Annotated in this window: 119 protein-coding genes and 1 tRNA gene (1 of these 120 running past the window's edge); 67 read left to right on the top strand and 53 right to left on the bottom strand. The window is 72.7% G+C overall.

Annotated features, from left to right (window positions below; genetic code table 11):
- Positions 1–53 precede the first annotated feature (53 nt).
- On the bottom strand, positions 54–245 hold the full coding sequence (locus JQC91_RS13655; RefSeq protein WP_203287484.1) for a hypothetical protein: 192 nt from the start codon (positions 243–245) through the stop codon (positions 54–56).
- A 96-nt stretch (positions 246–341) separates the two neighbouring features.
- Between JQC91_RS13655 and trpA the strand changes: the two genes are divergently transcribed.
- Positions 342–1,133 carry a tryptophan synthase subunit alpha gene (gene trpA, locus JQC91_RS13650; protein ID WP_343069977.1) on the top strand — a complete coding sequence of 264 codons (792 nt, stop codon included), beginning with the start codon at positions 342–344 and terminating at the stop codon, positions 1,131–1,133.
- A gap of 86 nt (positions 1,134–1,219) precedes the next feature.
- On the opposite strand, the gene yidD is transcribed toward trpA, so the two are convergent.
- The 3 genes from yidD to rpmH are packed head-to-tail and all read right to left on the bottom strand — an operon-like array spanning position 1,220 to position 1,987.
- A complete protein-coding gene (gene yidD / locus JQC91_RS13645) occupies positions 1,220–1,438 on the bottom strand; it encodes a membrane protein insertion efficiency factor YidD (protein WP_203287482.1) in 219 nt (72 codons plus the stop codon).
- A gap of 31 nt (positions 1,439–1,469) precedes the next feature.
- Entirely contained in the window at positions 1,470–1,856 is a 387-nt protein-coding gene (gene rnpA / locus JQC91_RS13640) for a ribonuclease P protein component (RefSeq protein WP_203287612.1), read from the bottom strand.
- Positions 1,853–1,987, bottom strand: a complete 135-nt coding sequence (gene rpmH, locus JQC91_RS13635; RefSeq protein ID WP_026757035.1) for a 50S ribosomal protein L34 — start codon at positions 1,985–1,987, stop codon at positions 1,853–1,855. Before rpmH ends, rnpA begins: the two co-directional genes overlap by 4 nt.
- Before the next feature lie 292 nt (positions 1,988–2,279).
- On the opposite strand from rpmH, the gene JQC91_RS13630 reads away from it, so the two are divergent.
- The 3 genes from JQC91_RS13630 (at position 2,280) to JQC91_RS13620 (ending at position 5,958) form a co-directional block, all read left to right on the top strand.
- Positions 2,280–3,005, top strand: coding sequence for a VTT domain-containing protein (locus JQC91_RS13630; RefSeq protein WP_203287480.1), 726 nt, complete (start codon positions 2,280–2,282; stop codon positions 3,003–3,005).
- Positions 3,006–3,074: 69 nt separating this feature from the next.
- Positions 3,075–4,487 (top strand): FAD-dependent oxidoreductase, encoded by a 1,413-nt coding sequence (locus JQC91_RS13625; protein ID WP_203287611.1) that lies wholly within the window; start codon positions 3,075–3,077, stop codon positions 4,485–4,487.
- Between the two features lie 85 nt (positions 4,488–4,572).
- On the top strand, positions 4,573–5,958 hold the full coding sequence (locus JQC91_RS13620; RefSeq protein WP_203287478.1) for a HAMP domain-containing sensor histidine kinase: 1,386 nt from the start codon (positions 4,573–4,575) through the stop codon (positions 5,956–5,958).
- Positions 5,959–6,014: 56 nt separating this feature from the next.
- On the opposite strand, the gene JQC91_RS13615 is transcribed toward JQC91_RS13620, so the two are convergent.
- The 3 genes from JQC91_RS13615 to JQC91_RS13605 all read right to left on the bottom strand — a co-directional run bounded on the left by JQC91_RS13615 (position 6,015) and on the right by JQC91_RS13605 (position 8,025).
- Positions 6,015–6,803 carry a DUF2145 domain-containing protein gene (locus JQC91_RS13615; protein ID WP_203287476.1) on the bottom strand — a complete coding sequence of 263 codons (789 nt, stop codon included), beginning with the start codon at positions 6,801–6,803 and terminating at the stop codon, positions 6,015–6,017.
- Positions 6,804–6,813: 10 nt separating this feature from the next.
- A complete protein-coding gene (locus JQC91_RS13610) occupies positions 6,814–7,152 on the bottom strand; it encodes a hypothetical protein (RefSeq protein ID WP_203287474.1) in 339 nt (112 codons plus the stop codon).
- Positions 7,153–7,314: 162 nt separating this feature from the next.
- Positions 7,315–8,025, bottom strand: a complete 711-nt coding sequence (locus JQC91_RS13605; protein ID WP_203287472.1) for a hypothetical protein — start codon at positions 8,023–8,025, stop codon at positions 7,315–7,317.
- Positions 8,026–8,151: 126 nt separating this feature from the next.
- On the opposite strand from JQC91_RS13605, the gene JQC91_RS13600 reads away from it, so the two are divergent.
- The 3 genes from JQC91_RS13600 to JQC91_RS13590 all read left to right on the top strand — a co-directional run bounded on the left by JQC91_RS13600 (position 8,152) and on the right by JQC91_RS13590 (position 9,355).
- Positions 8,152–8,724 carry a TetR family transcriptional regulator gene (locus JQC91_RS13600; RefSeq protein ID WP_203287470.1) on the top strand — a complete coding sequence of 191 codons (573 nt, stop codon included), beginning with the start codon at positions 8,152–8,154 and terminating at the stop codon, positions 8,722–8,724.
- Between the two features lie 191 nt (positions 8,725–8,915).
- A tRNA-Arg gene (locus tag JQC91_RS13595) sits at positions 8,916–8,992 on the top strand.
- Positions 8,993–9,070: 78 nt separating this feature from the next.
- Positions 9,071–9,355, top strand: coding sequence for a hypothetical protein (locus JQC91_RS13590; RefSeq protein WP_203287467.1), 285 nt, complete (start codon positions 9,071–9,073; stop codon positions 9,353–9,355).
- Between the two features lie 9 nt (positions 9,356–9,364).
- Here the strand turns inward: JQC91_RS13590 and JQC91_RS13585 are convergent, their stop codons facing one another.
- Entirely contained in the window at positions 9,365–10,405 is a 1,041-nt protein-coding gene (locus JQC91_RS13585) for a ribose-phosphate pyrophosphokinase (RefSeq protein ID WP_203287466.1), read from the bottom strand.
- A 109-nt stretch (positions 10,406–10,514) separates the two neighbouring features.
- On the opposite strand from JQC91_RS13585, the gene JQC91_RS13580 reads away from it, so the two are divergent.
- The 3 genes from JQC91_RS13580 to JQC91_RS13570 all read left to right on the top strand — a co-directional run bounded on the left by JQC91_RS13580 (position 10,515) and on the right by JQC91_RS13570 (position 12,177).
- Complete coding sequence (locus JQC91_RS13580; RefSeq protein WP_203287610.1) at positions 10,515–11,111, top strand: 2-hydroxychromene-2-carboxylate isomerase; 597 nt, start codon at positions 10,515–10,517, stop codon at positions 11,109–11,111.
- A 14-nt stretch (positions 11,112–11,125) separates the two neighbouring features.
- A complete protein-coding gene (locus tag JQC91_RS13575) occupies positions 11,126–11,839 on the top strand; it encodes an alpha/beta hydrolase (RefSeq protein WP_203287464.1) in 714 nt (237 codons plus the stop codon).
- Positions 11,840–11,922: 83 nt separating this feature from the next.
- Complete coding sequence (locus JQC91_RS13570) at positions 11,923–12,177, top strand: glycine zipper 2TM domain-containing protein (protein WP_203287462.1); 255 nt, start codon at positions 11,923–11,925, stop codon at positions 12,175–12,177.
- 34 nt (positions 12,178–12,211) lie between these two features.
- Here the strand turns inward: JQC91_RS13570 and JQC91_RS13565 are convergent, their stop codons facing one another.
- From JQC91_RS13565 to JQC91_RS13540, 6 genes are all read right to left on the bottom strand, one after another.
- Entirely contained in the window at positions 12,212–13,666 is a 1,455-nt protein-coding gene (locus JQC91_RS13565) for an ABC transporter substrate-binding protein (protein WP_203287460.1), read from the bottom strand.
- 132 nt (positions 13,667–13,798) lie between these two features.
- Positions 13,799–14,371, bottom strand: a complete 573-nt coding sequence (locus tag JQC91_RS13560; RefSeq protein WP_203287458.1) for an SCO family protein — start codon at positions 14,369–14,371, stop codon at positions 13,799–13,801.
- Positions 14,371–14,940, bottom strand: a complete 570-nt coding sequence (locus JQC91_RS13555) for a hypothetical protein (RefSeq protein WP_203287456.1) — start codon at positions 14,938–14,940, stop codon at positions 14,371–14,373. The genes JQC91_RS13560 and JQC91_RS13555 overlap by 1 nt, the downstream gene beginning before the upstream one ends.
- A gap of 5 nt (positions 14,941–14,945) precedes the next feature.
- Positions 14,946–15,386: a hypothetical protein gene (locus tag JQC91_RS13550; protein ID WP_203287454.1), complete on the bottom strand. Its 441-nt coding sequence runs from the start codon at positions 15,384–15,386 to the stop codon at positions 14,946–14,948.
- An 83-nt stretch (positions 15,387–15,469) separates the two neighbouring features.
- Complete coding sequence (nth, locus tag JQC91_RS13545; RefSeq protein WP_203287453.1) at positions 15,470–16,117, bottom strand: endonuclease III; 648 nt, start codon at positions 16,115–16,117, stop codon at positions 15,470–15,472.
- A 31-nt stretch (positions 16,118–16,148) separates the two neighbouring features.
- Entirely contained in the window at positions 16,149–17,405 is a 1,257-nt protein-coding gene (locus JQC91_RS13540; RefSeq protein ID WP_203287451.1) for an acetylornithine deacetylase/succinyl-diaminopimelate desuccinylase family protein, read from the bottom strand.
- 62 nt (positions 17,406–17,467) lie between these two features.
- Between JQC91_RS13540 and JQC91_RS13535 the strand changes: the two genes are divergently transcribed.
- Positions 17,468–17,758: a hypothetical protein gene (locus JQC91_RS13535; protein WP_203287449.1), complete on the top strand. Its 291-nt coding sequence runs from the start codon at positions 17,468–17,470 to the stop codon at positions 17,756–17,758.
- Positions 17,755–18,021, top strand: a complete 267-nt coding sequence (locus JQC91_RS13530) for a hypothetical protein (protein WP_203287447.1) — start codon at positions 17,755–17,757, stop codon at positions 18,019–18,021. Before JQC91_RS13535 ends, JQC91_RS13530 begins: the two co-directional genes overlap by 4 nt.
- A 4-nt stretch (positions 18,022–18,025) precedes the next feature.
- Here the strand turns inward: JQC91_RS13530 and mnhG are convergent, their stop codons facing one another.
- From mnhG to JQC91_RS13490, 8 genes are all read right to left on the bottom strand, one after another.
- Positions 18,026–18,388, bottom strand: a complete 363-nt coding sequence (gene mnhG / locus JQC91_RS13525) for a monovalent cation/H(+) antiporter subunit G (RefSeq protein WP_203287445.1) — start codon at positions 18,386–18,388, stop codon at positions 18,026–18,028.
- Complete coding sequence (locus JQC91_RS13520; protein WP_203287443.1) at positions 18,385–18,717, bottom strand: cation:proton antiporter; 333 nt, start codon at positions 18,715–18,717, stop codon at positions 18,385–18,387. The genes mnhG and JQC91_RS13520 overlap by 4 nt, the downstream gene beginning before the upstream one ends.
- Positions 18,714–19,187, bottom strand: a complete 474-nt coding sequence (locus JQC91_RS13515) for a Na+/H+ antiporter subunit E (RefSeq protein WP_203287442.1) — start codon at positions 19,185–19,187, stop codon at positions 18,714–18,716. The genes JQC91_RS13520 and JQC91_RS13515 overlap by 4 nt, the downstream gene beginning before the upstream one ends.
- Positions 19,184–20,710 carry a Na+/H+ antiporter subunit D gene (locus JQC91_RS13510; protein ID WP_343069976.1) on the bottom strand — a complete coding sequence of 509 codons (1,527 nt, stop codon included), beginning with the start codon at positions 20,708–20,710 and terminating at the stop codon, positions 19,184–19,186. The genes JQC91_RS13515 and JQC91_RS13510 overlap by 4 nt, the downstream gene beginning before the upstream one ends.
- The gene (locus JQC91_RS13505; RefSeq protein WP_203287440.1) at positions 20,707–21,069 is read right to left on the bottom strand and encodes a Na+/H+ antiporter subunit C; all 363 of its coding nucleotides are present in this window, start codon (positions 21,067–21,069) and stop codon (positions 20,707–20,709) included. Before JQC91_RS13505 ends, JQC91_RS13510 begins: the two co-directional genes overlap by 4 nt.
- Positions 21,069–21,503, bottom strand: coding sequence for a Na+/H+ antiporter subunit B (locus tag JQC91_RS13500; protein ID WP_203287438.1), 435 nt, complete (start codon positions 21,501–21,503; stop codon positions 21,069–21,071). Before JQC91_RS13500 ends, JQC91_RS13505 begins: the two co-directional genes overlap by 1 nt.
- Before the next feature lie 10 nt (positions 21,504–21,513).
- Positions 21,514–23,769 (bottom strand): hydrogen gas-evolving membrane-bound hydrogenase subunit E, encoded by a 2,256-nt coding sequence (gene mbhE, locus JQC91_RS13495; RefSeq protein WP_203287436.1) that lies wholly within the window; start codon positions 23,767–23,769, stop codon positions 21,514–21,516.
- Between the two features lie 75 nt (positions 23,770–23,844).
- Entirely contained in the window at positions 23,845–24,873 is a 1,029-nt protein-coding gene (locus JQC91_RS13490; RefSeq protein ID WP_203287434.1) for a hypothetical protein, read from the bottom strand.
- Between the two features lie 68 nt (positions 24,874–24,941).
- On the opposite strand from JQC91_RS13490, the gene deoC reads away from it, so the two are divergent.
- Positions 24,942–25,955 carry a deoxyribose-phosphate aldolase gene (deoC, locus tag JQC91_RS13485; protein ID WP_203287432.1) on the top strand — a complete coding sequence of 338 codons (1,014 nt, stop codon included), beginning with the start codon at positions 24,942–24,944 and terminating at the stop codon, positions 25,953–25,955.
- 58 nt (positions 25,956–26,013) lie between these two features.
- Entirely contained in the window at positions 26,014–28,329 is a 2,316-nt protein-coding gene (locus JQC91_RS13480) for an aldehyde dehydrogenase family protein (protein WP_203287410.1), read from the top strand.
- A 100-nt stretch (positions 28,330–28,429) separates the two neighbouring features.
- On the opposite strand, the gene JQC91_RS13475 is transcribed toward JQC91_RS13480, so the two are convergent.
- A complete protein-coding gene (locus tag JQC91_RS13475) occupies positions 28,430–28,942 on the bottom strand; it encodes a GNAT family N-acetyltransferase (RefSeq protein ID WP_203287408.1) in 513 nt (170 codons plus the stop codon).
- 46 nt (positions 28,943–28,988) lie between these two features.
- Between JQC91_RS13475 and JQC91_RS13470 the strand changes: the two genes are divergently transcribed.
- From JQC91_RS13470 to JQC91_RS13455, 4 genes are all read left to right on the top strand, one after another.
- Positions 28,989–29,804: a TIGR00282 family metallophosphoesterase gene (locus JQC91_RS13470; RefSeq protein ID WP_203287406.1), complete on the top strand. Its 816-nt coding sequence runs from the start codon at positions 28,989–28,991 to the stop codon at positions 29,802–29,804.
- A gap of 103 nt (positions 29,805–29,907) precedes the next feature.
- The gene (locus JQC91_RS13465) at positions 29,908–30,804 is read left to right on the top strand and encodes a DMT family transporter (RefSeq protein WP_203287404.1); all 897 of its coding nucleotides are present in this window, start codon (positions 29,908–29,910) and stop codon (positions 30,802–30,804) included.
- Between the two features lie 105 nt (positions 30,805–30,909).
- The gene (locus JQC91_RS13460) at positions 30,910–32,688 is read left to right on the top strand and encodes an SLC13 family permease (RefSeq protein ID WP_203287402.1); all 1,779 of its coding nucleotides are present in this window, start codon (positions 30,910–30,912) and stop codon (positions 32,686–32,688) included.
- A gap of 11 nt (positions 32,689–32,699) precedes the next feature.
- Positions 32,700–33,119 (top strand): hypothetical protein, encoded by a 420-nt coding sequence (locus JQC91_RS13455; RefSeq protein ID WP_203287400.1) that lies wholly within the window; start codon positions 32,700–32,702, stop codon positions 33,117–33,119.
- Between the two features lie 9 nt (positions 33,120–33,128).
- Here JQC91_RS13455 and JQC91_RS13450 read toward each other — a convergent pair whose 3' ends face one another.
- From JQC91_RS13450 to JQC91_RS13430, 5 genes are all read right to left on the bottom strand, one after another.
- Positions 33,129–34,910 carry an SLC13 family permease gene (locus JQC91_RS13450; protein WP_203287398.1) on the bottom strand — a complete coding sequence of 594 codons (1,782 nt, stop codon included), beginning with the start codon at positions 34,908–34,910 and terminating at the stop codon, positions 33,129–33,131.
- An 87-nt stretch (positions 34,911–34,997) separates the two neighbouring features.
- A complete protein-coding gene (locus JQC91_RS13445; RefSeq protein ID WP_203287396.1) occupies positions 34,998–35,366 on the bottom strand; it encodes a VOC family protein in 369 nt (122 codons plus the stop codon).
- Between the two features lie 21 nt (positions 35,367–35,387).
- Positions 35,388–35,981 (bottom strand): LysE family transporter, encoded by a 594-nt coding sequence (locus tag JQC91_RS13440; protein ID WP_203287394.1) that lies wholly within the window; start codon positions 35,979–35,981, stop codon positions 35,388–35,390.
- Positions 35,982–36,019: 38 nt separating this feature from the next.
- Positions 36,020–36,679, bottom strand: a complete 660-nt coding sequence (locus JQC91_RS13435) for a DUF998 domain-containing protein (RefSeq protein ID WP_203287392.1) — start codon at positions 36,677–36,679, stop codon at positions 36,020–36,022.
- A 69-nt stretch (positions 36,680–36,748) separates the two neighbouring features.
- Entirely contained in the window at positions 36,749–37,489 is a 741-nt protein-coding gene (locus tag JQC91_RS13430; RefSeq protein WP_203287390.1) for a YebC/PmpR family DNA-binding transcriptional regulator, read from the bottom strand.
- A 142-nt stretch (positions 37,490–37,631) separates the two neighbouring features.
- Here JQC91_RS13430 and JQC91_RS13425 point away from each other — a divergent pair, with 142 nt between their 5' ends.
- From JQC91_RS13425 to JQC91_RS13405, 5 genes are read left to right on the top strand one after another with little or no spacing between them, the layout of a single operon-like run.
- Positions 37,632–38,243, top strand: coding sequence for a hypothetical protein (locus tag JQC91_RS13425; protein ID WP_203287388.1), 612 nt, complete (start codon positions 37,632–37,634; stop codon positions 38,241–38,243).
- Positions 38,240–39,103, top strand: coding sequence for a CPBP family intramembrane glutamic endopeptidase (locus JQC91_RS13420; RefSeq protein ID WP_203287386.1), 864 nt, complete (start codon positions 38,240–38,242; stop codon positions 39,101–39,103). The genes JQC91_RS13425 and JQC91_RS13420 overlap by 4 nt, the downstream gene beginning before the upstream one ends.
- A complete protein-coding gene (locus JQC91_RS13415; RefSeq protein WP_203287385.1) occupies positions 39,100–39,399 on the top strand; it encodes a hypothetical protein in 300 nt (99 codons plus the stop codon). Before JQC91_RS13420 ends, JQC91_RS13415 begins: the two co-directional genes overlap by 4 nt.
- Before the next feature lie 51 nt (positions 39,400–39,450).
- The gene (locus JQC91_RS13410; RefSeq protein ID WP_238941491.1) at positions 39,451–40,365 is read left to right on the top strand and encodes a DMT family transporter; all 915 of its coding nucleotides are present in this window, start codon (positions 39,451–39,453) and stop codon (positions 40,363–40,365) included.
- Positions 40,366–40,422: 57 nt separating this feature from the next.
- The gene (locus JQC91_RS13405) at positions 40,423–41,088 is read left to right on the top strand and encodes a thermonuclease family protein (protein ID WP_203287383.1); all 666 of its coding nucleotides are present in this window, start codon (positions 40,423–40,425) and stop codon (positions 41,086–41,088) included.
- 54 nt (positions 41,089–41,142) lie between these two features.
- Here JQC91_RS13405 and JQC91_RS13400 read toward each other — a convergent pair whose 3' ends face one another.
- Together JQC91_RS13400 and JQC91_RS13395 are read right to left on the bottom strand one after the other, a co-directional pair.
- Positions 41,143–41,619, bottom strand: coding sequence for a carbon monoxide dehydrogenase subunit G (locus JQC91_RS13400; protein WP_203287381.1), 477 nt, complete (start codon positions 41,617–41,619; stop codon positions 41,143–41,145).
- Positions 41,620–41,670: 51 nt separating this feature from the next.
- Positions 41,671–42,906 (bottom strand): multidrug effflux MFS transporter, encoded by a 1,236-nt coding sequence (locus JQC91_RS13395; protein ID WP_203287379.1) that lies wholly within the window; start codon positions 42,904–42,906, stop codon positions 41,671–41,673.
- Between the two features lie 165 nt (positions 42,907–43,071).
- On the opposite strand from JQC91_RS13395, the gene JQC91_RS13390 reads away from it, so the two are divergent.
- The 10 genes from JQC91_RS13390 (at position 43,072) to JQC91_RS13345 (ending at position 50,969) form a co-directional block, all read left to right on the top strand.
- Complete coding sequence (locus tag JQC91_RS13390) at positions 43,072–44,604, top strand: acyl-CoA carboxylase subunit beta (RefSeq protein ID WP_203287377.1); 1,533 nt, start codon at positions 43,072–43,074, stop codon at positions 44,602–44,604.
- Between the two features lie 83 nt (positions 44,605–44,687).
- Positions 44,688–45,590 (top strand): hypothetical protein, encoded by a 903-nt coding sequence (locus JQC91_RS13385; protein ID WP_203287375.1) that lies wholly within the window; start codon positions 44,688–44,690, stop codon positions 45,588–45,590.
- A 43-nt stretch (positions 45,591–45,633) separates the two neighbouring features.
- Positions 45,634–45,807, top strand: coding sequence for a hypothetical protein (locus JQC91_RS13380; RefSeq protein WP_203287373.1), 174 nt, complete (start codon positions 45,634–45,636; stop codon positions 45,805–45,807).
- 67 nt (positions 45,808–45,874) lie between these two features.
- Entirely contained in the window at positions 45,875–46,261 is a 387-nt protein-coding gene (locus JQC91_RS13375) for a DUF6497 family protein (RefSeq protein WP_203287371.1), read from the top strand.
- A gap of 446 nt (positions 46,262–46,707) precedes the next feature.
- Entirely contained in the window at positions 46,708–46,848 is a 141-nt protein-coding gene (locus JQC91_RS13370; RefSeq protein ID WP_203287369.1) for a hypothetical protein, read from the top strand.
- A gap of 82 nt (positions 46,849–46,930) precedes the next feature.
- Positions 46,931–47,287, top strand: a complete 357-nt coding sequence (locus JQC91_RS13365; RefSeq protein WP_203287607.1) for a hypothetical protein — start codon at positions 46,931–46,933, stop codon at positions 47,285–47,287.
- A gap of 330 nt (positions 47,288–47,617) precedes the next feature.
- Entirely contained in the window at positions 47,618–47,806 is a 189-nt protein-coding gene (locus JQC91_RS13360; protein WP_203287367.1) for a lipoprotein, read from the top strand.
- Positions 47,807–47,947: 141 nt separating this feature from the next.
- Entirely contained in the window at positions 47,948–49,996 is a 2,049-nt protein-coding gene (locus JQC91_RS13355) for an acetyl/propionyl/methylcrotonyl-CoA carboxylase subunit alpha (RefSeq protein ID WP_203287365.1), read from the top strand.
- Positions 49,993–50,361 carry a hypothetical protein gene (locus JQC91_RS13350; protein ID WP_203287363.1) on the top strand — a complete coding sequence of 123 codons (369 nt, stop codon included), beginning with the start codon at positions 49,993–49,995 and terminating at the stop codon, positions 50,359–50,361. The genes JQC91_RS13355 and JQC91_RS13350 overlap by 4 nt, the downstream gene beginning before the upstream one ends.
- A complete protein-coding gene (locus JQC91_RS13345; RefSeq protein WP_203287361.1) occupies positions 50,358–50,969 on the top strand; it encodes a hypothetical protein in 612 nt (203 codons plus the stop codon). Before JQC91_RS13350 ends, JQC91_RS13345 begins: the two co-directional genes overlap by 4 nt.
- A gap of 57 nt (positions 50,970–51,026) precedes the next feature.
- Here the strand turns inward: JQC91_RS13345 and JQC91_RS13340 are convergent, their stop codons facing one another.
- A complete protein-coding gene (locus tag JQC91_RS13340) occupies positions 51,027–51,533 on the bottom strand; it encodes a DUF4174 domain-containing protein (protein WP_203287359.1) in 507 nt (168 codons plus the stop codon).
- 171 nt (positions 51,534–51,704) lie between these two features.
- Here JQC91_RS13340 and scpA point away from each other — a divergent pair, with 171 nt between their 5' ends.
- From scpA to arfB, 8 genes are all read left to right on the top strand, one after another.
- On the top strand, positions 51,705–53,849 hold the full coding sequence (scpA, locus tag JQC91_RS13335) for a methylmalonyl-CoA mutase (RefSeq protein ID WP_203287357.1): 2,145 nt from the start codon (positions 51,705–51,707) through the stop codon (positions 53,847–53,849).
- Positions 53,846–54,334 carry an MAPEG family protein gene (locus tag JQC91_RS13330; protein WP_343069975.1) on the top strand — a complete coding sequence of 163 codons (489 nt, stop codon included), beginning with the start codon at positions 53,846–53,848 and terminating at the stop codon, positions 54,332–54,334. Before scpA ends, JQC91_RS13330 begins: the two co-directional genes overlap by 4 nt.
- Before the next feature lie 55 nt (positions 54,335–54,389).
- Positions 54,390–55,472 carry an AI-2E family transporter gene (locus tag JQC91_RS13325; RefSeq protein WP_203287355.1) on the top strand — a complete coding sequence of 361 codons (1,083 nt, stop codon included), beginning with the start codon at positions 54,390–54,392 and terminating at the stop codon, positions 55,470–55,472.
- Positions 55,473–55,475: 3 nt separating this feature from the next.
- A complete protein-coding gene (locus tag JQC91_RS13320) occupies positions 55,476–56,171 on the top strand; it encodes a chromosomal replication initiator DnaA (RefSeq protein ID WP_203287353.1) in 696 nt (231 codons plus the stop codon).
- Between the two features lie 52 nt (positions 56,172–56,223).
- Complete coding sequence (locus JQC91_RS13315; protein WP_203287351.1) at positions 56,224–58,434, top strand: RNA degradosome polyphosphate kinase; 2,211 nt, start codon at positions 56,224–56,226, stop codon at positions 58,432–58,434.
- Positions 58,431–58,778, top strand: a complete 348-nt coding sequence (locus tag JQC91_RS13310) for a hypothetical protein (protein WP_203287349.1) — start codon at positions 58,431–58,433, stop codon at positions 58,776–58,778. The genes JQC91_RS13315 and JQC91_RS13310 overlap by 4 nt, the downstream gene beginning before the upstream one ends.
- Before the next feature lie 82 nt (positions 58,779–58,860).
- Positions 58,861–60,405, top strand: coding sequence for a Ppx/GppA family phosphatase (locus JQC91_RS13305; RefSeq protein WP_203287347.1), 1,545 nt, complete (start codon positions 58,861–58,863; stop codon positions 60,403–60,405).
- Entirely contained in the window at positions 60,405–60,818 is a 414-nt protein-coding gene (gene arfB / locus JQC91_RS13300) for an alternative ribosome rescue aminoacyl-tRNA hydrolase ArfB (protein ID WP_203287345.1), read from the top strand. The genes JQC91_RS13305 and arfB overlap by 1 nt, the downstream gene beginning before the upstream one ends.
- A gap of 46 nt (positions 60,819–60,864) precedes the next feature.
- Here arfB and JQC91_RS13295 read toward each other — a convergent pair whose 3' ends face one another.
- The 3 genes from JQC91_RS13295 to proS form a co-directional block, all read right to left on the bottom strand.
- Positions 60,865–61,539 (bottom strand): ABC transporter ATP-binding protein, encoded by a 675-nt coding sequence (locus tag JQC91_RS13295; RefSeq protein ID WP_203287343.1) that lies wholly within the window; start codon positions 61,537–61,539, stop codon positions 60,865–60,867.
- Positions 61,532–62,800, bottom strand: a complete 1,269-nt coding sequence (locus JQC91_RS13290; protein WP_203287341.1) for a lipoprotein-releasing ABC transporter permease subunit — start codon at positions 62,798–62,800, stop codon at positions 61,532–61,534. The genes JQC91_RS13295 and JQC91_RS13290 overlap by 8 nt, the downstream gene beginning before the upstream one ends.
- 272 nt (positions 62,801–63,072) lie before the next feature.
- A complete protein-coding gene (gene proS / locus JQC91_RS13285; RefSeq protein ID WP_203287339.1) occupies positions 63,073–64,416 on the bottom strand; it encodes a proline--tRNA ligase in 1,344 nt (447 codons plus the stop codon).
- 97 nt (positions 64,417–64,513) lie between these two features.
- Between proS and JQC91_RS13280 the strand changes: the two genes are divergently transcribed.
- Positions 64,514–65,524, top strand: coding sequence for a YihY/virulence factor BrkB family protein (locus JQC91_RS13280; RefSeq protein WP_203287337.1), 1,011 nt, complete (start codon positions 64,514–64,516; stop codon positions 65,522–65,524).
- Between the two features lie 64 nt (positions 65,525–65,588).
- Here JQC91_RS13280 and JQC91_RS13275 read toward each other — a convergent pair whose 3' ends face one another.
- Both JQC91_RS13275 and JQC91_RS18030 read right to left on the bottom strand, forming a co-directional pair.
- Entirely contained in the window at positions 65,589–66,533 is a 945-nt protein-coding gene (locus JQC91_RS13275) for an alpha/beta hydrolase (protein WP_343069974.1), read from the bottom strand.
- 2 nt (positions 66,534–66,535) lie between these two features.
- Positions 66,536–66,820: an SCP2 sterol-binding domain-containing protein gene (locus JQC91_RS18030; protein ID WP_238941490.1), complete on the bottom strand. Its 285-nt coding sequence runs from the start codon at positions 66,818–66,820 to the stop codon at positions 66,536–66,538.
- A gap of 39 nt (positions 66,821–66,859) precedes the next feature.
- Between JQC91_RS18030 and JQC91_RS13270 the strand changes: the two genes are divergently transcribed.
- From JQC91_RS13270 to JQC91_RS13250, 5 genes are all read left to right on the top strand, one after another.
- Positions 66,860–67,462, top strand: a complete 603-nt coding sequence (locus tag JQC91_RS13270; protein WP_238941489.1) for a hypothetical protein — start codon at positions 66,860–66,862, stop codon at positions 67,460–67,462.
- Positions 67,462–70,440, top strand: coding sequence for a helicase-related protein (locus JQC91_RS13265; RefSeq protein ID WP_203287334.1), 2,979 nt, complete (start codon positions 67,462–67,464; stop codon positions 70,438–70,440). The genes JQC91_RS13270 and JQC91_RS13265 overlap by 1 nt, the downstream gene beginning before the upstream one ends.
- Before the next feature lie 10 nt (positions 70,441–70,450).
- A complete protein-coding gene (locus JQC91_RS13260) occupies positions 70,451–70,852 on the top strand; it encodes an RNA-binding S4 domain-containing protein (RefSeq protein ID WP_203287332.1) in 402 nt (133 codons plus the stop codon).
- A gap of 45 nt (positions 70,853–70,897) precedes the next feature.
- Positions 70,898–71,233 carry a ferredoxin FdxA gene (fdxA, locus tag JQC91_RS13255; RefSeq protein WP_203287330.1) on the top strand — a complete coding sequence of 112 codons (336 nt, stop codon included), beginning with the start codon at positions 70,898–70,900 and terminating at the stop codon, positions 71,231–71,233.
- A 231-nt stretch (positions 71,234–71,464) separates the two neighbouring features.
- Positions 71,465–71,968 carry a CarD family transcriptional regulator gene (locus tag JQC91_RS13250; RefSeq protein WP_203287328.1) on the top strand — a complete coding sequence of 168 codons (504 nt, stop codon included), beginning with the start codon at positions 71,465–71,467 and terminating at the stop codon, positions 71,966–71,968.
- A gap of 60 nt (positions 71,969–72,028) precedes the next feature.
- On the opposite strand, the gene JQC91_RS13245 is transcribed toward JQC91_RS13250, so the two are convergent.
- Entirely contained in the window at positions 72,029–72,385 is a 357-nt protein-coding gene (locus JQC91_RS13245) for a metallopeptidase family protein (protein WP_203287601.1), read from the bottom strand.
- A gap of 29 nt (positions 72,386–72,414) precedes the next feature.
- Entirely contained in the window at positions 72,415–73,017 is a 603-nt protein-coding gene (locus JQC91_RS13240) for a VOC family protein (protein WP_203287327.1), read from the bottom strand.
- Here JQC91_RS13240 and JQC91_RS13235 point away from each other — a divergent pair.
- Together JQC91_RS13235 and rpe are read left to right on the top strand one after the other, a co-directional pair.
- On the top strand, positions 73,004–73,594 hold the full coding sequence (locus JQC91_RS13235) for a 5-formyltetrahydrofolate cyclo-ligase (RefSeq protein ID WP_343069972.1): 591 nt from the start codon (positions 73,004–73,006) through the stop codon (positions 73,592–73,594). The two genes, JQC91_RS13240 and JQC91_RS13235, sit on opposite strands and share 14 nt — an antisense overlap.
- Before the next feature lie 24 nt (positions 73,595–73,618).
- The gene (rpe, locus tag JQC91_RS13230) at positions 73,619–74,305 is read left to right on the top strand and encodes a ribulose-phosphate 3-epimerase (protein ID WP_203287324.1); all 687 of its coding nucleotides are present in this window, start codon (positions 73,619–73,621) and stop codon (positions 74,303–74,305) included.
- Positions 74,306–74,350: 45 nt separating this feature from the next.
- Here rpe and JQC91_RS13225 read toward each other — a convergent pair whose 3' ends face one another.
- Together JQC91_RS13225 and JQC91_RS13220 are read right to left on the bottom strand one after the other, a co-directional pair.
- A complete protein-coding gene (locus tag JQC91_RS13225; RefSeq protein WP_203287322.1) occupies positions 74,351–75,337 on the bottom strand; it encodes a Gfo/Idh/MocA family oxidoreductase in 987 nt (328 codons plus the stop codon).
- Positions 75,334–76,389 (bottom strand): isocitrate/isopropylmalate family dehydrogenase, encoded by a 1,056-nt coding sequence (locus tag JQC91_RS13220; protein ID WP_203287320.1) that lies wholly within the window; start codon positions 76,387–76,389, stop codon positions 75,334–75,336. The genes JQC91_RS13225 and JQC91_RS13220 overlap by 4 nt, the downstream gene beginning before the upstream one ends.
- 52 nt (positions 76,390–76,441) lie before the next feature.
- Here JQC91_RS13220 and JQC91_RS13215 point away from each other — a divergent pair, with 52 nt between their 5' ends.
- From JQC91_RS13215 to JQC91_RS13180, 8 genes are all read left to right on the top strand, one after another.
- The gene (locus JQC91_RS13215; RefSeq protein ID WP_203287318.1) at positions 76,442–76,732 is read left to right on the top strand and encodes a putative quinol monooxygenase; all 291 of its coding nucleotides are present in this window, start codon (positions 76,442–76,444) and stop codon (positions 76,730–76,732) included.
- A complete protein-coding gene (locus tag JQC91_RS13210) occupies positions 76,729–77,526 on the top strand; it encodes an N-acyl homoserine lactonase family protein (protein WP_203287316.1) in 798 nt (265 codons plus the stop codon). Before JQC91_RS13215 ends, JQC91_RS13210 begins: the two co-directional genes overlap by 4 nt.
- A 159-nt stretch (positions 77,527–77,685) precedes the next feature.
- Positions 77,686–78,744 carry a TRAP transporter substrate-binding protein gene (locus tag JQC91_RS13205; RefSeq protein ID WP_203287314.1) on the top strand — a complete coding sequence of 353 codons (1,059 nt, stop codon included), beginning with the start codon at positions 77,686–77,688 and terminating at the stop codon, positions 78,742–78,744.
- A 77-nt stretch (positions 78,745–78,821) separates the two neighbouring features.
- Positions 78,822–79,709 (top strand): TRAP transporter small permease subunit, encoded by an 888-nt coding sequence (locus tag JQC91_RS13200; protein ID WP_203287311.1) that lies wholly within the window; start codon positions 78,822–78,824, stop codon positions 79,707–79,709.
- Positions 79,706–81,157: a TRAP transporter large permease subunit gene (locus JQC91_RS13195; RefSeq protein WP_203287308.1), complete on the top strand. Its 1,452-nt coding sequence runs from the start codon at positions 79,706–79,708 to the stop codon at positions 81,155–81,157. Before JQC91_RS13200 ends, JQC91_RS13195 begins: the two co-directional genes overlap by 4 nt.
- Before the next feature lie 71 nt (positions 81,158–81,228).
- Positions 81,229–81,825, top strand: a complete 597-nt coding sequence (locus JQC91_RS13190) for an SCO family protein (RefSeq protein ID WP_203287306.1) — start codon at positions 81,229–81,231, stop codon at positions 81,823–81,825.
- A 499-nt stretch (positions 81,826–82,324) separates the two neighbouring features.
- Complete coding sequence (locus JQC91_RS13185) at positions 82,325–82,636, top strand: hypothetical protein (RefSeq protein WP_203287304.1); 312 nt, start codon at positions 82,325–82,327, stop codon at positions 82,634–82,636.
- A 75-nt stretch (positions 82,637–82,711) separates the two neighbouring features.
- Positions 82,712–83,044 carry a hypothetical protein gene (locus tag JQC91_RS13180; protein WP_203287302.1) on the top strand — a complete coding sequence of 111 codons (333 nt, stop codon included), beginning with the start codon at positions 82,712–82,714 and terminating at the stop codon, positions 83,042–83,044.
- Here JQC91_RS13180 and JQC91_RS13175 read toward each other — a convergent pair.
- The 4 genes from JQC91_RS13175 to JQC91_RS13160 form a co-directional block, all read right to left on the bottom strand.
- Positions 83,041–83,730, bottom strand: a complete 690-nt coding sequence (locus JQC91_RS13175) for a DUF502 domain-containing protein (RefSeq protein ID WP_203287300.1) — start codon at positions 83,728–83,730, stop codon at positions 83,041–83,043. The two genes, JQC91_RS13180 and JQC91_RS13175, sit on opposite strands and share 4 nt — an antisense overlap.
- A 53-nt stretch (positions 83,731–83,783) precedes the next feature.
- Positions 83,784–84,185 carry a VOC family protein gene (locus JQC91_RS13170; protein WP_203287298.1) on the bottom strand — a complete coding sequence of 134 codons (402 nt, stop codon included), beginning with the start codon at positions 84,183–84,185 and terminating at the stop codon, positions 83,784–83,786.
- Positions 84,182–85,051 carry a PfkB family carbohydrate kinase gene (locus tag JQC91_RS13165; protein WP_203287296.1) on the bottom strand — a complete coding sequence of 290 codons (870 nt, stop codon included), beginning with the start codon at positions 85,049–85,051 and terminating at the stop codon, positions 84,182–84,184. Before JQC91_RS13165 ends, JQC91_RS13170 begins: the two co-directional genes overlap by 4 nt.
- An 89-nt stretch (positions 85,052–85,140) precedes the next feature.
- Positions 85,141–85,839, bottom strand: coding sequence for a M48 family metallopeptidase (locus JQC91_RS13160; RefSeq protein ID WP_203287294.1), 699 nt, complete (start codon positions 85,837–85,839; stop codon positions 85,141–85,143).
- 67 nt (positions 85,840–85,906) lie between these two features.
- Between JQC91_RS13160 and JQC91_RS13155 the strand changes: the two genes are divergently transcribed.
- Positions 85,907–86,404 (top strand): YetF domain-containing protein, encoded by a 498-nt coding sequence (locus JQC91_RS13155; RefSeq protein ID WP_203287293.1) that lies wholly within the window; start codon positions 85,907–85,909, stop codon positions 86,402–86,404.
- On the opposite strand, the gene JQC91_RS18150 is transcribed toward JQC91_RS13155, so the two are convergent.
- Complete coding sequence (locus tag JQC91_RS18150) at positions 86,401–86,970, bottom strand: TetR/AcrR family transcriptional regulator (protein WP_203287291.1); 570 nt, start codon at positions 86,968–86,970, stop codon at positions 86,401–86,403. The two genes, JQC91_RS13155 and JQC91_RS18150, sit on opposite strands and share 4 nt — an antisense overlap.
- A gap of 85 nt (positions 86,971–87,055) precedes the next feature.
- Between JQC91_RS18150 and JQC91_RS13145 the strand changes: the two genes are divergently transcribed.
- A complete protein-coding gene (locus tag JQC91_RS13145) occupies positions 87,056–87,253 on the top strand; it encodes a tautomerase family protein (protein ID WP_203287289.1) in 198 nt (65 codons plus the stop codon).
- Complete coding sequence (locus JQC91_RS13140) at positions 87,253–87,777, top strand: SRPBCC family protein (RefSeq protein WP_203287287.1); 525 nt, start codon at positions 87,253–87,255, stop codon at positions 87,775–87,777. Before JQC91_RS13145 ends, JQC91_RS13140 begins: the two co-directional genes overlap by 1 nt.
- Positions 87,778–87,858: 81 nt before the next feature.
- On the opposite strand, the gene JQC91_RS13135 is transcribed toward JQC91_RS13140, so the two are convergent.
- The 3 genes from JQC91_RS13135 to greA form a co-directional block, all read right to left on the bottom strand.
- On the bottom strand, positions 87,859–88,830 hold the full coding sequence (locus JQC91_RS13135) for a glutathione S-transferase family protein (RefSeq protein WP_203287285.1): 972 nt from the start codon (positions 88,828–88,830) through the stop codon (positions 87,859–87,861).
- 92 nt (positions 88,831–88,922) lie between these two features.
- Positions 88,923–89,990, bottom strand: coding sequence for a hypothetical protein (locus JQC91_RS13130; RefSeq protein WP_203287283.1), 1,068 nt, complete (start codon positions 89,988–89,990; stop codon positions 88,923–88,925).
- A complete protein-coding gene (greA, locus tag JQC91_RS13125; protein ID WP_203287281.1) occupies positions 89,987–90,460 on the bottom strand; it encodes a transcription elongation factor GreA in 474 nt (157 codons plus the stop codon). The genes JQC91_RS13130 and greA overlap by 4 nt, the downstream gene beginning before the upstream one ends.
- Before the next feature lie 276 nt (positions 90,461–90,736).
- Between greA and JQC91_RS13120 the strand changes: the two genes are divergently transcribed.
- From JQC91_RS13120 to JQC91_RS13110, 3 genes are all read left to right on the top strand, one after another.
- Positions 90,737–92,353: an electron transfer flavoprotein-ubiquinone oxidoreductase gene (locus JQC91_RS13120; RefSeq protein WP_203287597.1), complete on the top strand. Its 1,617-nt coding sequence runs from the start codon at positions 90,737–90,739 to the stop codon at positions 92,351–92,353.
- 205 nt (positions 92,354–92,558) lie between these two features.
- A complete protein-coding gene (locus JQC91_RS13115; protein ID WP_203287279.1) occupies positions 92,559–94,262 on the top strand; it encodes a tetratricopeptide repeat protein in 1,704 nt (567 codons plus the stop codon).
- Positions 94,259–95,056, top strand: a complete 798-nt coding sequence (locus tag JQC91_RS13110) for a 4-(cytidine 5'-diphospho)-2-C-methyl-D-erythritol kinase (protein WP_203287277.1) — start codon at positions 94,259–94,261, stop codon at positions 95,054–95,056. Before JQC91_RS13115 ends, JQC91_RS13110 begins: the two co-directional genes overlap by 4 nt.
- A gap of 4 nt (positions 95,057–95,060) precedes the next feature.
- Here the strand turns inward: JQC91_RS13110 and JQC91_RS13105 are convergent, their stop codons facing one another.
- Entirely contained in the window at positions 95,061–96,050 is a 990-nt protein-coding gene (locus JQC91_RS13105) for a polyprenyl synthetase family protein (protein ID WP_203287275.1), read from the bottom strand.
- A gap of 57 nt (positions 96,051–96,107) precedes the next feature.
- Here JQC91_RS13105 and JQC91_RS13100 point away from each other — a divergent pair, with 57 nt between their 5' ends.
- The 3 genes from JQC91_RS13100 (at position 96,108) to JQC91_RS13090 (ending at position 97,318) form a co-directional block, all read left to right on the top strand.
- Positions 96,108–96,323, top strand: coding sequence for a DUF2007 domain-containing protein (locus JQC91_RS13100; RefSeq protein WP_203287273.1), 216 nt, complete (start codon positions 96,108–96,110; stop codon positions 96,321–96,323).
- Positions 96,320–97,036, top strand: a complete 717-nt coding sequence (locus tag JQC91_RS13095; RefSeq protein ID WP_203287271.1) for a methyltransferase — start codon at positions 96,320–96,322, stop codon at positions 97,034–97,036. The genes JQC91_RS13100 and JQC91_RS13095 overlap by 4 nt, the downstream gene beginning before the upstream one ends.
- 105 nt (positions 97,037–97,141) lie before the next feature.
- On the top strand, positions 97,142–97,318 hold the full coding sequence (locus JQC91_RS13090) for a DUF465 domain-containing protein (RefSeq protein WP_203287269.1): 177 nt from the start codon (positions 97,142–97,144) through the stop codon (positions 97,316–97,318).
- A gap of 20 nt (positions 97,319–97,338) precedes the next feature.
- Here the strand turns inward: JQC91_RS13090 and gcvA are convergent, their stop codons facing one another.
- A complete protein-coding gene (gcvA, locus tag JQC91_RS13085) occupies positions 97,339–98,301 on the bottom strand; it encodes a transcriptional regulator GcvA (protein WP_203287267.1) in 963 nt (320 codons plus the stop codon).
- Positions 98,302–98,402: 101 nt separating this feature from the next.
- Here gcvA and JQC91_RS13080 point away from each other — a divergent pair, with 101 nt between their 5' ends.
- Positions 98,403–98,549: a hypothetical protein gene (locus JQC91_RS13080; RefSeq protein ID WP_203287266.1), complete on the top strand. Its 147-nt coding sequence runs from the start codon at positions 98,403–98,405 to the stop codon at positions 98,547–98,549.
- Positions 98,550–98,588: 39 nt separating this feature from the next.
- Here JQC91_RS13080 and phbB read toward each other — a convergent pair whose 3' ends face one another.
- The 3 genes from phbB to JQC91_RS13065 form a co-directional block, all read right to left on the bottom strand.
- The gene (phbB, locus tag JQC91_RS13075) at positions 98,589–99,311 is read right to left on the bottom strand and encodes an acetoacetyl-CoA reductase (protein WP_203287264.1); all 723 of its coding nucleotides are present in this window, start codon (positions 99,309–99,311) and stop codon (positions 98,589–98,591) included.
- Between the two features lie 2 nt (positions 99,312–99,313).
- Positions 99,314–100,171 (bottom strand): patatin-like phospholipase family protein, encoded by an 858-nt coding sequence (locus JQC91_RS13070; RefSeq protein WP_203287261.1) that lies wholly within the window; start codon positions 100,169–100,171, stop codon positions 99,314–99,316.
- Between the two features lie 160 nt (positions 100,172–100,331).
- Positions 100,332–100,668 carry the final stretch of an acetyl-CoA C-acetyltransferase gene (locus tag JQC91_RS13065; RefSeq protein WP_203287259.1) on the bottom strand. The gene runs 839 nt beyond the window's last position, so 337 of the gene's 1,176 nt are visible here — the last part of the coding sequence; its start codon lies off the right edge, out of view; it ends in the stop codon at positions 100,332–100,334.

Here is a 100,668-nt window from a genome sequence, read left to right as displayed (position 1 = left end):
GGGGGCCAGCCCCCCGCACCCCCCGGAGTACTTTCGGAACATCGAGGGGGGGATCAGCGCGGCGCGCGGTCGCGGTTGCGCTCGAAGATGACGATCCACGCCAGCACGATGAACATCGGATGGGTCAGCCCGCCCGAGAACAGCAGCGCGGGCACCCAGATCACGAAGGTGACGATGCCCATGATCGGACGGCCCGCGAGGAAGATCGAGAGCGGCGGCAGGAGGAGTGCGAGGAGATAGTTCATGGGGTGCAAATGGGGGGAGGGGGGCGCCGGTTCCAGTCCAGCTTGACGTCCCCGCCGCCGCGTCCCATCCCCGGCCCGAACCGAGGGGAGGGCGCCGTGGGCCGCATCGCAGACACCTTCGCGCGCCTGCGCGCCGAGAACCGCAAGGCCTTCGTCGCCTACGTCATGGCGGGCGATCCCGACCACGACACGGCGGTCGAGATCGTGCGCGGCCTGCCCGGCGCGGGCGTGGACGTGATCGAACTGGGCCTGCCCTTCACCGACCCGATGGCCGACGGTCCGACGATCCAACTGGCCGGCCAGCGCGCGCTGGAGGCGGGCGCGACGCTCGACTCAACCCTCGCGACGGCCCGTGCCCTGCGCGAGACCGACACCACCACGCCCATCGTGATGATGGGCTACTACAACCCGATCTATTCGCGCGGGGTGGACCGCTTCCTCGCCCAAGCCGCCGAGGCCGGGATCGACGGGCTAATCGTCGTGGACCTGCCGCCCGAGGAGGACGCGGAGCTGTGCCTGCCCGCGCTGGCGGCGGGCATCGACTTCATCCGCCTGACCACGCCCACCACGGACGACGCGCGCGTCCCGGCGGTCATGCGCAACACCTCCGGCTTCGTCTACTACGTCTCGATCACCGGCATCACCGGGGCGGGGTCGGCCTCAGCCGACGCGGTAGCCCCCGAGGTCGCCCGCCTCAAGCGCGCCACCGACCTGCCCGTGATCGTGGGCTTCGGCATCAAGACGCCCGAGGCCGCCCGCGACATCGCCGCCGTGGCCGACGGCTGCGTCGTGGGCTCGGCCATCGTCGAGCGGATCGGGCGCGGGGATTCGGTGGAGGACGTGCTGGCCTACGTCGCCGCGCTGGCCGAGGGCGCGCATTCGGCGTGACCGTCCGGGATCGGGCCTGACGGCCTGACCCGCCGGGGGCGCCGCCCCCGGACCCCCGAGGTATTTCGGCCAAGATGAGGGGGGGCTTAGTCCACTGGATCGTAGCCGGACCCGCCCCATGGGTGACATCGCCCGATGCGTCGTGCCGCCTTCCAGCCGCCCTTCAGCGCCCCATGCTTCTCCAGCGCCTCCAAGGCGTAGGCCGAGCAGGTCGGCTGGTAGCGACAGTTGTGCCCCACCCAAGGCGAGCCGATCAGCCGGTAGGCCCGGACGGGCAGGGCGAGGAGGCGGGCCGCGAAGGTCACGTCCGTAGGGTGGGCATCGCCTTGCGCCCCATCAACGGTGCACCTTGGCGAGCGCGCGCCGCAGGTCGTCCAACAGGTCCGGGAAGGGCCGTCCCGCCGTGGCGTCCTTCCACCCGATCATGGCGTAGTCCCAGCCGGGCCGCCCCATCCCCGGCAGCACGAGCCGCGCGGCCTCGCGCAGCCGCCGCTTGGCGCGGTTGCGCGCCACCGCATTGCCGACCTTCTTGGAGCAGGTGAATCCCACGCCGATCGCCGGGTCGCCGTCGGCCCGGTCGCGGCCCTGCAGCAGGAACGACCCCGCCGCCGCCCGGCGCCCGCCGTTCAGCCGCAGGAACTGCGACCGCCGCCTAAGAACGCGGAGAGACGCCGCGGGGGCCTCGCCCCCCGGCGCCTCGCGGTCGTCGGTCGAAGGGATCAGGCCGAGAGCGACTTGCGGCCGCGCGCGCGGCGGGCGTTCAGGATCTTCCGCCCGGCCTTCGTGGCCATGCGCGCACGGAAGCCGTGGCGGTTCTTGCGGACGCGGTTCGAGGGCTGGAAGGTGCGCTTCATCGGTCGTCTCCGGATGCGGGCGGCGGGTCTCGCGCCCCGCGTGCGGTCTGTTGTCGAGATCGGGCGGATACGCAGCGCCCCCCCCGGTGTCAACCGGGGGGGGGACGCGCGGCGCGTGTTACAGCGGACCCGGACGCGGCGGCACGCGGGATGAAACAAACACCCGTTCCCCCGCGTCCCCCGTCACGTGGCCTCACCCCCACGTGAGGCCGGGTATCGCAGGAAGGGGCCGATGCGTCATTCCCACGACCAACGCGGCATCCCCGCCGCCCCCGAACCCGAGGAGGCCGACATGGCCGACGCCACCACCCCGACCCAGAAGCCCGCATGGCTGCGCTGGCTCCCCATCGCGGGGATCGCCGCCGCCGCCGTGCTGGGCTTCGTGTTCCTGCGCGACTACCTCACCTTCTCGGCCTTGGCCGAGAACCGCGAGGCGCTGATCGCCTACCGCGATTCCAACTACGTCCTCACGGTCGCCATCTTCATGGCCGTCTACGTCGCCGCCGTGGCCTTCTCGCTGCCGGGCGCCGCGATCCTGACCTTGGCGGGGGGCTTCCTCTTCGGCCTCTTCCCCGGCGTGATCTTCATCGTGGTCGCCGCCACCATCGGCGCCACGCTGCTGTTCCTCGCCGCCAAGACCGGCTTCGGCGACAGGCTGGCGGCCAAGATGGACGCCTCCGAGGGTGCCGTGAAGACGCTCAAGGACGGCATCCGCGAGGACGAGACCTCCTACCTCTTCGTCATGCGCCTCGTGCCCGCCGTGCCGTTCTTCGTGGCCAACATCATCCCCGCGCTCGTGGGCGTGTCCTTGGCCAAGTACGTGGTCACGACCTTCCTCGGCATCCTGCCCGGCTCGGCGGTCTACACGTGGGTCGGCGCGGGCTTGGGCGAGGTGTTCGCCCGCGGCGAGACGCCGGACCTCGGGATCATCTTCGAGCCGCACATCCTCGGTCCGATCGTCGGGCTGGCCCTGCTCGCGGTGCTCCCCGTCGTCGTCAAGAAGCTGCGGAGGGCCTGACCCATGGACGGCACCACCTTCCCCCCCGCCATCACCCCGGACGAGACCCTCGAACCGAAAGCGCCCGCCATGCAGGACATCAAGACAGACGTGCTGATCATCGGGGCAGGCTCCGGCGGCCTCTCCGTCGCCTACGGCGCCAGCCAGATGGGGGCGGACGTCACGCTCCTCGAAGGCCACAAGATGGGCGGCGACTGCCTCAACTTCGGCTGCGTCCCCTCCAAGGCCCTGATCGCGGCGGGCAAGCACGCCCACGCGATGACCACCGGCGCCCCGTTCGGCGTCGCGCCCGTGCAGCCCGAGGTCGACTACGCCGCCGCCAAGCGCCACGTGCATTCGGCCATTGGCACCATCGCCCCCGTCGACAGCCAGGAGCGGTTCGAGGGTCTCGGCGTCCGCGTCATCCGGGAGTTCGGCCGCTTCGTCGACGCGCGTACCGTCGAGGCCGGCCCCTACCGCATCCGCGCCCGCCGCACCGTCATCGCCACCGGGTCGTCGCCCTTCGTGCCGCCGATCGAGGGGCTGCGCGACGTCCCCTTCCACACCAACGAGACGATCTTCGACCTGATGGAGACGCCCGAGCACCTGATCGTGGTGGGCGGCGGGCCGATCGGGATGGAGATGGCGCAGGCGCACCGCCGCCTCGGCATCGAGGTCACGGTGCTGGAAGGGTCCAAGGCGCTGGGCAAGGACGACCCGGAACTCGCGGCGATCGCCTTGGAGCGGCTGCGCGAGGAAGGCGTCGACATCCGCGAGGACACCAAGGTCGAGCGCGTCTCGGGCACGGCGGGCGCCATCACCGTCCACACGTCGAAGGGCGACGTCACCGGCTCGCACCTCCTGATGGCGGTGGGTCGCAAGGCGAACGTCGACAAGCTGAACCTCGAGGCGGCGGGCATCGAGTACGACCGCGCCGTCACCGTCGGCGCCGACCTGCGGACGACGAACCGCCGCGTCTACGCCATCGGCGACGCCGCCGGCGGGTTCCAGTTCACCCACGTGGCGGGCTACCACGGCGCGACGATCATCCGCCCCATCCTGTTCGGCCTGCCCGCCCGCGCGCGCACCGACCACATCCCGTGGGCCACCTACACCGACCCCGAGATCGCGCAGGTCGGCCTGACCGAGGCGCAGGCCAAGGAGGCGCACGGAGATGCCGTAGAGGTGCTGCGCTTCCCCTACCACGAGAACGACCGCGCCATCGCGGAGGGCAAGACCACGGGCCTCATCAAGGTGATGGTGGTCAAGGGCCGCCCCGTCGGCGCCTCCATCGTCGGCGCGCAGGCGGGCGAGCTGATCGGCCTGTGGGCGCTGGTGCTCGCCAACAAGCTCAAGATCGGGGCGGTCGCGGCGATGGTGGCGCCCTATCCGACCTTGGGCGAGATCTCCAAGCGCGCGGCGGGGCAGTACTACGTGCCGCGGCTCTTCGAGAGCGACGCGGTGAAGCGCGTCGTGCGCGCGGTGCAGCGCTGGCTGCCCTGAGCCGGGCCGCGGCGGGACCGCGCGCGGTCCCGCTTGACCCCCTCCCCCTCGGGGGCCAAACCGCTTCGGACGCCACGGACCGCCCATGCTGACCAGCCTCTCCGGACGCTTCCTGATCCTCACGGTCGTCTTCGTCCTCCTGGCGGAGATGCTGATCTTCGTACCGTCCATCGCTCGCTTCCGCGCCGACTGGCTGTCCGAGCGGATGGAGCGCGCGCAGATCGCCTCGCTCACGCTGCTCTCGGCGCCCGAGATGATCGACATGGGGCTGGAGGAGGAGCTTCTGGCCAACGCGGGCGTGCTCAACGTCGTCCTGCGCCGCGACGAGCTGCGCCAGCTGATCCTGTCCTCCGACCTTCCCGGCCCCGTGGCGCGCACCGTCGACCTGCGCGACCCGCCAGCCACGACCCTCATCGCGGACGCGCTGCGCCGCTACGCTAGCCCCACGCCCGAGATCGTGCGCGTCATCGCGGAGCCCGCCATGGGCGGCGGGCTCCAGATCGAGGCGGCCATCGACACCAAGCCGCTCCGCGCCGCGATGATCGAGTACGGGATCAACATCCTCGCGCTCTCCGCCGTCATCTCGGCGATCACGGCGGCCTTCCTGTTCCTCGCGGTTCGGCGGCTCATGGTGATGCCCATCCGCGGCCTCGTGCGCCACATGAACGCCTTCGCCGCCGCGCCGGAGGACGCCCGCCGCGTGATCGAGCCGCGCTCGCGCATCACCGAGCTCCGCGAGGCGGAGACGACGCTGCGCGACCTCGAGACCCAGTTGCAGCAGAACCTCCGCCAGAAGGAGCGCCTCGCCCAGCTCGGCGGCGCGGTCGCCAAGATCGCCCACGACCTGCGCAACATCCTCACCACCGCAACTTTGCTAGGGGATCGTCTCGAGAGCATCGACGACCCGACCGTCCGCCGCGTCGGGCCCAAGATCGTCAAGTCGCTCGCCCGCGCCGTCTCGCTGACCGAGGGCACGCTCGCCTTCGGACGCGCCGAGGAGGCGCCCCCCCGCCTCCAGCAGGTCCCGCTGCGCGACCTGCTGGAGGAGGTGGCCGAGGCCGAGCGCCTCGCGGTGCCCGACGGGGCCGTCGCCATCGAGGTGGATGCCGATCCCGCGACCGTCATCCGCGCCGATCCCGACCAGATGCTGCGCGTCCTCGGCAACCTCGTCCGCAACGCCCGCCAAGCGATCCAGGCCACGGGGCAGGGCGGTCGCGTCGTCCTGCGCGGCGCGGACCGTCCCGACGCATGGCGCCTCGAGGTGTCCGACGACGGGCCCGGCCTGCCGCCGCAGGCGCGCGAAGGGCTGTTCGAGGCGTTCAAGGGATCGGTGCGCAAGGGCGGGACGGGGCTCGGGCTCGCCATCGCGGCCGAGCTGGTGCGCGGGCACGGTGGCACGCTCGACCTCGCGGGGTCGGACGAGGGCGGGACCACCTTCCGGGTCGATCTCCCCAAGGGCGAGGTCGGCTGAAACGGCAAGGGGCGTGCCCGCGGGCGCGCCCCTCCGCCACGAGGCCGCGCACGGGCTTAGGGCGTGATGCGGTAGGACGCGGCGAGCAGCCCGTTCCCGCGCATGAACCGCTCGATCGACCCGAACGTGGCCGTCGCCACGCGCCGCCCGTGGTCCTCCGTCGTCAGCGCGCGCGACGCGATCCCCGCGAGGCCCCGCTTCGCCGCGCCCAGCTGGATCGGCTGCGGCGCGAAATGCGCGGCGATGTTCGACTTGATCTGCGCCCGGTCGCCCGTGCCGTAGAGGGCGGCCATCAGCACGTCCAGCGTGTGCTCCGTGCAGTTCTGGAAGCGCGGGTCGGCCGGGTTCGCCAGCACCGCGTAGCGCGGGTTGTGGAGGCGGCGGTAGGTCGGCGAGGCGATGGTGCGCAGCAGCTTCGCCTGCACCCGCGCGTCCGGGATGACGACGCCCGCGTCCAGCCTGTGCGCGCCGGCGAAGAACTCCGCCGGGCTGTCCTGCACGAGGGTCGAGCGCGCCCGGTCCCCCTCGGTCTGGTAGAGGTTGTAGACCCGGTAGCCCGTCCCCGTGGTCCCGTCGGCCTTCCGGATCTCCGAGAACACCCAGTAGGCCACGTGGGTGTAGCGCACCCCTGGCGGCAGGGAGCCGGGGTCGCGCCCCATCCGCGAGACGATGGCCACGCGCGCGCCCCGCGCGGCGAGGTCGGCCTGCACCTTGTCGGCGAAGGCGGCGACTTGGCCCGCCGGCAGGATGGGCGCGCCCGCTTGGCTGCTGCCCGCCTGCGCGGCGGGGGCGAAGGGCGCGAGCGCGAGGAGCGCGGCGAGGAGGAAGGCGAGGAAGCGTCCCATGATCCCCTCCTCAGTCCAGCCGCGGCGCGGCGTCGGGCGCGGGCAGCGCGATCAGCGGTCGGTGGCTGAGCGCGTCGGATCCCGCGTCGATCGCGCTCTCGCCGACCGACTGCAGGCCCGCGCCCGTCACCGCGAGGACCGAGCCCCCGGCGATCAGCGGCACGGAGACGACCGCGGCGGCGCCGGAGGCGAGGGCGGCCGAGCCGTGCGAGGCGGCCTGCCCGCTGTGGTGGACCGACGCCCCGGCGTGCGTCGAGACGCCGCCCGCCTGCGCGGCGACGGTGGTGGCGGCGGTCCCGCCCAGCGCGAGGCCGGCGGCGAGGGCGAGGTTGGCGAAGATACGTCCCATGATCGGGCTCCATTCCATGAACGGCGTTCATTGCCGTGAGGCCGACATGCCCCGAGAACGATGTTCACGCAACACCGTTCACGAACAACGTTCATATTACGTAGCGTCCGGTGCCGCGGATCCTGCCGAATATCCATCCATTGCAGGATGATCCTCCTCGGGTCATGCGACGGCCGATGCCAGCGCCATGACGGCCCCGCCCCCCGCCACGCCCGCATAGGCCCACGACCGCGCCAATCCCGCCTTCGCCGCGATCCCGGCCAAGCCCCACGCCGCGGTGGCCGCGAAGGCCACCGCCCCGGTCGACGCCGCGACGCCGACCGCCACCCCGACCGCCCCGAAGAGCAACGCCCACGGCGCGTGGACCCCCTCCGCCCTCAACGTCGAGGACAGGTTGGCGAAGGCTGCGACCGCGACCCATCCGGCGAACAGCTGCAGCGGCACCGCCCCCAGCCAGAACGCCCAGTCCTCCGGCGCCCATCGCACCGTCATGGCCAGCGCTGCCAGCGCGAGGGCCAGTTCGACCGCGATGATCCCCGCGCTCCCCCGGTCCAGACCCCGCCGGGGCACCCAGGTCTCCCACGCCAAGTTCCCCGCAAAGAGGGCGGCCGCCAGCCAGCCCAGCGGCGCCGGCCCGGCCGCGCCTTGCGCCGCGTGCCACCCCGCGAACCCGATGCAGGCCGCGAAGAGCACCGGCCAAACCGCGAAGAACGGCCCGAACGGCACCACGGGGGTATCGACGGCGACCGATCGGGAGGTGATCGTGTGCCGGGCCCCCCGGAGGTCGGGCCAGTAGGCCGCCATGGCCTGCGCGGCGGCGAGGAGCAGGACGAGCGCGATGCGGACAAGGTCGGTGACGGGCAAGGCGGACATCCCGGCCTCCTCGGGTTATGTTGATCGAACGGACGAGAGAATAGATGCGTAGATCAAACGATCAAGAGAAAGATGGCTAGGCCTCGCGGCTCCGCCAATCCGGGAACGCCCGAACGCCGTGCCGCCATGCTCGACGCGATCTGGCAGGCGATGCGCGATGCGGGGGGCAAGCCGCTGTCGTGGCGCGAGATGGCGGCTGCGGCTGGGGCCGGGCCGGCGACGCTCGCGCATCACTTCGGCAAGCGCGACGACGTGGTCGCCGCCATCCTCGCCGCCAAGCGGTCGGAGGGGGCCGAGCCGCTCGCCATCCTCGCCGTCCCCTCCGACCCCGACCCCGAGGTCTCGCTCGTGGCCGCGCTCGACCACATGATCCTCGGGCTGGAACGCTTCGACGTGGGCGACCTCGTCGCCCTCGGCCTCCGCGAGGGGCTCTACCACCCGGGGCTCGGCCCCCGCGTGGTGGAGGACGCGCTGGAGCCGATCCTCGACGGCCTCGCCGCCCGCATCGACGCCCACGCCGCCGCCGGAGAGGTGGCTGACGGGACCGACGCCCGTGCCGTGGCCCAGATGCTCGCCGGTCCGATCCTGATGGCGCATCTCCACCAGTCGCCGCTGGGCGGGCGCGCCACGCGCCCGACCGACCTCGGGATCCTCGCCCGCCGTCTGGTCGCCGCGCTCCTGCCCTCGCTTCGGTCCTAGCCCGGACGCATGGCCCCCGGACCGGCCGTCCGATCCGTCCCCCGGTCGCGCCCGGCGCGTGCCGCGCTGCAGCATTCCGGCTCATGCACGGATGTACGTACGACGTCCGTGCAAGGGGCGCACGTCCGCCCTGGACGGTCGGAACGCCTCTTGCGCCGCCGCCGCGCCCCGTCTATCTGCGCCCTCGTAGTGCGCTGGTAGCTCAGTTGGATAGAGTACTTGACTACGAATCAAGGGGTCGGGGGTTCGAATCCTCCCCAGCGCGCCATTCCCCCTTTCGATCCGGTGAAGTGAACCGAACCGCGCCCGCGTGCGTAGGTTCGAAGACACCATCCGGGACCGATCCATGACAGACAGAACCGCCGCGCCGACCACCTTGCAGGGGCCGTCCGCATCCATGTTCTCGTCCTACGAGATCAGCGCGCTGCAGGAGCGGTCCGCGGCCCGCCGCGCGGAGATCGCCGCACGCGCCTCCGCCGCCGAGGCCGCCGCGCCGCCCCCGTCCAACGAGCCGCCGGACGCGACCGAGGTGCTCTGGCACCGGGGCGGCAAGTTCGCGGGGCTGTTCGTGCTCTGGGTCGCGTTCATCGCGCCCAACGTCTACGTCGCGAGCCGCCTCTTCGGCAGCTGAGCGGCGGGGCTACGCGTCGGCGCGCTCCCGCGCCATGCCGCCGGGGTAGCGGCTCTCGTAGAGGGGCTCGAGCGTCTCGTTGTCGAAGAGCGACGACACACTGGTGCCGTTCCAGATGTTGAGGATCGCCTGCCCGAAGACCGGCGCCGTGGGCACCACGCGGATGCGCTTGCAGCCCTGCACGGGCTTGGTTGGCGCGATGGTGTCGGTGATCACGAGGCTCTCGAGGTTGGAGTTGGTCACGCGCTCCACCGCGGGCCCCGACAGGACGCCGTGCGAGATGTAGGCGTGCACCTCCGTGGCCCCCGCCTCCAAGAGCACGTCCGCCGCCTTGCACAGCGTCCCGGCCGTGTCGCAGATGTCGTCGACGATCAGGCAGCGCTTGCCCTTCACGTCCCCGATCACGGTCATCCCCGCGACCTCGCCCGCCTTCTCGCGGCGCTTGTCGACGATCGACAGCGGCGCGCCGATCCGCAGCGCCAACTCCCGCGCGCGGGCCACGCCGCCCACGTCGGGCGAGACGACCATCACGTCGTCCATGCCGCCGCGGAAGTGGTGCATGATGTCGAGCGCGAAGATCGGCGCGGCGTAGAGGTTGTCGACGGGGATGTCGAAGAAGCCTTGGATCTGGGCGGCGTGCAGGTCCATCGTCAGCACCCGCTCGATCCCCGCGCCGACCATCATGTTGGCCACGAGCTTGGCCGAGATGGGCGTGCGCGCCTTGGTGCGGCGGTCCTGCCGGGCGTAGCCGAAATAGGGGATCACGGCGGTGATGCGCGCCGCCGACGAGCGGCGCAGCGCGTCGGCCATGATGACCAGCTCCATCAGGTGGTCGTTGGCCGGGTTCGACGTCGACTGCAGGATGTACATGTCCTCGCCGCGGACGTTCTCCCAAACCTCGACGAAGATCTCGCCGTCGGCGAACCGCTCGACCCGCGCGTCCACGAGGCCGACCTGCCGGCCTTGGTGCATGGAGATGCGCCGCGCGACCTGCTGGCCCAGCGGCGGGTTGGACGTCCCGGCGATGATCTTGGGTTCGGGGCTGGTCATGGCTGCGCTCTCCGCGATGGGGCCGACTCGCCCCCGTCCCTGTTGCGCGGGGCCTAGCAGCCGGGCAGGGAGGCGGCAAAGCCCGACTGCCCCCACGGAAGGAAACATGATGCCCCGGATCGACTACTACTTCGCGACGGTCTCGCCCTACACCTACCTCGCGGGGACCCGGCTGGAGGAGGTCGCGGCCAAGCACGGGGCCGAGATCGCCTACAAGCCGCTCGACGTGATCGCGCTGTTCGGGCGCACCGGGGGCACGCCGCCGGGACAGCGGCACGAGAACCACCAAGTGTGGCGCCTGCAGGAGATGCGGCGGCAGGCGAAGAAGCTAGGCATGCCGATCAACCTCAAGCCCGCGCACTGGCCGACGAACCCGGCCCCCTCCTCCTACGCGGTGATCGCCGCGATCCACGACGGGTCCGGCGACGTGGGCGCGCTGGTCCACGGGCTGTGCCGCGCCTGCTGGGCCGAGGAGTGCGACATCGCGCAGGACGACGTGATCCGCGACTGCCTGTCGGCGGCGGGGTTCGACCCGGCGCTCTCGGACAAGGGGATGCTCGCCGGGGCGGAGGAATACGCGCGCAACCTGGAGGAGGCGGTCGCCGCCGGGGCCTTCGGCGCGCCGTTCTACGTCGTCGGCGACGAGCGGTTCTGGGGGCAGGACCGCATCGCCGACCTCGACCTGCACCTCGCGGGCGACCTCTGAGCGGGGGAGGGGGCGTGGCCCGCGCCGACGGGCCGATCCTCGCGCTGCACTGCATGCTGGCTGCCGGCTCGGCGTGGCGCGGGGTCGGCGCACATCTCGACCGACCGCTCCTCCGGCCCGACCTGCCGGGCCATGGGCGGACGCCCTACGCGGGCGGCGACTGGATGTCCGAGGCGGTGGCCGTCGCGCGGGCGGCGGGGCGGCCGCCCTTCGACGTGGTCGGACATTCGATCGGCGGCTGCGTGGCCTTGGCGCTGATGGCCGAGGGGCTCGTGCGCCGCGCCGTGCTGATCGAGCCCGTGACGTTCGCCGCCGCGGGCCCCGCCGCCCGCGAGGCCCACGTGGCGGAGATGGCCCCCTACGAGGCGGCCCGCGCGGCGGGGGACGCGGAGGGGATGCTCGCGGCGTTCCACGGGCTCTGGGGGGACGTGCCCTTGGCCGCGTTGCCGCAGGCGGCGCGCGTCTACATGCGCGACCGCGTGCATCTCGTGGCCGAGACGGCGCCCGCCCTCGTGGACGACGTCGGCGGCGTGCTGGACCGCTTGCCGGACGTGCCCGTCACCTTCGTGGCGGGCGAACGGGCCGCGCCGGTGGTGCGCGCCATCCGCGACGGGCTGGCCGCACGGCTGCCGCGGCTGGAGGCGCGCGTGATCGCGGGGGCGGGGCACATGGCCCCGCTCACCCACCCGGAGGCCGTCGCGCGGGTCGTGGCGGAGGCGCTGGCCTAGGCGGCTCTCCGCCGACCGGGCGATGAGCGGGAACCCCCATATTCGTCAACAGGTTGGGCAGCCACCTGAAAGGGAGACCGCACATGAAACCTCTTGCATTGCTCGCGCTCGCCGCACTCGTCGCGGGCTGCCAAGCCAACCAAGGCGCCCTGACGGGCGCCGCCGTGGGCGCGACCGCGGGGGCCACCTTGGCCGACAGCGACGACCAGATCGAGGCCGCCATCGCGGCCGGGGCCATCGGGGCCGCCGTCGGCAACGCCGTCACGCGGCCCACCGGGGCGGAGACCTGCCGCTACCAGCGGCCCGACGGCTCGACCTACGTGGCCGCCTGCCCGTGAGGGCGACGGGGGCGGCCGCGCCGCCCCCGCACCGTCACTCCGACCAGGACGCCCCGGTCAGGTCGTTGGCCTGCGTCGGGGCGTTCTCCCACAGCCCCTCGATCCGCGCGTCCTGCACGCCGGTACGGGCCAGCTGGAACAGGTAGGCGTTGACGTGCTCGTCGGCGATCATGCGCTGGGCCTGCTGCAGCAGGGCGCGGCGCTGCTCCGGGTTCGCCTCGGCGTCGAGCTGCTCCATCAATGACTGGAAGGCCGGGCTGTCGTAGCGGAAGTAGTAGTCGGGCCGGGCGTAGATGTTGATGTCCATCGGCTCGGTATGGCTGACGATGGTCAGGTCGTAGTCGCCGCCCCGGAACACCTGCTCCAGCCACTGCGCCCATTCGACGTTCTGGATCTCCGTCTCGATGCCCGCGTCGCGCAGCTGGCTGGCGACGATCTCCCCGCCGCGCCGGGCGTAGGACGGCGGCGGGAGCATCAGCGACAGGGCTTCGCCGTCATAGCCGGACTCCGCCAGCGCGCTCGCCGCCGCCTCCGGGTCGAAGCCGTTCTGCTCCGTCAGGTCGAGGTAGTCGGGGTTGTGCGGCGCGAAGTGGGTGCCGATGGGCGTGCCGTAGCCGAACATCGCGCCGTCCACGACGGCCTGCCGGTCCACGGCGCGCGTGATCGCCTCGCGCAGCTTGGGATCGAGACGCTCGTTGTTCATGGCGAGGATGGTCTCGCCCTCGGTCGAGCCCACGACCACCTCGAAGCGGGGGTCCGCCTCGAACTGCGCCAGCGTCTCGGGCGAGGGGTAGCCCGGGAAGGCGTCGAGGTCGCCCGCCATCATGGCGGCGAAGGCGGCGTTGGGGTCGGAGATGAACTTGAAGGTGGCCGACTTCAGCGCGGGCGCCTCGCCCCAGTAGTCGGGGTTCTCGACCAGCTCCACGCGGTCGCCCTGCACCCACTGGCCGAACTTGAACGGCCCCGTGCCCACGGGGTTCGTGGCGTTGGTCTCCGCGCTCTCGGGCGCGACGATCACGGCGTCGCCCCACGCGAGGTTGAAGGGCAGGTTGCCGTTGGGCTGCGAGAGCGTGATGCGGACAGTGGTGCCGTCGACGGCCTCGACGCTCTCGATCCCCTCGAACAGCACCTTCTGCGCGTTCACGCTGTCCTCGGCCCGCGCGCGGTCGAGGCTGAACACCACGTCGTCGGCGGTGAAGGCGGTGCCGTCGTGGAAGGCCACCTCGTCGCGCAGGGTGAAGGTCCAAGTCAGGCCGTCCTCCGAGACCTCCCAGTCGGAGGCGAGGCCCGGCTGGATCGACCCGTCGGGGCCGAACCGCGTCAGGCCCTCGAACACGTTGGCGTAGACCACCTCGTCGATGGCCGCCGCCGCGCCCGCCGTCGGGTCAAGGTTGGGCGGCTCCAGCTGCATGCCGAGGGTGATGTCGGTCGCTTGGGCGAGCGCTGTGGTGGCCGTCAGCAGGAGCGCGGCCGTGGCGGTGCGGATCATGTGGGTCCCTCCCCGTGGGTGCGGGACGAGGCTAGCGGGGGGGCGTGGGGATCGGCAAGCCGGGACGTCGGGGCCGGGGGCGTCCGGTGGGCCTCGGCCACCGCTCCCCCCGTCCGTGCGCGGGGGCCCGCCTCACCCGGCGTAGCCCCGCACGATCTCGACCATCGCCTCCGGGGCGAGGATCGGCGGGAGCAGGGTCAGGAACGCGCCGTCCCCGTCCAGCACGAAGATGTGGCTGCCATGGGCGTAGACCGCCCCGCCCAGCGGCTCCTCGAACAGGAGCGTGCGCTCGACGTGGAAGAGGTCGCGCACATGGGCGAGGGACTCCTCGCTGCCCGTCAGCCCCGTCAGGCCCGGCGCGTAGGTCGCCAGCGCCGGCCCCATGCTCTCCACCGTGTCCCGCGCGGGATCGACCGTGACGACCAAGGGCGCCACCTCGATGCCCTCGGCGGCGAGGTCGGCGGCGAGGTCGGACATGGTGGGCAGGGCGACCGTGCAGATCGCCTCGCAGGTCGCGTAGCCGAAGAACAGCAGTTGCACCCGCCCCGCCGGGTCCGCTTGGGTGCGGGCCTGCCCGTGATGGTCCGTCAGCGCCCACTCCCCGCCGAAGGACGGGAACGGGGTGTCGGTCGCATCCGTCAGGAGCGTGGCCTGCTGCGCCCCCGCCGGGAGGGCGAGGGCTACGAGGAGGGCGGCGACGCGCATCAGAACCAGTCCTCGAGGAACGCCTCCTCCACGGGGCTGTCGGCGCCGAAGCCCAGCCAGCCCTCCTCCGCGATCTCGGCCTGCACCCGCGGGTCGCGCCGGAACCACGGACCGGACCCCTCGGCGCCGGGGTTCCGCTCGGCCCACGCGTCGGTCCACTTGTTGGCCCTGGTCCATTCCTCGTCGCCCTGCGCGCGGATGCGCTGGATCAGGTAGACGTTCCGCGCGCCGATCTCCTCGTCGGTGATGAGCAGGCCGTCCACCTCGACCGCCTGTCCGCAGAAGGGCAGCAGGTCGGTCACCGCCCCGTTGAACGCCGACTGCGCGTTCTTGAGCACGAGGACCATCACGTCGTCCTCCTCGCGCACGAGGGCCAGTTGCCGGTCGCCGCCACCGCAGTTGTCGGCGCAATCACCGGAGAGCGCGCAGAGCGGGTCGGTCACGGTGGCGGCGAACCGGGCCTTCGACTCGCCGAAGAGGCCCCACTCTCGGGCCTCGGAGCCTTCCGAGAAGTCTTGGGCGAGGGCGGGCGCGGCGGCGAGGGCGAGGGGGAGCAGATAGCGGATCATGGGCGTCACTCCGGGTCCGGGATGGCGAAGCCGGGGATGACCCCGAAATCCTCGTGGGTGGCGTTCACGATGTCCATGTCGGCCGTCACCTCCTCGACCACGATGTAGTTGAGGCCGTCGCGGACGTAGAGCATTCCGTCCGCCGTCACCGTGTGGGACGCGATGTTCAGGAGCGTGTCGCCGCCCGCCGTGTCGTCGTCGCCCTCGATCTTCAGGACCATGTAGACGGTGCCGTCCTCGGCCAAGAGGCCCACGGGGATGCCGCCCGCGCTGCACCAGAGCGCGCAGGTGTGGTGCGCGCTGCCGACCACCGCGTCGGGGCCGCCCATGACGCCGGAGAAGTAGCACCACGTGTCGATCACCTCGCCGGTCACTTGGACGCGCTCGCCCGTGGCGGCATGCGCGGGCGCGGCGAGGAGGGCGGCGGCGATGAGGGGCCTGAGCATGGGCGTCTCCGGGTTGGGTCGCCCGAGTGAAGCGCGGGGGAGGGGCCTGCGTCCAATCACAATCGACCTACGGTCCCGTGCCCTCACCCCGCGACCCGCTTGTCCTCCCACTCGCACAGGTCCGCCACGGGGCAGGCCCCGCACTTGGGCGCCCGCGCCCGGCAGACCTTCTTGCCGTGGTTCAGGATCAGCACGTGCCCGTCCATCCCGAACCCCTCCGGCAGCCGGGCCTCCAAGCTCTCGGCGGTCTTGGCCTCCGTCTTCCCCTCGGCCAGCCCCGTCCGGTTGCAGACCCGGTGGACGTGCGTGTCCACGGCGACCACCGCCTCGCCGAAGGTGAAGTGCAGCACGATGTCCGCGCATTTCCGCCCCACGCCGGGCAGCGACATCAGCCCTTCGCGGGTGCGCGGCACGCGGCCCCTGTGCTCCTCCAGGAGAGCCGTGCACATCCTCCGCAGGTTGCGCGTCTTCATGTTGTAGAGGCCGCAGGGCCGGATGGCCGCCGCGATCTCCTCGTCGTCCAAAGCGAGGATGCCCCGCGGCGTGGCCGCCAGCGCGAAGAGCGCGCGCGAGGCGGCGGCGGTGTTCCGGTCGAGCGACTGCGCCGACAGCATGCAGGACACCACCGAGCGGAAGGGCGAGCGCCCCTTCTTCACGGTGGGCGCCTTCACGCCGGGCTGGGCTTCGCGAAGGCGCTGCATGAAGGCGAGGCGGTCGGGGGCGGAGAGCATGGCGGGGAGGGTAGGGCGGGGGGCCGTCCCGTCATCCTCGCAGCAGGCGCCACCCCGCCAGCGCGATCACCTGCGCGGCCTGCGTCATGTCGCGGACGCCCACCCACTCGTCGGGCTGGTGCGCGAGCTCCAAGTGGCCCGGCCCGTAGGCGATGCAGTCCTTCAGCCGCCCGATCCGGTCGATGTGCTTCTGGTCGTAGGTGCCGGGTGAGAGCACGTGCTCCGCCTCGCGCCCCAGCACCTCGTCCACGGCGCCCCGCACGGCGGCCACCACCGGCGCGTCGTCCGGGGTGCGTGAGGGGTGCACCTCGAACAGGTCGCGGATCTCGTAGCGAAAGTCGGGGCGCTTGGCGCGCACCCGCTCCATGAGCTGCGCCACCTCCGCCTTCACCGCCGACAGCTCCTCCTCCGGCAGGAAGCGCCGGTCGATGGTCAGCACGCAGCGGTCCGGGACGCAGGCTGACGGCAACCCGTCGTAGCCCTCGGGCTGCACCGGCTCGCCGCCATGCACGGCGTTGAGGTTCAGCGTGGACGCCCGCGCGCCCTCGGGCACCACCGGCTCGGGCGTGCGGCGTCCCTCCAGCAGCGGGAATAGCGTGGCCTCCATCTCGTCCAGCACCGCCCCCATGTGCCGCACCGCGCAGTCCCCGAGGAAGGGCATGGAGCCGTGGGCGATCCGCCCCTTCGTCTCGATCTCCGCCCACCAGACGCCGCGATGGCCGAGGCAGATGCGCCCCGGGTCCAGCGGCTCGGGGATGATGACGTGATCCACCCGCTCGTAGCGCCCGAGCTGCGCGAGGTGGGCCACGCCGCCGTAGCCGCCCGATTCCTCGTCCGCCGTCAGCGAGAGTTCCACCGCGCCGTGAGTCATGTATCGCGCCAGCGTCTCGGCGGCGATCATGGCCGACGCGATGCCGCCTTTCATGTCGCAGGTGCCGCGGCCCCAGACCCTGCCGCCGTCGATCTCCCCGCCGAAGGGGTCGCGGGTCCAGCCGTCCCCCACCGCCACCACGTCGTGATGGCCGTTGAGGTGCAGCACCGGGCCGGGCCCCGCCTCGTGACGCACCAGCACGTTCCAGCGCGGGAAGTCCTCCGAATCCCCCGGCGCGCCGAGGGCGCGGATCATCTCCACGTCCCAGCCGAGGCGGCGGTAGCGCCCCCCGGCCCACTCGCAGATGTCGCGGTAGTGCAGGCCCGGCGGGTTGAGCGTCGGCATCCGCACCATCTCGGCGCAGAGGGCGGCGCATTCGTCCTCGCGGGCCTCGATCTCGGTCAGCAGGGAGTTCATGGGCCGACCCTCCCCGCCGGACGAGGTGGTGGCAAGGGTGTCGAGCGCCTATCTGCCCGCCCATGGACCTGTCGCTCGCCGGACCCGTGGCCGTCTTGGCCGCCATCGCATGGGCGGTGCCGTGGGGCCTGTCCCACGTCCTGCCGCCGACCGGGCGCGGCGTCCTCGCCACGCTTGCGCTCTCGATCCTCCTCGTCGGCCTCGCGGGGGCGTGGGTCTTCGCATGGCTCTACGGCGACGCGGCGGAGGTGGTGCGCGCCGCCGCGCCGTGGCACTTCGCGTCCCTGTCCGCCAAGGCGGCGATCATCTGGGGGCCGATCGTGGTCCTGACCGCGACGAGGAGAGGCGCATGAGCCTGCTGCTGCGACTGGCGATCCTGCTGCTGATCGCCTGCACAATCACCTATGTCTGCGTGTTCTACTGGCTGCGCGCGGGCGCGCGGGACCGCCTGATCGCGGAGTGGGAGCGCGGCGGCACCAACCTCGCGCGGGAGACGCATCTGGAGGTCGGGCTGCGCCGCTGGTCGCGCCGGACGCGGCGGTGGCTGCCTTGGGCGACCTACGGGGTGCCGATCGCGGCGACGGCGGCGCTGGTCTACTGGATCAACTACGCCTGACGGCTCAGTCCCCGCCGGGCGTCCCGTGGTGGCGGACCCCCAGCTTGGCGCGGGCGTCGGGGTCGATCACCGTCGGCTCCCACAGCTTCACGCCCGAGCGGAACGCCGCCCGGCCGATCATGTGCGCGGCCACCGGCGCGGTGAGCATCAGGAAGAGCACGATGGCCACCGCGCGCGCGATGGTCGACGCGTCCCCGAACCCCACCGCCACGGCCGCCATCACCAGCCCCGAGGCCAGCGTCCCGGCCTTGGTCGTCGCGTGCATCCGGATCAGCACGTCGGGCAGGCGCAGGATGCCCAAGCCCGCGATCAGCGCGAAGAACCCGCTCAGCAGCACGAGGGCGGAGAGCACCCATTCGAGGATCACGGCGCGTCCTCCTGGATCTCGGCCGCGCTCTTGAGGTCCGCCGCGTCCGCGCGGCGCACCCGGCGCTCGATGAAGCGGGCGAGGGCCACGGTGGCGAGGAAGCCGATCAGCGCCAGCACCACGGCCACGTCGAGGAACGCCGTCGAGCCGGTGTCGAGCGCGTAGAGCCCGCAGAACGTCACGATCAGCACCGTCATCGTGTCCAGCGCCACCACCCGGTCGGGCAGGGACGGCCCCTTGAGGAGCCGCAGGAAGGCGAGCACGACCGCCGCCATCACCAGCACGAAGCTGATCTGGATCGAGACCTCGAGGACCGGCCAGTCCCTCATGCCAGCGCCTCCCGCACCCACCGCTCCATCCCGTTCTCGATCTGGTCGCGGATCTCCTGCGGATCGTCCGCGAACATCGCGTGGACGTAGAGCGTGTTGCAATCCTCCGTCACGTCCAGCGACAGCGTACCGGGCGTGAGCGAGATCAGGTTCGTCACCAGCAGCACCTCTGCCTCGCCCTCGGCCTTGAGGGGGACCGAGACGATGCCGGGGCGCGAGCGCTGCGTGGGCGTCAGCACGTCCCACGCCACTTGGAAGGACGACACGATCAATTCGTAGTGGAACAGGACGATCAGCTTCAGCCAGCGCCAGACCCGCCCGTGATAGGTCGAGCCGGGGAAGAGCGACTGCACCACCCAGAGCGCGACGAAGCCGAGCGCGAAGCCCGTCGCCAGCCCGCCCACCGTGAACGTTCCCATGAGCGCGGCCCACGCAACCGCGAGCAGGATGTTGAGGAGGAAGAGGCTCATTCCGTCACCTCCGGCGCGGGCAGGGCGTCCGGCCCCAGCACCGCCGATACATAGGACGTCGGGTCCAGCAGTTCGACCGCCACCCGCTCGGCCAGCGTCAGGAACGGCTGCGGGACGAGGCCGATGATGACGGTCATCGTTGCCAGCGCCGCGATGGGGATCAGCATGGCGGCCCGCTGCGGCGCGTCGATGGTCCGCAGGGACGGGACCGCCCCCGTGGGATGCGGCTTCCAGAAGGCGCGGCCCCAGATCTTGGTCATCGAGTAGATCGTCATAAGGCCCACGGCGAGCGCGGCGAAGGCCACCCACCACAGTTCGACGTCCATCGACGCCTTCACCAGCACGTACTTCGCCCAGAAGCCCGACAGCGGCGGGAAGCCCGCGAGGCTGAAGGCCGGGATCAGGAACAGCAGGCCGAGCAGCGGCGTGCCCTTGTAGAGCCCGCCGATCCGGTCCAGCTCCGTCCCCCCCGCCACGCGGTCGGCCACGCCGGAGATGAGGAACAGGTTCGCCTTCACGATGATGTGGTGCACGAGGTAGAACGCCCCCCCCGCCAGCGCGAGCGGCGTCATCAGCGCGAGGCCCAGCACCATGTAGCCGATCTGGCTGACGATGTGGAACGACAGGATGCGGCGGAAGTCGGTCTGCGCCGCCGCGCCCAGCACCCCCGTCACCATCGTCGCCACGCCGACCCAGAGCAGGATGCCGTGGGTGAAGGGCACGTCCTGGTCGAAGACCAGCGTGAACATCCGCATCAGGGCATAGACCCCCACCTTGGTCAGCAGCCCGGCGAAGACGGCCGAGGTGGCAAAGGCGGGCGTGTGGTAGGAGGCGGGCAGCCAGAAGTAGAGCGGGAAGACCGCCGCCTTCACCCCGAAGCCCACCATGAACATCAGCGCGATCAGCGTGACGATCCCGTCCTCGTTGCCGTGCAGGGTGACGTGCAGGTCCGCAAGGTTCAGCGTGCCGGTCGTGCCGTAGAGCAGGCCGATCCCCGACAGGAACAGGATCGTGGAGACGAGGTTCAGCGTGACGTACTTGATCCCCGCGTCCAGCTGCACCCGCCGCCCGCCCATCACCAGCAGACCGAAGGACGAGATCAGCATCACCTCGAACCAGACGTAGAGGTTGAACAGGTCGCCCGTCAGGAACGCCCCCGTGACGCCCGCCAGCAGCACTTGGAACAGGGCGTGCCAGCCCAGCTGCTCCAGCGGACGGTCGATCTCGGCAGTCGCATAGAGCGCGACGGCCAGCCCGGTGATCGCCGTGATGACCACCATCACCGCCGAAAGGGTGTCGGCCACCAGCGTGATCCCGAAGGGCGCGGCCCAGCCGCCCATCTGCGCCGCCACCGTCCCGCCGGCCAGCACCTCGCGCAGCAGGACCGCGGCGGCGGCCAGCGACACGGCGCTGCCCGCGACGGACACCCACCGCCCCTCGCCGCCGTGGCGGAACAGGAACGCCAGCACGGCCGTCAGGAACGGCACGATCAGCGGCGCGGTGAGCAGCAGCGCAGCGGTCACTTCGGCTCCTCGCGCGGCTCGGCCAGCCGCATCTCGTCGGAGTCGAGCGTGCCGAGGTTCTGGTAGCCGCGGTAGACCAGCGTCAGCGCGAAGGCGAAGAGGCCGAAGCCGATCACGATGGCCGTCAGCACGAGGGCTTGGGGCAGGGCGTTCGCCACCAGCCCCGTAGGCGCGTCCGTGCGGTACTCGATCAGCGGCGGCGCCTGCGGGGTCAGGCCGCCGCTCGCGAAGATCACGAGGTTGGCCGCGTTCGACAGCAGCACCAACCCGAAGATGAAGCGCAGCACGTTGCGCGCCAGCATGAGGTAGACGGAGGCCGTCACCAGCACGCCGATCATCAGGGCGCTCAGCACCTCCATCAGACCTCCTCCTCCAAGGCGAAGACGAGGGTCAGGATCGAGCCCATCACCACGAGGTAGACCCCGATGTCGAAGACCAGCACCGTCGAGAGCGGCAGGCCCTTGTCGTACTCGTCCACCGGGTCGGCGCCCACGAAGAGCCACTGTCCGGTGAAGAGCGCGTCGCCGAAGAGGAAGGCCGAGACGCCCGCCAGCAGCGCGATCCCGAGGCCCGCGACGGCCAGCGTCTGCGGCTCGACCCGGAGCGCGGCTCGCGCCTTGGAGCAGCCATGCGCGATGGCGTAGAGGATGAACCCCGTCGAGCCGATCAGCCCGCCGATGAAGCCGCCGCCCGGCTCGTTGTGGCCGCGTAGCAGCATGAAGATCGAGAACACGAGCAGGAGCGCCACGAGAAGGCGGGTCGCCGCGCGGATGATGAGGGAGGTGCCCGTCACTGAATCGTCCTCATGGGTCGTTCCTGTAGCGGGTCCCGCGCAGCAGCGCGTAGGCGGCGATGGCGGCCACCGCGACGACCGCGATCTCGCCGAACGTGTCGAGCGCGCGGAAGTCCACGAGGATGACGTTGACGATGTTGCGCCCGTAGGCCTCGGGGTAGGACGCGATCTCGTAGTAGTCGGTGATCCGCCGGTCCACCGGCACCGCCAGCACGAGCAGCATCACCGCCGTCGTCCCGATCCCGAGCAGGGCGGCGAGCGCGAGGTCCCAGAGCCGGACGCTCCGCACCCGGTCGGGATCCAGCGGCGGCAGCTTCAGCATTGCGACCGCCACGAGCACGACGATCAGCGTCTCGACGAGCAGCTGCGTGATCGCCACGTCCGGCGCGCCGAAGATGATGAAGATCAGCGCCACCCCGATCCCCACCACGCCAAGCGCCGCGATGGCCGTCATGCGGCTGTCGGTGAAGGCCGTCACCAGCGCCCCCGCCGTCACGAAGATCAGCACCGCCCAGTGCTTCACCTGCAGGTCGCCCCAATCGACGGCCACGGTGGGCACGAGCCCCGTGCGCCAGAAGCCCGCGATGAGCGTCACGGCCAGCGCGGCGAAGGTGACGAAGATGTAGCGGCGCAGCACCCCGGTCTGGATCGCGTTCGTCAGCCCCTTCGACCCGGCCGCCACCGCGTCCATCAGCCTGTCCCAGCCGGGATCGAAATGGACCGGCGCGCGCGCGTCCGCGCGGGCCAGCCCGTCGCGCAGCCGCCCGTGGAAGAGGTAGAACAGGACGCCCGTGACCAGCGTGACGACCGACAGGATCAGCGCGGGCTCCACCTGCTTGAAGAGGTAGAGGTCCACCTCCAGCGGCGTGCCCGCCACCGCCGAGGAGGCCGCGAAGATCATCGGCTCCGCGAGGTCGGGCAGCACGCCCAGCGTCAGCGCCAGCAGCCCGAGGGCCAAGGGCGCGGCCAGCATCTGCCACGGCCCCTCGTGCGCGTCCGGGTGCGAGAGCCTGCCGACGAAGGGCCGCCACCCCGAGATCAGCGCCGCGCAGACCATCAGCGCCGAGGCCGCGAAGGCCGCCGCCAGCGGCCAGAGGAACGGGCCGCCATACCCGGCGCCGAACCCCGCCTTGTAGAGCCATTCCTTGCCCACGAAGCCCACCAGCGGCGGGATCCCCGCCATCGACAGGATCGCCAGCAGCGCGCAGAGGAACGTCACCGGCATCCTGCGCGCCAGCCCCCGCAGCACGCGCGCGTCCCGCGTGCCGGTCCCGTGGTCGACGATCCCGATCATTAGGAACAGCGCCGCCTTGTAGAGCGCGTGGACCAGCAGGAAGAGCATCGCGCCCTCCAGCGCGTACTCCGTCCCCAGCCCGAGGAAGAGCGTCAGCGTGCCCAGCGCCATCAGCGTCGTGTAGGCCAGCACCTGCTTGATGTCGGTCTGGCGCACGGCCAGCAACGAGGCGAACACCGCCGTGACCCCGCCCGCGATCATCAGGGTCCAGCCCCACACCTCGGTGCCGCCCAAGCTGGGCGTCATCCGGGCCATCAGGTAGACCCCGCCCTTCACCATCGTGGCCGAGTGCAGGTAGGCCGAGACCGGCGTCGGCGCGGCCATCGCGTTGGGCAGCCAGAAGTGGAACGGCACCTGCGCCGACTTGGTGAAGGCGCCGGCCAGCACGAGGATCAGGATGGGCAGGTAGAGCGCATGGCCCGTCAGGTCGCCCAGCTCGCTGATCCTGAGCGTCCCGGCGGCGGTCCCGATCAGCACGATCCCCGCGAGGAAGGCGAGGCCGCCGGTTCCCGTCACCACAAGCGCCTGCAGGGCGTTGCGCCGCGATTTCGGGTCGTCCGACGAGTAGCCGATCAGCAGGTAGGACGAGATCGTCGTGATCTCCCAGAACACGAACAGCGCGAGCAGGTCGTCGGCCAGCACCAGCCCCAGCATCCCGGCGGTGAAGGCGAGGAAGTAGAGGCAGAACCGCGCGTAGTGGTCGTCGCCGCCGAGGTAGGAGGACGCGTAGAGCGCCACCCCCGTCCCGATCCCGGTGATGAGCAGCGCGAAGAGCAGCGACAGCCCGTCGATCCTGAGCGCCAGCTCCACGTCCAGCGAGGGCACCCACGCGACGGACCAGTCGATCACGCCGCCCGCGCCCACCTCGGGCAGCATCCGGGCGAAGAGGACGAACAGCGCGGCGGGGATCAGGATGGAGACCCACCCTGCCGGTCCCCCGAGCGGGGGCCCATGCGACGTCTTCGCGGCCATCCGGTCCCGCCCCTTGCTGCGTGGCAGGACACATAGGGGGGCGGTGGGGGGCTGCAAGCGTTTCCGGGGGCGCCGTCAGCCGCCCCCGCCACCGGTCCCGCGCAAGGCGCTGGCCGCGCGGGGAAACCATTCCGCGAACGGCGCGACGACCGCGTCGGTCGTCGCCAAGGCGGCCCCGCGGGCCGCGAGGCGGTCCACCGCCCCGGGGGTCGCGCCGATCCCGTCGTCGGCCCGGGCCGCGTCGCCGTCCGCCCAGCCCAGCCGCGCGACGCGGGCGTGGATCGTCCCCATGCGCGCGGCCGCCAAGAGCACGGCCATCCGCACGAGCATCGGGCTCGTCGCAACTCCCCCGGCCCGCAGCGCCTCTACGCTCTCTGCGGCGTCGGGCGTCCAGTGCTCGTCCGCCAGCAGCCAAGCCACGTCCTCGACGCCGGCGCGGCGCCCCACGACGTCCCAGTCGAACCAGACCACCCGACCGTCCGGCCGCACCACGGCGTTTCCGGTCCGCGCGTCCCACCGGGTCGGATGCGCGGGCGCCGCGTCGATCGCGCGGGCCAAGGCGCCGAAGTCGCAGGCCGGCGGAGCGATCCTCAGGTCGTGCGAGAGGAAGGCGGGGCGCGACACGAAATCGTCGGTCCACCCGCTCCGCGTCCCCAGGCCCGGCAGCCGACCGGCGAGTTGGGGCAGGCGGGCGAGACGCTTGCGGCACGCCTCTAGCGCGGCCACCGCCGCGCCGCCCAAGGCGACGCGATCCGCGTCCGGGGCGGCGAGCGCGACCGAGAGGCGCGCGCCCTCGACCCGCTCCTGCAGGAGGAGCCCGTCGTGATGGCCCACCGCCTTGGGCACCGGCGCGCCCGCGCGGGACAGCGCGTGCAGCACGACCGCCTCGGTCGCCGTGCGCGCGGGCGTCGCGCGCCGGGTGGCGATCATGCGCCGCCCGTCCGACAGCACCACCTCCGCCGAGCCGCGCCCGGCGCCCCCAGGCAGTTCGATGGACGCGACGCCCAGCCCCGTGAGGCGGCGCACCCGCTCCGAGATCCATGCCGCCGTGCCGGGCGTGCACGCGCCCGGGGCGGTCGAGGGGGCGGCGGTCGAGGTCGGCATCGCGTCCTCCGTGGCGCCGGGCGGGACGACCGGGCCGTGGCGGCACGGTTGCACCCCGCCGGACGCCCATGCAACGAGTCGGGTCGAACCGAACCGTCTCGTCCGATCCTTGCCGATCGGCCCCGGAGGCCCCCCTGTCCGACCTCGCCCGAAACCCCGTCCGCCCCTACGACCCCTCCTTGGTCGAGGCGGTGCGCGTGAACACCCCCGCCACGCTGCGCCGCGCCGCCACGCTGCCCGCGCGCCGCTCGGTCAAGAAGGACTGGCAGGCCGCGTGGCTCTGCCGGGCGGTCTCGCTGATCGACCTGACGACGCTGTCCGGCGACGACACGGAGGCCCGCGTCCGCCGCCTCTGCGCCAAGGCGCTGCAGCCGGTTCGCCCCGACCTGCTGGAGGCGATCGGGATGGACGGCCTGACCGTCGGCGCGGTCTGCGTCTACCACGAGATGATCCCGGCGGCGGTGAACGCGCTCGGCAACCGCCTGCCCGTCGCCGCCGTCGCGACGGGCTTCCCGGCGGGCCTGTCGCCGTTCCACCTGCGCCTCCGCGAGATCGAGGAGAGCGTGGCGGCGGGCGCCAAGGAGATCGACATCGTCATCTCCCGCCGCCTCGCGCTGGCCGGCCGGTGGGAGGAGATGCACGACGAGATCCGCCAGATGCGCGAGGCCTGCGGCCCGGCCCACATGAAGGCCATCCTCGCCACGGGCGAGCTGGGCTCGCTCCGTACCGTGGCCAAGGCATCGACGGTGGCGATGATGGCGGGCGCGGACTTCATCAAGACCTCCACCGGCAAGGAGGGGGTCAACGCGACGCTGCCCGTCAGCCTTGTGATGATGCGCGCGATCCGCGACTGGGAGCGGGCGACGGGGTTCAAGGTCGGCTACAAGCCCGCCGGCGGCATCTCCAAGGCGAAGGACGCGGTGAGCTACCTCGCGCTCCTCAAGGAGGAGTTGGGCGACCGCTGGCTGCGCCCCGACCTGTTCCGCTTCGGGGCGTCCTCGCTCTTGGGCGACATCGAGCGGCAGTTGGAGCATCACGTGACGGGCCGCTACTCGGCGGCGCACCGGCACGCGCTGGCGTAAACGACCGGGGCGCTGCCCCGGACCCCGGAGTATTTCCGGAACATCGAAAGGGCAGGGCATGACCGTCCGGGAGAAGTTCGAGAGCATGGAATGGGGACCGGCGCCCGAAGGGCGGGACGAGGTCGATGCGTGGCTCGACGCCCGCGGGCGGCGGTTCGGGCATTGGATCGGCGGCGCGTGGACCAAGCCCGCGGGAGCCTTCGAGGTGTCCGCGCCCGCCACGGGCGAGGTGCTGGCCGAGGTGTCGCAGGGCACGGCGGAGGACGTCGCGGCGGCGGTGAAGGCGGCGCGCAAGGCACAAGGGCCGTGGGCCAAGGCCTCCGACCACGAGCGTGCCCGCGTCCTCTACGCCATCGCGCGGGGTCTGCAGAAGCACGCGCGGCTCTTCGCGGTGCTGGAGACGCTCGACACCGGCAAGCCGATTCGCGAGGCGCGCGACATCGACGTGTCGCTGGCCGCGCGCCACTTCTACCACCACGCGGGCCACGCCGCCCTGCGCGCCGAGATCGTGCCCGGCGCCGAGCCGTGGGGCGTCTGCGGCGCGGTGATCCCGTGGAACTTCCCCCTCCTGATGCTGGCGTGGAAGGTCGCGCCCGCCTTGGCGATGGGCAACGCCGTGGTGCTGAAGCCCGCCGAATGGACCCCGCTCACCGCGCTCATGTTCTGCGAGGTGGCGCAGCGCGCGGGCCTGCCGGACGGGGTGCTGAACGTCGTGACCGGGGACGGCGCGACGGGGGCGGCCCTCGTGGACGCCGAGGTCGACAAGATCGCCTTCACCGGCTCCACCGAGGTGGGGCGCCGCATCCGCGCGGCCACCGCCGGGCGGGGCCTCGGCCTGACGCTGGAGCTGGGCGGCAAGTCCCCCTACGTCGTGTTCGAGGACGCCGACATCGACGGGGCCGTCGAGGGGCTGGTCGACGCGATCTGGTTCAACGGCGGGCAGGTCTGCTGCGCCGGGACGCGGCTGCTGGTGCAGGAGGGGATCGCCGCAGACCTCACCGCGCGCCTCAAGGACCGCATGGCCCGCATCCGCGTGGGCGACCCGCTGGACAAGGCCGTCGACATGGGCGCGATGGTCCATCCCGACCACAAGGCGAACGTCGAGGCGATGCTGGCCCGCACGGGCGGCGAGGTGCATCGCGGCACCGCGCCCGACGGCTGCTTCCTGCCCCCGGTCCTCGTCACAGGCCTCGGGACCGAGGACGTGCTGATGCGCGAGGAGGTGTTCGGCCCGGTGCTGGCGATGACCACCTTCCGCACGCCGTCCGAGGCGGTGCAGCTGGCCAACGACACGGTCTACGGGCTTGCGGGCTCCGTCTGGAGCCAGGACATCGACCACGCGCTCGACACCGCGCCCAAGATCCGCGCGGGCATCGTGTGGGTGAACGGCACCAACATGATGGACGCCGCCGCCCCCTTCGGCGGCATGAAGGAGAGCGGGTTCGGGCGCGAGGGCGGGGTCGCCGGCCTCCACGCCTACCTGCGGCCCGCGCGGGGCGGGAAGCTCAAGCCGGTCAAGCGGTTCGAGGCCGCCGCCGACCCCTTGGGCGACGCGGTGGACCGCACCGCCAAGATGTACGTGGGCGGCAAGCAGGCGCGGCCCGACGGGGGCTACACCCGCGCGGTGGCGGGGCCCAAGGGCGTCGTGGGCGAGGTCGGCATCGCCAACCGCAAGGACGTCCGCAACGCCGTCGAGGCGGCGGTGGGGGCCAAGGGCTGGTCCGCCGCCACCGCCCATCTGCGGGCGCAGATCCTCTACTACCTCGCGGAGAACCTGTCGGTGCGGGGGGCGGAGTTCGCCAGCCGGATCAAGGCCCTGACGGGCCGCGACGGGGAGCGGGAGGTCGACGCTGCCGTGGCGGACCTGTTCCGCTGGGCGGGCTGGGCCGACAAGAACGACGGGCGCACGGTGCAGGTGCCGATGCGCGGGCTGGCAGTCAGCCAGAACGTCCCCGTGGGCGTGATCGGGGCGCTCGCGCCCGAGGACGCACCGCTGGCCGGGCTGTGCCGGATCGTGGGCGCGGCGCTGAGCATGGGCAATCGGCTGGTCCTCGTGGCGTCCGAGACGGCACCGCTGGTGGCGACGGATTTCTACCAAGTCCTCGAGACCAGCGACGTCCCGGCGGGCGTGGTCAACGTCCTGACGGGCGACCACGCCGACCTCGCGCCGCATCTGGCGGGGCACTACGGGGTGGACGCGGTGTGGTCCTTCTCGGAGGCGGACCTGTCGGCGGTCGTGGAGCGCGAGGCCGCGCGCGACCTCAAGCGGACATGGGTGAACGATCGCACCGCGACCGACTGGGCGGGGCCGTCCGGCCCGTGGCTGCGGGCGGCGACGGAGGTCCAGACGATCTGGGTGCCGTTCGGCACCTGAGTCGCCGACGGCGGGCGCGCCCGCGCCAAACGAGGTTCCCTCGCGCGAACGGAGGGGGCACTCCCGTGCACACGCGGGCCTCCGGGCGCGCGTCGCGCGGTCACCAGAGCGCGGGGTCGTCCAGCGCGGGCACGGGGCGGACCGGTCCGGCCAAGGCGGCCCCCGGCACGAGGGGCAGGCCCTGCCAGCCGAAGGGCATCCCGAGCGGGTGCGGCGCGGGCGGGGCATGGGCCGCGTCGAAGCCGAAGCGCCCGTAGTAGGCCGGGTCGCCGTAGACCGCGAGCAGGTCCGCCCCCGCGCCGCGCAGCCGTGCGATGCCCGCCTCGATCAGCCGTGTGCCGAGGCCCGACCGCTGCCGGTCCGGCGCGACGGCGACCGGCGAGAGGATCCAAGTGGCGGCGCCCGCGCCCTGCAGGCGCGACCACGCCGTCACCGCGACCGCCGCGCCCTCCGCCCAGCCCGACAGGACGAGCAGGTCTTTCGGCGGCGTGGCGGCCAGTTCGCGGAGCAGCCGGGCGACGCGCGCCGCCTCGGGCACCCCCTCGGGGGCGAAGGCGCGCTCCACGACCCCCGCGAGGGCGTCGATCCGCTGGGGTCCCGCGACGATCTCCATGCCCGCCGAATGGACGCCGGGCGCGCGCGGGTCTAGGGGGCCGGGCATGCGACTGATGTTCCTCGGCGACGTGATGGGGCGCGCGGGCCGCCGGGCGGTGGCCGAGCGCCTGCCCGCGCTGCGCGCCGAGTGGGGCCTCGACGCGGTGGTGGTCAACGGCGAGAACGCCTCGTCGGGCCGCGGGCTGAACGCGGCGCAGGCCAAGGAGATGCTGGCGGCGGGCGCGGACGTCGTCACCTTGGGCGACCACGCCTTCGACCAGAAGGACATGATGGGCTTCATCGAGCAGGAGCCGCGCGTCCTACGTCCCGAGAACTTCGCCAAGGCCGCACCGGGCAAGGGCTGGCGCGTCTACGAGATCGGCGGACGGCGCCTGCTGGTGGTGCAGGTGCTGGGGCAGGTCTTCATGTCGCGGACCTACGACGAGCCGTTCTCGATCCTCGAGCGCATCCTGCGCGCCCACCGCCTCGGCACCGCCGTGGATGCCGTCCTCGTGGACGTGCATTGCGAGGCGACGTCCGAGAAGATGGCGGTCGGCCACTGGTGCGACGGGCGCGCGAGCGTCGTGGTGGGCACCCACACCCACGTCCCCACCGGCGACGCGCAGGTGCTGCCGAAGGGAACGGCCTACCTGACGGACGCGGGCATGTGCGGGGACTACGATTCGGTGATCGGCATGGACAAGACCGAGCCGATCCGCCGCTTCGTCACCGGCATGACCAAGGAGCGCTTCGCGCCCGCGCTGGGCGAGGCGACGCTCTGCGGGCTGGTGGTGGACGTCCGCCGCGACGGGCTGGCCGAGGCCTGCTGGCCGGTGCGCGTGGGCGGGCGGCTGGCGCAGGCGGGGCCGCCGGCGCGGTAGGGCGCGGACCTTCGGGGCGTGAGCCGCGTAGCGTCCCGGCTTGGGGGGCGGAGCGCGGGCGGGCGGCGTTGCGTCGGTCGCGTCCGCGCCGCACACGGCGCCCATGACGCGCCCGTTCCATCTCCATGGCCTGCTGCTGCTCTTCGGCGCGGGCTGGGGCTTGATGCAGCCCGCGACCAAGGTCGCGCGGGCGGCCGGGTTCGAGCCGTGGGGCATGATGGCGTGGCAGGGCGTCGTCACCCTCGCGATCTGCTGGGCGCTCGTCGCCCGGCGCGGGGGGCCGGCCTTCCCCGCGACCCGCGCGGAATGGGCGTTCTGCGCCCGGCTCGCCGTGCTGGGCACGCTGATCCCCCACGTCGCCTCCTACACCGCGGTGGGCCACCTGCAGGCGGGGCTGATGGCGATCCTCATCTCCACGATCCCGCTCTTCGCGCTGCCCATGGGCCTCGTGGCGCGGACCGAGACGGCGGACCCGCGCCGCGTCGCGGGCCTTGCGCTCGGCCTCGGCGGCGTCGCCCTCATCGCCGCCTCCCGCGACGGGGTGGGGGGCGGCGACCTCGCGTGGATCGCCACCGCGCTCATCGCGCCGATATGCTACGCGCTGAACTCGACGTGGATCGCCAAGGCCGGCATGGCCGGGCTCGACCCGCTGCGCGCCTTCCTCGGGGCGGCGGTCGTCTTCGCGCCCGTCTCCATCGCCGCCGCGTTCGCCAGCGGGCAGGCCAAGGCCCTCTTCGCGCCCGGCGAGGCGCTCGCCTCCGCCGCCGTGCTCGCCATCGCGGGCGGCCACACCCTGATCTACGCGGGGTTCCTATGGCTCCTCGGCCGGGCCGGGAGCGTGTTCGCCTCCCAGACCGCCTTCCTCGTCACCGGGTTCGGCGTGGCGTGGTCCATGCTCCTCCTCGGCGAGCGGTACCCGTGGGCCGTGGGCGTGGCCCTCGCCCTCATGCTCGCGGGCCTCGCCCTCGTCCGTCCGGCCCGCCGCGCGACGGACGGCTAGGCCGACGGGGCCCCGGGGCCGCTGCCCGGCCCGCCGAAGCGCTCACGGCGCGCATCGGCGAACAGGCCACTGGCCCCCACCGCCCCGGCGGGGCACACCGTCCGGATGACGTGGATCGACATCCCAGACCCCCTCCGCCCGTGGATCGCGCTGGCCGTCGTCGTCGCCATGTTCCTGCTGTTCCTGCGGGAGAGCTACCCCACCGAGGTCGTCGCCCTCGGCGGCGCCTCGGCGCTCCTGCTGCTCGGCCTCCTCCCCTACGAGGCGGCGCTCGACACGCTGTCCAACCCCGCCCCTTGGACGATCGGCGCGATGTTCGTCCTGATGGGCGCGCTCGTGCGGACCGGGGCGCTCGACTGGTTCACCCGCGCCGCCGAGGGGCAGGCCCGCTCGCGCCCGAAGCTGGCCGTCGCCATGCTGATGGCCTTCGTCGTGGTGGCCTCGGGCTTCGTGGCCAACACGCCCGTCGTGGTCGTCATGATCCCCGTGATGGTGCAGCTCGCGGCGACGCTGGGCACCGTGCCGTCCAAGCTGCTGATCCCGCTCTCCTACGCCTCGATCCTCGGCGGCATGCTGACCCTGATCGGGACGTCGACCAACCTGCTCGTGGACGGCGTGGCGCGCGCGGAGGGCCTCGCGCCCTTCACCATCTTCGAGGTCACGCCGCTGGCCGTGCCGCTGGCCGCGTGGGGCCTGTTCTACCTCGCCGTCGTCGCGCCGCGCGTCCTGCCCGAGCGCACCTCGCTGGCGGGCCTGCTCGGCGGCGGGCGCAAGACGCGGTACCTCGCGGAGGCGGTCATCCCGCCGGAGTCGAACCTCGTCGGGCGCCGCGCCACCGAGGTGCAGCTCTTCAAGCGGCCGGGCGTCCGCCTCGTGGACGTGGTGCGGGGCGACGCCTCGCTGCGCCGCGACCTCGCCGCCGTCGAGCTGCGGGTGGGCGACCGGGTGATCCTGCGCTCGGAGGTGGCCGAGCTCCTCTCGCTGCAGCGCAACCCCGAGCTCAAGCGCATCGACCAAGTGGGCGCGGTGGAGACCACCACCGTCGAGGTGCTCGTCACGCCCGGCGCGCGCATGGTGGGCCGCCGCATGGGCGCGATGCGCCTGCGGCGCCGCTTCGGGGTCTATCCGCTCGCCGTCCACCGCCGCGACAGGAACATCTCGGGCAAGCTCGACGACGTGGTCGTCCGCGTGGGCGACACTCTGCTGCTTGAGGGGGCCGAGGCCGACATCCACCGGCTGGCGGAGGACATGGACCTGACCGAGGTCTCCGCCCCCGCCGAGCGCGCCTTCCGGCGGGGCCGCGCGTGGATCCCGGCGCTGGCCGTCGCCGCCATCGTGCTGCTCGCGGCCATCGGGGCCGCGCCCATCCTCGCGCTCGCCATCCTCGCGGTGGCGGTCGTGCTGCTGACCCGCTGCGTCGACGCCGACGAGGCGTTCGGCGCCGTCGAGGGGCGCCTCCTGATCCTGATCTTCGCGATGCTCGCGGTGGGGCAGGGTCTGCAGGCCTCGGGCGCGGTCGCCATGATCGTCGACGTCGCGGCCCCCGGCCTCGCGGTGCTGCACCCGATCCTGCTGGTGTGGGCGATCTTCCTGCTCACGAGCGTGCTGACCGAGCTCGTGTCCAACAACGCGGTGGCCGTCGTGGTGACGCCGCTCGCCATCGGCGTGGCCGAGGCGCTGGGCGTCGATCCGCGGCCCTTGGTGGTGGCCGTGATGGTCGCGGCCTCTGCCAGCTTCTCGACGCCCATCGGGTACCAGACGAACACACTCGTCTACGGACCCGGCGGCTACCGCTTCACCGACTTCCTCAAGGCTGGTATCCCCCTCAACCTGAGCATCGGGGCCTTGGCGGCGGTGCTGATTCCGACGATCTGGCCGCTCTAGGAGACGACCCCATGCGACCCCTGTTCCTCTCCCTCGCGGGCCTCGCGGCCGCGGCCTGCGCGCCCGTGGGCACGCCTTCGGGCGGCACCTTCCCCGCCGAGCCGTCGGGCCCGCCCCGCGTCGCCTTCGTCGCCGCGGGCGCGAACCAAGTGACGATCACCATGACCGACCGGGCCCGCTGCGTCGGGGTCCGCCCCGAGGGCACCAACAGCGGGTGGTCCGGCACCACCGCCGAGTGCCCCTACCAACTGCCCTACTCGGTCGAGTTCCGCACCACGACGCCCCCCGGCCGGTTCGGCATCGAGGAGGGGTTCGGCATCGGCCAAGGCCCCCGCGCCGAGGTCTACGTCACCGACACGGACGGGGTGCGGAAGCTCTTCCTCGCCTCGCTCGGCTCCAACGTCTCGCTGGAGGTGGCCGCCGCACGGTGACGGGGCGGGTCAGAGCGGCCAGAACACGAGGATCGACGGCAGGCCCACCGCGATCACGATGATCTCCAAGGGCAGGCCCATCCGCCAGTAGGCGCCGAAGGAATAGCCGCCGGGACCGAGGATCAGCGTGTTGTTCTTGTGCCCGATGGGCGTGAGGAACGCGCAGGAGGCCGCGACCGCCACCGCCATCAGGAACGGGTCGGGCGAGACGTCGAGCGTGCGCGCGACCTCGATCCCGACGGGGGCCGCGACGATGGCCGTGGCCGTGTTGTTGAGCACGTCCGACAGCGTCATCGTCACGACCATCAGCACCAGCAGCGCGACCCACGCGGGCTGGCCGGCCGTCGCGCTCGTCAGGAGGTCGGCGACCAGCACCGTGCCGCCGGTCGTCTCCAGCGCGGCGCCCAGCGGGATCATCGAGCCGAGCAGCACCACCACTGGCCATTCCACGTGGTCGTAGAGCTCCTGCAGGCTGACGATCCGCGTGACCGCGTAGAGCAGCACCACCGCCCCGAGCGCTACGGTCAGGTCGATCATGCCGAAGGACGCGGCGGCCACGGCGCCGCCGAACAGGAGGGCGGCGGGCCAGATCTTCTTGTTCTCCGTCACCGCCAGCCCCCGGTCGGCCAGCGGCAGGGCGCCCAGCCACGACACCACCTCCTCCGCCGTCTCGGCGGGGGCCAGCAGCAGGAGGATGTCGCCCGTCCGCACCTTGGTCCGCCGCAGCCGGTCCTGGATGCGCTGGCCCCGGCGCGAGATGCCCATCAGCACCGTGCGCTGCCGCCACGCCAGCCCGATCGCCTGCGCCGAGCGCCCGTTGATGCGCGACTGCTCGGTCACGACCACCTCGAGGAGCTGCAGGCCCTGCTCGGCGGCCTCCAGCAGCGACATGCGCTTGCGGTCCGAGAACTCGAGGTCCTCGCCCGCGCGGAACTCGTCGAGCGCCTCCGGGGCGGCCTCGAGGACGATCTGGTCGCCCGCCTTGAGCTTCACGAACCGCCCCGACCCGAACTGGCGCCGCCCCTCGCGGATGAGGCCGAGCACGCGCACCCCCGCCTCGTCGGCGGGGTCGTAGAGTTGCTGCAGCGGCTCGCCGACGCGGGGGTGGTCGGCGGGGATGGTGAGCTCGGCCACATAGGAGGCCGTCTCCGACACGCCGTCGTGCTGCGCGACCTCGTCCCGCGCCCCGGGGATCAGCCGCCACCCGATCGTCGCCACGAACAGCAGCCCGACGCCGGCGGTCACGAGGCCCACGGGCGCGAAGTCGAACATCCGGAAACCCTCGCCCAGCTGGTCCTGACGGATGCCCGCGATGATGATGTTGGGCGGCGTCCCGATGAGGGTGATCATCCCGCCGAGGATCGTCGCGAAGGAGAGCGGCATCAGCGTCGCGCGCGGCGGCCGCCCGGCCTTGGAGGCGGTGGCGATGTCCACCGGCATCAGCAGCGCCAGCGCCGCGACGTTGTTCATGAAGGCCGACAGGACCGCGCCGATGCCGCCCATGATGGCGATGTGGCTCGAGGCCCGGCGCTTGGCGTCCACCAGCTTGCGGGTGATCAACAGCACCGCCCCCGACCGCACGAGCCCCGCGCTGACGATCAGCACGAGGGCCACGATCACCGTCGCGGGGTGCCCGAAGCCGGAGAAGGCGTCCTCCTTGGGCACCACGCCGAGGATCACCCCCAGCAGCAGCGCCGCGAAGGCCACGACGTCGTAGCGGAACCGTCCCCACAGAAGCATCGCGAAGACGCCGCCGAACAGGGCGAAGAGGATGGCTTGGTCGGTGGTCATGGTGGGGTCCGGACGGTGTGGGGGAGAGATACTCCCGGCGGCGCGCGGGTCAAACGCGGGGTCCAACGTGCCGCGCGGGCATCCGGTTCACCCGTTCGCCTGCCCGAACATCCAGAGCGTCGGCCCGTGGCTCACGTGGAACTCCCGCTGGCCGTAGTCCCGGTCGAACGGCGCGCGCCACGTCCCCTCGGGCAGGGCCTCGACGAAGGACCGCAGGTCCGCCCACGCCCCGTCGACGTCGTCCACGTCGACATACACCATCTGCCGCCGCGCCGGGTCGTCGAGATCCGCGTCGGCCTCGAGGAGACGCACCCCGTGGCCGTCGCGGCGCAGGAACGCGTAGCCGGGGTCGGCTTGGCGGAACGTGCAGGCGAAGCCCAGCCCCTCGAGGAACGCGACCCCCGCGTCGAGGTCGGCGCACAGGACGAAGGGCGTGATGCGGGTGACGGTGGCCATGCCCCGCCCCCTAGCACGCCCTCAGCCGAGGAGCAGCATCGCCGCGAGGAGCGCCATGACGGCGGCGATCCCCGCGTCCAGCACCCGCCACGCACCGGGGCGCGCGAAGACGGGGCGCAGCAGGGCCGCGCCGAAGCCCAAGGCGAGGAAGAACGCGAACGAGCCCGTCACCGCGCCCGCGCCGAAGGCGAAGGGGCTCTCGGCGGTGGCGGAGATGCCGCCGAGGAGCACCACCGTGTCCAGATAGACGTGCGGGTTCAGCCACGTCAGCGCGAGGCAGGTCGCCAGCGCCGCCTGCCACGACCCCGCCGCCGCGCCGGGATCCAAGGCGGCGCCGCCCCGCCACGCGCGGCGGGCCGCCAGCGCCGCGTAGCCGAGGAGGAACGCCGCGCCGCCCACGCGGAACACCGGCTCGATCCACGGCGCCGCCTCCACCACGGCGCCGAAGCCCGCGACGCCCGCCGCGATGAGCAGCGCGTCCGAGACCGCGCAGGTCAGGCTGACCAGCAGCACGTGCTCGCCGCGCAGGCCTTGGCGCAGGACGAAGGCGTTCTGCGCGCCGATGGCGAGGATCAGGGACAGGCCGAGGCCGAGGCCGGAGAGGTAGGACGTCATGCCCCCCCCATGCCCCGCCGGGGCCGGGGGCGGAAGGGTCAGGCGGTCCCGTGGCCGCGCCGCACGCGGATCAGGAAGGCCGTCGCCAAGAGGCCGAGGAAGGCGAAGAGGATCAGGCCGAGGAACCGCTCGTAGGCGCCGTCCCACGCATCGGGCACGACGAAGAAGAGCGGCGCCAGCGGCACCCACGCGACGGTCGTGGCGCGCAGGGCCGTGCGCAGCCACGGCTCGACCCGACCGGCGCCCGCGCTCATGGCCCACGGCGCCACCGCCATGGCGGCGTAGAGCCCGCCCACGAGCCAAAGGTGGAACGTCACCCCCTCGGAATCGCCGTCGCCATACTCGTCGCGCGCGCCGATCCAGAAGATCAGGAGCGCCAGCGCCATCAGGAGCCAGACGCCCATGCTCCACCCCTTGCCGCCGAGATGGACGTGCCCCGCCGCCACGGCCAGCGCGACCGTCCCGAAGGCGAGCAGGTACATCCCCGTGTCGAGCAGCAACTCGTGGCGCCCGGCGGCGAGGTCGCTGATCGTGTCGGACATCCAGTCGTGGTTCGGCACCACGACGTCGGCGATCAGCATGGTGACGGAGAGCGCGACCATCCCGGCGATCCCCGCATAGGCGAGCCACCGGGTCATCCCGTCCCGCTCGTCGGTCCACGCGCGCCCGTCGTTCCAGTCGTTCTCGGTGATCGCCATGGTCGCCTCCTGCCGGTCCGGTCGGGAGGGAATCGACGGGGCGGGGGGGATTGTTCCCGCAATGGGGCGCTAGAGCTGCGCCATCACCTCGTCGGAGGCCTCGAAGTTGGCCGTGACGGTCTGGACGTCGTCGTCGTCCTCCAGCGCCTCGATCAGCTTCATCAGGGACTGCATGTCCTCCAGCCCCAGCTCGGTCGTGGTCTGGGGGCGCCAGACGAGCTTGGTCGACTCGGCCTCGCCCAGCTGCTCCTCCAGCGCGGTGGAGACGGCGTTGAGATCGGTGTCGGCGCACCAGACGACATGGGCCTCCTCGTCGGACTCGACGTCCTCGGCCCCGGCCTCGATGGCGGCCATCATCACGTCGTCCTCGGAACCCACGGCGGCCGGATAGACGACCTGCCCCTTGCGGTCGAACATGAAGCCCACGCTTCCCGTCTCGCCGAGGTTGCCGCCGTTCTTGGTGAAGGTGGACCGGACGTTGGACGCGGTGCGGTTGCGGTTGTCGGTCATCGTCTCGACGATGATCGCCACGCCGTTGGGGCCGTAGCCCTCGTAGCGGATCTCGTCGTAGTTCTCGGCGTCGCCGCCGGTCGCCTTGGAGATGGCCCGCTCGATGTTGTCCTTCGGCATCGAGTTGGACTTGGCCTCCTTCACGGCGAGGCGCAGGCGCGGGTTCTTGTCGGGATCGGGGTCGCCCATCTTGGCGGCGACCGTGATCTCCTTGGACAGCCGCGAGAAGATCTTGGCGCGCAGCTTGTCCTGGCGGCCCTTGCGGTGCTGGATGTTCGCCCATTTGCTATGGCCGGCCATGGTGGTCCCCCCTCGATCTGCGGCGTCCGCCCTCGGTCGCGCGATATAGGGCGGGGCGCCCGGCGCCCGCAAGCCGCCCTTGATCGCCGCGCGTGCCTGCCGCTAGCCTCGGGCAGGAGGCATCCCCGGCGGAAGGACGATCATGGGCTGGATCGCGGGCCTCCTGCTGGGGGCCGTCCTCGGCGCGGTCGGCGCCGCCGCCTTCGTCGCCGACCGGGTGCGCGCGCTCTCGGCGGTGGAGTTCACCCTGCACGCGCCGCCCGTCCCGGCCTCGGTCGTCCACGCCGTCCGCATCGCGGAGGGGGCCTTCTACGCCGACCTCACCGCGCCCCGCCGCATGGCGGAGGCCGCGCAGGACGTCGCCGCCTTCCTGCACCCGCCGCTGGTCTACCGCCTGAACCTGTCGGTCGGACCCTACCGGCTGAAGGGAGCGACCTTGGCCGAGACGATCCCGTGGGCGCTGAACGAAGGCTACCTGCATCTGGGCGGCGCGCCGCCGGAGGACTTCCACTGGCTCTACGTCTACCTCGCCGAGCAGCCGGGCCTCGCGGACTGGGGCGCGGCGGCGCGGCTGGAATGGCTGCGGCGCGACCATCCGGGCCTGCGCGGGATGGGCTGGGACGAGATCGCCGCAGACCCCGCGCTCGTGGCGAAGGTCTATTCCGGCTACATGGGCGCGGGCGGGGCGTGGGAGGCGTGGCGCGCGGACCTGACCCCCGGCGCGGTTGCGCGGGCGCGGATGGGCCTGTCGTGAGGGGGCTCGCCGCGCGCCATCCCGCGGGCGTCGCGCTGGGCGCCACGGCGGCCTACTTCGCCATCCTCGCCGCGCCCTCCCTGCTGCACTCGACGGCATTCGGGCGGGATCCGGAGATGAACCCGCAGAGCGCGCCCGTGAGCCAAGTGCCGCTGGAGGTCGCGCTCGCGGTCTCGGTCGTGGGCCTCGTGCTGCTGCTGGGCTGGGGGCGCTCGGCGCGGGTCACGTCGGGGCCCGCGTGGGGCGGGCTGTGGTACGCGGTGCCGCCCGCGCTCGTCACGCTGGGGCTCTTGGCCGTGGGCGTCTCCGTGGTGACGGAGGGGGGCGGCGACCTCGGCGCGGTGCTGGCCAGCGGGCTGATCCAGCAGGTGCTGATCCTCGTGGTCCTCGTCGGCATCTTCGAGGAGGTGCTGTTCCGGGGCGTGGTCCTGCACGGGCTGGAGCGGCGGATCGGTCCCGTGGCCGCGCTTCTCGCCTCCTCGGCGCTGTTCGGGGCGATGCACTACGTCAACTGGGTGAACGGGCAGTCGCTGTGCGCGACCCACGCGCAGGTGGTCCATGCGGGCCTGTCGGGCCTGCTCTACGGGGCGCTCGCGCTCCGGACCCGGTCGGTCTGGCCGGGCGCGGCGCTGCACGCGCTGTGGGACTTCGTGGTCACGGCGAACGGGGCCTTCCTCGGCAGCGCCTTCGGGGACGCCCCGCCGGGCGCGGACGAGCCGGAGTCGCTCCCGATGCTGGCCCTGCACTACTTCGAGCCGATCCTCGGGCTGGTCGTGCTCGCGGGCTGGTGGCGGTGGCACCGCCGCCAGCCGCCCCCCTCGTGGCCCGCATCCCACCCACCGGAAGGACGACCCACATGACGAAGCTGATGCTCTCCGTCGCGCTCGCGCTCTGCGCCGCAGGCGCGGCCCACGCCTTCGACCGGCAGACGACCGAGGCGCTGCGCCTGTGCCACGACCGCCTCTGGGAGGCGGATACCGGCTTCGACGGGCTGCCCAACGCGGCGATCACGGTGTTCCCGATGATGATGGACGAGGATCGCACCACGGTGGCGTGGAACGTGACGTGGGACGACCCGGACGTGCGCGCGGCGGGCGCCTGCACCGTCGAGGGCGGCGCGGTCACCGCGTTCGAGGACTACACCGCCGGGGGCTGACGGCGCCGCGCGGCCTTGCGCCCGGCGGCAGCGCCGGGCACGGGCCGGGGGATGGCCGAGCCCGCACCGCCCCCCGCCGCCCCCTCCGCCATCGCGTCCGAGGGCCGCCCCCTCGCGGGGATCGCGTGGATGGTGGCGACGGGGCTGTGCTTCATCGCCGTGACGGGGATCGTGAAGTATTCGGCCCAGGACCTCCCCGCCGCCGAGGCGGCGTTCCTGCGCTACGTGCTGGGGCTCGTGTTCCTGCTGCCGGTGCTTGGCGCGATCCGCGCGGACTGGCCGACGGGCCGCGAGATGGGGCGCTTCGCGGCGCGGGGGCTGGCGCATGCGCTGGCGGTGATCCTGTGGTTCCACGCGATGACGCGCCTGCCCGTCGCCGAGGTGACGGCGATGAACTACCTCGCGCCGGTCTACGTGACCTTGGGCGCGGCGGTGTTCCTGCGCGAGCGGCTGGCGTGGCGGCGGCTGGCCGCCGTGGCGGTGGCCTTCGCGGGGATGCTGGTGATCCTGCGGCCGGGCTTCCGCGTGGTGGAGACGGGGCATCTGGCGATGCTGGGGGCGGGGCTGCTGTTCGGGGCGTCCTACCTCTTCGCCAAGTCGCTCTCGGCGCGCCACTCGGCGGGGGTCGTGGTGGCGCAGCTGTCGATCTGGGTGACGCTGGGGCTGGCGCCCTTCGCCTTGGCCGCGTGGCGGACGCCCACGGTGGCGGAAGTGGCTTGGATGGGCCTCGTCGCCTGCTTCGCCACGCTGGGCCACTGGACGATGACGCGCGCCTTCGCCGCCGCGCCCGTGGCGGTGACGCAGCCGGTGGCGTTCCTGCAATTGGTCTGGGCCGTGCTGCTGGGCTGGGCGCTGTTCGCCGAGGCGCCGGACGGCTGGGTCATTGCGGGCGGGCTGGTGATCGTGGGCGCGGTCTCGGCCTTGGCATGGCGCGAGGCGGTGCTGCGGCGGACGCGCGCCGCGTAGATCCGCAACGGCGGATCGACGGTTGCCCCGCGGCGGGCGCTCCCCGTAACGGGGGGCATGTTAACGCTTCGTTCACTCTTCGTCCTGCTCTGCCTCGCCGTGCCCGCGGGGGCGGGGACCGCCACCGGGACCGTCCGCGTGGTGGACGCGGACACGATCGACGTCGGCTGGCGGGAGAACATGCGCCTCGTGGGGATCGACGCGCCCGAGGGGGCGCAGACCTGCGTGCTGGCGGGCCGCGAGCGCGCCTGCGGGGCCGAGGCGACCGACTGGGCGCGCCGGGCGTGGGAGGGGCGCGTGGCGACCTGCCGCTGGGACGAGACGGACCGCTACGGACGCCCGCTCGCCGTCTGCGCCATCGCGGGCGGCGACATCGCGGCGGGGATCGTGGCGGCGGGCTGGGCGCTCACCTACCGCGACGACCTGCGCTACGACGCCGAGGAGAAGGCCGCGCTCTTCGCCGGGCGGGGGCTGCACGCCTACGAGATGGACGAGCCGCACGAATGGCGCGCCGCGCAGCGCGCCGCGCGGGCCGAGGACTTCGCGCCGGACGCGGGCACCTGCCCGATCAAGGGCAACATCAGCGACCGGGGGCGGCTGTATCACCTGCCGGGGATGCGCTCCTACGCGGCGACGCGGATCAGCGACGGAAAGGGCGAGCGGTGGTTCTGCTCGGAGGGCGAGGCGCGCGCGGCGGGGTGGCGGCGGGCCGGGGGCGGGTAGGCGGGTCGTTCCGAACGATCCGTCCGGGCGTTTCCTTCCGAAGGAAACGAACGCTCAGGTCACCGGGTCCTGCCCGCCCGTCTCCGCCAGATCGCCCTCGACCCGAGCCTCGAACCGCTCGAAGAACTGGTCCGCCATCTTGGCCGCGAAGCTGTCCACCAGCCGCGAGCCCAACTGCGCGATCTTGCCGCCGACCTTGGCGTCCACCGCGTAGGACAGCTCCGTCCCCTCGGGCACCTCGCGCAACGCGACGTCCGCGCCGCCCTTGGCGAAGCCCGCCACGCCGCCCTTGCCCTCGCCCGCGATGCGGTAGCTTTCGGGCGGGTTGGCGTCCGAGACGGTGACGGCCCCTTTGAAGGTCGCCTTCACCGGCCCGACCTTCTGCTTCACCGTCGCCTCGAACCCGTCCTCCGCCGAGCCGGTCAGCTCCTCGCAGCCGGGGATGCAGGCGCGCAGCACCTCCGGGTCGTTGAGCGCGGCCCAGACGGCCTCGCGCGGGGCCGCGATCGTGCGGGTGCCGGTCATCTCCATGGGCGGATCCTCCTCGGGGCGGACTCGGGGCGGAGGGTGGCAGATCGCGGCTCAGGCCGCCAGCCGCCGGTTGCGCCGGAGGGTGAGGGTGATCGCCGCGACCGAGACGAGGCCCGACGTCACCATCAGCGCCACGAGGGGCAGGGGCGTCGCGGCCCCCTCGAGGATCGGCCCCGCCCGCGTCGACAGTGCCGCGCCGCCCCCGAGCATCATCGCCCCGCCCAGGCCGCTCGCCGTGCCCGCGAGATGGGGCCGGACCGAGAGCATGCCCGCCGTGGCGTTCGGGATGACCATGCCGTTGCCGAGGCCCACGAACACGATGAACGCGAAGAACACCCACGCCTGCGTGGCGAGGCCCGCGGCGGTGAGCGCGAGCAGCGTCAGCAGCCCCGCGACCTGCAGGAGCGCCCCCCACAGGACCATGCGGTCCACGCCGATGCGCGCCGAGTAGCGGCCGGACAGGAAGTTGCCCGCGAAGTAGCCGAGCGCGGGCGCGCCGAAGTAGACGCCGAGTTCCGCCGGGTCGAGGCCGTAGATCGTGGCCCCCACATAGGGCGCCCCCCCGAGATAGGCGAAGAAGGCGCCCGACGCGGCGGCGGACGCGATGCAGTAGCCCCAGAACCGGGGCGACGTCAGGAGTTCGGGATACTGCCGCACCTGGTCCCGGAACCCGCCCGCGGGCGCGGCGCCGGTGACGGTGGGGGCGGTCTCGCCCACGTCGCGGTAGGCGAGCACGATCATACCCACCCCGCAGAGCACGAGCAGCCAGAAGTTCGACTGCCAGCCGAAGCGCGCCTCCAGCACGCCGCCCAAGGCCGGGCCGAGCATGGGGACGACGGACATACCCATCGTGACGTAGCCCAGCATCGAGGCCGCCTTGTCCTGCGGGTAGAGGTCGCGGACGATCGCGCGGCTGAGCACCATGCCCACGACGACCGCGGCCTGCGCCATGCGGAAGGCGAGGAACGTCTCGACGTCCGGCGCCCACAGGCAGCCCAGCGTCGCCAAGGTGAACAGCGCGAGACCCACGAGGATCACGGGCCGCCGCCCGTACCGGTCCGAGAGCGGCCCCACGATCAGCTGCAGCACCGCGTTCATGCCAAGGTAGAGCCCGACGGCGAGCTGCACGGTGGCGTAGTCGGTCGAGAACCACTCCGCCATCGCGGGCAGGCTGGGCAGGAACAGGTTCATCGACAGGGTCGAGACCCCGACCAGCAGCACCAGCGACAGGATGTGCGGCGGCGTGCGCGGCGCGGCGGGCGCGTGCGGGTCGGACAGGAGGGCCATGAGGGGGCGCTACGCCTCCGGGTCGGGTGTGCCAAGCCGGATGCGCGCACAGGCGGGTGTGCGGCCGACCCGATCCAACGCATCCCCGCCCCGGCGGGGTTCCGGGCGCACTTTTCTTGCGCGCCGCCCCCGTGTAGGCCGGACGCACGTAGGGGAGGGGCCGCGATGAAGGACATCCACGACCAGATCGAGGCCCGCCGCGCCGCCGCCCGCTCCGGCGGGGGGCAGGCCCGGATCGACGCCCAGCACGGGCGCGGCAAGCTCACCGCGCGGGAGCGGATCGAGCTGCTACTCGACGACGGCTCCTTCGAGGAGTTCGACCAGCTCAAGGCCCACCGCGCGGTGGACTTCGGCATGGCCGACACCAAGCCGCCGGGCGACGGGGTCGTCACCGGCTGGGGCACGATCAACGGGCGCCTCGTTTACGTGTTCAGCCAGGATTTCACGGTGTTCGGCGGCTCGCTGTCGGAGACCCACGCCGAGAAGATCTGCAAGGTGCAGGACATGGCGCTGCGCAACGGCGCGCCGGTCATCGGGCTGAACGACTCGGGCGGCGCGCGCATCCAGGAGGGCGTGGATTCGCTGGCGGGCTACGCCGAGGTGTTCCAGCGCAACGTCGACGCGAGCGGGGTCATCCCGCAGATCAGCGTCATCATGGGGCCCTGCGCGGGCGGCGCGGTCTACTCGCCCGCGATGACGGACTTCATCGTGATGGTGCGCGACACCTCCTACATGTTCGTGACCGGCCCCGACGTGGTGAAGACCGTCACCAACGAGGTCGTCACCGCCGAGGAGCTCGGCGGCGCCGCCACCCACACCAAGAGGTCGGGCGTGGCCGACGTGGCCTTCGACAACGACGTCGAGACCTTGGCCGAGGTGCGCCGCCTGTTCGACTTCCTGCCCCTCAACAACCGCGACGGGGTGCCCACGCGGCCCTTCTTCGACGACCCGGACCGGGCCGAGCCCGCGCTGGACAGGCTGATCCCGGCGAACCCGAACCAGCCCTACGACATGCGCGAGGTGATCGGCGCGCTGGCCGACGAGGGCGACTTCTACGAGATCAAGCCGGACTACGCGGGCAACATCCTGACCGGGTTCATCCGCATCGAGGGGCGCACGGTGGGCGTCGTGGCCAACCAGCCGATGGTGCTGGCGGGCGTGCTCGACATCGACTCGTCCCGCAAGGCCGCGCGCCACGTCCGGTTCTGCGACGCCTTCGAGATCCCGCTCCTGACGCTGGTGGACGTGCCCGGCTTCCTGCCCGGCACGGCGCAGGAGTACGGCGGCGTCATCTCGCACGGGGCGAAGCTGCTCTTCGCCTACGCCGAGGCGACGGTGCCCAAGGTCACAGTCATCACCCGCAAGGCCTATGGCGGAGCCTACGACGTGATGGCGTCCAAGCACCTCAAGGCGGACTTCAACTACGCGTGGCCCACCGCCGAGATCGCGGTGATGGGGGCCAAGGGCGCGGTCGAGATCATCCACCGCAAGGATCTGGGCGACGCCGAGAGGATCGCCGCGCACGTGGCCGATTACGAGGCGCGCTTCGCCAACCCGTTCGTGGCCGCCGAGCGCGGCTTCGTGGACGAGGTGATCGAGCCGCGCAGCACCCGCAAGCGGGTGGCGCGCGCCTTCGCGAGCTTGCGGACCAAGCGGCAGGAGCGTCCGTGGCGGAAGCACGGCACGATCCCGCTCTGACGCGGCGCGCGGGACACGGGCGGACGCCGCCCCGCGCCGCCCCCCTTCGGCCCGGCGGGACGGCGCGCTAGGCCTGCGGCCCGATGCGCGACGTCCTCCTCATCTCGGTCTCCGGCGGGATCCTTATCCTCGCCGTGGTGGCGTGGTTCGTGCGCGACGACCTCGCGGCGGATCTCGGGCCCGCGCTGGAGGCGTGGACGACCGCACGCCCCGAGGCCGCACGCCCGCCCACGCCCTCGGCTGAGCGGGCCGACCCCGCCGCCGACCCCGCCGCCGACCCGCCCCCGCCGCCCGCCTCCGTGGGCACGGCGCCGACCCTTCGCCCGCAGCCGCCGCGCCCCGCGCCGGGACCGCCCGCGCCCGCCTACGACCCCGCCGCCGTGACGAGGCTGCCGGCGACGCTCGCCCGGACGGACAGCTTGGTTGACGGGCACCGCCGCACGCGGGTGGAGGCGCGGGCCTTCGGCGCGAGCCGCTGGACCGAGGCCGACCTGCGCCGCCGCGCCGAGGCCGTCTGCGCCGCGACGGTCGCGCAGCGCGCCGCGCGCGGCGGCCCGCCCGTCTTCCGGGTCGACGCGCGGGTCGGGCCCGAGACCTCCAGCCCGCCGATCCCGGTGACGGTCCGGCGCGACGGCTGCGTGCGCGTCCCCGCCCCGCCCGCGCCGGTCCCGCTGGTGCTCTCGCCCGATCTCGCGCACCTGCCGGTGATCTCCATGGCGGTCTGGCGCTACGGGCCGGGGCGGGCCGTGCGGGTCGGGCTGGGCGGCGGCGGCCCCGTCTCCGCGCCGGAGGCGGGGGCCGTCTGCCGGGCGTTGCGCACGGAGCGCGACCACGCGCCGGACCTCGTGCGCTGGTCCTTCCGGTCCGGCGTGCTGATCGTCAGCCGGGGCGGGCGGGACCATGTGCTGACCGCGGGCGGCCCGGTCGAGGACGCCTGCCGCCCCATCGGCACGATCTCCGACTACGGGCCGTTCCCCGAGGAGTGAGGGGGGGATCGGAACCGCGCGGGGGCCGACGGGTTTGGCCGGCATGAAGCCCCCGGTCCAGACCCCCGCCGCCCCCGCCATCGACGCCCCCGTCGCCCTGCGGGGCAACGCCCCCGCGCCCTATCACTGGGACGAGTACGACGGCGCCCGCGCCGCCGGGATCGTGGGCCGCTCCGGCGTGACCCGCGAGCAGCTCAAGCGCCTCATGGGCCGCTGAGCCCGGCGTCGCTTGACGCCTCCGCCGCGCCGCGCGACCGTCCGCGCGACCCGCACCCGGAGGTCCCATGACCCGCACCCTCGCGCCCGTGCTCGCCCTCGCCGCCGCGCTCGCGCCCGCCGCCGCCGCCGCGCAGGGCGCGCCCTCGGGGCAGGCCATGGCGCTCTGGCAGGTGCTGTTCGAGCGGGTCGGGTCCGAGAGCCAGATGGTCCTGCGGTTCCTCGCGCCCGGCATCGCGGAGGGCTACGGGCAGGAGGCCGCGCTGGACGACCTCGACTGGCTCTGCGACGCCCACGCGGTGCCCCTCGCCGCCACCCCCTACGCCCGCGCGGACAGCGTCGTGGTCACGCTCATGGACCGCCCCGTCCCGCGCGGGACGACCGATTCCGAGGCGACGCAGTTCTTCGGCCTCTACGGGATCGACGCCGGGGCCTGCGCCCCGCAGGAGTACTAGGGGGGGGAGGGGGGATGGAACACGTGGCCCGCATCGCGCATTGGTTGTGCATCGGGCGGCATCGGGCCGTCCGTCCACTACGGGAGACCGCACAATGCGCACCGCCATCAAGTCCGTCCTGATCCTCGGCTTCGTCGCCACGCTCGCCGCCTGCGCCCAGCAGGAAGAGGAGATCGTCATCATCGACCCGATCGAGCTGCCCAAGTCCTGATCGGTCCCGCCCGCGCCGGGAACGGCATGTTTCCGGGCGGGCGACAATGTGGCGGGCGTGGGGCGCGGCGTGTGCCGTGCCCCACGCCCCCTCCGGCGATTGCGGCGTTTCCGGGGCAGTCGCACCGACCCCCCGCAGCCCTTGATATGGCGATCCCAGGCCCCCCGCTCGGGGGGCTTCGCATGTCGGGCGCCCCCAGGATTCACGGACGCCCGGCCCCACCAGGAGACCCGAGATGTCCAAGATCGCCAAGCTGGTCGTCCTCGCCGGTGCCGCCGCCGCCCTGTCGGGCTGCTTCCTGCGGTCCCAGCCCGAGGAGATCGTGATCGTCGAGCCCGCCCCCGTGGTGGTGGAGCCGGTCCAGACCAAGTACTGACCCTCGCGTCGGGGCGGGCGTCCGCGTCCGCCCCGCGCATCCCGTCGCCGCTGCCAGAGGTCGCCGCATGGCCTTGCCGTACATGACCAAGCACCGCGGCTTCCCCGGCCGGATGCCGGGCACCGACTTCCAGTTCACGCTCCGCCGCGCCAACCCCAAGGGCGCCACGCCGCTCGTCGCGCGGGAGCGCTACCGCGACCGCCGCCCGCTCGACCGCATGGCCGACTCGGCCTTCCTCGCCGCCCTGTGGGAGGCGTTCGGCGCAGAGCCGTTCGAGCGCGGCAACCTCGACGCGGGCCGCCTGTCGTGGCTCCTCGGGCGCGAGGTCGTGCCGGCGGACGACCCCTTCGACCCCGCCGACTACGAGGCGATGCTCCGCATCGACGAGCCGCGCGCGCGCGCCAGCTTTCCCGAGGCGTTCGAAGGGGATGGCGGATAGGCCACGGTCGTGCCGTCCCCGTCACGCGGTCGGCGCGCCCCCGCCCGCGCCCGCGCGGTTTCGGCATGCAACCGCCGACCTGCCCCTAGGTCAACGAATCGCCTTTGGCGGGAGGCGCGACCGGCCCATGCTCGCCCCATCGGGTGGTCCCGATCCCCTCTGGACCGCCTGATACGACTGGAACCGTACCCCTTCCCCTGCCGGGCGGTGAGTGTGCTCACCGTCCGGCATTTTTCCACCGTCATTCGATATCGGCCCGTTTCGCACTAGGACCGGTCGGGACGATCAGGCACTGATTCGTCCATCGAGCACCCACAAAGAGAGACCACCATGAAGAAGATCGTCCCCGCCATCCTGGCCACCGCCTTCCTCGCCGCCTGCAACACCTCCGGCGACCTCGAGCGGGGCATCATCGGCGCGGGCCTCGGCTGCGCCGCCGGCGAGATCATCCGCGACGGCAACTGCGTCGCGGGCGCCGTGGTCGGTGGCACCGCCGGCGTCATCTCCAACGACATCTGATCCCCGCAGCGGGATGCGAGGGGCCGCCCGGCGACGGGCGGCCCCTTTCGTTCGCGCCATCACCCGCGACGCAATCTTGCGCGCCCGCCCCGCCCCGTGCAGGGGAGGGGGGAAGTCCCGACGGGACCTTGGGGAGGGACCATGTTCGACAAGATCCTGATCGCCAACCGGGGCGAGATCGCCTGCCGCGTCATCAAGACCGCGCGGCGCATGGGCATCCGAACGGTCGCCGTCTACTCCGACGCGGACGCGAACGCGCTGCACGTCCGCATGGCCGACGAGGCGATCCACATCGGCCCGCCCCCCGCCGCCGAGTCCTACATCGTCATCGACCGGATCATGGACGCCATCCGCGAGAGCGGGGCGCAGGCCGTCCATCCCGGCTACGGCTTCCTGTCGGAGAACCCGCTCTTCGCCGAGGCCTTGGAGAGGGCGGGCGTCGCGTTCATCGGCCCGCCCAAGGGCGCCATCGAGGCGATGGGCGACAAGATCACCTCCAAGAAGATCGCGCAGGAGGCGGGCGTCTCCACCGTCCCCGGCCACATGGGCCTGATCGAGGACGCCGACGAGGCCGTCCGCATCTCCCGCGAGATCGGCTATCCCGTGATGCTCAAGGCCTCCGCCGGGGGCGGCGGCAAGGGGATGCGGATCGCGTGGGACGACGACGACGCCCGCGAGGGGTTCCAAGCCTCCAAGAACGAGGCGAAGGCCAGCTTCGGCGACGACCGCATGTTCATCGAGAAGTTCGTCACCCAGCCGCGCCACATCGAGATACAGGTGCTCTGCGACCAGCACGGGAACGGCATCTACTTGGGCGAGCGCGAATGCTCGATCCAGCGCCGCAACCAGAAGGTCGTGGAGGAGGCGCCCAGCCCCTTCCTCGACGAGGCCACCCGCAAGGCCATGGGCGAGCAGTCCGTGGCCCTCGCCAAGGCCGTGGGCTACGCCAGCGCGGGCACGGTCGAGTTCATCGTGGACGGCGACCGCAACTTCTACTTCCTCGAGATGAACACGCGGCTGCAGGTCGAGCATCCGGTGACGGAGCTGATCACCGGCGTCGACCTCGTGGAGCAGATGATCCGCGTGGCGGCGGGCGAGCCGCTGTCGATGACCCAAGGCGACGTGACCTTGGGCGGCTGGGCCATCGAGTCCCGCCTCTACGCCGAGGATCCCTACCGCAACTTCCTGCCCTCCATCGGGCGGCTGACCCGCTACCGCCCGCCGGAGGAGACCGCCGCCTACGCCCCCGGCACCGCGCCGGGCTACGCGGGCGACGTGGTCGTGCGCAACGACACCGGCGTCTACGAGGGGGGCGAGATCAGCATGTTCTACGACCCCATGATCGCCAAGCTCTGCACGTGGGCGCCCGACCGCACGGCCGCCATCGACGCGATGGCCGACGCGCTCGACCGGTTCGAGGTCGAGGGGATCGGCCACAACCTGCCCTTCCTGTCGGCCGTCATGGCGCACCCGAAGTTCCGCGCGGGCGACATGACCACCGCCTTCATCGCCGAGGAGTACCCGGACGGCTTCGCGGGCGTGGACCTGCCCGACGCCCGTCTGGAGGAGATCGCGGCCTGCGCCGCCGCCATGCACCGCGTGGCCGAGATCCGGCGCACCCGCGTGTCGGGGCGCATGGACAACCACGAGCGCGTGGTGGGCGACGACTGGGTGGTGACGCTCTGCTGGCAGGGGGCGGAGGCCTGCGAGCTGCGGCACCGCTGCCGCATCGAGGCCGACCGGCAGGGCGCGACGGTGCAGGTCGGCGACCGCGCCGTCCGCGTCGAGGGCGCGTGGACCCCCGGCGACAGCTTGGCCGACATGACCGCCGACGGCACGCCGCTCGCGCTCAAGGTCGACAAGATCACCTCCGGCTTCCGCATCCGCCACGCGGGCGCCGACCTCGCCGTCACCGTCCGGTCCCCGCGGCAGGCCGAGCTGTTCGCGCTGATGCCGGTCAAGGAGGCGGCGGACACCTCCAAGCTGCTGCTCTGCCCGATGCCGGGCCTCGTGGTCCGCATCGACGTCGCCGAGGGGCAGGCCGTGGAGGAGGGGCAGGCCCTCGCCGTGGTCGAGGCGATGAAGATGGAGAACGTCCTGCGCGCCGAGCGGAAGGGCACCGTGTCGAAGGTCCGCGCCGGCGCGGGCGACAGCCTCGCGGTGGACGACGTCATCATGGAGTTCGAGTGACGCCCATCCGGGCATGGGGCGCGTGGCTCGCCGCAGCCGCCTTGGGTCTCGTCGCGGCATGGGCGGCCTTCGTCCTCACGGGGCAGACGATGCTGACCCGCCCCACCGCCGGGAGCTTCGTGATGCAGGTCGTCGCCGTTCCGATGGGGGCGCTGGCCGCCTTCGCGGTCGTCTGGACGCTGGCGACGGGGCGCGTCCTGCGGGGGCGATTCTGGCTCTGGGGGACGCTCGTGGTGATGGCCGCGTGGTTTGGGGCCATCGCCGCCGCGTTCCTCCTGCGGATCGACGTTCCCGCGGCGATCGCGTTAGGCGGGGCGCTCGCCCTCGCCATCTCGACGCGCCTGCCGCTGCGCGCGGCCCGGTGACCGACGCGCTGGACCCCCGCCTCTGGCAGGCCCTGATCGCGGGCGGTGTGGTCGCGCTCGGCTGGCTGGTGAACGGCTGGCGCGTCCGCACGGATGCCCGGCGGATGCGGGCCGAGCGGCTCCGCGACGCGCACAAGGCGCTGTTCGCCGAGATCAGGGACGTCTGCGCGGCCTACTGGAAGGAGGGCGAGGCCGACGCCTTCGCCTCCGCCATCGTCGCGCGGATGCGGGCCGAGCCGGACTTCGTCCCCTTCGTCCCGCGCGAGGTGCACGGCCGCGTCTTCGAGGCGATGCTGCCCCAGATCGACGTGCTGCCGCGGCAGACCATCGACGCCATCGTCGCGTTCTACGCGCTCGTGGCCTCCATCCAAGGGCTGGCCGAGGACATGCGGGGGGCGGGCTTCGCCACGATGGGGCAGGGGCGGCGGATCGCGATGATCGAGGACTACGTCGCGCTGCGGCGCCGGGCCTTCACCTACGGGAAGCGGACGCTCAAGCTGATCTCGGCCTACGCGGACGGGGGCGCGCCCGCGGCGGAGCGGCTGCTCGCCCGGTTCAGTAGGCCGGACGCGGACCGTTCGTCCCCGGAGGGTTCGGGAACGGCGTGAGCGGGACGTCGGGATCGGGTTCCATGCCCTACATATAGGGACGCCCGCCGCCCGCCGCTAGCCGTCCGCCTCCGCATCGGCCGCCGCGCCGGCCACCGGGCGGATCGTGTCGCGGTCGCGCGGCTCGCGCAGCTCGCGCTGGCGGAGCGGCATCTTGTCGATCGAGCGGCTCAGTTCGCGCGCCGTCCACGGCAGCGGCTTGCGCAGCTCCACCTCGCCGTCCTTGCCGATCAGCACCATCATGAAGCCCCGCGGGCGCAGCATCTGGCGCAGGTCCGAGCCGGAGCGCGGATCGGTGTCCGTCACGATCACGACGTCGCGCTCCACGAGGCGGTCCTGCTGGGACAGGAGCTCCTCCATCTGCTCCTCGAAGGCGGGATCGAGCGGCGAGTTGGCGAACACCACCACGGGGCGGGCCAGCCACTCGAACTCCGCGAGCGAGACGTCCGCGGCGTCGAGCACGACGGTCGGGTCGGCGACCCACGCCTCGACGGGGGAGAGGTCGGTCTGGGCGGCCGCCGGGGCGGCGGCGAGGGCGGCGAGGAGGAGCGGGATGCGTATCATGTCACGACAGCATATAGACACGCGGGACGCGCTTGCGAGGCCTCCCCCGGCGCCGACGCGGGGTCGTGGATCGGGGGTCCGCGCGGCGGTTGCGGATGCTGCGGTGCAGCGACACTATATGTCCCGGAGATGGGCCGATCCGACTCGGTCGTTGCCCGGCGGGATGGGAGGATGGCGATGAAGGACACCGATCCGAAGGGGGCGTGGACCGCCCGGGCGGAGGCGGAGCTCCGGGGGCGCCCGCTCGACGACCTGACGTGGGAGACGCTGGAGGGCATCCCGGTCCAGCCGCTCTACACCGAGGCCGACCTCGACGGCGTGACCCATCTGGGCGGCGTCCCCGGCGAGGCGCCCTACCTGCGCGGCCCCAAGGCCACGATGTACGCGGGCCGCCCGTGGACCATCCGCCAATACGCGGGCTTCTCGACGGCCGAGGAGTCGAACGCCTTCTACCGCAAGGCGCTTGCCGCCGGGCAGCAGGGCGTCTCGGTGGCCTTCGACCTCGCCACCCACCGCGGCTACGACAGCGACCACCCCCGCGTGGTGGGCGACGTGGGCAAGGCGGGCGTCGCCATCGACTCGGTCGAGGACATGAAGGTGCTGTTCGACGGCATCCCCTTGGGCGAGGTCTCCGTCTCGATGACGATGAACGGCGCGGTGATCCCCGTGCTGGCCTCCTTCATCGTCGCGGGCGAGGAGCAGGGCGTGGACCGCGCCAAGCTCTCGGGCACGATCCAGAACGACATCCTCAAGGAGTTCATGGTCCGCAACACCTACATCTACCCGCCCGCGCCCTCGATGCGGATCGTGGCGGACATCATCGCCTACACGGCGGACGAGATGCCCAAGTTCAACTCCATCTCGATCTCCGGCTACCACATGCAGGAGGCGGGCGCCGACCTCGTGCAGGAACTGGCCTTCACCTTGGCCGACGGGCGGGAATACGTGCGCGCCGCGCTTCGGAGGGGCATGGACGTGGACCGCTTCGCGGGGCGGCTGTCCTTCTTCTTCGCCATCGGCATGAACTTCTTCATGGAGGCCGCCAAGCTGCGCGCCGCCCGCCTGCTGTGGCACCGCATCATGTCGGAGTTCGAGCCGAAGTCCGAGAAGTCCTCCATGCTGCGGACCCACTGCCAGACCTCCGGCGTCTCGCTGCAGGAGCAGGATCCCTACAACAACGTCGTCCGCACCGCCTACGAGGCGCTGGCCGCCGTCCTCGGCGGGACGCAGAGCCTGCACACCAACTCCTTCGACGAGGCCATCGCGCTGCCCACCGAGAACTCGGCCCGGATCGCGCGCAACACGCAGCTGATCCTCCAGCACGAGACGGGGGTGACCAAGGTCGTCGATCCCTTGGCCGGCTCCTACTACGTCGAGAAGCTGACCCACGACCTCGCCGAGGCGGCGTGGGCGCTGATCGAGGAGGTCGAGGCGATGGGCGGCATGACCGAGGCGGTGGCCTCGGGGATGCCCAAGCTCCGGATCGAGGAATCGGCGGCCCGGCGGCAGGCCATGATCGACCGGGGCGAGGAGGTGATCGTCGGCGTCAACAAGTACCGCCGCGAGACCGAGGACGAGATCGACATCCTGATGGTCGACAACGAGGACGTCCGCCGCCAGCAGGTCGCCAAGCTTGAGCGCATCCGCGCCGCGCGGGACGAGGCCGCGTGCAAGGCGGCGCTCGACGCGCTGACCGAAGGGGCGAGGGGCGACGGCAACCTGCTCGCGCTGGCGGTCGAGGCGGCGCGGACGCGGGCCACGGTGGGGGAGATCAGCGATGCCATGGAGGCCGTGTTCGGACGCCACCGCGCCGAGGTGCGGACCCTGAGCGGCGTCTACGGCTCGGCCTACGAGGGCGACGCCGGCTACGAGGCGATCCAGCGCGACGTCGAGGCCTTCGCCGAGGAGGAGGGGCGGCGCCCCCGGATGCTGGTGGTGAAGATGGGGCAGGACGGGCACGACCGCGGCGCCAAGGTCATCGCCACCGCCTTCGCCGACATCGGGTTCGACGTCGACATGGGGCCGCTCTTCCAGACGCCGGAGGAGGCGGCGCGCGACGCCATCGACAACGACGTCCACATCGTCGGCATCTCGTCGCAGGCCGCCGGGCACCGCACGCTCGCGCCCAAGCTGATCGAGGCGCTGCGCGCCGAGGGGGCGGGCGACGTGGCCGTCATCTGCGGCGGGGTGATCCCGGCGCAGGACTACGGGTTCCTGAAGGACGCCGGCGTGGCCGCGATCTTCGGGCCGGGCACGAACATCCCCGAGGCGGCGGCGGAGGTGCTTCGGATCGTGCGGGCGCGGTCCGCCGGGTGAGCGACCGCGCGCTCGTCGCCCTCGGCATGCTCGGGGGCGCGCTCTGGGCGATCGCGGTCGTGGCGACCGGCGTGTCGTGGGGCGGCGGCTGGTCGCTGCCGGCGGCGATGGCGGCGGGGCTGCTGCCCGTGGGCCTCGTGCTGGCGGCGATGATCGGCGTGCTGGCCGCGCGGCGGTTCCGCGACGACGCGCTGCGCGACGGGCGGCCGATGCCGGAAGACCCGACGCAGCGGGTGCTCTCCAACACCGTCGAGCAGACGGTGCTGGGCCTGTGCCTCTGGCCCTTCGCGGGCTGGGTCGTGGGGACAGACCTCGCCGTGGTGCTCGGCTGGTCCTTCGCGCTCACGCGGCTGATCTTCTGGGCGGGCTACGTCCGCTCGCCCCCCCTGCGCGCCTTCGGCTTCGCGGCGGGGTTCTATCCGACGCTGCTGGCGACCGGGGTCGGGATGGTCGAGGCCGCGCGGACGGTCGGCACCTACCTTTAGCCACCTTGCGCCGCGCCGCCGGCCCGCGCACATGGGCTTCCGGAGGGACGCATCCATGGCACTGCCCGCGCGCAAGCAAGTCACCTACTGGGGCCTCGCCGCCGCCGCGTTCCTGCTGCTGCTGTGGTTCCTCGGGCCCGTGCTGCTGCCGTTCCTCGTGGGCGGCGCGATCGCCTACATGCTCGACCCGCTGGCCGACCGGCTGGAGCGCCTCGGCCTGCCGCGGGCCGCCGCCACGGCCGTGATCACGCTGGTGGGCGTGGGGCTCTTGGCGCTGCTGGTCCTGTTCCTCGTGCCGACCCTAATCCGGCAGGGCGCGGCGCTGGCGCAGGCCGCGCCGGAGTACTTCGACGCCCTGCGCGAGTTCGCCCGCGCGCGCTTCCCCAACCTGATGGAGCCGGACGGCGCGATCACCCGCGGCCTCGACGCCGCGCGCGACTTCATCCGCGAGCGGGGGGCGGAGCTGGCGCAGACGGCGGCGGGCTCGCTGCTCGGCGTGGTCAACGCGCTGGTCTTCGTCCTCGTGGTGCCGGTGGTCGCGTTCTACATGCTGCTCGACTGGGACAACATGATCGCCCGGATCGACGACCTGCTGCCGCGCGAGCACGTGGGCACCCTGCGCCGCCTCGCGCGGGAGCTGGACGAGACCTTGGCCGGCTTCGTGCGCGGGCAGGGGACGGTGTGCCTGATCCTCGGCACGTTCTACTCGGTCGGGCTGATGCTGGTCGGGCTGCAGTTCGGCCTGATCGTGGGCGCGGTGGCGGGGCTGCTGACCTTCATCCCCTACGTGGGCGCGATCATCGGCGGCGGCCTCGCCATCGGTCTGGCCCTGTTCCAGTTCTGGGGCGAGTGGGTGTCCATCGCGCTGGTTGCGGGCATCTTCTTCGCGGGCCAGTTCCTCGAGGGGAACATCCTGACCCCCAAGCTGGTGGGCGAGAGCGTGGGCCTGCACCCGGTCTGGCTGCTGCTGGCGCTGTCGGCCTTCGGGGCGGTCTACGGCTTCGTGGGCATGCTGGTCGCCGTGCCCGTGGCCGCGATGATCGGGGTGATCGTCCGGTTCCTCGTCTCCGAGTACAAGGCGAGCGCGCTCTACACCGGGCGGGGCGAGTCGCTGGCCGACGACGACGCGCGGGGCTGACGCATGGCGCAGCTCAGCTTCGACCTGCCCCGCCGCGAGGCGACGGGCCGCGCGGACCTCATGGTGACGGGCGCCAACGCCGAGGCGCTCGCCCTGCTCGACGGCGGCGCGTGGCCGGAGGGGCGGCTCGCGCTGGTCGGGCCGGAAGGGGCGGGCAAGTCGCACATGGCGGCGATCTGGGCGGAGGAGGCGGGCGCCCGCGTCCTGCGCGCCGTCGAGGGCGACCCCGTCGCGCTGGCGGGCGCCCCGCTGGTGGTGGAGGACGTGGACCGCTGGCTGGCGTGCGGCGGCGACGGGACGGCGCTGTTCCACCTGCTCAACGCCTGCCTCGCGGCGGGCACGCCCCTGCTCCTGACGGGACGGTCGGCGCCCTCGGAGTGGCCCACGGACCTCCCGGACCTCGCCTCGCGGCTGGCGGCCACGACCCCGGCCACGCTGCGCGCGCCCGACGACGTGATGCTGTCGATGCTGCTGGTGAAGCTGTTCGCGGACCGCCAGCTCCGGGTCGGCCCCGCGCTGGTGGGCTGGCTGCTGCCGCGGATGGAGCGGTCGCACGCCGCCGCGCTGCGGGTGGTCGAGACGCTGGACGCCGCCGCGCTGGCGCGGGGGCAGGAGGTGGGGGTGCCGCTCGCCCGCGAGGTGCTGGGCGGGCAGGGCGACCTCTGGGGCGATCTGGACAGCGGGGGGGCGCCTGCATAGGTTGTGGTCTTCCGTCACGTCACCGTCGCAGGAGGAGGCTAGCCGCCCGTCCATGAAGGACTCCGTCGCCCCCATCCCCGCCGCCGACTTCCTGCACGCCCCGCGCCCCGCGCCGGTCGCGCCGGACGAGGGCTTCGACGCGGACGGGCCGTCGCGCTTCTTCAACCGCGAGCTGTCGTGGCTGGGCTTCAACTGGCGCGTGCTGGAAGAGGCGGAGAACCCGCGCGTGCCCCTGCTGGAGCGGCTGCGCTTCCTGTCGATCAGCGCGGCCAACCTCGACGAGTTCACCACCGTGCGCGTCGCCGGCCTGCGCGAGCTGGCGCGCGCGGGCAACGCGACCCCCGCCGTGGACGGGCGCACGCCCGCGCAGCAGCTGGCGCTGATCGACGCGGACACCGCCCGCCTGCTCGACGCGCAGCAGCGGGTGTGGTGCAGCCTGCGCGAGGAGATGGAGGGCGAGGGCATCCGCCTGCTCTCGGCGGACGACCTGTCGGAGGACGAGCGCGGCGACATGGCCGCCCATTTCGTCGAGCAGGTGTTCCCGATCCTCTCGCCCTTGGCCATCGACCCGGCGCACCCGTTCCCCTTCATCCCCAACGCGGGGCTGGCGCTGGCCGTGGACCTGACGCGCCGGGCGGACGGGCGGCCCCTGCGCGCGCTGCTGCCCGTGCCGCCGCAGATCGACCGCTTCATCCGCCTGCCCGACGACGTGTCGGAGGACGGGGACACGATACGCTTCCTGCCCTTGGACGAGCTGCTGCTGATGCAGATCGAGCGGCTGTTCCCCGGCTACACGCTCTCGGGCCACACCCTCTTCCGGGTGCTCCGCGACAGCGACCTCGAGGTCGAGGAGGAGGCCGAGGACCTCGTGCGGGAGTTCGAGACCGCCCTCAAGCGCCGCCGCCGGGGCGAGGTGGTCCGCATGAAGATGACCGCCGGCGCGCCCCCCGCGCTGCGCGCCGCCATCGTCGAGGAGATCGGCGTGGCCGACCACGAGGTGACCGAGGTGGACGGCTTCGTCGGCCTCGCCTCGCTCTCGGAGCTGGTCGTGTCGGACCGCCCCCACCTGCTCTGGCCCGCCTTCGCGCCGCGCGTGCCCGAGCGGGTGCAGGACCACGACGGCGACCTCTTCGCCGCCATCCGGCAGAAGGACATGCTTCTGCACCACCCCTACGAGACGTTCGACATGGTGGTCCGCTTCCTCAAGCAGGCCGCCGCCGACCCGAACGTGGTGGCGATCAAGCAGACGCTCTACCGCACCTCGCGCGACAGCCCGATCGTCGCCGCGCTGGCCGAGGCGGCGGAGACGGGCAAGACCGTCACCGCGCTGGTCGAGCTCAAGGCCCGCTTCGACGAGGCTGCCAACATCCGCCAGTCCCGTCTGCTGGAGCGGGCGGGGGCGCATGTCGTCTACGGCTTCGTCAACTGGAAGACCCACGCCAAGATCAGCACCGTGGTGCGCCGCGAGGGGGACCGGCTGGTCACCTACACCCATTTCGGGACGGGCAACTACCACCCGATCACCGCGCGCATCTACACGGACCTGTCGCTCTTCACCTGCGACGCGGGGCTGGGGCGCGACGCGACCAAGGTGTTCAACTACATATCCGGCTACGCCCCGCCCGCAGGGCTGGAGAAGCTGGTCATCTCGCCCACGGGGATGAAGGCCTTCCTCCTCGACCGCATCGCGGCCGAGGCCGAGCACGCCCGCGCGGGCCGCCCGGCGGCGATCTGGGCCAAGGTCAACTCGCTGATCGAGCCGGACATGGTCGACGCCCTCTACGCCGCGTCGCAGGCGGGCGTGGAGATCGACCTCGTGGTGCGCGGCATCTGCGGGCTGCGGCCCGGCATCGCGGGCCTGTCCGAGAACATCCGGGTGAAGTCCGTAGTGGGCCGCTTCCTCGAGCACAGCCGCATCGTCTGCTTCGGCAACGGCGGCGGGCTGCCGTCGCGCCGGGCGCGGGTGTTCATCTCCTCGGCGGACTGGATGGGGCGCAACCTCAACCGCCGGATCGAGACCTTGGTGGAATGCGCCAACCCCACGGTGAAGGCGCAGATCGTCGATCAGGTCATGGCCGCCAACCTCGCCGACGTGGCGCAGTCGTGGACGCTGGGCCCGGAGGGCGCGTGGACGCGGGCGCCCTTGGAGGGGATCGAGCGGCCCTTCTCCTGCCACCGCTTCTTCATGGAGAACCCGTCGCTCTCGGGGCGGGGCAGCGCGGGCGCGGCGGACGTGCCGGAACTGACCCACGCGGCGGAGTGAGAGCGCTCCTCTTGGCATGTTGTATCATGGTCGGCCCGCCCGCTTCGGCGTGCCTGCCGCGTGCCGAGGCTGCGTTCGCCGCGCCCGACCCCGTGGCCGCGCTCGACGCGGCTCTGTCCGGGCTGCGCTGCGACGTGGACGCGCTCATCATCCTCCTCGAGGCGCGGGGCTGGGACTGGACAGGCGAGGAGGTTGCGCTCGTGACCCTGCCCGGCGGTATCGAGCGCGACGCGGCGCATCACTTCTGTCGCCCGCGCCCCGCGCTGTTCCGGTCGCGCTGCGAGAGGCGCCTGTCGGTCAGCCTCCGGGACGGACGTGTCGTCCGGGTCGGCCCGTTCCTCTGAACCGCCGCCCCCCTCCCGCGTTGACCGGACGCGCGGCCCCGTGCCACGGGACTCGCACGGCGGAATCGAGACGGACGGCCCCATGCCCGAGGACCACGCGGACCACCCCGACTTCGGCCCGTTCGGCGCGCCCATGTTCGACGGGCCCGAGGCGCGGTCCGTGCGCCGGGTGGGGGTGATCGACGTGGGCTCCAACTCGGTGCGGCTGGTCATCTTCGACGGGGCCGCGCGCTCGCCCGCCTACTTCTTCAACGAGAAGATCCTCTGCGGCCTCGGCCGCGGCATGGCCGAGACGGGGCATCTCCACCCCGAGGGGCGGGAGCGCGCGCTGGCCGCCATGCGCCGCTTCGCCATCCTCGCGCGGGGCTACGAGGTGAACTCGCTCACCGCCGTCGCCACCGCCGCCGTGCGCGAGGCGTCCGACGGCGCCGACTTCGCCGCGCAGGTCGTCGCCGCCACCGGCATCCGCATGAAGGTGATCGACGGGGCCGAGGAGGCGCGGCTGTCGGCGCAGGGCGTGCTGCTCGGCTGGCCCGAGGCGGACGGGCTGATGTGCGACATCGGCGGGTCGAGCATGGAGCTGGCGGAGCTGTCGCGCGGCGCGGTGGGCGCCACGGTGTCGGGCCAGCTCGGGCCGCTCAAGATACAGGACCTGAAGCCGAAGGCGCGGGCCAAGGCGATCGCCGACGGGGTCGAGGACCTTGCCCGCCGCCTCGGGCGCGACGCGGCGGAGCGGATCTACCTCGTGGGCGGCTCGTGGCGGGCCATCGCGCGGATCGACATGGCGCGGCGGGGCTACCCGCTGCACGTGCTGCACGAATACGTGATGACGCCGGAGGACGTGGAGGCCACGCTCGCTTACGTGGCCGAGCGGGCCGAGGCGGACGAGGTGGACGGGCTGGGCAAGGAATCCTCGACCTCCGCGCAGCGCATGGCGCTGGTGCCCGTGGCCTGCGAGGTGTTCGCCGAGGTGATGCGCCGGTTCGGCCCGAAGGAGGTGGCGATCTCCTCCTATGGCATTCGCGAGGGCCTGCTCTACGAGGCGATGCCCGAGGAGCTGCGCCGCCGCGACCCGCTGATCGAGGCGTGCCGCGCCTCCGAGGCGGCCTCGGCCCGCGTGCCGGGATTCGGGCGGGTGCTCTACAAGTTCGTCAAGCCGTGCTTCCCCGACGCGACCGACCGGCAGAAGCGCCTGATCCGGGCGGCGTGCCTCTTGCACGACGTGTCGTGGCGGGCGCATCCGGACTACCGCGCGCAGGTCTGCTTCGACAACGCGACGCGGGCCAACCTCGGCGGCCTGACCCACGCGGAGCGGGTGTTCCTCGGGCTGGCGCTGCTGCACCGCTACAAGTCCAAGCGCGACGAGGCCGCCTTCGGCCCGCTGGCGCCGCTGATCGCCGAGGACGAGGTCGCGATGGCCGAGCAGGTGGGCCGCGCGCTGCGGTTCGGGGCGATGTTCGCCCCGCAGGACGCGGGGCTGATCGGCGAGCTGGAGCTCACGGGCGAGGTGCTGCGGCTGAAGCTGCCCGAGGGGGCGGGCCAGGCGCTCTTCGGCGAGGTGGCCGAGGCGCGGTTCTCGGCGCTCGCCGCCTCGCTCGGCGTCGAGGCCGAGGTGGAGGCGGTGTGATGCCGCTGCGGGTGGGCTCGGTCACGATCGAGGACTGGGAGCTGACCGAGCAGTTCGTGCGGGCCTCCGGCCCCGGCGGCCAGAACGTCAACAAGGTGTCCACGGCGGTGGAGCTGCGCTTCGAGGCGGCGCGCTCGCCCGCGCTGTCGCCGGCGCAGAAGGCGCGGCTGCGGCGGATGGCAGGACGGCGGTGGACGCAGGACGGCGCGGTGGTGATCTTCGCGCAGGAGGCGCGGTCCCAAGCCCGCAACCGCGAGATCGCGCGCGAGCGGCTGGCGGAGCTGGTGGGCCGCGCGCTCGTGGCGCCGAAGCGGCGCATCGCGACCAAGCCGACCAAGGGGTCGGTGCGGCGGCGGCTGGAGGCCAAGAAGCAGCGCGGCGAGGTGAAGGCGCTCCGGGGGAAGGTGCTGTAGGGCAGGCGAAAGCCCACGTCCCGCGACGCGTGGGCTTTCGCCCGCCCTACACGATCCGCCCCTCCTCCAGCCGCACGGTCCGGTCCATCCGCGCGGCCAGCTCGAGGTTGTGCGTCGCGATCAGCGCCGCCATCCCCGTCTCCCGCACCAAGGCGACCAGCGCGTCGAACACCACCTCGGACGTGCCCGGATCGAGGTTCCCCGTCGGCTCGTCCGCCAGCAGCAGCCCCGGCGCGTTGGCCAGCGCGCGGCAGAAGGCGGCGCGCTGCTGCTCGCCGCCCGACATCTCGGCGGGGCGGTGGTCGGCCCGGTGCCCGATCCCGACGCGCTCCAAGAGCTCCAGCGCCCGCGCCCGCGCGGGCCCCGGCGCCACCCCGTCCGCGCGCTGCGGCAGGATCACGTTCTCGGCCGCCGTGAACTCCGGCAGGAGGTGGTGGAACTGGTAGACGAAGCCGATCCGCCGCCGCCGCGCCCGCGTCCGCACCCGGTCCGACGCCCCGGTCAGGTCCTCGCCCCCCAAGGCCACCGTCCCGGTGTCCGGCGTGTCGAGCAGCCCCGCCATGTGCAGCAGCGTCGACTTGCCCGCCCCCGACGGCGCGGTCAGCGCGACCACCTCGCCTGCCGCGAGCGACAGGTCCACGCCGCGCAGCACCTCCACCTCGCCGGGGCGGCCCTTGTTGTAGGTCTTGGCGATGCCCGCCAGCCGCAGCGCCTCACTCATAGCGGAGCGCCTCGACCGGGTTCATCCGCGCCGCCCGGCGCGCCGGGAAGATCGTCACGAGGAAGGACAGCGTCAGCGACAGGATCACGGCCGAGGCCACGTCCCCCCATTCCAGCTTGGCGGGCAGCGACGACAGGTAGCGGTATTGCGGATCCCAAGTGCCCCCGCCCGCGAGGCGGTCGACGAACCCGAAGATCGGGTCGATGTAGAGCGCGAAGAGGCAGCCCAGCACCACGCCGATCAGCGTGCCCGCCACGCCCACCGCCGCCCCGCAGGCGAAGAAGATCCGCAGGATCGCCCCTTGGCTCAGGCCCACGGTCCGCAGGATGCCGATGTCGCGCCCCTTGTTCTTCACCAGCATCACGAGGCCCGAGGTGATGTTCAGCGTGGCGATCATCACCAGCATCGAGAGGATGACGAACATCACGTTGTCCTCCATCTCCAACGCCCGGAGGTAGCCGCCCGACTGGTCCTTCCACGTCCACACGAAGCTGCCCTCGCCCGCCGCCGCGAGGATCGCCCCGTTCAGCGCGTCGACCCCCTCGGGGTCGGCGACGGTCATCTGCACCTCGTCCACCACGCCCGCGCGGTTGAAGTACTCCTGCGCCTCGGCGAGCGGCACGTAGGCCCGCGTCGCGTCGATGTCGTAGCGCCCCACCTGGAAGACGTAGGTGACGGGGTAGGCCTTCACCCGCGGGCTCGTGCCGAACGCCGTCCGCACCCCGTCGGGCGAGATGATCCGCACCGCGTCGCCCACCGACACGCCCAGCTGCCGCGCCACCTGCCAGCCCAGCGCGATGCCCTGCGCCGTGTCGGCCAAGGCCCCCACCCGCTGCTCCGGCTCGGCCACGCGGGGGACGCGGGCGAGGTCCTCCATCGTCATGCCGATCACCTGCAGCCCGACGTTGCGCCCGTTCGCGCTGGCCATCACCTGCCCGGCGACCACCGGGGCCGCGCGCACCACGCCCGGCACCGCGGCCAGCCGCTCCGTCAGGGCGTCGTAGCCGGCGATCGTCCCCGTCGTCGCCCCGTTGGGCAGCACCTCGCCCACCTGCGTGACGGTGACGTGGGGGTTCGCGCCGACGATCGTGTCCACGAACTCCGCCCGGAAGCCCGAGCGCACGGCCAGCGTGGCGATCAGGCCGAACACCGCCAGCGCGATGCCGATCAGGCTGATCCACGTCATGACGGAGATGCCGCCCTCCGCCCGCCGGGCGCGCAGGTAGCGCCAAGCGATGGACAACTCGTGGCGTGCGAACATGAAGGTCCCTCCGTCGCGGGGGGTGATGGCACGGGAGCGAGGGCGGGGGTAGGGGGCGGCGGCTCGCCCGAACCGCGGCGGGACCAAGCCGCGCTCGGTGCCCGCGCGATACGGCCGCGCCAGCGGCCCGCGCATCGCCGGGCCGCCCCCCGGCCCGGCGATTGGTCGAAGGTCCCGCGGCGCGGGGGCGTCGCGCGGGGGTGAGGGATCAAGTGCCCTGCGGAGAGGTCGGGTCGCCGCGCCACGGCCCGGCGATGCGCTTCCGAGGCGCCCTAGACCCCCGCGGACCCATACACGTCCTTCATCCGCGCGACCGCCACCTCCGGCGAGACCTCCTCGCTCTCGCCCGTCCGGCGCGAGGTCAGCTCCACCACCCCGGTCTTGAGGCCGCGCGGCCCGACCGTGATCCGCCACGGCAGGCCGATCAGGTCCATCGTGGCGAACTTGGCCCCCGCCCGCTCGTCGCGGTCGTCGTAGAGCGGCTCCAGCCCCGCCTTGACCAGCTCGGCGTAGATGCCCTCGCAGGCCGAGTCCGTCGACGCATCGCCCTGCCGCAGGTTCACGATCCCGCAATGGAACGGTGTCACTCCCTCGGGCCAGACGATGCCCTTCTCGTCGTGGCTGGCCTCGATGATCGCGCCCACCAGCCGCGACACCCCGATGCCGTGCGACCCCATGTGGACCGGCACGGGCTTGCCGTCCGGCCCCTGCACCGTGGCGCCCATCGCCTCGGAATACTTGGTGCCGAAGTAGAAGATCTGCCCCACCTCGATCCCGCGCGCGCTGCGGCGCCTGTCCTCGGGCACCTTGTCGAACTCGGCCTCGTCGTGGGTCTCGTCGGTCCGCGCGTAGCGCGACGTGAACTCTTCCAGGATGGCGGCGCACTGGGCCGGGTCGTCGTAGTCCACCTCGCGGTCACCGAAGGTCAGGTCGGTGATCTCGCTGTCGTAGAACACCTCCGACTCGCCCGTCTCGGCCAGCACGAGGAACTCGTGGGTGTCGTCGCCGCCGATCGGGCCGCTGTCGGCGCGCATCGGGATCGCCTGCAGGCCCATCCGCTCGTAGGTCCGCAGGTAGCTGACCAGGTGGCGGTTGTAGGCGTGCAGCGCGTCCTCGCGCGTCAGGTCGAAGTTGTAGCCGTCCTTCATCAGGAACTCGCGGCCCCGCATCACGCCGAAGCGCGGGCGGACCTCGTCCCGGAACTTCCACTGGATGTGGTAGAGCGTGAGCGGGAGCTCGCGGTAGCTCGTCACGTGGCTGCGGAAGATGTCGGTGATCATCTCCTCGTTGGTCGGCCCATACAGCATGTCGCGGTCGCCCCTGTCGCGGATGCGCAGCATCTCGGGGCCGTAGGCGTCGTAGCGCCCCGACTCGCGCCATAGGTCGGCGGGCTGGAGCGTGGGCATCAGCATCGGGTGGTGGCCCGCGCGGATCTGCTCCTCGTGGACGATCTGCTCGATCCGGCGCAGCACCTTCCAGCCCAAGGGCAGCCACGAGTAGATGCCCGCCGCCTGCTGCTTGATCATGCCCGCGCGCAGCATCAGCCGGTGGCTGGCGATCTGCGCCTCGGCGGGGGTCTCCTTGAGGACGGGCAGGAAGTAGCGGCTCAGGCGCATCGGGGCACTCCGGGAAACGGTCGCATCCGCGATATTCCCTCCCCCGCGCGAAGGGAAGCGGATGGACCCCTCCGCCCCCCTCCCGCGTTCCCCCTCCATGGACGACCGCGCATCCCCGCCCGCCCTCGACGACGTGCCCCCGCTGCTGCCGACGGCGGACGATCCCGGCACCGGCCACGAGGCGGACGATCCCACCGGCATCCCGCCCGCCGGGTGGCGGCGCATCCTGCACCGCGTCTGGCTCGCGCTGACGGGCGGCCAGATGTGGACCTATTGCGGCTGCGTGGGCTTCTTCGGCTTCCTGTCGCTGTTCCCCGTCCTCGCCATCACCGTGCTGGTCTACGGCCTGCTGTTCGACGGGGCGCAGATCGACGCGCAGCTCGTCGCGCTGCAGGGGCTGATGCCGGCGGGCGTGTTCGAGCTGCTGGGCGAGCGGCTGGAGACCCTCGCCGCCAACTCGGCCTCGGGCCTCACGCTGGGCCTCGCGGTGTCCACGGGCGTGGCGTTCTGGACCGGGTCGCGCGGCCTGAACGCGGTGATCGACCTGCTGAACCTCGCCTATCACGAGCACGTCCCCCGCGGCTTCCTGCGCCGTCTCGCGCTCGCCATCGGCATGACGGCGGGGGCGCTTGTGGGGCTGGCCGTGACGCTGCTCGCCGTGGCCGCGCTCCCCGTGATCGTCGAGCGGATGGGGCTGGGCCTCGGCGCCGAGCGTGCGACGCTCTGGGGCCGCTGGCCCGCGCTGGCGCTCTTCGTGTTCGGGGGCCTCGCGCTGCTCTACCGCCACGGGCCGAACCGGCGGCCCGCCAAGTGGCGCTGGCTCTGGCCCGGCGCGCTGCTGGCGACGGTGCTGTGGCTGGCGCTGTCCGTGGCCTTCTCCGCCTATGTCGAGATGACCGAGTTCTACGGCTCGACCTTCGGCGCGCTGGCGACGGCGGCGGTGCTGATGCTGTGGATCTACTACTCGGCGCTGGCCGTCGGGCTGGGCGCGGTCGTCAACGCCGAGATCGAGGTCCAGACCCGCCGCGACAGCACGCGGGGCCGGGACCGTCCGCGCGGCGCGCGCGGCGCGACGGTCGCCGACCGCCTGCCGCGCCCGGCGGGATAGCGGCGCCGGGCCCGTGAATTCCGTGAAGCCCGGCGCCCACGGTCCGTACGGAACGTGAAGGACCCTAGCCCCGGAGGTGGGAATCCAGCGCGTCGAAGACCGCCCTTCGCGTCTGCGGCATCTCCATCAGCGCCTCGTGCCGCGCGCCCTCGACCTCCATCAGCCGCCCGCCCGGCCAGCGCGCCATCCGGTCGCGGACGGCGTCGGGATCGACGATCCGCTCCTCGGACCCGAGCACCGTCAGGCACGGCACCTCCGGCGACGTAAGCCCTTGGACCTCCCGCATTTCCCGCAGCGCCGCCCAGAGCCAGCCGAGCGAGGGCCCGCCGAGAGCGAGGTCGGGATGGGCGGCGAGCTGCCGCTTCATCCACGCGAACATCTCGGGGTCCGAGGTGAGCAGGTTGCCCTCGAAGGGCTGGCCCACGGGATCGCGCACCGCGCCCGAGCCGGGCGTCTCGCGCCCCGCCATCTTGGCCAGCCGGGCCGCGGAGGAGATCACCCCCGCCACGATCCGCCGCGCGGGCGGCAGGGGCAGGCCCCACATCGGGCCGGAGAAGGCGGCGCGCTCGAAGCGCGGCGCGGGCCGGGCCGCGTCGCGCAGGAGCGTCCGCAGCCCGATCAGCCCGCCCATCGAATGCGCCAGCAGGTGCCACGGGCGCGGCATGCCGCGCGCCTCCAGCACGGCGGCCAGCGCCTCGACGTCGAGCTGGAACTCGTCGAACTCCTCGACGTGCCCGACGTGGCGGGCATGGCCCGTGCGGTCCGACAGCCCTTGCCCGCGCCAGTCGATCGCCGCCGCGGCCCAGCCGCGGTCGGCCATCTCGCGGGCGGCGTCGGAGTACTTCTCGACGTACTCCGTGCGCCCCGGGAACATCACCAGCGTCCCCGCCGCGCCGTCCTTGGGCCAGAGCGCCACGCGCAGCCGCGCGCCGTCGGAGGCGCGGGTCCAGACGCAGGCGCCGCCGGGCGGGCCGGCGGCGACGTCGTCGTGGTAGGGGGCCGCCTCCACCGTCAGGAGAGCTGCTGCCCGAGGCGCATCGCTTGGCTCATGTCGCCGTCGACCCGCAGCTTGCCGGACATGAAGGCCGAGGTCGGGTTCACGCTGCCGTCGAGGATGCCCTCGAAGGTCTCGGCGTCGGCGGTCATCGTGCATTCCGCCTCCTCGTCGGCCCCGCGCACGCCCGCGTCGTCGACCATCACGGAGCCCTCGTCCTCGATGACGAACTTGACGCTGCCGTCGAAGGTGCCAATCTTCTCGGAGAGTTCCGAGACGGCCTTGTCGATGATGTCGCTCATGGGAGTGCCTTCCAGTCGGGGTTCGAAGCCGGAGGTAACATGCGCGCCGCCCGCGTCACCTGCAATCTCGCAGCCTTGATCCTCGCGTGTTCCGTCGCGTCGCACGCGCACGCGCAGGGGCTGCCGCCGCCCGGGCCGCCGGACGCGGGGCCGGAGGTCCTGTCCGAGGACGTCGACGTCCTGCTCGACATGCTGGCCGACGAGGAGGACCCCGCCGAGGCCACGCGGCTCGCCCGCGAGGTGGAGGAGCGGTGGTCGCATTCGGGCTCGGCGGCAATGGACCTGCTGCTGCGCCGCGGGCGCGAGGCCATCGAGGCCGAGGAGTTGGACCGCGCCGTCACGCATCTCACCGCGCTGACGGACCACGCGCCGGACTTCGCGGAGGGCTGGGTCGCGCGGGCGACGGCGTTCTTCCTGCAGGAGCGGTGGGGGCTGGCGCTATCGGACCTCGAGCAGGCCCTCATCCTCGAGCCGCGCCACTACGGCGCGCTGACGGGCCTGTGCATCCTCATGGAGCAGATCGACGAGCCGGACCTCGCGCTGCGGGCCTGCGCCGCCTCGCTCGACATCCACCCGAACCAGGAGGAACTGGTCGGCTTCGTCGAGCAGCTGGAGCGCGCCACGGGGGGCCGCACCCTCTGATGCACGGCGAGGGCCGGATCACGGCGGTGTTGGGTCCCACCAACACCGGCAAGACCCACTACGCCATCGAGCGGATGCTGGGCCACCGGACGGGCGTGATCGGCCTGCCGCTGCGCCTGCTGGCGCGGGAGGTGTACGACCGGATCGTCGCCGCGCGCGGCCCGTCCTGCGCCGCGCTCATCACCGGCGAGGAGCGGATCGTGGGCGCCCGCGCGCAGTACTGGGTCTGCACGGTCGAGGCGATGCCGCAGGACATCGACGCCGACTTCGTCGCCATCGACGAGGTGCAGCTCTGCGCCGACCCTGAGCGGGGCCACGTCTTCACCGACCGCCTGCTGCACATGCGCGGGCGCCACGAGACCCTGTTCATGGGGTCCGACACGATGCGCCGGGCCATCGTCCACCTCGTGCCGCGCGTGCAGGTCATGCGGCGGGAGCGGTTCTCGACGCTGACCTACTCCGGGCCGAAGAAGATCAGCCGGATGCCCGCGCGCTCGGCCATCGTCGGCTTCGGCGTCGATCAGGTCTATGCCATCGCCGAGCTGCTGCGCCGCCAGAAGGGGGGGGCGGCGGTGGTGATGGGGGCGCTGTCGCCCCGCACCCGCAACGCGCAGGTCGAGATGTACCAGTCCGGCGAGGTCGACTACCTCGTGGCAACCGACGCCATCGGCATGGGCCTCAACCTCGACATCAGCCACGTCGCCTTCTCGGCCACGTCGAAGTTCGACGGGCGCCGCATCCGCCCCCTCTTCCCGCACGAGATGGGGCAGATCGCGGGACGGGCGGGGCGCTTCAGGCAGGACGGGACGTTCGGCACGACGGGCGAGGCGTCGCCCGTCGACGAGGAGCTGGCGCTGGCGATCGAGGAGCACCGCTTCAAGCCCATCGACCGTCTGATGTGGCGCTCGCCCGACCTGCGCTTCGGCACGATCGACGCGCTGATCGAGTCGCTGGAGGCGTCGCCCCCCGAGGAGATCCTCGTTAAGGGGCGCGAGGCCGACGACCTCGCCACGCTGCGGACGCTGGCCGACCGGGAGGGCATCCGCGCGCTGGTCCGCGATGCCCGCGACGTGCGCCTTCTGTGGGAGGCGTGCCGCATCCCCGACTTCCAAGGCATCGCCATGGCCGAGCACGCCAACATGGTCGACCGCATCTTCGGCTTCCTGCGCGGCGGGCGGGTGCCCGAGGACTGGTTCGCCCGGCAGGTGAAGCGGATCGACCGAACCACCGGCGACATCGACACGTTGAGCAAGCGGTTGGCGTATATCCGCACGTGGACCTACGTCGCGCAGCGCAAGGGCTGGGTCGAGAACCAGGACCATTGGCGCGGCGCGACCCGTGCCGTAGAGGACCGCCTGTCCGACGCGCTCCACGCCGCGCTCACCGCGCGCTTCGTGGACCGCCGGACCTCGGTGCTGCTGCGGCGCCTGAAGATGAAGGAGGGCCTCGTGGCCGAGATCGACGACAAGGGCGGCGTGACCGTGGACGGCGAGGCGCTGGGCCGGATCGAGGGCTTCCGCTTCACCCAGACCGGGACGACCACGCCGGACGAGGCCAAGACCGTGCGGCAGGCCGCCTCCGCCGCGCTGCGCCCCGAGTTCCACCTGCGCGCCGACCGCTTCTACAACGCGCCCGACACCCAGCTCGACTTCACCGAGCAGGGCGGGCTGATGTGGGGCGACGCCGCGGTGGGGAAGATGGTGAAGGGGTCCGATCCCCTGAAGCCCTCCGTCGAGGCGTTCGTCGACGAGGACGCGGGGCCGGAGGTGGCCGAGAAGGTCGCCCGCCGCCTGCAGCACTTCGTGGACCGCAAGGTGCAAGCGGCCTTCGAGCCGCTCCTCGCCATGTCCAAGGACGAGGCGCTGACGGGGCTGGCCCGCGGCTTCGCCTTCCGCCTGCTCGAGTCCTTCGGCGTGATCCCCCGCACCGAGGTGGCGCAGGAGGTGCGCGACCTCGACCAGGACGCGCGCGGGCAATTGCGCCGTCACAAGGTCCGCTTCGGCCAGCACACGGTGTTCCTGCCCGACCTGCTCAAGCCCGCGCCGACGCGCTTGCGCCTGGTGCTGTGGGGGCTGTGGACGGGCCTCGACGAGTTCCCCGAGGCGCCGCCGCCGGGCCTCGTGACCGTGCCGGCCGCCAAGGGCGCGCCCGAAGGCTACTACCCGATGGCGGGCTACCGGCTGGCGGGCGAGCGGGCGATCCGCATCGACATGCTGGAGCGGCTGGCCGACATGATCCGGGGCGAGGACACGCGCGGCGGGTTCGAGGCCAAGGCCGACATGCTGTCGATCACGGGCCTGACGCTGGAGCAGTTCGCCGACCTGATGGGGGGCTTGGGCTACGCCGCCGAGAAGGGCGAGCGCCCGAAGGCCGCCCGGCCCGCGAAGGACGCCAAGGCCGAGCCTCCGGCCGCCGCGCAGCCCCCGGCGGACGCCGAGCCCGCGCCGCCGGTCGACGAGGGGGGCGCGGACGCGACCCCGGCCTCGGAGACGGTGGAGCAGACGCAGCCGGAGGGCGAGGCGCCCGCCGATCACGCGCAGGCGGCGGGCGACGTGCACGAGGCCGTGGCCACCGCGCAGGAGGTCTCGGACGAGGCGGCGGAGGCCCCGGCGGAGCCCGAGGGCGAGGGCGCCCCGCAGGAGGACGCCGCGACCGCCGCCGAGGTGGACGGTGAGGCCGGGGCGCCGGAGGGCGCGACGCCCGAGGCGGAGACGGAGGTGTTCTACACCTTCACGTGGTCGCCCCCTCGGCGTCAGGGCCGTGGCCCGCGCCGCGAGGGGCAGGGACAGGGTCAGGGCCAAGGGCGTGGCCAGCCGCGCGGCGACCGGCCCAAGGGCAAGGGCAAGCCGAAGGGGCCGCGCGCGGGCGGCAAGGACGGCGGCGGCAAGGCGCAGCGCTACGAGTCGAGGCCCAAGCGCGAGAAGGCGATCGACCCCGACAACCCGTTCGCCGCGCTCGCCGCGCTGAAGGATAAGTGAGCCGGGGCGCGTGAGCGAGCCGCGCGCCAAGCAGCGGCTGGACAAGTGGCTCTGGACCGCGCGCTTCTTCAAGACACGCTCGCTCGCCGCCCGCGTGGTGGGCGACGGGAGCGTCCGGGTGAACGGCGAGCGGGTGACCAAGACCTCCACCGCCGTGAGCCCCGGCGACACGCTGACCTTCCCGCAGGGCCGCACGATCCGCGTGGTGGAGGTTGCGGGCCTGTCCGACAGGCGCGGCCCCGCGCCGGAGGCGCAGGCGCTCTACGCCGACCATACCCCGCCCCCGGTGCCCCGCGTGGGCGCCCGCCCGACCGGCAAGGCGCGGCGCGACATGGACCGGGACCGGGAGGGCGCGCGCCCTCACGGGGATGCGACCGGTGGCCCGCTTGAACCCCCGGAGGGCGGGGCGTAGGGACGCCTCCGACCACCTGACGCGCCCCGCCGCCCGAGGACCCCGATGACCTATATCGTCAACGACAGCTGCATCGCCTGCAAGTACACCGACTGCGTCGAGGTGTGCCCCGTGGACTGCTTCTACGAGGGCGAGAACATGCTGGTGATCCATCCCGACGAGTGCATCGACTGCGGCGTCTGCGAGCCCGAGTGCCCCGCCGACGCGATCCGGCCCGACACCGAGCCGGACATGGAGAAGTGGGTGGAGTTCAACCGCAAGTACTCCGAGATCTGGCCGGTGATCATCACCAAGAAGGATCCGCTTCCGAACGCCGAGGAGATGGACGGCAAGGAAGGCAAGATGGAGCTGTTCTCGGAGGCGCCGGGCGAGGGCGGCTGACCGGGCCGCGCGCGGCGCGTCCGCCCGCCGCTTCCGAACCGCCCCTTTTCATGGTATGGTCCCCGCGTCGCGGGCCAGCCCCGCCTGTTCTGCCACCCCCGGACGCGGCCGCCGCCGCCGTCCATTGAGCCGCCCAGACCCGGACCCCACCGCGCGCCCTTGGCCGCGCGGCGCGGCCCGGTTTTCCGTCCGCACCGGAAGCGACGGGCCGCCCAACGCGAAGGAGACCCCATGGCCAAGAAGCCCGACTTCCGCCCCGACGACTACGTCGTGTACCCCGCGCACGGCGTGGGCCAGATCGTCAGCATCGAGACCCAGGAGATCGCGGGGACCGAACTCGAACTGTTCGTCATCACCTTCGCGAAGGACAAGATGACGCTCCGGGTGCCGACCAACAAGGCGACCGACTCCGGCCTGCGCTCCCTTTCGGCGCCGGACGTGATCGAGAAGGCGATGACGACCCTGAAGGGCAAGGCCAAGGTCAAGAAGGCCATGTGGTCGCGCCGGGCGCAGGAATACGAGGCCAAGATCAACTCGGGCGACCTGATCGCCATCGCCGAGGTGGTGCGCGACCTGCACCGCAACGACGAGCAGCGCGAGCAGTCTTACTCGGAGCGCCAGCTCTACGAGGCGGCGCTGGACCGGCTGACGCGGGAACTGGCTGCCGTGAACAAGATGGACGAGGACGGCGCGCTCAAGGCCGTGGACGAGATCCTGAGCGCCCGCGCGGCCTGAGGCGTCGCGTCCGAGTATTTGCGGAACATCGAGGGGGCGGTCCTTGGGGCCGCCCCTTCGTCATTCCCACCAGCGGTCGATGGCGGCGATGTCGTCGTCCGACCAGCCGAAGTGGTGGGCGAGCTCGTGGACGACGACATGGGTGACGAGGTCGGCCAGCTCGACGTCGCCCCGCGCGGCCCATTCGTCGAGCAGCGGGCGGCGGTAGAGGGTGACGCGGCTCGGCTCGGTCGGCGGGTCCGCGACGGAGCGCTCGGTCAGGGCCACGCCCTCGTAGAGGCCGGTCAGGTCGTAGGCGTCCTCGATCCCCAAGTCGTCGAGCACCTCGTCGGACGGCCATTCCTCGACCGCGATCCGCACCTCGGCGGCGCCGGCGGCGAAGGGGGCGGGCAGGGCGGCGCGGGCCGCCTCAGCCATCTCCAGCAATGCGGCGGCGTCGGGCGGCGTCACAGGTCGCGCGGGCCGTCCGGCGTGTCGATCCGGGCCGACAGGCGCGCCTCCCCCTCGCGCGCGGCGACCCGCGGGTCGTCGAGGAGCGCGCCCAGTTCCGCCGCCAGCGCGGGGGCGTCCGGATGCGACAGGGTGAGGCTGGCCAGCCGCGCGCCCGATGGCGGCAGGGACGGCGGGTCCGTCTCCCATTGCAGGAGCGCCGGGAAGAGGTCGTCGAACGCGTAGCGCCCGTCCGGGGGCACCGCCATGCGCCAGCGCAGGCCGTTCCGCTCGAACGAGAGCACGTCGCCGGCATGGGGATGCGCGGCGACGGCGGCGTCGAGGTCGGAGACCGCGACCGCCCAGTGCGTCAGGCGCGGCGGGCCGGTGCGGTCGTCGAGGCCGAACCAGCGGGCGTGGTCGGGCGGCCCGGCCTCGGGATCGACCGCGATGGCCTCCATGTAGCAGTCGCCGAGCGAGAGCAGCCGGTTCCACGTGCCCAGCCGGGCGTGGCGTCCGCCGGGTCCAGTCGCTATGCCCACGGCGGACTGGATGTGCGCGGCCCCGTCCTCGACGGTGGCGGCGGTGACGACGAGGTGATCGAGCGTGGCGGAGAACATGGGCTCGGCTAGCTTCGGGGCGCTCAAGGTGCAAGCGCGCCGCCTGTGCCGCGCGGCGCGGGACGGCGTCGGGCCCTTGCCCCGCGCGGCGGCGGCGACCCGCCTGTGGGCGCGGCTGCGCGATCTGCGGGGCGCGGTGATCGCGGGCTACCTGCCGATCGGGTCGGAGGCGGACCCCACGGGCGCGATGCGCGCGCTCGCCGCCGACAACCGCATCTGCGTGCCCGTCGTCGTGTCCAAGGGCGCGCCGCTGCGCTTCCGCGAGTGGACGCCCGGCTGCGAGGTGGAGGAGGGCGCGTTCGGCGTCCCCATCCCCGTGGACGGCGCGTGGCGGGTGCCGGAGGTGGCCATCGTCCCGCTGCTGGGCTGGGATCTCGGCGGCGGGCGGCTGGGCTACGGCGGCGGGTTCTACGACCGCACGCTGGCCGCCCGGCCCGAGATGCGCGCCATCGGCCTCGCCTTCGAGGCGCAGCGGATGGAGCAGATCCCGCGCGAGGCGACGGACGTGGCGCTGGCCGAGATCGTGACGGAGCGGCGGGTCGTCCTGCCCCTCGCCAACCGGGGGGCGGAGGGGTAGGGCGGCGCGCAGGAGGTGCCCGCCATGACCAATCCGATCCTGATCGCCCCGTCGATCCTCGCCGCCGACTTCGCCGCCTTCGGGGCCGAGTGCCGCGCGGTGGAGGCGCAGGGCGCCGATTGGGTCCATGTCGACGTGATGGACGGGCATTTCGTGCCGAACCTCACCTTCGGCCCGGCCATGTGCGCCGCGCTCCGCCCGCACATCTCGGGCGTGATGGACGTGCACCTGATGATCGCGCCGGTGGACCCCTACATCGACGCCTTCGCGCAGGCGGGGGCCGACGTGATCACGGCCCATGCCGAGGCGGGGCCGCACCTGCACCGCACGTTGCAGGCCATCCGCGCGGCGGGCGTCCGCCCCGGCGTGGCGCTGAACCCCGCGACGCCGGCGGAGGCGGTGGCCGAGGTGCTGGACCTCGTGGACCTCGTCTGCGTGATGACGGTGAACCCCGGCTTCGGCGGGCAGTCCTTCATCGAGACCTGCGTGCCCAAGGTGGCGCGCCTGCGCGAGATGATCGGCGACCGCGACGTGCATATCGAGATCGACGGGGGCGTGGACCCCTCGACCGCGCCCAAGGTCGCGGCGGCGGGGGCGGACGTGCTGGTGGCCGGGTCGGCGGTGTTCAAGCACGGCTCGGTCGAGGCGCCGGAGGGCTACGGCGCCGCGATCCGCGAGATCCGGGGGGCCGCGGAGGGCGCGCGGGCGTAGGGCGGGCGAAAGCCCACGGTCCCGCCGCGTGGGCCTCCGCCCATCCTACACCGCCACGCGCCGCCCCTCCGCCGCGCTCGCATAGCCGGCCTCCACCAGCCGCATCACCTCCAGGTAGTCCCGCGCCCCGGTCTCGAACGCGCCGCTCTCCAGCCCTTCGAGCACGTGCCGCTGGAACGCGGCCACGCTGTCCCCGGCGAAGCCCGGCCAGTCCCGCGGCGCCAGCACTTCTTCGCCCTCCACCGCGCCATGCGCCCGGCGCGCGACCCGCCCGTCCCCGGTGAGCGTCAGCACACCGCCGTCCCCTTCAACCAGCGCCTCGCCGAAGGTCAGCCGCGTCGTCGCCGCCGCGTGGTCCACCAGCCGGTTGCCGTCGAGCAACGCGCGCCGCCCGTCCGCCCAGCCGAGCAGGACGTGGCCCGCGTCCTCGCCGGCGATGGCCGGGTTCAGCCGCCGCAGGTCCGCCTGCACCCAGTCGGGCGCGCCGAGGAGCCAGCGGAACACGTCGAGGTAATGCACCCCCGTCTCGTGGAGCAGGAACCGCTCCATCGTCTGGAAGTAGGGCTGGCGTTCCACGTAGGCGTCCGGTCCCCGCCCGTCGCCGGGGCGCAGTCGGAAGGTGGCGGTCAGGGGCGCACCGATCTCGCCGTCCGCGACGGCTGCGCGGATCGCGCGCCACCACGGCTGGAATCGGAAGTTCTCGTGCACGACCAGCGGCACGCCCGCCGCCTCGGCCTCCGCCGTGACGGCCTCCGCCTCGGCGAGCGAGGTGCAGAAGGGCTTCTGGCAGACGATGGCCTCGGGCCGCGCCTCCAGCGCCTGCCGGATCGCCGCCGCGTGGGTGGGCGGCGGGGTGGCGATGTCCACGACGTCGAGCCGTTCGGACAGCAGCCCCGCGAGGTCCGTGTGGGTCGCGCCCTTGGCCGGATCGGCATCCGCCGTGGCGACCAGCGTGGCCCCCGCCAGCCGCCGCCACGCATCGGCGTGGAACCGCGCGAAGTAGCCCAGCCCCAGCAGGCCGACCCGGATCACAGGCGGGCCAGCACCGCCTCCGCCGCGCCCTCCGTGTCGAGCGACCCGCCGAGGTCTCCGGTCGTCTCGCCCGCGCCGAGGCAGGCATCGACGGCGGCCGTGAGCCGCGCGCCCGCCTCCGTCATCGCGGCGTCGCCGTGCCGCTCGCCCAGCCAGTCCAGCATCATCGCCGCCGACAGGATCATCGCCGCCGGGTTGGCGATGCCGCGCCCCGCGATGTCCGGCGCCGAGCCGTGGCAGGGCTGGAACACGGCGTGGTCGTCCCCAATGTCGGCCGAGGGCGCGACGCCGAGGCCGCCCATCAGTCCCGCGCCGAGGTCCGACAGGATGTCGCCGAACATGTTCTCGGTCACCATCACGTCCCACGCGGCGGGCTTGGTCACCATCCACAGCGCCATCGCGTCCACGTAGGCGTGGTCCGCCGTCAGGTGCGGATAGTCGACGGCCACCCCGTCGAACACCTCGCGCCAGAAGGCGAAGGCGCGGAACACGTTGGCCTTGTCCACGCTCGTCACCCGGCCCGGATGGCCCTTCGCGCGGCGCTGCTCGGCCAAGCGGAAGGCGAAGCGGCACACCTTCTCCGTCGTCTTGCGCGTCAGGCGCAGCGTCTCCTCCGCATGGTCCGCCTCGACCAGCCCCTTGCCCTGCGTGTGGAACAGCCCCTCGGTGCTCTCGCGGACGAGCACGAAGTCCACCGCCCCCGGATCGGCCAGCGGCGTCCGCAGCCCCGGCACGATCCGCACGGGCCGGACGCCCGCGTAGAGGTCGAGCGCGATGCGGATGTCGATCTGCGGCGTCATCTCCGTCCCGTCGGGGAAGCGCACCGCCGGATCGCCCAAGCAGGACAGCAGGATGGCGTCCGCCTGGCGCGCCGCGTCCAGCGACGCGGCGGGCAGGTCCGTGCCCTGATCCAGATAGGCGGCGGCCCCCGCCGGGCAGTCCACCCACTCGAACCGGTCGGGGCAGAGCCGTTCCAGCACCCGCAGCGTCGGCCCCATGATCTCCGGTCCGATGCCGTCCCCGCGGAACACCGCGATCGAATACTTCCCCATGCGCCCCCTCCCGTGCTTCCCTCCCCCCATACCGCACCCGACCGGAGTCGCCATGTTCGCCGTCACCGTCCGCCTCATCGTCACGCCCGACCACATGGCCGAGTTCATGCCCCTCATGCTGGAGAACGCCCGCGCCTCCGTCGCCGACGAGCCCGCCTGCCACCGCTTCGACGTCCTCACCGACCCGTCGCGGCCCGACGAGGTGTTCCTCTACGAACTCTACGAGGACGAGGCCGGCTTCGGGGTCCACAGGACGATGCCCCACTACCTCAGGTTCGACGAGGCGGTGGCGCCGATGCTGCGCTCCAAGACGGTCGTGACCTACGCGATGGTGCAGGGGTGATCTGGCAGGTCGAGGCGCTGCGCTACGGCACGCGGGCCGGGGGGCGGACGCGGTCCGACAGCTTCCTCTTCGACGACCACGCCGACACGCCCCACGCTATCGACTACTTCGTCTGGCTGCTGCGCTCGGGCGACCGCACCATCCTCGTCGATACCGGCTACGACGCCGAGGAGGGCAGGGCGCGGGGGCGGCCCATCGACCTCGACCCGCGCGAGGCGCTGTCCCGCCGCGGCGTGGCGGTGGAGGACGTGGAGGACGTGATCGTCACCCACCTCCACTACGACCACGCGGGCGGGCTGCACCTCTTCCCCGGGGCGCGCCTCCACCTCCAGCCCGCCGAGATGGCCTACGCCACCGGCCCCTGCATGTGCCACGACGCCCTGCGCCACCCCTTCACCGGGGCGCATGTCTGCGAGGCGGTGACGCGGCTCTACGCGGGCAAGGTGGTCTTCCACGAGGGCGCGGGACAGATCGCGGACGGGGTGGAGGTGCACCGCATCGGCGGCCACTCCAAAGGGCTGCAATGCGTCCGGGTGCGGACCGAGGCGGGCTGGCTCGTCCTCGCCTCCGACGCCACGCATTTCTACGAGAACGTCCACGCCGGGAAGCTCTTCCCCATCGTGGTGGACGCCGAGGCGATGCTGCGCGGCTTCGATACCTTGCGCGCGCTGGCCTCGGCGCCGGACCTGATCGTGCCGGGCCACGACCCGCTCGTCCGCGACCTCTTCCCCGAGGTCGGCCCCGAGGCGTGGCGGCTGGACCGGGGGCCGTCCAAGCCGGTGCCGGGCCTCTGACGCCGAACGCGCGCGACCCTCGCCGCCCGCCCCCCGCGCACTAATCTGTCGCGCGGCGGCAGGAATCTGTTTCACACCCGTCGCATCGTCCGGTAAGGACGGCTTACCAATTTCCGGGCAGGGAGGCCCGGGGAACGGAACAACAGGGGAGGGGCTCACATGAAGCTCAAGGCCATCGCGCTCGCCACCACGGCGGCGCTGATCACCACGGGGGCGCACGCCCAAGAGACGCTCGAGATGACGTCGGCGTTCGGGAAGAACCTGCCGATCCTCGGCACGGCGGCCACCGACTTCGTCGCCAAGATCAACGGCATCTCCGAGGGCGTCGAGTTCGAGCACTTCGATCCCGGCGAGCTGGTCCCGACGCTGGAGGCGCTCGACGCCGTGTCCAACGGCTCGGTCGACGCCGCCTACACGACGTCCGGCTACTGGCAGGGCAAGATCACGGCCGCCTCGCTCTTCGCCGCCGTGCCCTTCGGGCCGGAAGCGGGCGAGTTCCTCGGCTGGATGCTCTACGACGACGGCGCCGAGCTGTTCCAGCGCATGTACGACGAGAACGGCTACAACGTTCATGTCATGCCCTGCGGAATCATCGCGCCCGAGACGTCCGGCTGGTTCAAGAACGAGATCAACTCGCTCGAGGACCTGCAGGGCCTGAACATGCGCTTCTTTGGCCTCGGCGCCGAGGTGATGCAGAAGCTGGGCGTGTCGACCTCGCTGCTCGCGGGCGGCGACATCTTCCCGGCGCTGGAGCGCGGCGCCATCGACGCGACCGAGTTCTCGATGCCCCGCATCGACGCGCGCCTCGGCTTCCACCAGATCGCCAAGTTCAACTACTTCCCGGGCTGGCACCAGCCCGCGACCATGTTCGAGCTGCTGATCAACAAGGACCGCTGGGAGGATCTCGACGAGCGCAGCCAAGAACAGATCCGCGTCGCCTGCCTCGCGAACATCACGACCAACCTCGCCGAGGGCGAGGCGACCAACTTCGCGGCGATGGTCGAGAACACCGAGCAGAACGGCGTGACCATCAAGACGTGGTCGCCCGAGATCCTCGCCACCTTCGAGGAGACGTGGAACGAGGTCGCCGCCGAGCTGGCCGCCGAGGACGCCTACTTCAAGGAGGTCTGGGACGACCTCCAGGAGTTCCGCGCGGGCTACAAGACGTGGGGCGATACGATCTACCTGCCGCGTCCGCGCGGCGGCGGCTCCGAGTGATCCGCGCCTGATCCGATGACCGGCCCGGCCCCTCGACGGGGCCGGGCCTTTCCGTGGGGACGGAAGGGGGGATTTCCATGAGCCAGCCCGTCGAGGCCGAGCCGGTCGCCGGCACCGCCGCCGAGCCGATGGTCGCCATCTCTGATCCCGGCGAGGTGGGCCGCGAGACCCACACGCGCGGCGACCGCGCCATCGTGGCGATCTCCAACCTCTTCGCGTGGCTCTTCCCGATCCTCATGGTCGTGATCGTGGCGCAGGTGCTTCTGCGCAACCTCGGGCGGATCGGCGTCGGACCGGGCAACCAAGCGTGGATGGACGACCTGCAATGGTGGCTCTACGGCGCGGCCGTCCTCGTCGGCGTGGGCTACGCGGTGACGACCAACAGCCACGTGCGGGTCGACATCTTCTACGACGGGTTCCGCCCCGCCAAGCAACGCAAGTGGGACATCTTCGGCCTCGCATGGCTGTTCCTGCCCTTCATCATCCTGTCGTGGGACGTGACGCTGGCCTACGCGCTGCAGTCCATCGCCTCCGGCGAGGGGTCCAGCAGCCCGAACGGCCTCCACGGGCTCTACTACCTCAAGACCTTCGTGAACGTGGCCTTCCTCTTCATCGCCGTGGCGACGTGGTTCGCCTACGTCCGCATGCTGGGCCGCCTGACCCATCCGCACTGGTGGAAGCGCCTGCTGTTCGCGTTCCCCTCCGCATGGTTCGCGATCCAGCTCGCGATCTACTACGCTGGCGCGTGGGGCATGGTCGCCCTCGGCATGGCCGAGGACTACCGGGGCGCGACGCGAGCCGACTTCTTCAACGAGGTCGACATCTTCTGGAACCAGGAGGGAAAGCCCTCGGTCCTCGCCGCTCTGGTTGTGCTCCTCGTGTTGATCGCCCTCGCCTACGTGCTGCGCGACCGGTCCAAGGACGGCGCGCCCGGCCCCGACGCTGACCCGGAGACCGTCCGATGAGCCTCCTCGCCGCCATCGGCCAGTTCCTCACGCTCAACGAACTGGCCGTCCTCGCCATGTTCCTGATGTTCATCTGGCTGCTCTTCCGGGGCGTGCCGGTGGCCTTCGCCCTCGTGGGCGTGTCGCTGATCTTCGCGCTCCTGGGCGAGATTGCGCTCGACCCCTATCGCCGCTCCTTCGAGGAGGTGATCGAGTTCGACCGCATCGGGATCGAGTACCGCAAGTTCCTCGCGCTCAGCTCCCGCATCTTCGGCAACATCGTCCAGAACCCCGTGCTCGTGGCGCTGCCGATGTTCATCTACATGGGGCTCATGCTGGACCAGTCCGGCGTGGCGCAGCGGATGATGAACAGCATGCAGCGCCTGTTCGGCGGCCTGCGCGGCGGCCTCGCGCTGACTGTCCTGCTGATCGGGATCATCCTCGCCGCCTCCACGGGCGTGATCGGCGCCTCCGTCACGCTGCTCGGCGTCATGGCGCTGCCGCAGATGATGGGGCAGGGCTATTCCAAGCCCATCGCCACCGGCACCATCGCGGCCGCCGGCACGCTGGGCATCCTGATCCCGCCCTCGATCATGCTGGTCATCATGTCCGACCAGCTGGCCATCTCGCTGGGCGACCTCTTCATGGGGGCGCTCTTCCCCGGCCTGATCCTCGGCGGGCTCTACATCCTGTTCATCGTGCTCTACGGCCTCGTCCGCCCCGGCGCGATGCCCGCCCCGGCGGAGGGCGCCCACGTGGGCCTCGACGTCTGGATCGACGTGGGCAAGGCGGTGATCCCGCCGCTCCTGCTGATCCTGCTGGTGCTCGGTTCGATCTTCGCGGGCATCGCCACGCCGACCGAGGCATCGGGCCTCGGCGCGTTCGGCGCGACCCTGCTGGCGCTCGCCAACGGACGGCTGAGCTTCCGCGTCTTCGTCGAGGTGGCGCGCTCCACCCTCAACACGGCGGGCTACATCGTCGGCATCTTCCTCGCCGCGAACTTCTTCGCCTACGTGCTGCGCGCCTACGGGGGCGACGAGGTGATCGAGCACATGGTTCTCAACGCCTTCGACGGGCACCCCTACTGGACCGTGGCCTTCATCCTGTTCATCGTCTTCCTGCTGGGCTTCCTGCTCGACTGGATCGAGATCACGATCATCATCATGCCGCTCATGCTGCCCATCATCCTCGGGCTGGAGCTGCTGGTGCCGGGCTACGACGTGGTCCGCGACCCGTCGGTGGTGTGGTTCGCCATCCTCGTGGCGGTGACGCTGCAGACCTCGTTCCTCACCCCGCCCGTGGGCTTCGCGCTGTTCTACCTCAAGGGCGTCTGCCCGCCGGGGGTGACGCTGGGCCACATCTACCGGGGCGTCATCCCCTTCGTGCTGCTGCAGTTGACCGGGCTGGCCATCGTGTTCGCCTTCCCGGGGCTGACCACGTGGCTGCCCTCGGTGGCCTACGGCAACTGACCTCCACCCCCGCAAGAACGCGGCGGGCGGACGCATTGCGCCCCGCCCGCCGCGATGCCACCTGATCCGCCATGACACGCTGGATCACCCTCGCGGGCGGCGCCGCCGTCGCCCTGATCGCCCTCGGCGCGGGCTTCGCGCTGCGCGAGGTCACGGACGCGCGGACCGTGCCCGCCGCCACGGCGGCCGTGGAGCTCGGCGCGCCGTTCGAGCTGACGGACCACGACGGCAACACCATCACCGAGGCCGCCTTCGAGGGTCGTCCCTCGCTGCTGTTCTTCGGCTTCACCCGCTGCCCCGAGGTCTGCCCGACCACCGTCTACGACATGGAGACGTGGCTCACGGAGCTCGACGTCCCGCAGGACGCGTTGGGCGCCTACTTCGTGACCGTCGATCCGGAGCGGGACACGCCGGAATTCCTCGCGGACTACCTCGAGCCGCAGTCCGACCGCATCCTCGGGATCACCGGCGCGCCCGAGGCGGTGTGGGACATGGCCCGCTCGTGGAAGGTCTACTGGCAGAAGCGCCCGGTGGGCGGCGGCGACTACACGCTCGACCACTACGCGAGCGTCTTCGTGCTCGACGAGACCGGCGCCGTCGTCGACCTCATCGCCTACGGCGAGGACGCCGAGACGGCGAAGGCCAAGATCGCCCGCGTGCTGGGGTGAGCTGAAGGGTCGTGATCAAGCGCCGCTGCCCTCTGCCGTGGTCGCTCGGATGACAGCGCCCGCGACGCCCCGGATCCGGCTATGGCGCGTGCGCGACCATGGGTGGAACCTCTGGGATCCGATCGGACTGCTGTGGGAGGAAGGGAGACCGGGCGGGGGATGGAGCCACGCGGAGAACCAATCCTTTGCGGACGAGTATGACCGCTCTCTGATCGACGCCGCACACCAAGTCCGCCGGTGTCTCCCCTCGGAGGCCGTCGTCGCGTTTCTCGTGGACGTCGAGGAGAACGTCATGGCACTCGGCAAGAGTGCCTGCGCGCGGCGACGCGCAACAGCCTTGGTGACCGCGCTCCGACAAGACGACCTTGTCTGGGAATGGCCCGAGGGACCATCTCGGGACGGCTAGCGGATCGTGGTGGGAAGGGTAGCCCGTCCTGATGCATCCCTCCGCCCCCCTCCCGCGTTCCCCTCTCGAAGGCATCGCAGGAGGAGACACCCCATGGCCCTGAAGGACATCCGCGCCGAGGACGAGGTCTTCCTGCGCGAGGGCGCCCTCGGCGTCGGCGCCGTGCGCGAGGTGCGGCCGGATTCGCTCCTCGTCTGGCTGGAAGGCTGGGGCGAGGCGACGCTGGGGGCCGAGCACGTCGCGGCGGCCCATGACGGCAAGGTCGTGCTCGATCCCCATGCGCTGCCCGACGACATGCGGGACCGGCTGCTGCACGCCCATGACGGCGAGTTCCGCGATCCCGCCGCGATCGCCGGCGACCAGCCCCCGCCCCGGGGCGACGAGGCGGGCGAGACCGACGCCTGACAGAATGTCGCGGCGGGGGGATCGGACCTCGCGCCCTCCGATCGCGTTCCTCCGCGACAGCTACAGGAGACGCGCATGGGACTCGCCGACATCACCCTCGAGGATCAGGTCTTCGCCGACGACGGCGACCTCGCCGTGGGCGGCATCCGCCTGATCCGGCCCGACCACCTCATCGCGTGGTTCGAGGGCCACGGCGAGGAGGAGCTGCGCCCCGCCAACATCGAGTGGGCCCGCCACGGCAAGGTGCGGGTCGATCCCGAGACCCTCTCGCCCGAACTGCGGATGCATCTCGAGAGCGCGCGGAACGGCGAGATCCGAAAGGTGGCGCAGATGACCGAGCCGCTGCCCGGCCCCGAGATGGATCCGACCCCCGTGCCCGACGCCGGGCAGGCGGCCGTCCCGCTCTAGGGATCCGTCGTCACGCCGCCTTGGCCGTTGGGGTACACGAGGCCCGCCGAGATCACGAGCTTGGCGGCGTCCTCGACCGTCATCTCCAGATAGGTCACGTCATCCTCCGGCACGAAGAGGAGGAAGCCGCTCGTGGGGTTCGGCGTGGTCGGCAGGAACACCGAGACCATCGGCACCTGCGCGCGCGTCGCGATCTCGCCCTTGGCCGAGGTCGACACGAAGCCGATCGCCCAGATGCCCCGGCGCGGATACTCCACGAGGCAGGCGCGCTCGAAGGAGGTGTTGTCCTGGCTGAAGATCGTCTCGGCGATCTGCTTGAGGCCCCCGTAGACCGAGCGCACCACCGGCGTCTGGTTCACGAGGCTCTCGGCCGAGCGCAGGATCGAGCGCCCGATGATCCCCTTGGCGATCCAGCCGACGAGCACCGTGAACACGAGGAAGAACGCCACCCCGATCCCGCGGATGTCGATCGGGAAGTCGAGGTTCTCGGCCAGCCAGATGTCGGGGTTGAACCGCCGCGGGACGAAGGGGAGCACGAAGCCGTCGATCCAGCCGATCACCGACCAGACCAGCCAGAAGGTCAGCCCGATGGGCGCGATGACGACGAGGCCGGTGAGGAAGTTGTTCCTCAGCCGGGTCAGGATCCCGGCCCGCTGGGGTCGCGGCGTCTGGTCGTCCTTGGCCATCCCGGACGGGATAGGGCGTCCGCTGCGGCGCGGCAAGCGAGGCGCGCCCCGCGTCAGGCCGTCCAGTCCGCGTTCTGCAGCACCACCCGCCGCCCGTCGGGATCCGCGTAGGTCCGGCCGCGCGCGGCCCAGTAGGGGTTGAGCGGCGCGACCGGCCCGTGACCGGCGGCCTGCAGCCGCGCGCAGGCCGCGCGCCATGCCCCCCCGTCCGGCAGGTAGAGCACCAGCAGGTCGTCCGCCGACCATGCGACGGGCGCGGGATGGTCGGGATGCGTCGTCAACTCCAGGTGCCACGGCGCGTTCGGATGCCCGAGCACCACGCCGTCGAACCCCGCATGGTCCTCGAACCGGGCCAGCACCTCCAGCCCCAGCCCGTCCACGTAGAAGGGCAGGCAGCGCGCGATGTCGTCCGTGGGGCGCGCCACGCGCAGCACGGGCACGGCGACGGGGGTCAATACGTGTCCCCCGACACGTAGACCGCCGCCGCCTCCACCGCCCGGGCCAGCGCCGCCTCGGCGTCTAGCCCTTCGGCGCCCGCCGCGATGTGGGCCGCCATGAACGTGTCGCCCGCCCCCGTCACCCGCGTGACCATCACGGCCGGCGGGCGGCGCACGTGCACCCCGTCCGCATCCGCCGACGCCGCCAGCCGCGGCCCGTCCGTCACCACCGCCCGCCGCAGCCCCCGCGCCAGCAGCGCCTCCGCCGCCGCGCCCGCATCCCCCGGATCGCGGTGCAGCAGCAGGCCCGCCTCCTCGAGGTTGACGTAGACCGTCGCCGCCCCGTGCGAGAGCAGCGGCAGCAGCCGCTCGGCCTTGCCGGGCGAGGCGGGCGCCACGCGCAGGTCGCGGGCGGCCCAAGCGGGGTCCGTGGCGATCCGCGCCAGCAGGTCCTGCGTGAGGTTCCCGTCCAGCGCGATCGGCCCGTCCCAGCCCCGCAGCGCGCCCTCCAGCGGCTCAAGGATGCGCGCCCCCGCCAGCTCCAGCGAATGGGCGTCCGCGATCGCGGCGATCAGCCCGTTCGCCCCCTCCACCGCCATGTAGACGTCCGTCGGCAGGTCGTCCGAGCGCGTCAGCGTGTCCGTCACCAGCCCCAGCCGCGCGCAGGCCGCGACCAGCTCGTCGCCTTCCGCGTCCCGCCCCACGCAGGACAGCAGCGCGGGCGTCATCCCATAGGCCCGCGCGGCCATCGCGATGTTGAGGGCGACGCCGCCGGGGATGCGCGTGATCCGCCCCGGCACGTCGGAGCCCACGCGCATGTGGGCGTTGGAGCGCCCGATCACGTCCCACAGGACCGAGCCGATGCAGAGGAGGTCGGGCGTCATGCGGCCGGACTAGCGCGCCGCGCCGCAGGGCGCACGTCCCTTCGATGGTCCGGACATATTCCGAGGCCCGGGGCGACGCCCCGGCGCCCTCAACCTCGCCCGCCGATCCCCCACCGCGCCGCGTTCGCGTCGATGGCCGCAATGCGCTCATCGGGTTTCGGGTGGGACATCATCCACGCGGGCATCCCGTTGCCGCCCATCCCCGTCATCCGCTCCAGCTTGCGGAAAAGGGACTTCTGCGGCTCCACCCCGATCCCCGCCTTCACGAGCAGCGCCGAGGCGTAGGCGTCGGCCTCGTACTCGTCCTGCCGGGACAGGCGGGCGGCCACGAGGGAGGCCACCGCGTTCGCCGCCCAGATGCCGACGCCGAAGGGCAGCACCCGCCCCAGCACCCCCGCCAGCGCGACGCGGATCGCGTTCTGGCCCGAGAAGTCGATCATCCGCCGCCGCGCGTGCCCCAGCGCCACGTGGCCCAGCTCGTGCGCCACGACCGACGCCATCTCCGCCGACGACACCTCGCCCGCCCGCAGCTTCCGCAGGAAGCCCGACGTGATGAAGATGCGCCCGTCCGGCGCGGCCAGCCCGTTGACCGGGTCCATCGGCAGGACGTTCACCCGCACCTCCGGCAGGTCCAGCGCGTCGGCCATCGCGCGCAGGTCGTCGCGCATCAGCGGCTCGTCCAAGGGCTCCGCCTCGGAGTCGAGCTTCCGCTTCATCCGCCACGAGGAGAACAGGAACACCACCAGCCCGTAGGCCAGCGCGATCAGCAATGCAGGCGCCTTGATCATGCCGTCCATCTAGGCAGGCGGCGGAACCTTCGCCACCGCCGCCGCTTGGACCGCGACAGGAGGCCCCATGCCCGATATCCCGGACTGGCTCACGCCGCTGACGGACGCCGCGATCCTGCTCCCGATCCTGCTTGGCGTCGTGCGGCTCACGGGGCTGCGCTCCTTCGCCAAGATGAGCGCCTACGACTTCGCCGTGACGGTGGCGGTGGGCTCCATCCTCGCTTCCGTGATCCTCGACCCGGCGACGGGATGGTGGATGGGGGCGCTGGCGCTCGCGGGGCTGCTGGGGATGCAGGTGGTCATCGGGCTGATCCGCGCCCGCGTCCCCGACGCGCAGCGCTGGATCGACAACGAGCCGGTGGTGCTCCTGCGCGACGGGGTGCCCGACGAGGCCGCGATGCGCGCCGCGCGGGTCAGCGCCGACGACCTTCGCCAGAAGCTGCGGCAGGCGGGCTGCGCGGCCTTCGACGACGCCGCGCTGGTCGTCATGGAGACCACGGGCGACGTGTCGGTGCTCCGGGACGGCCCGACCGACGACCTCGTGGCCGAGGTGCGCGGCGCCTAGCGCGTCCAGCCCCGGATCGTGTCCGCCACCACCCCCGCCATCGGCGCGGCGGACGTCGTGTCCCCCGCGAGCCGGATCTGGCCCAGCATCCCCCAGAGCGCCCCCAGCAGGAACTCCGCCTTCGGCGCGGGGTCCGCGACGCCCCCCGCCGCGAGGCAGGCCTCGAACCGGTCGGTGAAGAGCGTCCGGTAGGCCGCGATCCGCTCGGCCACGGCGGCGGGCGGGGCGGACAGCTCGAAGGCCGTGTTGGCCATCAGGCAGCCGGAGCGGCGCACGTCGCCCTCCGGCACCGGCGCGGCGGTGGCCTCGAAGAGGCCGATCAGCGCGTCGGGGGAGGGCGGCGAGAGCACTTGGTCGAGCAGGCCCGCCGCCATCTCCGTGTAGGCGTCGAGCGTTCGGGCGAAGAGCGCGTCCTTCTCCCCGAACGCGTTGTGGAGCGAGCGCAGGCCCACGCCCGTCTCCTTCGCCAACCCCCGGTAGGTCGTCGCCTCGAAGCCCGCGCGCCAGAACGCGGTCATCGCGCAGGCCAGCGTCTCGGCCTCGTCGAAGGAGCGGGGTCGCGCCATTATGAAACACCTGTTGCAATACGGGGATGGAGCGGCTACGAGTATTGCATCGGCCGATGCAGAACTCAAACCGAAAGGACAGACCATGCCCACCATCCGTGTGACCGTCCCCCGCTCCGCTTGGAGCGTGGAGGAGAAGGCCGACATCGTCTCGCGCCTGACCGAGGGCCTCGCCGCCGTCGGGTCGAACGCCGGCAAGGGCGACCTGCGCCAGTACATCAACGTCCACATCGAGGAGACCGCCGAGGGCGGCTACGCGATGGGCGGAAAGGTGGTGGGCTGATGGAGGTCCGGCGCACCGTCCGCATCGACGCCGCCCCCGACCGGGTGTGGCAGATCCTCGGCCCCGACTACGTCCGCGCGGGCGACTGGGCCTCCAGCGTCTACGTCTCCGGCGCCCGGCCCGGCGAGGCGCTGCCGGGCGCGCCCGCCGCGGGCCGGGTCTGCGAGACCTCGCTCGGGGCGTTCACCGAGACGATCGAGGCCTACGACCCGGCGGCCCGCCGCATCGCCTACTCCGCCACGGGCGCCAAGATGCCGGGCTTCGTCCGGTCGCTCGTCAACGAGTGGACCGTCGCGGGCCACACCGGCGGCGGATCGGAGGTGTCCGTGCGCCTGCGGGCGGACCTCGCCTTCCCCTTCAGCCTCGTGATGGCGCTGCCGATGAAGCTGCAGTTCCGCAAGGTGATGCGCGAGGCGACCGAGGAGCTGCGCCACTACGCCGAGACGGGGCGCCCGCATCCCCGCAAGGCCAAGGCCGACCGATCGAAGAAGGCCCGCGCGGCGGTGGCCGCGCAGACGGCATGAGAGAGGGGCCGCCCCGCGCGCGGGGCGGCCCGCCGGGCGCTCCGCCCCGGACCCCGGGTCGCGGCCGGCGGGGCGGCGGGCCTAGCGGTCGACCGGCGCGTCCCAGTCGATCACCGGGTTGATGGGGACGATCCGGTGCGGGTTTATGCTCTCGTGGCTGTAGTGGTAGTGCCGGACGATGTGGTGCCAGCCCACGGTTTCCCGCACCCCCGGCACTTGGTAGAGCGCGCGGGCGTAGGGCCAGAGGTTCGCGTAGTCGATCAGGCGCCGCCGGTTGCACTTGAAGTGCAGGTGGTAGACCGCGTCGAACCGCACCAGCGTCGTCCACAGGCGCCAGTCCGCCTCCGTCAGCACGTCGCCCGCCAGCCAGCGCCGCTCCCCGAGCAGCCCGTCCAGCCAGTCCAGCGCGTCGAACAGCGCGGTCACCGCCTCGTCGTAGGCCGCCTGCGAGGTGGCGAAGCCCGCCTTGTAGACCCCGTTGTTCACGTCCCGGTAGACCCGGTCGTTGATCCGGTCGATCTCGCCGCGCAGCGCCTCCGGGTAGAGCGTCTCGTCGTTCCCGGTGATGCCGTCGAATGCGGTGTCGAGCATGCGGATGATCTCGGAGGACTCGTTCGACACGATGGTCCCGGTCTTCGTGTCCCACAGCACGGGCACCGTCACGCGGCCCGACACGTCCGGCTTCGCGCGCAGGTAGACGTCCCGCAGGAAGGGCAGGCCGAAGAGCTTGTCGCCCGTCGCCCCGTGGTCGTCCGTCTCGAAGGTCCAGCCGTCGCCCAGCATGTCGGGATGCACGACCGAGACGCCGATCAGGTCGGTCAGGCCACGCAGGCTCCGGACCACGAGCGCGCGGTGCGCCCACGGGCAGGCCAGCGAGACGTAGAGGTGGTAGCGCCCCGCCTCGGCCGGGTGGCCGCCCTCGCCGGAGGGGCCGGGCGATCCGTCGGGGGTGATCCAGTCGCGGAACTTGGCGGTCGAGCGGACGAACGTCCCGCCCGTCGACTTCGTGTCGTACCAGTCGTCGTGCCAGACGCCGTCGATCAGTTGGCCCATGATGTCCTCCGGATGCTGGGCCGGAGGTGGCGCGACGGCCGGGCGCGGGCAACCGGCGGAAGCGCACGTCGCCTGTGCGTCCGCGTCGGCGGTCAGTCGAGCGCGCCCGTCGCCCGCGCCATGATCCGCGCGGCGCGTCCGGTGCGGGTGCGGTCCAGCGCCTCGAGATCCTCGTCCGAGAACGCGGCGGCCAAGGCCGGACCCGCCTCCTCGAGCGCGGAGAGCAGCGCGGCGGCGGCGGCGGCGAAGGGCGGCTCGGCCCGCGCGCGCCCCGTCGCGAGCGCGGTCGCCGCCGGATCCCGCATCTCGCCCAACGAGGACGGCGCCCCCTCGCCGGAGAGCCACGCGCGCCACGCCGCGGGCGGCGCCGGGGGCAGGGCGGTGGCCGATAGGTTGCCCTCGGAGAGCAGCGCCAGCGCGGTCTGCGCCGCCGAGAGGACCGGCCCGGCCGCGGGATCCGCCAAGGCGCGGCGGACGAGGGCGAACCCCTCGGCGTCGTCGCGCCCGCGCGGCAGGTCGAAGGCGCGAAGGACGTCCGCGGCGTCGAGCCCGGTCCGCGCGGGCGGCACGTCCGCCTCGGCGTCCGGCGCGGGATCGGCGCGCGGAGCCTCGGACGGCGCGGGCGCCGGGACGGGGCGGGCGGCGCGGAGCACCTCCAGCGGGCTTCGCCCGGGGCGCGCGGGCGCCGTGAGGACCGGCGCCCTGCGCGGGGCCTCCCCGGTGGGGGCGGGGCCGGGCGCGGGGGCGGCGGTCTTGCCCACGTCGGCGAGCCGCGCCTCCACGTCGCGCCGCAGCGCGGCGGCGCCCATGCGCGCCTGCACGGCGTGCGCCTCGCGCATCGCGTCGATCTCGTCGCGGAGATGGGCCGCCTCCTGCCTCAGCGACCGGGACAGCCGGGCCAGCGTCGCGACGATCCAGATCAGGGCGACGGGCACCACGATGCCGAGGAGCGCGACGGCGGTCGCCAACGGATCGACCGCGAGGATCGCGAGCCCGTTGGGCGTGAGCGTGGCGAGGTACCAGCCCGCCAAGGCGAGCCATGCTAGCGAGGCCAAGGTGGCCGTCGCCCCGATCCATTCGGCCCCGCCGCGGGGGGCGCCGGGCGTCTTGGGCGGCGGCGAGGAGCGCGCCGCCGGACCGGGATCGGTCGCGTCGCTCATGCGTAGCGGACGGCGGTGATCTCGTAGTCGCGGGTGCCGCCGGGCGTGCGGACCTCGACCGAGTCGCCCTCCTCCTTGCCGATCAGCGCGCGCGCCAGCGGGGAGCGCAGGTTCAGGAGGCCCGCCTCGATGTCCGCCTCGGGCTCGCCCACGATCTGGTAGGTCTTCTCCTCCTCCGTGTCCTCGTCGACGAGGGTCACGGTGGCGCCGAACTTGATCGTGTCGCCGGACATCTTGGCGGGGTCGATCACCTCGGCCAGCGAGATGGTCCCCTCCAGCTCCTTGATGCGGCCTTCGATGAAGCCCTGCTTCTCGCGGGCCGAGTGGTACTCCGCGTTCTCCGACAGGTCGCCGTGCTCGCGGGCCTCGGCGATGGCGCGGATGATGGCGGGCCGCTCCTCGGACTTGAGGTGCTTGAGCTCCTTCTCCAGCGCGGCGAGGCCGCGCGGGGTGATGGGCATCTTCTCCATGGGGGTGCCTTCGTCTTGCGGGGTCGCCGCTCCGGGGGCGGCGCGCGGTTGGTCGGCGGGCAGGTTAGCAGCCCGCGCGCCGCGTGCAACGTGCGCGGGCGGCCCCCACGCGACGACGGGTCACGATTGACGCGCGCGTCACCCCTTTCCCATATGGGCCGCGACGCGCAAGCTGCGCGCCGGACCGTTTCACGAGGTGCCCCGATGCTCGACGCCACGCCCGCCGCCCCGCCCCCCAGCCCGATGGAGGCGGACCTGTCCGTCGAACGGGAGTCGATGGATTACGACGTGGTGATCGTCGGCGCCGGCCCCGCCGGCCTGTCGGCGGCGATCCGGCTCAAGCAGCTGGACCCCGCGCGCGAGGTGGTGGTGCTGGAGAAGGGCTCCGAGGTGGGCGCCCACATCCTGTCCGGCGCGGTGCTCGATCCCTCCGGGCTCGACGCGCTGATCCCCGACTGGAAGGAGAAGGGCGCGCCCGTGGACGTGCCCGTCACCTCCGACAGCTTCTACGTGCTGGGCGAGGAGGGGCGCGTCCGCGTCCCCAACGCGATCATGCCGCCGCTGATGTCGAACCACGGCAACTACGTCGTCTCGATGGGCAACGTCTGCCGCTGGTTGTCCGAGCAGGCCGAGGCCTTGGGCGTCGAGGTGTTCCCCGGCATGGCCTGCACCCAGCTGGTGATGGAGGAGGGCCGCGTGGCGGGCGTCGTCGCGGGCGAGTTCGGGCGCGACGCCGACGGCACCCCGGGCGAGGGCTACGAGCCGGGCATGATCCTGCGCGGCAAGTACGTGATGCTGGGCGAGGGGGTGCGCGGGTCGCTCTCCAAGCACGTGATCGACAAGTACGGCCTGCAGGGCAAGGAGACCCAGAAGTACGGGCTGGGCATGAAGGAGCTGTGGGAGATCGACCCCGAGAAGCACCAGCCGGGCAAGGTCGTGCACACGATGGGCTGGCCCTTGGGCAAGAACGCCGGGGGCGGCAGCTTCATCTACCACCTCGACAACAACCAGGTGTACGTGGGCTTCGTCGTCCACCTGAACTACGAGAACCCGTACGTCTTCCCGTACATGGAGTTCCAGCGCTTCAAGCACCATCCGATGGTCGCGGAGCTTCTGGAAGGCGGCAAGCGCGTGGCCTACGGCGCGCGCGCCATCACCGAGGGCGGGTGGCAGGCGCTGCCGGACACGGCCTTCCCCGGCGGCGTGCTGCTGGGTTGTGCTGCGGGCATGGTCAACGTGCCGCGGATCAAGGGCAACCATAACGCGATGCTGAGCGGAAAGGCCGCCGCCGAGGCGGCGCACGCGGCCATCGAGGGCGGGCGCACCGGCGACACGCTGGCCGAGTACGACGAGGCGGTGCGGACCGGGCCGATCGGCAAGGACCTCAAGCGGGTGCGCAACGTCAAGCCGCTGTGGTCGAACCACGGGCTGATGGCGTCGCTGTCGGTGGGCGGCGCGGACATGTGGCTCCAGAACCTGACCGGCTGGTCGCCGCTGAACATGAAGCACGCCAAGTCGGACGCGGACAGCCTAAAGCCCGCGTCGAAGTTCGAGCCGATCGACTACCCCAAGCCGGACGGCAAGCTCAGCTTCGACCGGCTAACCAACGTGTCCTTCGCTTTCACCAACCACGAGGAGAGCCAGCCGCCGCACCTGCGGCTGAAGGACCCGTCCGTGCCGGTGGAGGTGGACCTGAAGCAGTATGCGGGGCCGTCGCAGCGCTACTGCCCGGCGGGCGTCTACGAGTTCGTGGGCGAGGGGGACGACGCGCGGTTCGTGGTGAACTTCCAGAACTGCGTCCACTGCAAGACCTGCGACATCAAGGACCCGGCGCAGAACATCGTCTGGCAGGTGCCGCAGGGCGGGGACGGGCCGAACTACCCGAACATGTGATCCGCCGCCCCGGGGCCGCCCCGGCGGGCGCGGAGCCGGTCGCGGCGGCGGGACGGCCGGACCGGGCGGGGGGCATCGCCGCGCCGCCGGAGGGGCGCGGCGCGCGCGCCGTCGCCCCGCCTCCGGGACCGGCGCGGTCCCGCCCCCTCGGTTGCACCTCCCCCGGCCCCCGCCTAGCGTGCCGCGACCCCTTCCGGAGACCCCGATGCGCCTTTCCGCCGCCCTCTTGGCCGCCACGCTCCTCCTGCCCGCGCCGCTCCTCGCGCAGACCCGCGGCGAGGCCGGACCCTACCTCGCCGCCCGCATCGCGGGTTTCGCCAGCGACTACGCGGCGGCGGCGGAGTACTACGACCGGCTCGTGGCGCGCGACGACACCACGCCCTCCGTGCTCGAGAACGCGGTGATCGTGAACGCCGCGCTCGGCGACTTCGCCGCCGCCGCCCGCGTGGCCGACCTCCTCGAGGCGGCGGAGGGCGAGAGCCAGTTCGCCGACGCGGCCCGGCTGATCGCCGCGCTGGAGGCGGGCGACTGGGACGGGGCCGAGGCCATCCTGTCCGGCGAGACCGTGGGCGGCGCGCTGCTCGACGGGCTGGTGCGGGGATGGATCGCCGCGGCGCGGGGCGACGGCGCGGCGGCGCGGGCCGAGTTCGATCGCCTCGCCGAGACCGAAGGCTTCACGCCCTTCGCGCTGATCCACACCGCCTACCTCGCGGCGATGGAGGGCGACTTCGAGACCGCCGACGAGATCTTCTCGGGCCGCGCGGGCACCGCGCTGCAGCTGACCGCGCGCGGGATCGAGGGCCACGCGCAGGTGCTCGCCGCGATGGGCCGGACCGCGGACGCGGTGGATCTGCTGACCCAGTCGACGGCGGCGGTGAACTCGCCCGCCCTCGAGGCCCTGCTGGCGCGGATCGAGGCGGGCGAGGAGGTCGGCTTCGACCTCGTCGCCACGCCGCGCGACGGCATGGCTGAGGCCTACTTCACCCTCGCCGCCCTGCTCGCGGGCGAGGCGAGCCCGACCTTCGTGCTGATCAACGGGCGCGCCGCCACGGTGCTGCGCCCCGACCACACCGAGGCGCTCGTCCTCGTGGCCGCGCTGCTCGACGATCAGGGCCAGAGCGACCTCGCCGCCGCCGCCCTGCGGGCCGTGCCCCGCGACGACCCCGCCTTCCACGCCGCCGAGATCGAGCGAGCCGACGTGCTCCTGAAGGCGGGCCGGGAGGAGGCCGCCGTCGAGGTGCTGCAGGCCCTGACCCGCACGGACGCGGACCGCCAGGAGGTCTGGGCCTCCCTGGGCGACGCGCTGCGCCGGACCGAGGACTTCGTCGGGGCGGCGGAGGCCTACGACCGCGCCCTCTCCATCGTCGAGGCGGCGGGCGAGCCGGAGGCGCGCGACTGGTTCCTCTACTACGCCCGCGGCATCGCGCGGGAGCGGACGGACGACTGGGCGGGGGCGGAGGCCGACTTCCGCCGCGCGCTCGACCTCAACCCCGACCAGCCCTCCGTGCTGAACTACCTCGGCTACGGCCTCGTGGAGCAGCGCATGAAGCTCGACGAGGCGCTGGACATGATCGAGCGCGCCGTCGCCGCGCGGCCCAACGACGGCTACATCACCGACAGCCTCGGCTGGGTCCTCTACCGCCTCGGCCGCGCCGAGGAGGCCGTGGCCCCGATGGAGCGCGCGGTCGAGCTGACACCGCGCGACCCGGTCATCAACGACCATCTCGGCGACGTGCTCTGGACCGTGGGCCGCAAGCGCGAGGCGGAGTTCCAGTGGCGCCGCGCCCTCTCGCTCGATCCCGAGCCGGAGGATCTCGCCCGGATCAAGCGCAAGCTCGAGGTCGGGCTGGACGCGGTCCTCGACGAGGAGGGCGGCGTCGGCGTCCTCGAAGAGGCCGACGACGGGTGAGCGCGCGCCGGGGCCTCGCGCCCGCGAAGGTGAACCTCTGCCTGCACGTCACGGGACGGCGGGCGGACGGGCGGCACGACCTCGACGGGCTGGTCGCCTTCGCCGACTTCGGCGACCGGCTGACGCTCTCCGACGGCGACGGGCTCGCCGTCACGGGCCCCTTCGCGGCGAGGGTGCCCACCGACGACGCCAACATCGTCCGCCGGGCGCTGGCGGCCGCCGGCACCCGCGCCCACGTCACCCTCGACAAGCGCCTGCCGCACCCCGCCGGGATCGGCGGCGGCTCCTCGGACGCGGCCTGCGCGCTGCGCCTCGCGGGCGCCGCGCTCGACACGGACGCGCTCATGGCGCTGGGCGCGGACGTGCCCGTCTGCATGGACCCCCGCGCCCAGCGGATGCGCGGCGCGGGCGAGCGGGTGGAGCGCATCGACCTGCCCGCGCTGCACGGCGTGCTCGTGAACCCCGGCGTCGGCGTGCCGACGGGCGCGGTCTTCGCGGGACTCGCCGCGAAGGCGAACCCCCCGATGCCCGATCCGCCCGCCTTCGCCGACGGCGCGGCGGCGGTGGCGTGGCTGTCCGACCGCCGCAACGACCTGGAGGCGCCCGCCACGGCGATCGCGCCGGTCATCGAGACGGCGCTGGCGGACCTGCGTGCCGCCGGGGGCGCGCTCGCGCGGATGAGCGGGTCGGGGGCCACCTGCTTCGGCCTCTGGGACAGCCGCGCCGCCGCCGAGGAAGCCGCGCGCGGCTTGGCCCGGCCGGGCTGGTGGGTCGAGGCCGCGACCCTCTGGTGAGCCGTCAGGAGGCGCGCGCCACCACGTAGTCGGCGAGGTCCGCCAGCATCCCGCGCAGCGGATGGTCCGGCAGCCGCTCCAAAGCCGCCACCGCCCGGTCCCGCCACGCCAGCGCCTCGGCCCGCGTCTCCTCCAGCGTGCCGTGCCGGTCGAGGATCGCGCGCGCCTGCGCGAACTCGCCCTCGCCGCGCTCCAGCGCGCCCTTCCAGAACGCCCGCTCGCCCTCGTCGGCCCGCGCCAGCGCCCGGATCACCGGCAGGGTCAGCTTGCCCTCGCGCAGGTCGTCGCCGAGGTTCTTGCCGATCCCGTCGCCCGCGCCCCCGTAGTCGAGCCAGTCGTCCACGATCTGGAACGCCACGCCGATCGCGTCGCCGTACTCGGCCAAGGCCGCGACCCGGTCCTCCTCGACGCCCGCGATGACGCCGCCCACTTGGGCCGCCGCCTCGAACAGCGCGGCCGTCTTGCCCCGCACGATCCTAAGGTAGGTGTCCTCGGTCGTCGAGAGGTCGCGCGCCGCCGACAGCTGCAGCACCTCGCCCTCGGCGATGGTCGCCGCCGCGTTGGCTAGGATGTCGAGCACCCGCAGCGAGCCCGTCTCGACCATCAGCTGGAAGGACCGCGCGAAGAGGTAGTCGCCGACCAGCACGCTGGACTGGTTGTCCCAGAGCAGGTTGGCCGTGGGCCGCCCGCGCCGCTGCTTGGACTCGTCGACCACGTCGTCGTGCAGCAGCGTGGCGGTGTGGATGAACTCCACCGTCGCGGCGAGGCGCAGGTGGTGGTCGCCCTCGTAGCCGCACAGCCGCGCCGCCGCGACCGTCAGCAGGGGGCGGACCCGCTTGCCGCCGCCGCCGAGCAGGTGCTCGGTCACCTGCGGGATGCGGGGCGCCGCCTCCGAGGCCATGCGGTCCCGGATCAGCGCGTCCACGGCGGCCATGTCGTCGGACAGCGCGGCGGCGAGGCGCTCGTGCGGCGGGATCGGCTCGGGTCGGTTCATCTGCCTCTCCGACGGGGCGTCTGGACGGCGCGTGGCGCGCGGCCTAGGCCGGACCCCATGCGAGAACTCCTGCGGACCAACGACCCCACGGTCATCGCCTTCGCCGAGGCCCTCTTGGACGGCGAGGGTATAGGGTGCTTCGTGCTCGACGCCAACACGTCGATCCTCGAGGGCAGCATCGGCATATTGCCGCGCCGGATGATGGTCGCGGAGCGCGATCTATTCATGGCGCGGCACGTGATGCGGGACAACGGGGTCACGGTCTCGGAATGAGCCACACGGAGGATCGGTTCCTCGGCGGGCGGGTCGTTCTGCGGCAGCCCGCGCGGGGGTTCCGGTCCGGCTCGGACGCGGTGCTGCTGGCCGCCGCCTGCCCCGCGCAGGCCGGCGAGGCGGTGCTGGACCTCGGCTGCGGTGCGGGGGCGGCGATGGCCTGCGTGGCGGCGCGCGTGCCGGGGGTCGTCGTCGCGGGGCTGGAGCGGGACGCCGGGGCCGCCGCGCTGGCCCGCGCGAACGTGCCCGGCGCCCGGGTGATCGAGGGCGACGCCCTCGATCCGCCGCCCGCCGCCAAGCGTCAGTGGGACCACGTGATCTGCAACCCGCCCTACCTGCCCGCGGGGTCGGGCCGCGCCGCCGCCGACGCCGCGCGCGAGGCGGCGCTGCGCGAGGCGGGGCCCGGCGGCGTGCGCGCGTGGACGCGCGCCGCGATGCGGCGGGCGGGGCCGAAGGGGACCGTCACGCTCGTCGCCCGCGCGGACCGGCTGGCCGACCTGCTGGGCACGATGGCGCCGGGGCTGGGCGACCTCGCGGTGCTGCCCCTCGCGTCCCAGCCCGGCGCCCCGGCGCATCGCGTGATCGTGCGGGGGCGCAAGGCGGCGCGCGGGCCACTGCGGCTCCTGCCGCCCTTGGTGCTGCACGACGGGGCGGTGCCGTCCGCCGCGGCCGAGGCCGTGCTCCGCCATGCGGGCCCGTTGACGCTTTCTTAGGCTTCGTCGCGCCACAAGCGGGGTTGCACGGGAAAGGTCGTGACACGGCGCTATGTCCCATGCTGCACTCGGACCGTGCCAAACCAACAGCTGAAGGAGACGCCCATGTCGCTCGGATCTCACCTGCAGGAGCTGAAGAAGAAGCACGCCACCCTGTCCGCCCGCGTCGAGGCGGAGATGGCCAGCCCCGGCTCCGATTCGCTGGAGGTCGCCGCGCTCAAGAAGCGCAAGCTCGCCCTCAAGCAGGAGATCGCCCGCCTGAGCGAAGGGGTGTCGGCCTAGCGCCGCGCGCCCGCCCTGACCTAGCCCTCGGGCGTCGTGGCCACGTCCACGGCGTCCACCATCGTCCGCCCGCCCGAATGGTCGGCCATCGTCGCGACCTCGCCGCGCAGCCAGTCGAGGAACGCGCGCGTCGCGGGCCGGTCCTGTGCGCCCTGCGGGCACAGCACCCGGTAGCGCGCCTCGGGCACGATCGCGACGTCGAACGGCGCCACCAGCGCGCCCGTCCGCAGCGCCGCGTCCGCGAGGCTCATCCGCCCCAGCACCACGCCCGCCCCCGCCTGCGCGGCGTCGAGCGCGTGGTCCGCTTGGCTGAACCTCGGCCCGTGCGGCTCCGGCGCGGGCACGGAGGCCGCCCGGAACCACGTTCCCCAGTCGAAGCCGGTGAAGGCCGCCGTGTCGTCCTGATGGATCAGGGGCGCGTCGCGCAAGCTTTCCGGCGTGGCGTAGCGGGCCGCGAGGTCGGGGGTCATCATCGGCGTCATCCATTCGCCGAGGTCGAGGGCGACGTGCAGCGCCTCGTCCTCACCCGCGCGGGGCTGGCCGAAGCGGATGGCCACGTCGATGTCGTCGGTGCGGAAGTCGAGCAGGCGCAGCGTGGCGGCGAAGCGCAGCTCCACCTCCGGGTGCTTGGAGGCGAAGTCGAAGAGACGGGGGGCGAGCCAACGGGCGGTGAAGGCGGGCCCTGCGGTGACGGTCAGCAGCCCGCTCTCCTGCGTTCGCTTGGCCGCGCGCCACGCCGCGCGCAGGGCGGCGAACCCCTCGGCAGCCCCGGGGGCGAGGGCGGCCCCCGCCTCGGTCAGTTCGACCTTGCGGTTCATGCGGTGGAAGAGCGGGGCGCCGAACTGCTCCTCTAGCGACTTGATCTGGTAGGACAACGCGGCGGGCGTGACGTGCAATTCGGCCGCCGCGTCTTGGAACGACATGTGCCGCGCGGCGGCGTCGAAGGCGCGCAAGGCCGTGAGCGGAGGCAGGCGGTCGGACAAGGTGGGCTTAACCGAAGCAGGCAGAAGTCTCGTTTGTGATCAGGTCGAGCGGGGTCCAAGTCAAGGACGACGCAACGAAGCTGATCCGAGAGGAGCCCGCCATGTTCGAGACCCCGACCACCCGGACCTACCACGCCGCCTTCGCCCGCGCCCATGCCGAGCGGGGCGCCGTCTTCCGGCGGCTGTTCACGTTCCGCCGCGCGGCGCCCGCCGCCCCGCACCTCCCGATCCGCGCGCGCTTCGCGTGACGGCGGTGGGCGGCCCCGCGACGGGGGCCGCCCGGAGGCTCAGGCGAGGTACTGGCCGCCGTTCGCGGAGATGGTCGAGCCGGTGATGAACCCGGCGTCGTCCGAGGTCAGGAACGCCACGCAGCGCGCGATCTCCTCGGCCTCGCCCAAGCGGCCCACGGGGATGGCGCCGACGATGGAGTCCATGACCTTCTCGGGGATGGTGCTCATCATGTCGGTGTTGATGTAGCCCGGCGCGACCACGTTGACGGTGATGTTGGCCCGCGCCCCCTCCTGCGCCAGCGCCTTGGAGAAGCCGATGTCGCCCGCCTTGGTCGCGGCGTAGTTGGCTTGCGCGAACTGGCCCTTCTGGCCGTTGATCGAGCTGATCGTGACGATCCGCCCGAACTTGCGCTCGCGCATGCCGCCCCAGACGTTGTGCGTCATGTTGAAGACGCCCGTCAGGTTGGTGTCGATGACGGCGTGCCAGTGCTCGGGCGTCATCTTGTGGAAGGGCGCGTCGCGGGTGATGCCCGCGTTGTTCACGAGGATGTCGACCGGGCCGAGGTCGGCCTCGACCTGGGCGATGCCCGCCTTGCAGGCGTCGTAGTCGGCCACGTCCCACTTGTAGGTCTTGATGCCGGTCTCGTCGGTGAACTGCCTCGCCCGCTCGTCGTTGCCGGCATAGGTGGCGGCGACCTGCGCGCCTTGGTCCTTCAGGGCCTTCGAGATGGCGGCGCCGATGCCGCGCGATCCTCCGGTGACGAGTGCGATACGAGACATGTTCAGTTCTCCTCCTTGGTGGTTCGGTCGGCACGGTCGCGCAGCCAAGCCTCGCCGTCGCGATGGCCTTGGTCCCACGCCTCGCGCAGCAGGTCGGGGTCGGTGAAGTCGAGCTTGGAGCCGTCCAGCACGGGGGCGGAGGGCTGCACGTAGTCGACGTGGTCGTCGTCCGGCAGGGACGCGAACCGCTTGGTCAAGAGCGCCAGCGTGCGCCCGGCGTCGGGGTCGGGCAGGGGGGCCTTGTCGACCATGCCGCCGTCGTAGACCGGCTCCCCGTCCCAATCGTCGGGGCGGAAGGCGGGGGGCACGGTCGCGGCCATGCGGATCAGGTCGGGCAGGGTGCCGTCGCGGGCCGCGCGGCGCGCGTCGATCAGGCGCTGCTCGACCCCGGCATAGGAGGACAGGCGCGGGCGCGGCGTGGGGGCGACGACCTGCTCCATCTGATAGATCGTGCCCGCGGCCAGCGCCTTGAGCGTCGCGCCCGCGCCGTCGCCGGTGGTCGAGACGCTGATCTGGAAGGCGGGGCCCTCGGCGATGCGGACTTGGGCGTCCGCGTCGATCACGTCCTCGACGATCGCCTCGTAGACGCGCTGGTGCGGGGAGCGCCCGTCGTCGTCGTCGAGGTCGTCCCACGTCACGTTGCTGTCCGTGCGCCGCAGCGCGCGGGCGAAGCGCTCGAACAGCCACTCCTCCTGCCCGGCGAGCCACGCCGCGGCCGAGAGCGCGCCGCCGGACACGCCGGTGACGCGGTCGGGCGCGGGGGCCGGGCGGGCGGCCGTGACGGCCTCCATCCAGCCGCCGTGCCAGAAGCAGCGGAGCCCCCCGCCGGAGAAGACGACTTGCGCGAATCGGTCGCTCATTCGGCCCCCCGGGCAGGCGGTTCGTCAGGCAAGGTGGGCATCACCGGGGCGTCCGCGGGGGGCGTGCGCCCCCCGTGCACCCCCCGTGCACCCCCCGTGCATACGCCGTGCATACATCTTGCATACGGGCGTACATACGCGCGGCCCGCCCGACCTGCCGTCAGTCCCGCTCCACGCACATGGCGACGCCCATGCCGCCGCCGATGCACAGCGTGGCGAGGCCCTTCTTGGCGTCGCGGCGCTTCATCTCGAAGAGCAGCGTGTTGAGGACGCGCGCGCCCGAGGCCCCGATCGGGTGGCCGATGGCGATGGCGCCGCCGTTGACGTTCACGATGGACGGGTCCCAGCCCATGTCCTTGTTCACCGCGCAGGCCTGCGCGGCGAAGGCCTCGTTCGCCTCGACGAGGTCGAGGTCGTCCACGGACCAGCCCGCCTTCTCCAGCGCCTTGCGCGAGGCGTAGATGGGACCGACGCCCATGATCGACGGGTCGAGCCCG

The sequence above is a fragment of the Jannaschia sp. Os4 genome (genome assembly GCF_016820245.1).
Lineage (GTDB): Bacteria > Pseudomonadota > Alphaproteobacteria > Rhodobacterales > Rhodobacteraceae > Jannaschia.
This window is presented reverse-complemented; position numbering and strand designations above follow the sequence as displayed.

Bases quoted from the DNA above. Each gene is read 5' to 3' on its own strand.
- JQC91_RS13530 (WP_203287447.1), top strand. From the start codon at position 17,755: ATGAGCCTGCTGCTGCGACTGGCGATCCTGCTGCTGATCGCCTGCACA.
- JQC91_RS13115 (WP_203287279.1), top strand. From the start codon at position 92,559: ATGCGCCTTTCCGCCGCCCTCTTGGCCGCCACGCTCCTCCTGCCCGCG.
- JQC91_RS18030 (WP_238941490.1), bottom strand. From the start codon at position 66,820: ATGAGCGACATCATCGACAAGGCCGTCTCGGAACTCTCCGAGAAGATT.
- JQC91_RS13365 (WP_203287607.1), top strand. From the start codon at position 46,931: ATGACCAAGCACCGCGGCTTCCCCGGCCGGATGCCGGGCACCGACTTC.
- JQC91_RS13295 (WP_203287343.1), bottom strand. From the start codon at position 61,539: ATGAGTGAGGCGCTGCGGCTGGCGGGCATCGCCAAGACCTACAACAAG.
- JQC91_RS13185 (WP_203287304.1), top strand. From the start codon at position 82,325: ATGGCCCTGAAGGACATCCGCGCCGAGGACGAGGTCTTCCTGCGCGAG.
- JQC91_RS13465 (WP_203287404.1), top strand. From the start codon at position 29,908: ATGACGCGCCCGTTCCATCTCCATGGCCTGCTGCTGCTCTTCGGCGCG.
- JQC91_RS13090 (WP_203287269.1), top strand. From the start codon at position 97,142: ATGTCGCTCGGATCTCACCTGCAGGAGCTGAAGAAGAAGCACGCCACC.
- JQC91_RS13250 (WP_203287328.1), top strand. From the start codon at position 71,465: ATGGCCAAGAAGCCCGACTTCCGCCCCGACGACTACGTCGTGTACCCC.
- JQC91_RS13095 (WP_203287271.1), top strand. From the start codon at position 96,320: ATGAGCCACACGGAGGATCGGTTCCTCGGCGGGCGGGTCGTTCTGCGG.
- JQC91_RS13605 (WP_203287472.1), bottom strand. From the start codon at position 8,025: ATGTCCGCCTTGCCCGTCACCGACCTTGTCCGCATCGCGCTCGTCCTG.
- mbhE (WP_203287436.1), bottom strand. From the start codon at position 23,769: ATGGCCGCGAAGACGTCGCATGGGCCCCCGCTCGGGGGACCGGCAGGG.
- JQC91_RS13625 (WP_203287611.1), top strand. From the start codon at position 3,075: ATGCAGGACATCAAGACAGACGTGCTGATCATCGGGGCAGGCTCCGGC.
- JQC91_RS13340 (WP_203287359.1), bottom strand. From the start codon at position 51,533: ATGATACGCATCCCGCTCCTCCTCGCCGCCCTCGCCGCCGCCCCGGCG.
- JQC91_RS13405 (WP_203287383.1), top strand. From the start codon at position 40,423: ATGTTAACGCTTCGTTCACTCTTCGTCCTGCTCTGCCTCGCCGTGCCC.
- JQC91_RS13425 (WP_203287388.1), top strand. From the start codon at position 37,632: ATGGGCTGGATCGCGGGCCTCCTGCTGGGGGCCGTCCTCGGCGCGGTC.
- phbB (WP_203287264.1), bottom strand. From the start codon at position 99,311: ATGTCTCGTATCGCACTCGTCACCGGAGGATCGCGCGGCATCGGCGCC.
- JQC91_RS13615 (WP_203287476.1), bottom strand. From the start codon at position 6,803: ATGGGACGCTTCCTCGCCTTCCTCCTCGCCGCGCTCCTCGCGCTCGCG.
- JQC91_RS13140 (WP_203287287.1), top strand. From the start codon at position 87,253: ATGGAGGTCCGGCGCACCGTCCGCATCGACGCCGCCCCCGACCGGGTG.
- JQC91_RS13435 (WP_203287392.1), bottom strand. From the start codon at position 36,679: ATGGCGATCACCGAGAACGACTGGAACGACGGGCGCGCGTGGACCGAC.
- JQC91_RS13280 (WP_203287337.1), top strand. From the start codon at position 64,514: ATGGACGACCGCGCATCCCCGCCCGCCCTCGACGACGTGCCCCCGCTG.
- JQC91_RS13475 (WP_203287408.1), bottom strand. From the start codon at position 28,942: ATGGAGATCGTCGCGGGACCCCAGCGGATCGACGCCCTCGCGGGGGTC.
- arfB (WP_203287345.1), top strand. From the start codon at position 60,405: ATGCCGCTGCGGGTGGGCTCGGTCACGATCGAGGACTGGGAGCTGACC.
- JQC91_RS13550 (WP_203287454.1), bottom strand. From the start codon at position 15,386: ATGCTCAGGCCCCTCATCGCCGCCGCCCTCCTCGCCGCGCCCGCGCAT.
- JQC91_RS13165 (WP_203287296.1), bottom strand. From the start codon at position 85,051: ATGACGCCCGACCTCCTCTGCATCGGCTCGGTCCTGTGGGACGTGATC.
- JQC91_RS13305 (WP_203287347.1), top strand. From the start codon at position 58,861: ATGCCCGAGGACCACGCGGACCACCCCGACTTCGGCCCGTTCGGCGCG.
- JQC91_RS13535 (WP_203287449.1), top strand. From the start codon at position 17,468: ATGGACCTGTCGCTCGCCGGACCCGTGGCCGTCTTGGCCGCCATCGCA.
- scpA (WP_203287357.1), top strand. From the start codon at position 51,705: ATGGCGATGAAGGACACCGATCCGAAGGGGGCGTGGACCGCCCGGGCG.
- JQC91_RS13585 (WP_203287466.1), bottom strand. From the start codon at position 10,405: ATGACCAGCCCCGAACCCAAGATCATCGCCGGGACGTCCAACCCGCCG.
- JQC91_RS13265 (WP_203287334.1), top strand. From the start codon at position 67,462: ATGCACGGCGAGGGCCGGATCACGGCGGTGTTGGGTCCCACCAACACC.
- JQC91_RS13580 (WP_203287610.1), top strand. From the start codon at position 10,515: ATGCCCCGGATCGACTACTACTTCGCGACGGTCTCGCCCTACACCTAC.
- JQC91_RS13375 (WP_203287371.1), top strand. From the start codon at position 45,875: ATGACCCGCACCCTCGCGCCCGTGCTCGCCCTCGCCGCCGCGCTCGCG.
- JQC91_RS13325 (WP_203287355.1), top strand. From the start codon at position 54,390: ATGGCACTGCCCGCGCGCAAGCAAGTCACCTACTGGGGCCTCGCCGCC.
- JQC91_RS13290 (WP_203287341.1), bottom strand. From the start codon at position 62,800: ATGTTCGCACGCCACGAGTTGTCCATCGCTTGGCGCTACCTGCGCGCC.
- JQC91_RS13540 (WP_203287451.1), bottom strand. From the start codon at position 17,405: ATGAACTCCCTGCTGACCGAGATCGAGGCCCGCGAGGACGAATGCGCC.
- JQC91_RS13105 (WP_203287275.1), bottom strand. From the start codon at position 96,050: ATGAACCGACCCGAGCCGATCCCGCCGCACGAGCGCCTCGCCGCCGCG.
- JQC91_RS13315 (WP_203287351.1), top strand. From the start codon at position 56,224: ATGAAGGACTCCGTCGCCCCCATCCCCGCCGCCGACTTCCTGCACGCC.
- JQC91_RS13600 (WP_203287470.1), top strand. From the start codon at position 8,152: ATGCTCGACGCGATCTGGCAGGCGATGCGCGATGCGGGGGGCAAGCCG.
- JQC91_RS13400 (WP_203287381.1), bottom strand. From the start codon at position 41,619: ATGGAGATGACCGGCACCCGCACGATCGCGGCCCCGCGCGAGGCCGTC.
- JQC91_RS13455 (WP_203287400.1), top strand. From the start codon at position 32,700: ATGCGACCCCTGTTCCTCTCCCTCGCGGGCCTCGCGGCCGCGGCCTGC.
- JQC91_RS13450 (WP_203287398.1), bottom strand. From the start codon at position 34,910: ATGACCACCGACCAAGCCATCCTCTTCGCCCTGTTCGGCGGCGTCTTC.
- JQC91_RS13555 (WP_203287456.1), bottom strand. From the start codon at position 14,940: ATGATCCGCTATCTGCTCCCCCTCGCCCTCGCCGCCGCGCCCGCCCTC.
- JQC91_RS13145 (WP_203287289.1), top strand. From the start codon at position 87,056: ATGCCCACCATCCGTGTGACCGTCCCCCGCTCCGCTTGGAGCGTGGAG.
- JQC91_RS13155 (WP_203287293.1), top strand. From the start codon at position 85,907: ATGCCCGATATCCCGGACTGGCTCACGCCGCTGACGGACGCCGCGATC.
- JQC91_RS13655 (WP_203287484.1), bottom strand. From the start codon at position 245: ATGAACTATCTCCTCGCACTCCTCCTGCCGCCGCTCTCGATCTTCCTC.
- JQC91_RS13415 (WP_203287385.1), top strand. From the start codon at position 39,100: ATGACGAAGCTGATGCTCTCCGTCGCGCTCGCGCTCTGCGCCGCAGGC.
- JQC91_RS13570 (WP_203287462.1), top strand. From the start codon at position 11,923: ATGAAACCTCTTGCATTGCTCGCGCTCGCCGCACTCGTCGCGGGCTGC.
- JQC91_RS13195 (WP_203287308.1), top strand. From the start codon at position 79,706: ATGAGCCTCCTCGCCGCCATCGGCCAGTTCCTCACGCTCAACGAACTG.
- JQC91_RS13445 (WP_203287396.1), bottom strand. From the start codon at position 35,366: ATGGCCACCGTCACCCGCATCACGCCCTTCGTCCTGTGCGCCGACCTC.
- greA (WP_203287281.1), bottom strand. From the start codon at position 90,460: ATGGAGAAGATGCCCATCACCCCGCGCGGCCTCGCCGCGCTGGAGAAG.
- JQC91_RS13620 (WP_203287478.1), top strand. From the start codon at position 4,573: ATGCTGACCAGCCTCTCCGGACGCTTCCTGATCCTCACGGTCGTCTTC.
- rpe (WP_203287324.1), top strand. From the start codon at position 73,619: ATGACCAATCCGATCCTGATCGCCCCGTCGATCCTCGCCGCCGACTTC.
- rpmH (WP_026757035.1), bottom strand. From the start codon at position 1,987: ATGAAGCGCACCTTCCAGCCCTCGAACCGCGTCCGCAAGAACCGCCAC.
- JQC91_RS13390 (WP_203287377.1), top strand. From the start codon at position 43,072: ATGAAGGACATCCACGACCAGATCGAGGCCCGCCGCGCCGCCGCCCGC.
- JQC91_RS13320 (WP_203287353.1), top strand. From the start codon at position 55,476: ATGGCGCAGCTCAGCTTCGACCTGCCCCGCCGCGAGGCGACGGGCCGC.
- JQC91_RS13355 (WP_203287365.1), top strand. From the start codon at position 47,948: ATGTTCGACAAGATCCTGATCGCCAACCGGGGCGAGATCGCCTGCCGC.
- JQC91_RS13200 (WP_203287311.1), top strand. From the start codon at position 78,822: ATGAGCCAGCCCGTCGAGGCCGAGCCGGTCGCCGGCACCGCCGCCGAG.
- JQC91_RS13215 (WP_203287318.1), top strand. From the start codon at position 76,442: ATGTTCGCCGTCACCGTCCGCCTCATCGTCACGCCCGACCACATGGCC.
- JQC91_RS13100 (WP_203287273.1), top strand. From the start codon at position 96,108: ATGCGAGAACTCCTGCGGACCAACGACCCCACGGTCATCGCCTTCGCC.
- JQC91_RS13070 (WP_203287261.1), bottom strand. From the start codon at position 100,171: ATGAGCGACCGATTCGCGCAAGTCGTCTTCTCCGGCGGGGGGCTCCGC.
- JQC91_RS18150 (WP_203287291.1), bottom strand. From the start codon at position 86,970: ATGGCGCGACCCCGCTCCTTCGACGAGGCCGAGACGCTGGCCTGCGCG.
- JQC91_RS13515 (WP_203287442.1), bottom strand. From the start codon at position 19,187: ATGAGCCTCTTCCTCCTCAACATCCTGCTCGCGGTTGCGTGGGCCGCG.
- JQC91_RS13480 (WP_203287410.1), top strand. From the start codon at position 26,014: ATGACCGTCCGGGAGAAGTTCGAGAGCATGGAATGGGGACCGGCGCCC.
- JQC91_RS13160 (WP_203287294.1), bottom strand. From the start codon at position 85,839: ATGATCAAGGCGCCTGCATTGCTGATCGCGCTGGCCTACGGGCTGGTG.
- JQC91_RS13180 (WP_203287302.1), top strand. From the start codon at position 82,712: ATGGGACTCGCCGACATCACCCTCGAGGATCAGGTCTTCGCCGACGAC.
- JQC91_RS13360 (WP_203287367.1), top strand. From the start codon at position 47,618: ATGAAGAAGATCGTCCCCGCCATCCTGGCCACCGCCTTCCTCGCCGCC.
- JQC91_RS13490 (WP_203287434.1), bottom strand. From the start codon at position 24,873: ATGCCGACCTCGACCGCCGCCCCCTCGACCGCCCCGGGCGCGTGCACG.
- deoC (WP_203287432.1), top strand. From the start codon at position 24,942: ATGCAACGAGTCGGGTCGAACCGAACCGTCTCGTCCGATCCTTGCCGA.
- JQC91_RS13505 (WP_203287440.1), bottom strand. From the start codon at position 21,069: ATGGAGGTGCTGAGCGCCCTGATGATCGGCGTGCTGGTGACGGCCTCC.
- JQC91_RS13175 (WP_203287300.1), bottom strand. From the start codon at position 83,730: ATGGCCAAGGACGACCAGACGCCGCGACCCCAGCGGGCCGGGATCCTG.
- JQC91_RS13410 (WP_238941491.1), top strand. From the start codon at position 39,451: ATGGCCGAGCCCGCACCGCCCCCCGCCGCCCCCTCCGCCATCGCGTCC.
- JQC91_RS13080 (WP_203287266.1), top strand. From the start codon at position 98,403: ATGTTCGAGACCCCGACCACCCGGACCTACCACGCCGCCTTCGCCCGC.
- JQC91_RS13270 (WP_238941489.1), top strand. From the start codon at position 66,860: ATGCGCGCCGCCCGCGTCACCTGCAATCTCGCAGCCTTGATCCTCGCG.
- JQC91_RS13470 (WP_203287406.1), top strand. From the start codon at position 28,989: ATGCGACTGATGTTCCTCGGCGACGTGATGGGGCGCGCGGGCCGCCGG.
- JQC91_RS13205 (WP_203287314.1), top strand. From the start codon at position 77,686: ATGAAGCTCAAGGCCATCGCGCTCGCCACCACGGCGGCGCTGATCACC.
- JQC91_RS13565 (WP_203287460.1), bottom strand. From the start codon at position 13,666: ATGATCCGCACCGCCACGGCCGCGCTCCTGCTGACGGCCACCACAGCG.
- JQC91_RS13520 (WP_203287443.1), bottom strand. From the start codon at position 18,717: ATGAGGGACTGGCCGGTCCTCGAGGTCTCGATCCAGATCAGCTTCGTG.
- JQC91_RS13430 (WP_203287390.1), bottom strand. From the start codon at position 37,489: ATGGCCGGCCATAGCAAATGGGCGAACATCCAGCACCGCAAGGGCCGC.
- JQC91_RS13630 (WP_203287480.1), top strand. From the start codon at position 2,280: ATGGCCGACGCCACCACCCCGACCCAGAAGCCCGCATGGCTGCGCTGG.
- JQC91_RS13130 (WP_203287283.1), bottom strand. From the start codon at position 89,990: ATGAGCGACGCGACCGATCCCGGTCCGGCGGCGCGCTCCTCGCCGCCG.
- JQC91_RS13120 (WP_203287597.1), top strand. From the start codon at position 90,737: ATGGATTACGACGTGGTGATCGTCGGCGCCGGCCCCGCCGGCCTGTCG.
- JQC91_RS13380 (WP_203287373.1), top strand. From the start codon at position 45,634: ATGAAGCCCCCGGTCCAGACCCCCGCCGCCCCCGCCATCGACGCCCCC.
- fdxA (WP_203287330.1), top strand. From the start codon at position 70,898: ATGACCTATATCGTCAACGACAGCTGCATCGCCTGCAAGTACACCGAC.
- JQC91_RS13135 (WP_203287285.1), bottom strand. From the start codon at position 88,830: ATGGGCCAACTGATCGACGGCGTCTGGCACGACGACTGGTACGACACG.
- JQC91_RS13240 (WP_203287327.1), bottom strand. From the start codon at position 73,017: ATGTTCTCCGCCACGCTCGATCACCTCGTCGTCACCGCCGCCACCGTC.
- JQC91_RS13590 (WP_203287467.1), top strand. From the start codon at position 9,071: ATGACAGACAGAACCGCCGCGCCGACCACCTTGCAGGGGCCGTCCGCA.
- JQC91_RS13370 (WP_203287369.1), top strand. From the start codon at position 46,708: ATGTCCAAGATCGCCAAGCTGGTCGTCCTCGCCGGTGCCGCCGCCGCC.
- JQC91_RS13220 (WP_203287320.1), bottom strand. From the start codon at position 76,389: ATGGGGAAGTATTCGATCGCGGTGTTCCGCGGGGACGGCATCGGACCG.
- JQC91_RS13190 (WP_203287306.1), top strand. From the start codon at position 81,229: ATGACACGCTGGATCACCCTCGCGGGCGGCGCCGCCGTCGCCCTGATC.
- nth (WP_203287453.1), bottom strand. From the start codon at position 16,117: ATGCTCTCCGCCCCCGACCGCCTCGCCTTCATGCAGCGCCTTCGCGAA.
- JQC91_RS13460 (WP_203287402.1), top strand. From the start codon at position 30,910: ATGACGTGGATCGACATCCCAGACCCCCTCCGCCCGTGGATCGCGCTG.
- JQC91_RS13245 (WP_203287601.1), bottom strand. From the start codon at position 72,385: ATGGCTGAGGCGGCCCGCGCCGCCCTGCCCGCCCCCTTCGCCGCCGGC.
- JQC91_RS13440 (WP_203287394.1), bottom strand. From the start codon at position 35,981: ATGACGTCCTACCTCTCCGGCCTCGGCCTCGGCCTGTCCCTGATCCTC.
- JQC91_RS13610 (WP_203287474.1), bottom strand. From the start codon at position 7,152: ATGGGACGTATCTTCGCCAACCTCGCCCTCGCCGCCGGCCTCGCGCTG.
- JQC91_RS13395 (WP_203287379.1), bottom strand. From the start codon at position 42,906: ATGGCCCTCCTGTCCGACCCGCACGCGCCCGCCGCGCCGCGCACGCCG.
- JQC91_RS13385 (WP_203287375.1), top strand. From the start codon at position 44,688: ATGCGCGACGTCCTCCTCATCTCGGTCTCCGGCGGGATCCTTATCCTC.
- proS (WP_203287339.1), bottom strand. From the start codon at position 64,416: ATGCGCCTGAGCCGCTACTTCCTGCCCGTCCTCAAGGAGACCCCCGCC.
- JQC91_RS13560 (WP_203287458.1), bottom strand. From the start codon at position 14,371: ATGCGCGTCGCCGCCCTCCTCGTAGCCCTCGCCCTCCCGGCGGGGGCG.